This window comes from Tsuneonella sp. HG222, from assembly GCF_053819185.1.
On the sequence record NZ_JBSOQZ010000001.1, the window covers coordinates 1,545,381 to 1,653,059 of the forward strand.

Sequence of the window (107,679 nt, forward strand, 5' to 3'; positions counted from 1 at the left end):
CTCGCCCGACCCATGGGCGGCGCCCGAGATCCGGTTCAACATGTTCTCCGAGCCCGGCGACCTCGACGGCATGGTCCGCGCCCTCGAACTGAGCCGCTCGATCTACGCCCAGAAGCCCCTGCGCGACCTCATCACGCACGAAGTGAAACCGACCGCCGGCACCGCCGACCTGCGCGATTTCATCCGCCGCAATGCCCTCACCCGCTCGCACCCGGTCGGGACATGTCGGATGGGCAATGGCGAGGATGCGGTCGTCGATTCGCAGTTGCGCTTGCGCGGGATCGACGGACTGCGCGTAGCCGATGCCTCGATCATGCCGGCTATCACCAGCGGCAACACCAACCTGCCCTGCATCATGATCGGCGAAAAATGCGCCGACCTGCTGCGGGGGCGGAGCGTGCCGCTCAGCTCTTGCGCAAGGGCCATACGAACTGATTCACCAGCCCTTCGGGCGCTCTGACGCCATCGAGGCCATAAGCCGCCGGCCACCGGTCTTCTGGCATGTAATGGGTTCCAAAGAGGCGGTCGTATAGCGGCAGATGGACCGCAAAGTTCTTGTCGATGGCTGCCTCCTCGCGGGCATGATGCCAGTGATGATAGCGCGGCATCGCCAGCCATCGCTCGATGACCCGGTGACGCGGAGCGAAGTTGGCATGAATGAAAACCGCGTGGACCGAGACGAATCCGAGATAGGCGTAGAGCGCGCGGCTATCGAAGCCGAGGGCGACGAGGGGAAGCAGGACGAGCCCCCGCGTTACGATGACATCGACCAGATGGAGGCGCGATCCCGCGATCCAGTCCATCGTCTCGACCGAGTGATGGACCCGGTGAAACCGCCAGAGCAGCCCGATCCCGTGGAACGCCCGGTGAACCCAATATTGCGACAGGTCAGCGACGAAAATGCAGAGTACGAATTGCAGGGCCAGCGGGATCTTGCGAATTTCCTCTCCGAACTGAATGATGGCGATCGACTCCCCGAGGTTCACGACCGGCAACAGCACAAGGACGGACATCAGTTGAACCGACGCGTGGCTGAAGAAGAAATACTGCACATCGGTAAGCCAACCGCGCCGAAAGGTGCCTTGCGTCCGCCGCTGGGGGAAGGCGCGTTCCAGCGGTACGAAGACGGTCGCCGTCGTTAGGACGCCCAGAATGAACCAGTCGAGTCCGATGTAGAACCGTGCCCCTTCGGTCGGGCCGATCTCCGCCCCACCGCCCCCAAGCGCTAGCGCGACCGCCGCTACCGCGAGACCGGTTGCACCCAGAGCCTTCCGTCGGCGCAGGAGCATGGACAAGGCCGCCAGCAGCATCGCCACCAGGATGGCTGCATCGATCGCCAGCCGCACCGAGGGCATCGGATAGCTCGATCGCAAGTCGGGCACGGTCAGCCAGCCCGGGTGTTGAACGGCGAGTACCGCGCTGACGGCGAGCAACGCCAGCACGATTGCCAGGACACCACTGATCCAGCCGGTGCCGAAATCCCGCCGCCTGCCGTCGCCGAAGAAGTCGTTCAGCCACTCCTCCAGGCGAAAGGTCAGCAAAGACCCGGGCTCCCATTACCTGTAACCTGACGGCCCTCGATCGGATAGAGCGGGTCCGTGTAGCCGGGCGTCGAGGCGTGGCCGGGCGGAACCAGGGCATCGGCGAAGGTCTCGTCGGCGGCATCCAGCGTCACTTCGAGAGCCGACACGTAGGCGTCCCACTGCTCCTCTGTTCGCGGGCCGACGATCGCCGAACTGACAAGCCGGTTGTGCAGAACCCAGGCGATCGCCCAGGCGACGGTCGACACGCCCGCCGCTTGCGCGCGGTCGGCCACCTTGCGCGCAATCTCGAGCGATTCCGGTCGCCACTCGGTCTGCATGATGCGCGGGTCGCCGCGCCCCGCACGCGAATCGGCCGGCGGCTCTGAGCCCGGATCGTATTTCCCCGAAAGGACGCCGCGGGCGAGCGGGCTGTAGGGCACCACCCCGATGCCGTAATGGCCGCAGGCCGGCAGCTGTTCGACCTCGGCCAGGCGGTCGACCATGTTGTAGAGCGGCTGCGCGCAGACGGGCCGATCCATGTCGAGCCTGTCCGCGATGCGGCAGACTTCGGCGATGCGCCAGCCCTTGAAGTTCGACACGCCATAGTAGCGCACCTTGCCTTGCGCCATCAGGTCCTTGATCGCGCGCAACGGCTCTTCCAGCGGCGCCTCGTTGTCCGACTTATGGAAGTAGAGCACGTCGATGAAATCGGTGCCGAGCCGGCGCAGGCTGTCTTCCACGTCCTGGAAGATCCATTTGCGCGACTGGCCACCCTCGTTGGGCTTGGCGCCCATCCGGTGGCCGAACTTCGTCGCGACGACCCAGTGATGCCGGTATTCGCGGATGCACCGCCCGACCACCTCCTCGCACGCGCCGCCGTTGTAGAGGTCGGCGGTGTCGAGGAAGTTGACCCCTTGGTCGCGCGCCTTGTCGATGATGCGGCCGGCCACCGCTTCGTCGGTCGCGCCGCCGAACATCATCGTGCCGAGGCACAGGGGCGACACCCGAAGGGCGCTGCGGCCGAGATAGCGATAGTCCATGGTCTCTCCCGTGTTGCCCCACCCTATAGCTGACCTCGCCGGGGACAAAGCCCGTTTGCGGTGGCGGGGCTGCGCTCTAGTCACTATGTGCGGCGCATGAAGATCGCCATCGCCTCCGATCATGCAGCGCTCGAGCTCAAGGCCGCGCTGGTCGACTGGCTGGGTAGCGAGGGGCACGAAGTCGACGATCTCGGCCCTTACGACGGCGCCAGCGTCGATTACCCGGACTACGGCTTCAAGCTGGCCGAGGCGGTCGCTTCCGGCAAGGCCGAGCGCGGGATCGCGCTGTGCGGTTCGGGCATCGGCATCTCGATCGCGGTCAATCGCAACCCGGCGCTCAGGTGCGCACTCGTTTCGGAACCGCTGTCGGCCAAGCTGTGCCGCCAGCACAACGATGCCAACGCGATCGCCATGGGCGCGCGGCTGATCGGCCTGGACATGGCCAAGGCCTGCGTCACGGCTTTCCTCCAGACCCCGTTCGAAGCCGGTCGCCATTGCGGCCGGGTCGACAAGCTTTCGAAGACCCCGCAGGACGCCTGACATGACTTCCGCAACCGCCCCCGTCCCCGGACAGTCCGAGGCGCTCAACCGTTTCTGGAACGACAGTCTCGAGGATGCCGATCCCGAGGTCTTCGCCGCCGTCCGCAACGAGCTGGGCCGCCAGCGCGACCGGATCGAGCTGATCGCCAGCGAGAACATCGCCAGCCCCGCCGTGCTCGAGGCGACCGGCTCGGTCTTCACCAACAAGTATGCCGAGGGCTATCCCGGGCGCCGCTACTACGGCGGATGCGAATATGCCGACGTGGTCGAGACGCTGGCAATCGAGCGGGCGAAGAAGCTGTTCGGCTGCCAGTTCGCCAACGTCCAGCCCAATAGCGGCAGCCAGATGAACCAGGCCGTGTTCCTCGCGCTGCTGCAGCCGGGCGACACGTTCATGGGCCTCGACCTTGCGAGCGGCGGGCACCTGACCCACGGTTCGCCGGTCAACATGAGCGGCAAGTGGTTCAACGTCGTGCCCTACGGAGTGCGCAAGGACGACGAGCTGCTCGACATGGACGAGATCCGCCGTCTCGCGCACGAGCACAAGCCCAAGCTGATCATCTGCGGCGCGACGGCCTACCCCCGCTTCTGGGACTTCGCCGAGTTCCGCCGGATTGCGGACGAGGTGGGAGCCTATCTTCTGGCCGACATGTCGCATTTCTCGGGGCTCGTCGCGGGCGGGGCGCATCCCTCGCCCATCCCCCATGCCCACGTGGTGACCACCACGACCCACAAGAGCCTGCGCGGCCCGCGGTCCGGCGTCATCCTGTGGAACGACGAGGAACTGACCAAGAAGCTGAACATGGCGGTGTTTCCCGGCCTGCAGGGCGGCCCACTGGTCCACGTCATTGCAGCCAAGGCGGTCGCCTTCGGCGAAGCGCTGCGGCCCGAATTCAAGACCTATGCCGCGTCGATTGCCGAGAATGCCAAGGCGCTCGCCGCCAGCCTGCAGGAAAACGGCATGCGCGTCGTCTCGGGTGGGACGGACAACCACCTCATGCTGGTCGACGTCGGATCGCGTGGTTCGACGGGCAAGGCGGCGGAAACCGCGCTCGACCGAGCCTATCTCACCTGTAACAAGAACGGCATCCCGTTCGACACCAAGTCGCCGTTCGTCACCTCGGGCATCCGCCTCGGCACGCCCGCGGGAACCACACGGGGCTTTGGACCCGCGGAATTTCGCAAGATCGGCGGGCTGATCGCCGAAGTCGTCGAAGCCCTTTCGCGCAATGGCGATGAAGGCGACGGTCAGGTAGAAGAGAGTGTTCGCCGCCGAGTGGGCGAGCTATGCGCCGCGTTTCCAGTCTATCCCGGGAGATAATCGATGAACGAGCCCCAAGAACAACCCCCCCGCAACGACGACCTGGTCGCCGCCGCCAGCGAGGAGATCAAGGGTATGGCCAAGGGAGGCATGCACCACCCTTCGACTAAGCCGGTACTGGTCGGCGCGGCCGCGGGCGCGGTTGCGGGATTCATCCTGCCGGTGATTGGCCCGGTAATCGGCGGTCTCGCCGGCGCAGGCATTATGCTCTACAAGAGATTGCGCCCCTAAGGTTCTGAATGCGCTGCCCTTTCTGCGCCCATGACGACAGCCAGGTAAAGGATTCGCGGCCGACCGAGGACAACACCTCGATCCGGCGGCGGCGGCAGTGCGAGAGCTGCGGCGCCCGCTTCACCACTTTCGAGCGAGTGCAACTGCGCGAGATCGTCGTGGTGAAGTCGGACGGAAAGCGCGAACCCTTCGACCGCGGCAAGATCGAGCAGTCGGTCGCCCTGGCCTGCCGCAAGCGTAGCGTCGAGCAGGAGCGGATCGACCAGCTCGTCTCGGGCATCCAACGCCAGGTCGAGACGATGGGTGACGGTGAAATCCAGTCCGCCCGGATTGGCGAGATGGTGATGGACGGCCTGCGCCAGATCGACAGCGTGGCCTACATCCGCTTCGCCAGTGTCTATCGCGATTTCGGCGAGGCGCGTGACTTCGAGGAATTTGCCAGCAGCGTGCGCGATGCCGGGAAGAGCTGATGCCGGCGCAGGCTAACGCTCCGGTCATCGTCCTCGTCCGACCGCAACTGGGTGAGAACATCGGCAAGGCCGCGCGGGCGATGCTCAATTTCGGGCTCGTCGAGATGCGCCTGGTCGAACCGCGCGACGGATGGCCCAATCCCGCCGCCGGCCCGGCGGCCAGCGGGGCGGATATCGTGCTCGAACGTGCGCAGGTCTTCTCCACGGTAGCCGAGGCGGTCGGCGATTGCAGCCACGTCTACGCCACGACCGTGCGCAAACGCGGCGTGACAAAGCCGGTACTCACCCCGGAGGAAGCGGCCCGTGACATCGCCTCGCACGGTGCGGGTCGCAGCGCCATCCTGTTCGGACCCGAGCGGTCCGGCCTCGAAACCGGGGACGTCGCGCTCGCCCGCGCGATCGTGACCGTACCGATCAATCCGCAGTTCGGCTCGCTGAACCTGGCGCAGGCGGTGATCCTGTGCGCCTACGAGTGGTCGAAGACCCGTGAGCTTGTGCAACCCACGCTCGAGGACACGCTTCCCCCGGCCCCGCAGGAAGAGCTCGAGGGGCTGATCGCGCATTTCGAGACCTTGCTTGAGCCGATTGGATATTTCCGGCCGGCGAGCCGGGCCGCCTCGACCCGCCGCACGCTGCGCAGCCTGCTGACCAAGCCGGCCTGGAATCATCTCGAAGTTCGCACCTTGCGCGGGGTGCTCTCTGCGTTGGGGCGCAAGCCGGACCGGCCCTGATCCGGCCCATTGCCGACCGGGAAGCTGTTACATTCCGCGACTGGACAACCGGGACGGCGACTCTAGAATGCCGCGTCAACTGGGAGATTTGCCATGAAAGCGATCCTGTTGCCCGTCCTTGCACTTGCGCTCGCCCCGCTGGCTGCGGTGTCTGCGCAGACCACCAGCGGTCAGGAAACGTCGAGCTCCGACAAGGCTGCCGCCGCGAGTGAGGAAAAGCTGATCTGCCGCAGCGACAAGATGACCGGATCGCGGCTCAAGGTCCGCAAGGTTTGCATGACGAAAGCCCAGTGGGACGAACTGGCGGTCAACACCCGCAAGGGCTTGAACGATTACAGCCGCGGAACAGCGACCGGTCTGACCGAAAAGTCGCCCTTCGGGTCCTGACCGGGCGCACCCGCCGCCCCCCTTGCATACTTGACATCCGGCGCGCGGGAAGCCAAGGGCGCCGCTCGCGATTGGCTCCGCATCCCGGTGAAGCGGCGGCCGCGCATGGCAGGGACCCGTCCCTTGGTCATGCGGTGCGATACCGGGTTGAAGCGCCACCACTGGGGTGGCGACAGCAAATTGAAGGACACGACATGTCGAAGCGCAAGAGCGCCAAGTACAAACTCGACCGCCGGATGGGCGAGAACATCTGGGGTCGGCCCAATTCGCCGGTGAACCGCCGCTCCTACGGCCCGGGCCAGCATGGCCAGCGCCGCAAGGGCAAGATGAGCGACTTCGGCCTGCAGCTGCGCGCCAAGCAGAAGCTCAAGGGCTATTATGGCGACGTGACCGAGAAGCAGTTCAAGGCGACCTACCAGGAAGCCGCCCGGATGAAGGGCGACACCGGCCAGAACCTGATCGGCCTGCTCGAGCAGCGTCTCGACATGGTCGTCTATCGCGCCAAGTTTGCCCCGACGATCTTCGCTGCGCGCCAGCTCGTTTCGCACGGCCACATCCGTGTCAACGGCGTGAAGTGCAACATCGCGAGCCGCCGGATCAAGGTCGGCGACGTGATCGCGCTGGGCGAAAAGGCCAAGGAAATGGCCCTGGTCGCCGAAGCGCAGACCCTGGCCGAGCGCGACATCCCCGAATATGTCGCTGTCGACGGCAGCGACAAGGTGACCTTCAACCGCGTTCCTTCGCTCGACGAGGTGCCCTACCCCGTCACGATGGAACCGAACCTGGTCGTCGAGTTCTACTCGCGCTGATCCGGTCTCCGATTTGATTACGAAAAGGGCGGTCCATCGGGCCGCCCTTTTTCATTCGAACTACGACCGCCCCCGATGCTGAGAATCCCGGCAGCACACCCCGGTCCCTGCGTCCTTAAGGCATTGCGCCTTCGCTATGACGGACGGGCGGCCCCACGGGCCGCCCGTCTCCTGTTCCGCTAGAGCCCCATGCCCTGCCTGAGCGTCTTTTCAGCCGCGACCAGCATCCGCGCGCGGGCACCCGCATCGTCGAGCTGGTGGGCCAGCCCGTCGAATTCGATGTAATCAACCTGCTTGCCGGCATCCTTCAGGCGATCAGCCATCGTGCGCGACTGTTGAACGGCCACGTTAGTGTCAGTATCGCCATGGACCAGCAAGACCGGCGCCTTGAACTTGGCGGCATGGCGTGCAGGCGAACCCGAGGCGATGTGCGGTCCGTTGCCTATCGCCTGATCCATGATGCGGTAGTTCGAATAGCCCAGCGATTCCGCCCGCAGCGAGTCCAGGTCGGTTACCGGCGCAACGGCGACCACGGCCTTGAACAGGTCGGGTTCGACCACCTGCGACTGCAGCGCCGCGTAGCCACCGTAAGACCATCCGAAGATGCCGAGCTTGCCTGGCGCGGCAATGCCTTCCTTCTGCAGCCAGCGCCCGGCGTCGTTGATGTCGCCGATGGCGATGTTCCATGACTGGAAGCCGTTGCGCTGGAACCACTGGCTGCCGTAGCCGGTCGAACCGCGGAAGTTGGGCTGGAGCACGGCAAAACCGCGATTGGCAAAGTATTGCACCAGCCAGTCGAAACCCCATTCGTCGCGTGCCCAAGGGCCACCGTGCGGCATGACGATTGCCGGGATGTTCTTGCCATCGCTGCCGGGGGGCAACGTGAGATAACCCGGGATCTGCGTCCCGTCGCTCGCCGGAAATGTGATCGGCTTCATCTCCCCCAAGCTCATGCCCGCCAGTTCGGGGCGCGCGGGGAGCAAGGGCGCGAGTTGCCGCGTGCCCTTGTCGTAAACGTAGAACTGTCCCGGCTTCGTGTCGCTACCGGAAAATAGCAGCAGCTTGCTCTCATTGGCGCTGGCATCGACGATGTCGACACTCACCCCTCCACCCAGAGCCTTGGCGATGTCGGTGGACAGCTTTTTCAGGGCTGGGTCGAAATATTCGACATAGCGCTTTTCGGTCGCGTAGCTGGCACCCACAACACGCTGGTCGCGCCCGATGGTCATCAGGCTGTCGACATCCGAATTTGCCCGTCCGAGGACGAGCGACGTCTCGCCCGACCCATCCAGCTTCATCTGATACAGGCCGGTGAAACCGTTGTTCGAATCGAACCCGTAAGCAACGTCCGCATTGCTATCGACTGCGACCGGGACGAAGCCGTAACTAAGCGCGTTTTTCGTTTCGACGCTGCTGAGCGGCTTCCACCCGCCCTTCCCGTCCTTCGCACGGTAAAGGTAATTGGCGACCGATTTCGCGTAGCCATCGTTGTCGGTCGGGCGCAGTTGCACCAGTCGTACGTTGCCATGGCCGTCGCTGATGTATTCAACGGCTGACGAGCGCGGGCTTTCGATCTGACGGCGCGAATTATCGAGCAAATCCACCATCTCGACCGTGAGGCCGTCCGCTCTGCGGCCCGAAATCGTACCGGTGGCCTGTTGGGCCTCGACATCGCGCAGCATCAGGATCGCGTTGGGCCGATCAACCACGTTGAAGTCGATCACGCCGCCGCCGTATCGCGACTCGTACATTCCCGACGCCGAGACCTTTGCCGTCAGCTGGCGCATGTCCGAACCGTCGGGCGCAAGCGACACCATCCGGTTCGCCATCTCGATGTTCCGGCCGCTGCCTGTGCTGAACACGATCTGGCAAACGATGCGTGCGTCGAGGACATAATGACAGTTCGTGATGCGCTCGTTGCCCCCCTGGGCATTCAGGATCGGCTTGGTGCTGCCATCTGCAAAGTTGATGACCAGTGCAGCCTCGCCGCCCTGTCGGGGCGTGACGAGCACGGCGTGATCGCCCGCCGGTGAGATGGAAATGCTGCGCACGAACTCGCGCGCACCGAACTTCGCAGCTGCTTCCTCGCTCGTTTCGGCCGAGGCGACGGCCGGTGCGAGCATGGCGAGAAGCGGCAGCGCCGCGATGGAACGAAATTTCATGGTAGACCCCTTCGATATCCCTGGGGCCAATAAACCTGAAGACGGGTCCGCTTTCAAGCCGGACCGCTAAATCAGCGCGGGCTGGGATAATCTCGCCGAAATGCCGCGGCAAATTCGGCGAACCGCCCTTCCCCAATCGCGCTGCGCATGGCCTGCATCAGGTCCTGGTAGAAGGTCAGGTTGTGCTCGGTCAGCAGCATGGCCCCAAGCATTTCGCCGGCCTTGACCAAGTGATGCAGATAGGCGCGCGAATAGCTGGTGCAGGCCGGGCAGGCGCAGCGCTCGTCGAGCGGCGCCAGATCCTCGGCATGGCGCGCGTTGCGCAGGTTCAGCGGGCCGTTCCAGGTAAATGCCTGCCCGTTGCGGCCCGAGCGGGTCGGCAGGACGCAGTCGAACATGTCGACCCCGCGCTCGACCGCGCCCACCAGGTCGTCGGGCTTGCCAACGCCCATCAGGTAGCGCGGGCGATCCTCCGGCAGCATCGCCGGCGCGAAGTCGAGTGTGGCGAACATCGCTTCCTGCCCTTCGCCCACCGCCAGGCCGCCAATGGCGTAGCCGTCGAATCCGATGTCCCGCAGCTTCTCGGCCGAAACCTGCCGCAAGTCGTAGTCGAGCGCACCCTGCTGGATGCCGAACAGGGCGGCGCCCACGGCGTGCTCGCCGGCTCCGCGCTCGTCGATGGCGTCGAACGCCTCCCTGCTGCGCCTGGCCCAGCGCATGGACATTTCCATGCTCGCGGCGATCTCGTCGCGCGGGCGATCGGCGCGCGGGCATTCGTCGAAGGCCATGACGATGTCGGACCCCAGGAGGCGCTGGATTTCCATCGAGCGTTCGGGCGTCAACATGTGCCGTGTTCCATCGATATGGCTTCGGAACTCGACGCCGTCCTCGGTCAGCTTGCGCAAATCCGACAGGCTCATGACCTGATAGCCGCCGCTGTCGGTCAGGATCGGGCGCGGCCAGTTCATGAAACGATGCAGCCCGCCGAGCCGCGCGACCCGTTCGGCCCCCGGGCGCAGCATCAGGTGATAGGTGTTACCCAGCAGGATGTCGGCCCCGGTGGCGCGGACCGCTTCGGGCTTCATCGCCTTGACCGTCGCCGCCGTGCCGACCGGCATGAAGGCGGGCGTGCGGATGTCCCCGCGGCGCATGGCGATGCGCCCGGTGCGCGCCTTGCCGTCGGTCGCTTCGACGGCGAACTGGAAACGAGGGCTCGGGCTCATCGGGCCGGCCGCTAGCGGTTTAGCTGCGCAGCCGCCAGCCCGTGCGGAAGATATAGGCGATCACCGCCACGCAGGCGACGAGAAACGCAAGGGTGAAGCCCAACGCGATGCCGATCGGCACGTCGGAATGGCCGGTGAACGTCCAGCGCAGTCCATTGACGAGGTAGAAGATCGGGTTGGCCTGCGCCACCGAGCGCCAGGGCTCGGCCAACATCTGCACCGAATAGAACGTCCCACCCAAAAAGGTCAGCGGCATGAGGATGAGCATGGGGACGATCTGCAGCTTCTCGAACCCGTCCGCCCACAGGCCAAGGATGAAGCCGAACAGTGCGAAGGCGGCCGCGACCAGCACGATGTAGCCCACGGCATAGATCGGATGCGCGATCGAATAATCGACGAAGATTCGCGCCGTCACCAGGATGATTGCGGCGATGATCAGCGCCTTGATCGCCGCTGCGCCGACGAAGCCGATGATCGTTTCTGCCACGCCGACCGGCGCGGAAAGCAGTTCGTAAATGCCGCCGGTGAACTTGGGCATGTAGATACCGAAGCTGGCGTTCGAAGTGCTTTCCGAGAGCAGCGTGAGCATGATCAGCCCGGGCACGATGAACGCCCCGTAGCTCGCTCCGCCGAACATCGACGTGTCCATCCGCCCGCCGATCGCCGCCCCGAACACCACGATGTAGAGCGAGGTCGTGAGGACGGGCGAGAGGATCGAGCCGAAGGCCGTGCGGAAGAACCGGTGCAGCTCGTTCTTCAGGATGGCGATGGCGCCGCGCAGGTTCATAGCGCCTTCTCCCGTTCCGCCTGGTGGACCAGGTCGACGAAGATGTCCTCCAGCGTGGATTCACGTGTGTCGATCCCGACGAAGGGGATGTCCTGGCGCGTCATCGTGCGGGCGATCTCGGCAACATCGGACTTGCCCTTCCCGGTCCCGTCGCCGCCGCGATAGACCAGGCGGCGCCCGCCGTCCTCGAGCTGAAGCGGATAGTCGGCGAGCGAGGCGGGAATGCCCGCCAGCGGCGCGTCGAAGGTGAAATGCGCTTCGGTCCGGCCGAGGCGCGCCATGATCGCGCTCTTGTCGTCGGTCAGCAGGATGCGGCCCTTGTCGATCACGCCCACGCGGTCGGCCATTTCCTCGGCCTCCTCGATGTAGTGGGTGGTGAGGATGATCGTCACGCCGCGGGCGCGCAGCTCGTCGATCTGGCGCCACATGTCGCGCCGCAGCTCCACGTCGACGCCGGCGGTAGGCTCGTCGAGGAAGAGCAGGTCGGGGTCGTGCGCCAGCGCCTTGGCGATCATCACCCGGCGCTTCATGCCGCCCGAAAGCTTGCGGATCTGCTCGTCGCGCTTGTCCCAAAGACTGAGCGAGCGGAGCACCTCCTCGATCCGCGCCTCGTCGGGCGCGAGGCCGAACATGCCGCGCGAATAGCGAACCTGGCGGATCACCTTATCGAACATGTCGAACGCAAGTTCCTGGGGAACGAGACCGATACGCCTACGCGCCTCGCGCCAGTGTTCGGAAATGTCCTTGCCGAAGGCGCGGATCGTGCCGCTGGTGGGGTTCACCAGCCCGCAGATCGCGCCGATCAGGGTGGTCTTACCGGCCCCGTTGGGCCCGAGCAGCGCGAAAATCTCGCCTTTGCGGATTTCCAGGTCGACCCCCGCCAGCGCGGTAAGTCCGTTGGGATAGGTCTTGGTCAGTCCCTCGATCTGGAGAATCGGCTCGCTCATGTGGCGCGCAAGATGGCGGTTAAGTTGCGGAATGCAACCTCAGGGAATGAGCAGCGAGCTGTCGCCGTAGCTGTAGAAGCGGTACTCCCCCGAAATCGCGTGATTGTAGACCTGCCGCATCCGTTCGAGCCCCATCAGCGCGCTGACAAGCATGAACAGCGTCGAGCGGGGCAGGTGGAAGTTTGTCATCAAGCCGTCGATCGCGCGGAAGCGGTAACCGGGCGTGATGAAGATCGCGGTATCGCCTTCGAACGGGCGTACGACGCCGTCCTCGCCGGTCGCGCTTTCGAGCAGGCGCAGGCTGGTGGTACCCACCGCGATGATCCGGCCCCCGGCGGCGCGCGCGGCGTTGAGTCGGTCGGCGGTCGCCGCCTCGATCCTGCCCCACTCGCTATGCATCGCGTGGTCGGCGGTATCCTCGGCCTTGACCGGCAGGAAGGTCCCCGCCCCGACATGGAGCGTGAGCGTTTCGCGGCCGATTCCCGCCTTGTCGAGAGCTGCAATCGTTTCCGGCGTGAAGTGCAGCGCCGCGGTCGGCGCCGCAACGGCCCCGTCCCGCTGGGCGAACATCGTCTGATAGTCGCTGCGATCGGCCTCGTCGGTCGCGCGCTTACCAGCGATGTAGGGCGGCAGCGGCATGGTCCCGGCGCGTTCGAGCAGGACCTCGACCGGCTCCTCCCCCGCGAAGGCGAGCACGAAGCTGCCGTCCGGCAGCCGCTCCTCGGCAATGGCGCTCACACCTTGAGGAAACTCGATCACCTCGCCCGGACGCAGCCGCTTGGCGTTGCGCACGAAGGCCTGCCAGCGGCGCAGGTCGATCCGCTTGTGCAGCGTGGCGCCGATCCGGGCGTCCCCCCGGCGCCCTTCAAGTTGGGCGGGAATGACGCGGGTGTCGTTGAACACCAGCACGTCGCCCCGGCGCAGCAGCGTGGGCAGGTCGCGCACATGCCGGTCGGCGAGCGGCGAGTCGCCCTGCGCGACCAGCAGCCTGGCGGCGTCGCGCGGACGCGCCGGGCGCAGGGCTATGCGCTCGGGCGGGAGGTCGAAATCGAAGAGGTCGACTCGCATGCGCGGGCCTTACCCGCCGCGGGTCCTACTGCGAAACAGGTTCGCTGGGTGCAACGGCGGCTACTGCGGGCGTCGCCGGAGCGAACTGCTGTGGCAGGTTGTCGGACGCGATCGAGGCCTGGACGATCCAGGTCGGCTCCGCCGGCGGCTCGCCCTTGGCGATCGTGTCGACGCCCGGCATGTTCGAGATGACCCGGCCGAAGTTGGTGTACTTCTTGTCCAGCGCGAAGCGCGGGTAGAAGACGATGAAGAACTGGCTGTTGGCGCTGTCCTCGCTCTGCGAGCGGGCCATCGAGACCGTGCCGCGCAGGTGGGGCACCGGATTGAACTCCGCCTTCAGGTCGGGCAGCGGCGAACCGCCCGTGCCGGTGCCGGTGGGATCGCCGGTCTGCGCCATGAAGCCTTCGATCACACGGTGGAAGATCACCCCGTTGTAGAATCCCTGCCGGGCCAGCGTCTTGACCCGCTCGACATGCCCGGGCGCCCACTGCGGCATCAGCCGGATGGCGACCCGCTGATTGTTCGACAGATCGAGCAGCAGGATGTTGTCCGGATCGTGCGCCATGTCGAAATCGACCTGAGATGGCACCGGGGCGGCCGGCGCGGCGGCAGTAGCGGCGGCATCCTGCGCCGCGGCCAGGGCGGGCGTCAGGGCGAGCGATACCGCGAGTGCGGCCGAAGCGAAGGCTTTGATCATGACTGGTCCGTATGTTCCGATTTCGCAGCGCCCTATCGGCAAGCCGCTGACGCTGCAATTAACGAATTGGCTCTGCGCGCCTCAGAAATCGCCGCGACGGCCGAGCGTCGCGACCCGCGCTTCCACCTGTTCGCACACGTCGCGGCTCACGAACGGCGCGATGTTACCCCCGAACAGGGCGATTTCCTTGACCAGCTTGCTGGCGATGGGCTGCAGGCTGACGTCGGCCATCAGGAACACCGTTTCCACGCCCTCGTCCAGTTGCTGGTTCATGCCCGCCATCTGGTATTCGTACTCGAAGTCGGCGACCGCGCGGAGGCCCCGGATCAGCACGGTGGCGCCGATCCGCCGCGCATACTTCACCAGCAGCGCGTTGAACCCCTCAACCTCGACATTGTCGATGCCGAGCCGCCCCACCTCGGCCCGGACCATCTCGATCCGTTCCTCCGGGCTGAACATCGGATCCTTCGAGGGATTGGTGGTGACCCCCACGACCAGCGTGTCGACCAGCCTGGCCCCGCGCCGGATGATGTCGGTGTGGCCCAGAGTTATCGGGTCGAACGTGCCGGGATAAAGGCCGATGCGGCTCACCTGTCGCGCTCCACGATGAAGCGGGCGAGCGCGCGCAGCAGGTCGGCTTCCTCGCCATGCTGCGCCAGATGGCCGACGGCCTGCTCGGCCAGCGCGGCGGCCTGGTCGCGTGCCTTCTCCTCGCCCATCAGGCTGAGGAAAGTCGCCTTGCCCGCATCTGCATCCTTGCGCAGCGCCTTTCCGGCCTTCGCCTCGTCGCCGCTGGCGTCAAGCAGGTCGTCGGCGATCTGGAAGGCGAGACCGATGTCGCGGGCATAGGCCCGCAGGTGCGCCCTGCCCTCTTCCGGCACGCGCCCCAGCACGGCGCCCATCTCGACCGCGGCGGCCAGCAGTGCGCCGGTTTTCAGTTGCTGCAGGCGGGTCACGGTATGCAGGTCGAACGTCTGGCTTTCGGCGACGATGTCCATCATCTGTCCGCCCGCCATGCCGCTCGCCCCGCTCGCCCCGGCCAGCGCGCCGACCAGCTCGGCGCGAACGTAGGGATCGCTCGCCGTCTCGGGCATCGCCAGCACCTCGAACGCAAGCGCGTGGAGCGAATCCCCCGCCAGCACCGCGGTCGCCTCGTCGAAGGCCTTGTGCACTGTGGGCTTGCCGTGACGCAGGGCATCGTTGTCCATGCAGGGCAGGTCGTCATGAATCAGCGAGTAGGCGTGGATCGCCTCCACCGCGCAAGCCGCCAGGACCGAGCACTGCCGCGACACGCGGTACATATCGGCCGTGGCGGTGAGCAACAGCGGCCGAACCCGCTTGCCCCCGCCGATCGCGGCATAGCGCATGGCTTCGATCAGGCGGGCTCGGGCATCGGCGGGTACCGGCAGTAGCTGGTCGAACGCCGCGTCGACTTCGCCCTGGATGCGCTTGAAGCCCTGTGTGAGGAGGTCGTCGGCCACGACGAGGCTCATCGTGGTCAACCGGCGTCGAACGGCTCGGTGCCGGCGGCCTTGCCGTCGGGCCCCTGGACGATCTTCTCGATCCGCGCCTGCGCCGAGTCGAGCCGCGCCTGGCAATGTTTGCGCAGCGCTTCACCGCGTTCGTAGAGGTCGATCGACTGCTCCAGCGGCACCTCGCCGCCTTCAAGCTTGCGAACCACGTCTTCGAGGGCGCGCAGCGCGTCCTCGAAGCTCATCTGCGACAGGTCTGCACCCTCTTCCGCCATGCGCGGTGCTTTGGCGGGGATACCCGTTTGGGTCAAGCAGTCACCCGGCCCGCCGCCTAATCCCAGATTGCCTCTGCGAACTGCCCCATGAGCGCGTCCCAGAAAGCCAGGTTGTCGGCAAAAAGCCCGGGGCCCATCCCCTCGCCATCGAGCGTAATGTCCATCTCGAGCCGGGCGACTCCGTCGTCCTTGAGATAGGCGCGGCCGAACCGGTTCGCCGAGTTCCATTTGTTCAGGTCTTCGAGCGTCCCGTGGTCGGGCTTTTGGAATCCCGCATAGAACTGGAGCGTGCGGCAATCGGTGTTGGCCGTGCAGCCGTAGAAGAAGACCTTGAAATCGTAGCCGTTGGCGGCGCTTTCGATCAGGGGATCGCCTGTCTCGTCCTTGGTCAGCTTGGCCCTGTAGCCCGCCTGCAGAAGCGCCTCGCGAACGCTTTCCGGGTTGGTCGGGGTGATGTTGCCCGGCCGGACTTGGGCCAGGGCCGCCTGCCCAGTACCCAGTGCCAACGCAACCGCCAATGCGAACGATAGGATCCTGTTCATGAATCTGCCCCCTTGCCCTACCACCGATCTAACCAATCCGGCATGCAAGGCAACCGGCGCTTTACCGGGGAAGAACGGCCCTGAGCGAACCGGTTGGCGCGCCCCCCTCTAGCGTCTCCGGCCGCGCTTGGTTAAGGGGCCGGGCCATGACCGAGATCACCCCCGAGATCGTTGCCGAGCACGGCCTGTCCCCCGAAGAATATGCGGTGATCGAGGACCGCCTCGGCCGCGCGCCGAATCTGGTCGAGCTGGGCATCTTCTCGGTCATGTGGTCCGAGCATTGCAGCTACAAGTCGAGCCGCCTGCACCTCAAGAAGCTGCCGACCGAGGCGCCCTGGGTGATTTGCGGCCCCGGCGAGAATGCCGGCGTGATCGACATCGGCGACGGGCAGGCGTGCATCTTCAAGATGGAGAGCCACAACCACCCCAGCTACATCGAGCCCTACCAGGGCGCGGCGACCGGCGTGGGCGGCATCCTGCGCGACGTGTTCACCATGGGCGCGCGGCCCGTGGCCAACATGAACGCGCTGCGCTTCGGCCGGCCGGACCACCCCAAGATGAAGCACCTGGTGCGCGGCGTGGTCGAGGGCATCGGCGGCTACGGCAACTGCGTGGGAGTGCCGACGGTGGGCGGCGAGACCAATTTCCACCCGGCCTACGACGGCAACATCCTGGTCAACGCGATGACCGTGGGCGTGGCCGACCAGAACAAGATCTTCTATTCCGCCGCCACCGGCGTGGGCAATCCTATCGTCTACGTCGGATCCAAGACCGGGCGCGACGGAATCCACGGAGCAACGATGGCCAGCGCCGACTTCGGCGAGGATGCAGAGGCCAAGCGCCCGACCGTGCAGGTGGGCGACCCCTTCACCGAAAAGCTGCTGATCGAGGCCTGCCTCGAGCTGATGGCGACCGACGCCATCGTGGCGATTCAGGACATGGGCGCGGCCGGCCTGACGAGTTCGAGCGTGGAAATGGCCAGCAAGGGCGGCGCGGGCATCCGGCTCGACATGGACAAGGTCCCCTGCCGGGAAGACGGCATGACGCCTTACGAGATGATGCTGAGCGAGAGCCAGGAGCGGATGCTAATGGTCCTGCAGCCCGGCAAGGAGCCCATGGCCGAGGCGATCTTCCGCAAGTGGGAGCTGGACTTCGCGGTCATCGGCGAAGTCACCGACACCGGCCACATGGTGCTGGAATGGGGCGGCGAGGTCGTGTGCGACATCCCGCTCGGCCCGCTGGCCGACGATGCGCCGGAATACGATCGGCCCTACCTCTCGCTCGACGAATACAAGGCCTGGGCCGGCATCGCGCCGATGACCGAGCGGCCCGACACGGCCGACGTGGGTGCGGACCTGCTCGCGCTGCTGGCCAGCCCCAACCTCGCCTCGCGCAAGTGGATCTGGGAGCAGTACGACAGCCAGGTCGGTGCCGACACGCTGCAGACCGGCGGCGATGCCGGCGTCGTGCGGGTCCACGGCACGCGCAAGGCGCTGGCCATCAGCACCGACTGCACCCCGCGCTACGTCCATGCCGACCCTTACGAAGGCGGCAAGCAGGCGATCGCCGAGGCCTATCGCAACCTGTGCGCCGTGGGCGCGCGGCCGCTGGCGGTGACCAACTGCCTCAACTTCGCCAATCCCCAGCGGCCCGAGATCATGGCCCAGTTCGTCCACGCGCTCGACGGGATGGGCGCCGCGTGCCGGGTGCTCGACTTCCCCATCGTGAGCGGCAACGTCAGCCTTTATAACGAGAGCAAGGCGACCGGCGGCGGTAGCGCGATCCTGCCCACCCCGGCGATCGGCGGCGTCGGCCTGATCGACGATTACGCGCAGATGATGACCATGCCCTTCAAGGCCGACGGCGAGGCGATCTACCTGATCTGGCCCGAGGCCTGGGCGACCCCGGACCCGGAACGCTCGCACCTTGGCAAGTCGCTCTGGCTGGCCGAAATCCACGGCCGCGACGAAGGCCGCGCCCCGCCGGTCGACCTGACGCTGGAAAAGGCCGCGGGCGGGATCGTACGCGAACTGATCGCCGACGGCCTCGTCAGTGCGGTGCACGACGTGTCGGACGGCGGCCTCGCCGTGGCTCTGGCCGAAATGGCCATGGCGGGCGGCATAGGCGCCGAGGTCGACGGCCATCCCGACTACACCGCCGCGCAGTGGTGGTTCGGCGAGGACCAGGGCCGCTACGTCGTTACCGTACCCGATACCGAGGCGCTCAACCGCGCGCTCGCCAAGGGCACGGAGAACGAGGACACCGCCCGCGTCGGCTTCCGCCGCCTCGGCACGACCGGCGGCGATGCGCTGTTCGGCGTAAAGGTGGCCGACCTCAAGCAAGCGCACCTCAGCTTTTTCCGCGACTGGCTGGAAAGCTAGGCGCGGCACGGTTGTTCGCTGCCTGAAGGCGGCCGAAAGGTCGCCGGACACCAAAATCGTGCGCTTGATCGACACGGATCGTACACCCTAGCGGCCCCTGTCGCCCCTGCACTGCCGCCCGTCGAAAGCTATTCCCGCCGACCGCTGGGATCGCTAAACCGCTCCCCAGGGACGGTGCCGCTTCAAGCGGCTTTCGTGGGGTAACGTACGATGGCAACCACTTCTGCCAACCGCATCCTGACGCTCGACGTCATCCGCGGCATCGCTGTCATGGGCATCTTTTCGGTCAACGTGGTCGGCATGGCCATGCTGCAGAGCGCCTATTTCTACCCGCCCGATTTCGGCTTCGAGCACGGGTACGACAAGGTGATGTGGGCGCTCAACTCGATCTTCGTCGACGGCCGCTTCCGCTCCCTTTTCTCGATCCTCTTCGGCGCATCGACGATCGTCGTGTGCAAACGCGCGGTCGCCGGGGGCACCGCGGCGTGGAAGGTCCACTTCCCGCGCATGATCGTGCTGCTGCTGTTCGGCCTGGCCCACTTCTACCTGCTGTGGTGGGGCGACATCCTGGCGAACTACGCGATGGTCGGCATGGTCGCCTACGTGTTCTGGCGCCTGTCGCCCAAGTGGCTCGTTCTCGCCTCGCTCCTGGCCCTCGGGTATATGTACGGCAGCGAGATCGCCTCCGCCGTGCCGCAGATCGAGATGGTCGAGCGGGTCAAGGGCGGCGGCGGGTCGGCGGAAGAGCAGGCCAAGGTCAACCAGATGCTCTCGCCTGCGCCCGACCTCGCCAAGCGGATTGCCGAGGACAAGGCCACCCACGCCTCGATTCCCGCGCATTTCAAGGCCGCCACCACTCCGCCCGAGGCCTGGCGCCCGTTCAACGGCGTGCTGGGCTATGGGATCGAAACGCTGGGCCTCATGCTGCTGGGCATGGCCGCCTACAAATCCGGCTTCCTGACCGGCGCGTGGAAGCGCTCGAGCTATGTCACGGTGGCCGCTATCTGCCTGGGTAGCGATCTGCTCGTGCACACGATCGGCGCCGTCAAATCGGTCCAGTCGGATTTCGCGCCGCTGGTCTACTTCCCATGGACCCAGCTCTTCGTCAGTCCGCTGCATCCCATCGGTGCGCTTGGCTACGCCGCGCTGTTCATCCTGCTCTTCGGCAAACGCGGAGCGGTCGCAGATCGGTTCGCAGCCGTCGGCCGGACCGCATTCAGCAACTACCTCGGCTCCACGCTGATCGGCACGGCGGTGTTCTTCGGCACTTTCGGCGGGCTCTATGCCGAAGTTTCGCGCGGCCAGGCATGGCTGCTGGTGCCGGTCGTCTGGGCGATCATGCTGCTCTGGTCGCCGTGGTGGCTGGCGCACTATCGCTACGGGCCGTTCGAATGGGCCTGGCGCAGCCTCGCTCGCATGGAATGGCAACCGATGCGGCGCGCCCGACCGGCGCCCGAATTCGGCGCGTCGACGGCCTGATCAGCCCGAGACCCAGTCGCCTTCGGCGATGTCGAGCAGTTTGAGAATGCTGGTCAGGTTACCCCGGTCGATCGCTCCGTTGGCGGCGGCGCGCGCCTTGGGCTTGGCGTGATAGGCGATGCCGTAGGTCGCTGCCTCGATCATCGGAATGTCGTTTGCACCGTCACCGGTCGCCAGCGTGGTCGCGTGCTCGCCGATACGGACCGCTCCCTCGCGCAGGACCCGCTGCTTGACCGAACTGTCGGTTATCCCGCCCACGAGGCCGCCCGTCAGCTTGCCCTCCGACACGGCAAGGCGGTTGGCGACGACCTGGTCGAACCCGAGCATTTCGGCCACCGGATCGGCGAAATGATGGAAGCCCCCGGTCACCAGCACCGTACGGCATCCGAGGTGCTTCAACGTTGCGACCAGGGTGCGCGCACCGTCCATCGGCCGGATACGTTCTGCAAGGCATTGCCCGATGGCGCCGTCGCTGAGCCCGGCAAGCAGGCCGACGCGCTCGCGCAGCGCGCTTTCGAAATCCAGCTGGCCCTGCATCGCGCGTTCGGTGATCGCGGCGATCTGGGGCTTCAGGCCGGCGAAATCGGCCAGTTCGTCGATGCATTCCTGGCCGATCATGGTCGAATCCATGTCGGATACGAACAGGTCGGGCCGGCGGAACGGCTGATCGCTGATGAGGAAGTCGCACGGGGCGAAGTGCGCGTCGATCACCTCGCGCAATACCGCGACGTCATCGCCCGGGAGCGACAATTCGAGCACGTCGCCGCAGAAATCGAGCATCTGGGCCCCGGCGAGCGGCGCGCCTCTTTCGGCAAGCGCGCGGCTCGCGGCGTCGAGGCGCATTTCCAGCCCCGCCGGGTCTGCTATCAGGCGCGCGATGAGCAAGGGGGATACCTCCAGAAAACCGGTCGCGCTCATTGCAGGGCCGACCGCCAGCGGCAAGAGCGATCTCGCCGTCGCGCTGGCCCGCGCGCTCGGGCGGCCGGCGGTGGTGATCAACGCCGACAGCGCGCAAGTCTATCGCGACCTGGAAGTCCTCAGTGCCCGGCCGAGCGAGGCCGAGATGCAGGCGGTGCCGCATCGGTTGTTCGGCGCCTGGGACGGAGCCCAGCCCTGCTCGGCAGCCGATTGGGCCGCCCGCGCCAGGCAGGAGATCGAAGAAGCGCATCGCGCCGGCACGGTGCCGATCCTGGTCGGCGGCACGGGGATGTACATCCGCACGCTGCTCGACGGCATTGCCCCGGTCCCGCCGATCGACCCCGACGTCAGGGAGGCTGTCCGCGGCCTTTCGGTGGCCGAGGCACGCGCCGCTCTGATCGATGAAGACCCCGAACGGGCCGCAATTCTCGCTGCCGGGGATATTACCCGGATCGCCCGCGCGCTTGAAGTAGTGCGCTCGACAGGCCGCCCACTGGCTCATTGGCAACGCGAAACCGCCGGAGGCATCGGCCAGGTGATCGACCTCCACCCCCTCGTACTGCTGCCGCCGCGCGAATGGCTCTACCAGCGATGCGACCTGCGCTTCGAAATGATGATGGATGGCGGCGCGGTCGCCGAGGTGGAAGCGCTGCTGGCGCGCGGGTTTGACCCTGCGGCACCCGTCATGCGTGCGATCGGCGTACCGGAAATTGCGGGCTGGCTGCGCGGAGACTGGTCGCGCGACGAGGCCGTCGAGCGCGGGAAACGGGCGACGCGCAATTACGCCAAGCGCCAATATACTTGGTTCAGGCGGCAGCCACCGCAAGATTGGCCTCGCGACGAGACCGAAAGAGCCAACATCTCCGCCTGTTTTGAAAGATTATTCTCGTAACATGGGTTGACATGACATTTAATGTCGCGTAGCCGACCTGCAAGCACGGGAGCCGCCGCAGGTCTGGCACCGTCACGAGCTGGAGAGGAGCGGCCCGGCGCGAGGCAATCGCGCCGGGTCCGTTTTTTCCGGCAAGGGAAACGCAGCAGATAAGGGGTTTGCAATCGTGTCGGATGAACGCAGCGGTGCTGCGATACTGGTCGAATGCCTGGTCAGGCAGGGCGTGGAGTTCGTCTTTGGATATCCTGGCGGCGCGGTCCTGCCGATCTACGATGAGCTGTTCGGCGATCACCGCATCCGCCACATCCTCGTGCGGCATGAAGCCGGCGCGGCGCACGCGGCCGAAGGCTATGCCCGCAGCACCGGCAAGCCGGGTGTGGTCCTTGTCACCAGCGGCCCCGGCGCGACCAACGCCATCACCGGCATCGCCGACGCCTTCATGGATTCGATCCCGCTTGTCGTGATCACCGGGCAGGTTGCGACCAACCTGATCGGGACCGACGCATTCCAGGAAGCCGACACGATCGGCCTGACGCGCCATTGCACGAAGCATAACTACCTCGTGAAGGATCCCGCGGAACTCGCGGCGACGATCGACGAGGCGTTCGAGATCGCCATGACCGGCCGCCCCGGCCCGGTCGTGGTCGACATCCCCAAGAACGTCCAGGTGGCCACCGCTGCCCTGCACGACGGGCCGGTCCAGCGGCCCAAGCGCTACAACCCCCGCACCGAGGGCAGCAGCGACGAGATCGCTCGGGCCGTAGAGATGCTGGCGCAGGCCCAGGCTCCGGTGTTCTACACCGGCGGGGGTGTTATCAATTCGGGTCCGCGCGCCAGCGTGCTGCTGCGCGAACTCCAACAGCGGACCGGCGCCCCGGTCACCTCGACGCTGATGGGCCTGGGTGCCTTTCCGGCAGATCACCCCGACTGGCTCGGCATGCTGGGAATGCACGGCACGTTTGAGGCCAACATGGCGATGAACCAGGCCGACCTGATCGTTGCCATTGGGGCGCGCTTCGATGACCGCGTGACCGGCCGGCTCGATGCCTTCGCGCCCAATTCGAAGAAGATCCACATCGATATCGACCGCGCCAGCATCAACAAGATCGTGCCGGTCGACCATGGCATCGTCGGCGACTGCGCCACCGTGCTCGAGCAGCTGCTCGCCGCCTGGGGCGACCGGCGGGCGACGGATCTGGGCGAATGGAAGGCGCGGGTCCTCGGCTGGAAGGCGCGCGACAGCCTCGCCTACCCCAGTCGCAAGGATGCGATCATGCCGCAACTCGCGGTCGAACGGCTGTTCGCCCTCACCCGCGACAAGGATCCCATCATCACCACCGAAGTCGGCCAGCACCAGATGTGGGCGGCCCAGTATTTCGGCTTCTTCGGCCCCAACAAGTGGCTCACGAGCGGGGGCCTCGGCACGATGGGCTACGGCCTGCCGGCGGCGATCGGCGCGCAACTAGGCAATCCGGATTCGCTGGTCATCGATATTGCCGGCGAGGCTTCGATCCAGATGAACATCCAGGAGATGGGCACCGCCAGCCAGTTCCGCCTGCCGGTCAAGGTGTTCATCCTCAACAACGAATACATGGGAATGGTCCGCCAGTGGCAGGAACTGACCTACGAAAGTCGCTATTCGAACTCCTATTCCGACAGCCTGCCCGATTTCGTATCGCTGGCCGAAGCCTATGGCTGGAAGGGCATCCGCATCGAGCACGAAGCGGACCTCGACGCCGGCATCCGGGCGATGATGGAGCATGACGGCCCGGTCATGGTCGATTGCCAGGTCTCGAAGGACGCGAACTGCTTCCCGATGATCCCCAGCGGCGCTGCGCATACCGAAATGCTGCTCTACGGCGATCAGGTCGCCGGCACGATGGAAGACGAAGCGAAGGCCCTGGTCTGATGAAAATCCAGCATCGCGACACCGAACGGCACGTGCTGGCCGTGACCGTCGACAACGAGGCGGGCATTCTGGCCAAGATCGCCGGACTGTTCACCGCGCGCGGCTACAACATCGACAGCCTGACCGTGGCCGACATCTCGGAAGATCACCACACGAGCCGGATCACCATCGTGACCAACGGGCCGCCCCCCGTGATCGACCAGATCATCAGCCAGCTCGAACGGCTGATTCCGGTCCACAAGGTCGTCGACCTGACCGAGGCGGGAAGTCACGTGGAACGCGAACTGGCACTGATCAAGGTCAGGGGCCGGGGCGACGACCGGGTCGAGGCGCTGCGCCTGGCCGAGGTGTTCCGCGCCCAGGTGATCGACACGACCACCGAGAGCTTCGTGTTCGAACTGACCGGGGCGAGCGAGAAGATCGACCGCTTCATCGCCCTGATGCGCGAACTCGGCCTTGTCGAGGTCGGCCGCAGCGGCATCGTGGGCATGATGCGCGGAGCCGAGGGGGCCTAGGCCCCGAAATAGAAAATCATCGTCGCTCCCGCTCGTGCAGGGGCTTATCCAGTCACTCGCACCGCGAGAAGTCAAACGGTCCTGCCACGCGCGGGAACCCACGGGGAAAGTATATGAAGGTTTATTACGACGCCGATGCCGACCTGAACCTGGTCACGGGCAAGAAGATCGCCATCCTCGGCTATGGCAGCCAGGGCCATGCCCATGCGCAGAACCTGCGCGACAGCGGCGTAAGCGAAGTCGCTATCGCACTGCGACCCGGATCGGCCAGCGCCAAAAAGGCCGAGGGCGCAGGTTTCAAGGTCATGTCGAACAGCGAGGCGGCCGCCTGGGCCGATGTGCTGATGATCCTTGCCCCCGACGAGCACCAGGCGGCGATCTGGGAGAACGATCTCAAGGGCAACATGAAGCCGGGCGCCGCGCTCGCCTTCGCGCACGGCCTCAACGTCCACTTCGGGCTGATCGAGCCGCCGGCCGATATCGATGTGATCATGATCGCGCCCAAGGGCCCGGGCCACACGGTGCGCAGCGAGTACGTGAAAGGCGGCGGCGTCCCCTGCCTGATCGCAATTCACCAGGATGCCACCGGTAACGCGCACGACGTGGCGCTGGCCTATGCCAGCGGCGTGGGCGGCGGCCGTTCGGGAATCATCGAGACCAACTTCCGCGAGGAATGCGAAACCGATCTGTTCGGCGAGCAGGCCGTCCTCTGCGGCGGCATTACGCACCTGATCCAGGCGGGGTTCGAAACGCTGGTCGAGGCCGGCTACGCGCCCGAGATGGCCTATTTCGAGTGCCTGCACGAGACCAAGCTGATCGTCGACCTGCTCTATGAAGGCGGCATCGCCAACATGCGCTATTCGATCAGCAACACGGCCGAATACGGCGACATCACCACCGGCCCGCGGATCATCACAGCCGAGACCAAGGCCGAGATGAAGCGGGTCCTGGCCGACATCCAGAGCGGCCGGTTCGTGAAGAACTTCGTGCTCGACAACCGCGCGGGCCAGCCCGAACTCAAGGCGAGCCGCAAGGCGGCCGAGGCGCATCCGATCGAGCAGGTCGGCAGCCGCCTGCGGGCGATGATGCCCTGGATCGGCAAGAACAAGCTGGTCGATCAGGCGAAGAACTGACCGGCCGACGGATAAGGAACGCCGCGGGCGCGGTGCGAGTTGCTCCTGCAAAGGAGAGACGCATGCCGCGCCCCGTTCTTCCCATCGCCTTTGTCTCACTTGTCCTCGCCGCCTGCACGGCCGGCGAAACGCCTGCCGACAGCCCCTCCCCTTCCCCTACCGCAACCGAAACGGCCTCTGCGGACGACCCAGCGGTCGTCAGCGAGCAAGCGGTGGGCGAGGCGCAGCAGGCACCTCAGCCCGCCGATGCCGATGCTTCGCAATGCGAAGCCGAAAAGGTGGGCGAATTCGTGAACGCGCAGCCCACCGCGGAGACGAAAGCCGCAATTGCCGATGCCGTGGGAGACCGGCCCATTCGGTACTATACCCAAGGCGATCCAATCACGATGGATTTCAATGTGGCACGGCTCAACGTCGAACTCGGCGCGGATGGGCGGATAAAGCTGTTCCGCTGCGGATGACCGCACGGCGGCCGCGCCACCCCGGCCCTGGCGGGACGCAGGACGGTTCACAGTGGACAAGGTCAAAAAGGCAGGCCACTATCCAGATTGATTTTCTCCGGGAGAGCCCTTCAAATGCGTAAGTTGACTGCCACTGTGCTCGCCGGCGCTGCCGCGCTGGCCGCTTTCACCACCATCCAGGCCCAGAACGGCCCGCCCCAGCTGCCGGGGCAAATGGACGTCGGCCGCGTCGCTGCCGGCATGTACCACTCCGACAAGGGCCACTCGCTGGTCGGCTGGCGCGTCAACCACTTCGGCTTCAACGACTACTTCGGCATCTTCGGCGATGTCGACGGGATGCTGGAAATCGATCCGAAGAACATCAGCGCCGCCAAGGTCGATGTGAACATCCCGATCGCGTCGGTCGTCGTCGCCAGCGCCGGTCTCAAGGATCACCTGACGCGCGCCGGCAAGGAGGGCGGCAAGCCGGACTTCTTCGGCCCCAATCCGACCGCGGCCCGCTTCGTCTCGACCAAGGTCGAATCGACCGGCGGCACCACCGCGAACATCACCGGCAACCTGACGATGAACGGCGTCACCAAGCCGATCACCATCGCCGCCGAATTCACCGGCGCCGGCAACTCGATGATGGGCAACAAGGCGACCATCGGGTTCGAAGGCCGCGCGGTGCTCAAGCGTTCCGACTGGGGCATCGGCTTTGCCGTGCCGATGGTGTCGGACGAAGTCGAACTCGACATCTCGACTGCCTGGGAAAAGCAGTAAGCTCATCATTCGGCGCCCCCGCCCATGCGGCGGGGGCGCAGTTTTTGCTTGCCTAGTCGGGGACAATTGCCCAGTTTCGCCGCCGATGCCTGCCCGCGCACTCCTTTCGCTGCTTCGACTTACGCGCCCTTAGGCGCGATTTTCTGCGTGCGCCCATTGGCGCGGCATACCGCCTAAGGGCTCTTCCCACCCCGAAAGTCGAAATTGCCCGTCAATCCGGGCACGATGCGATAAGGCGCTTGCCAGATGGCGATGCTCAAAGACCCTGCGGCCAAATACCGCCCGTTTCCCCCCGTCCCGCTGCCCGACCGGCAGTGGCCCTCGCGCACGATCACCTCGCCTCCACGCTGGCTTTCGACCGACCTGCGCGACGGCAACCAGGCGATCGTGGACCCGATGGATGCGGTGAAGAAGAATCGCTTCTTCGATCTGCTGGTCGAAGTCGGCCTGAAGGAAATCGAAGTCGGGTTTCCGAGTGCGGGCCAGACCGAGTTCGACTTCATTTCCGGTCTCGTCCGGTCCGGACGGATACCCGACGATGTGACGGTCCAAGTCCTCACGCAAAGCCGCGAAGACCTGATCCGCACGAGTTTTGCCAGCCTCGAAGGCGCCAGCCAGGCCATCGTTCACCTCTACAACGCCGTCAGCCCGGCGTGGCGCGAGATCGTCTTCCGCATGACCCCGGAAGAGGTACGCGAAGTCGCCCGCAAGGGCGCGATGGTCATGCGTGACGAGGCGGCGAAGCGGCCCGGCACCGACTGGCACTTCCAGTACTCGCCCGAGACCTTCTCGACCGCCGAACTCGATTTCTCGATCTCGGTTTGCGAGGCGGTGATGGACGTGCTTCGGCCGACGCCCGAGCGGCCGATCATCCTCAACCTGCCGGCAACGGTCGAGGCGGCCACGCCCAACATCTATGCCGATCAGATCGAATACTTCTGCCGGAACCTGCCCAACCGCGAAAGCGCGGTGATCTCGCTCCATACGCACAACGATCGCGGCACGGGCGTCGCGGCTGCGGAGCTGGGGCTGATGGCTGGCGCCGACCGGGTCGAAGGGTGCCTGTTCGGCAACGGCGAGCGGACCGGCAACTGCTGCCTGGTGACCATCGCGCTCAACATGTACACTCAGGGCATCGATCCCGGTCTCGATTTCTCCGACATCGACCGGGTCATCGAGACGGTCGAATACTGCAACCAGCTGCCCGTGCACGAACGGCATCCCTATGGCGGCGACCTGGTCTTCACCGCCTTTTCCGGCAGCCATCAGGATGCGATCAAGAAGGGCTTCGCCGCGCAGGAACAGCGCAACGACCAGCTCTGGCGTGTCCCGTACCTGCCGATCGATCCGGCCGATCTGGGCCGCAACTACGAAGCGGTAATCCGCGTGAACTCGCAATCGGGCAAGGGCGGATTCGCCTGGGTGCTCGAACAGGATCAGGGCCTCAAGTTGCCCAAGAAGCTGCAGATCGACTTCGCGCGACAGGTCCAGCGCATGGCCGACGAACTCGGCCGCGAGCTGAACGCCGCGGATATCTGGCAGAGCTTCCGCGAGGCCTATTTCGTCAAGGTCGACAAGCGCCGGTTCCGGCTCGTCGATTTCGAGGAGACCCGAGCGAGCGATGGAACGCGGCTGTTTGCCGGAACGATCGAAGTCGACGGCGTGCCGCAATCGGTCTCGGGCCGGGGCAAGGGCCTGATCTCGTCGGTTCTCACCACCCTGCGTCAGACCTTCGGCCTCGACCTCGACGTGGTCGATTACGTCGAACACGCGCTGGGGACAGGCACCGATGCGCGCGCCGCGACCTATCTCGAGTGCGTGACACCGACCGGCGAGATCGTCTGGGGCGTGGGTATCGACGAGGACGTCGCCGCGGCCAGCGTCCGGGCCATCATCAGCGCGGCCAACGGCTGGGCGGCACGGCAGCTAGGGTAACTCCCGCCGCAGTTGCTTCGCCGCAGCGAAGCGCGTCAAACCGGTTGGAGAGGCACCGCCACCGTGGGAAGCCGCGCGATCTCCACCGGGTCGCCCTGGTGCACTTCGCCGCCCCGGACGACCACGGCCATGACCCCTGCCCGGCGGATCAGCGATCCATCGCCTGCCGTGGCGAGCGTTGCTGCCATCGCCCCGCGGCCGATGTTTGCATCGATCTGGCGGCACGGATTGCGTAGCCCGGTCACCTCGACGATTGCCGAAGCGCCCAGGCGAAGCTGCGTGCCGCGCGGCAACGAAAGCAGATCGATACCCTGCGTCGTGATATTCTCTCCCAGCGCGCCCGGGCTCACTGCGAAGCCGAGCCCGGCCAGTTCGTCGAGCAATTCCTTCTGCAGCAGGTGGACCTGGCGCAGGTTGAGCGCGTCCGGCGTGCGCGCGAGCCGGGAAAGATGCTGGACCGTGGTTCCCGCATGGGCATCGCCTTCGACGCCGAGACCTTCCAGCAGGGTGATCGTGGCCTGCGGTTGCTTGCCGAAACGGTGCTCTCCGTCACGCGCCACGGAAACGATCGAGCCTGGTGCCTCGCTCATAGCAAAGTCTCGCCTTCGGTTGCCGACCATAATTGATCGACCAGCGCGTCGAGATGGGAAAAGTCGCGGCCCTTGCCCAGCGGATCATGGCGATTGAGGACCACGCGGCGCACGTCCGACAGCAGGCGACGCCGCAATGCGCGTTGCAGCAGGGCGAGGCGCATGTGCGCTATTTCAAGCGCTTCCTCGGATGTCTTGAGACGTGCTCTCGACCAATCGCTTTCGATCTGGCCGACCCGTTCGGCGACGAGCTGATTGTACATTCCGTGCGGGCCGCGATGCAGGGGCAAGGCCAGTTTAACCGCGGCCTGCTCCGCCGCGGGAAGCAGCAGTCCGTTCAGACGAAAATCGTCGAAATCGATCCGTTCGCGCCCGACAGCGTCGAGCAGGCGGGTAAAGCAGCGCCTCGAAAGCAGTTGCAACGGCAGGATATGATGCCGTTGCATGTCCTTCTGATAATCGCCTGCTCCCCTGCGATTTGCAGAGCGAAACGGCAGCCGCCTCCGGTTTACCTTGGGAAAGGTCCGCATGGCCGGGTCTACCGCTGCAATCAGCCGTGCCAGATGCGCACGAAAAGCCCGTTCGCAGACGGTTCGAGGCGAAGCGGCTTGCTGTCCGGCCCAAGAATTCGGTCCGCCTTCGTGATCCGGCCCTGGATGACCAGGTAGTCGATCAGTCGAACCGCCAGTTTGGCGGCCTGCGTCCTGTCGGCGGCCACGTCGGGTTCGATCCGCAGTTCCTGCCCGGTGAAGGTCGACATACCCACCGTTTGCAAGCCGCCATCGGGCGAGCCCACGAGCGATGTCAGGATCAATCCGGGGAACACCCCCCCGGCGACCCAATCCGCGACACCCCCGCAATAGATCTTGGGCGCGCTCCAGCTCGATGCGGGATGCCAACAGACGCCCACGGCGCCGTCCAGTTCGGACAGCGCTGCGCCGAGCCTCGCCAACGCCTGCAGGACCGGAAGCATCTCCTTACCCCCGGACAAGTGGGGGCCGAGCCGAAGAGTGATGACCTCGAGCGGAGTGTCTGCCCTGCCCTCGATCCCCAGCGACTGCAGCCGCGGCGGCACGGGGCATGAACTTGCCGGCTGAAGCCCCGCCAGGTCGAAGGTCAGCCCACTGGCGAGAAGTTCGATCCAGCCCTGCCCCGCGCCGGGCGCGTCGGCGTCACCATCGGGTTCGAAACTGACGGAAAATTCGCGCCCGGCGTCCGCCAGGCTGCGAACTGCGGCGACATTCGGGCGCGTCCCCTCGCGGAAGAGAAGCGATACAGCGGAAGAAATTTCCCCAACTTGATCCGCCGTGGACGAAATCGTCAAAACCCTTGTTCCCCGAGATGCAATCTCTGACGCGAATATTTCGTAACGTCGAGTCTCGCGAAGCTTCATTTGCTCCGTTCTGGATGTACTTTTTCAACCAGTGGCAATCGACAGGCGTGGATACGGCCCTTTCGCGCGGCGGGCGCGTGCGATACTCGCGTGCGATGATTACTCGCCCGGCAGTCCTCGGCGTCGAACGCTCCCTCTCGGGCAAGGCTTGGCGTTGGCGCGGCGGGCACGGTGCTGTCGAAGCGCTCGACGTCGACCGGCTGGACGGTCTGGTCGACCAGCTTCTGCTGTCACGCGGAGTGGCGCGTGAGGATCTCGGGCTTCATCGGTCCCCGAGCCTGCGCGGTTTCCTTCCCGATCCCTCGATCTTCCGCGACATGGACCTGGCGGCGGACCGGGTGGCCCAGGCCATCCTGGCGGGAGAGCGGACCACCGTCTTCGGCGACTACGACGTCGATGGCGCGACCAGCTCGGCCCTGCTCATCCGCCTTTTCCGCGCGCTGGGGCATGATGCGGACTACTACATTCCCGATCGGCTGCTCGAGGGATACGGCCCGAGCGGCGAGGCGCTGGTGCGCCTTGGCGTGCAGGGCTCGAGCCTGATCGTCACCGTCGATTGCGGCGCGATGGCGTTCGAAGCGCTGGCAGCGGCTCGCGAGGCCGGCGTGGACGTGATCGTGGTCGACCACCACAAGTGTGCCGCCGAGCTTCCCGTGGCTGCCGCACTGGTCAATCCCAACCGGCTGGACGAAAGCGACGAGGCCGCCGCGCACGGCCATCTCGCCGCCGTGGGCGTGGCCTTTCTGCTCGCTGTCGCGGTGGTGAGGACACTGCGCGAACGCGGTTTTTTCGCCGATCGGGACGAACCCGACCTCTTCGCCCTGCTCGATCTGGTCGCACTCGGAACGGTGGCCGACGTAGCGGCGATTCGCGGGTTGAACCGTGCCTTCGTCGCGCAGGGCCTGAAGGTGATGGCGCACCGCCGGAACGTGGGCATGTCCGCCCTGATCGACGCAAGCCGACTGACCCGCCCGCCCAGCTGCAGCGACTGCGGCTTCGCCCTGGGGCCGCGTATCAATGCCGGCGGCCGGGTGGGCGAATCGACCCTCGGCGTTCGCCTGCTGACCACCGAAGATCCGGACGAGGCGCGCGAGATCGCGCAGCAGTTGTCTGCCCTGAACGAGGACCGCAGAACTATTGAGGCGATCGTTCAGGCGGAGGCCGAGGAGCAGCTGGCGCGGCAGCACAACCGCTCGGTCGTCACCGTGCATGGCAAGGGCTGGCACCCCGGGGTGATCGGAATCGTCGCCGGGCGGATCAAGGAGAAGACCGGCCGTCCCGTTCTGGTCATCGCGGTCGACCCCGAAACCGGACAGGGCAAGGGATCGGGCAGATCCATTTCCGGGGTCGATCTGGGATCGGCGATCATAACCGCGAAGGACAGGGGCCTGCTCGTGGCCGGAGGCGGCCATGCCATGGCGGCCGGCCTGACCGTGGACGAAAATCGGCTGGCGGAACTGGCCGACTGGCTGGACACGCAGCTCGCGCCGGCCGTCGCCCGCGCCTCCGGCGACCAGGCGATGACGCTCGACTTGTCGATCGCACCCGGTGGCCTGGTGCCCGATCTGGTCGAGGCGCTGGACGCTGCGGGCCCCTTCGGTGTGGGATGGCCAGCCCCGCGGATCGCCGTGGGCCCGGTCCGCCTGGTGCGGGCGGAAATCGTCGGCAGCGACCATGTCCGGCTTATAGCATCGGGGCTCGACGGGCGGTCGTTCAAGGCCATAGCCTTCCGCGCCGCGGAAAGCGCCATGGGCCAGTCCCTGCTTCACGGATCGACCGGGCGGCGCCTGTGGCTGGCCGGGCGGGCGAAGATCGACGACTGGGGATCGCACCCTCAAGCCGAACTGTTGCTGGAAGATGCCGCCTGGGCCGATTGAGGCCGAGGCTCGCGCCGGGCTTGACCGCCTGCGCCCACACCCCTAAGTGCGCCGCCACGCAATCGATGCGGCCCCATCGTCTAGCGGTTAGGACGCGGCCCTTTCACGGCTGAAACACGGGTTCGATTCCCGTTGGGGTCACCATCGATTGCGTGCGATGCTCAGGCATGGCCCCTTCGTCTAGCGGTTAGGACGCGGCCCTCTCACGGCTGAAACACGGGTTCGATTCCCGTAGGGGTCACCATCGCGGGTGCGCATTGCCCGCTGTTCCATGACAATCGCATGACAAGCGGGCTGGCGTGAGGCCCCGCACCCCCCTAACGCTGCCGCGCGATGACCGAAGGCCGCACGATTCCCTGGCCCGCGATAGGGCTGGCCCTCGCGGCCGGCGCGTTCATGCTTTTTGCCCGCGTCGATCCGTGGATCGCACTGGCCGTGACCGCGATCTGGGTCGGATCCAGCTTCCTGTTCATGCAGCCCCCACCCGCTCCCGTGGTCCAGACCGAAGGTATGCGCGTGACGCAGGACGGGATGCACGAACTGATCGAGCATTCGGGCATGCCGCTTCTCCTGCTCGACGACGAGCGGATCGTTCTGGCGAACAGCGCGGCCCGCGAAGCGCTCGGGCGCCATATCGTCGGTCAGGATGCGCGCGTGGCGTTTCGCCATCCCGCCGCGGTCGACCTTCTCGGCCGCCGGCAGGGGGGCAATGTGACGATCCAGGGCCTAACCGGGCCGCGAAGTTCGTGGCAGATGGGCCGGCAGCCCATCGATGGCCGCTACTGGCTCGTCGAACTGATCAACCGTACGGCGGAGGCCGACATCAGCCGCGCGCACACGGATTTCGTCGCCAACGCGAGCCACGAACTGCGCACGCCGCTGTCTTCCATCATCGGCTATGTCGAGACGCTCGTTGAGGAAGGCGACAAGGCCGACAAGGAGACCACGGCGCGGTTCCTCGGCACTGTACTGCGCGAAGCGAAGCGGCTGCAAAACCTCGTCAGCGACCTGATGTCGCTTTCGCGCGTCGAGGCGGAAAAGCACGACCAGCCTCGCGAGAAGGTCGACCTCGCCGCTCTGGTCGAGCGAGCAGCGCGTGACGGCGCCGGCCCGGAGCGAATCGGGCAGCTGCGCATCACCCGGCCCGAAAGCGCGGTCGTCGTCCGCGGCGACCCGGAGCAGATTGAACAGGTCGTCCGAAACCTGGTGGACAATGCCCTGAAGTACGGCGAGCCGGGCGGAGAGGTCGAGGTCACGCTCGAGAAGGATGAGCGCCATATGGCCATCGTCCAGGTGCGGGACCGGGGCGAAGGGATCGATCCCGAGCATCTCCCTCATTTGACCAGGCGCTTCTACCGCACGGATCCCGGGCGGAGCCGGGCCGCTGGTGGCACGGGGCTGGGCCTCGCAATCGTGAAGCATATCGTGGAACGCCACCGCGGCCGCCTCGACATTGCGAGCCGGAAGGGCGAAGGCACGACTGTGACGCTGCGAATTCCGATGGTAGGGGCAAGCGATGACGAGCCGTCATGAAACTGTAACAATCGCCACATACCGGCTCTCCTCAATGGTCACCCGCGACCTCCAGAAAGTCGATTGAGTGACGAGCGGTACGCTGCTTCTACTTGCTGTCGGACTTGCGCTTGCCGGCTGGCTGATGGCGCGCGCTCGCGCGTGGACCTTCCGCAAGGCCTCCCCCGGCACGCGGCTTGCCGCCCTGCCCACCTATCACGCCTGGTATGTCGCGCTGTGGATCGGCATTCCGGTCGTCCTGTTCGCCATCGTCTGGGGTGTTGCCGCCCCCGCGCTCGTGCTCCAGACCGTCCTGGCCGACCCCGCTGCCAATGCCTTGCCGCCGTTCGGCATGGTGCGCGAGACGATGCTGGCGGAAGCCCGCGCCGTCGCAACGGGCGCCGCTCCCGCAGTTTTCAACCAGGCCGCCGCGCCTCTGGTCGAGCCTTTTCGCAGCGCGATCGGCACCTATCGGCTGATCGGCATAGCAAGCACGCTGGCGCTGGGTTTGCTCGCAGGCGGCCTCGCATTCCTTCGCGTGAAGCCCGATTTCGCGGCTCGCACCAAGGTGGAACGGATCGTCATGGCGGGCCTGTTGCTTGCCTCGCTGGTAGCGATCCTCACCACCCTCGGCATCTTCGGCAGCCTGGTGTTCGAGACGTTTCGCTTTTTCGGGATGATCTCGCCGATCGATTTCCTTTTCGGGACCCACTGGGGTCCGGACCCGATGAGCACGTCCGCCGACGGCAGCCGGTACGGCGCCCTGCCGCTCTTCTGGGGGACGATCTACATCGGTGCGATCATCGCCATGATCGTCGCCATCCCGCTGGGCCTCATGAGCGCGATCTACCTGACGCAATACGCCGATCCGGCGTGGCGCAAGTGGCTCAAGCCCGCGCTGGAGATTCTCGCCGGCGTTCCGACCGTGGTCTACGGCTATTTCGCCGCGCTGACCGTCGCGCCGTTCATCAGGGACATCGCGCAGGGGCTCGGCATTGCGAATGCGTCCAGCGAAAGCGCCCTTGCCGCGGGCCTGGTCATGGGCGTGATGATCATTCCCTTCGTCTCGTCGATGGCAGACGATTCCATTGCCGCCGTTCCCCAGGCGATGCGCGACGGCAGCCTGGCGATGGGGGCGACGACCAACGAGACGATCCGCCGCGTGCTGGTGCCTGCCGCGCTCCCCGGCATCGTGGCAGGCGTAATGCTCGCCATCAGCCGCGCGATCGGCGAAACGATGATCGTCGTCATGGCCGCCGGCGCCTCTGCCAACTTGACCGCCAATCCGCTCGAAGCGATGACGACGGTAACATTCCAGATCGTCGCCATGCTCACCGGTGAGGGCAGTTTCGATCACCCGGCAACGCTCAGCGCCTTTGCCCTGGGTTTCGTCCTGTTCCTGATCACGCTCGGCCTGAACGTTTTCGCGCTGCGCGTGGTGAAGAGGTTCCGCGAAGCCTATGAGTAAGGTCGTCAACCCCACCCGCTCGGCGGGATTCCAGGCGCGCCTGAAAAAGCGCTACGCCGCCGAACGCCGTTTCAAGGCTATCGGTCTGGGCGCGATCGCATTCTCGATCGCCGTTCTGGCCTTCCTGCTGATCTCGATGACGATCAACGGAATCGGCGGGTTCCAGCGCGCCGAACTGCAGGTGCCGATCGATTTTCGCGAAGCTGCGCTGACCGTGGACTCCTCCATCGAGGACGAGAACGAGATCGTCCGGGCTTTGCAATCGCAGGGGCTGCCCGCGGTCATCGAATTCTATGGCGAGAAGGCGCTCGGCCCCGAAGGCGCGGCCGAGATCGGGCCCGACGCGTGGCGGGATGCGGCCTCCAAGATCATTGCCGATCCCAGTCTGGTGAGACAGGAAGTGACGCTGTGGCTCCCCGCCAGCGACAACCTGGCATCGGCTCTGCGGGGCGACGGGCAGAGCGAGCTGCAACCCCTCGCCCGGCGGCTCGAAGCCGAAGGCAAGCTGGACAGTCATTTCGATCCGGGCTTCCTCGGCCGCTCCGACGCGACGGATCCTCAGCAGGTCGGCATCTGGGGTGCTCTCAAGGGTTCCGCGCTCACCATGATCGTGACGCTGCTGCTCGCCTTTCCAATCGGTGTTCTGTCGGCGCTCTATCTCGAGGAATACGCCCCCAAGAACCGGTGGACCGACCTGATCGAAGTATCGATCAATAACCTTGCCGCGGTGCCTTCGATCATTTTCGGATTGCTGGGTCTTGCTGTGTTCCTGACGATCTTCCCCAACATGCGCTCGGCGCCGCTCATCGGCGGCCTTACGCTGGCGCTGATGACGATGCCGGTCATCGTCATCGCCGGACGGAACGCGATCAAGGCTGTGCCGCCGAGCATTCGCGACGGGGCGCTCGCGATCGGGGCAAGCCCGGTGCAGGTCGTGTTCCATCACGTCCTCCCCCTCGCCCTGCCCGGCATCCTGACCGGCACGATCATCGGCATGGCCCGGGCGCTGGGCGAGACCGCGCCGCTTCTGATGATCGGCATGCGGGCCTTCGTGGCGACGCCGCCTGGTGGCTTCACCGATCCGGCCACCGTGCTGCCGGTGCAGATTTTTCTCTGGTCGGACGAGATCGACCGCGGCTTCGTGGAGCGCACCAGTGCCGCGATCATCGTCCTGCTGTTGTTCCTCCTCGTGATGAACGGCCTTGCCATTTACCTGCGCAACCGCTTCGAGAAGAAATGGTGACGGAAGAACTCAACACTGACACTCCGCGCATTCGCGCCCGCGACGTCGACGTCTTTTACGGCGACAAGCAGGCGATCGATTCCGTGTCGATCGACATTCCCGCCGAATACGTGACCGCGTTCATCGGCCCGAGCGGATGCGGGAAGTCGACGTTCCTGCGCACGCTCAACCGGATGAACGACACCATCCCGTCGGCCCGCGTAAACGGCACGATCGAGCTCGACGGAGAGGACATATACAGCTCCGGGATGGACGTGGTGCAGCTGCGCGCCCGCGTGGGAATGGTCTTTCAGAAGCCCAATCCCTTTCCGAAGACAATCTACGAGAACATTGCCTACGGTCCCCGCATCCACGGTCTGGCCGAAGGGAAGCCGGAAATGGACGCCATCGTGGAGCGCTCGCTGCGCCGCGCCGGCCTGTGGGACGAGGTCAAGGATCGCCTTGCCGATTCGGGCACCGCACTTTCTGGCGGCCAGCAGCAGCGACTGTGCATCGCGCGCGCCATCGCGGTCGATCCCGAAGTCATCTTGATGGACGAGCCATGTTCGGCGCTCGACCCCATTGCCACCGCGCGGATCGAGGAACTGATCGACGAATTGCGCGGTGGTTACGCGATCGTCATCGTCACGCACTCGATGCAGCAGGCGGCGCGCGTGTCGCAGCGCACTGCCTTCTTCCACCTGGGCAAGATGGTCGAGTACGGCGAAACGTCGCAAATCTTTACCAATCCGAGGGAAACCCGCACCAAGGATTACATCACGGGCAGGTACGGCTGATGGTCATGGAACACACAGTCAAGGCATTCGACGAGGACATAACCCGGCTGCGCGGCCTGATCGCAGAAATGGGAGGTCTCGCCGAATTGGCGATCCAGGAAGCGATGAAGGCCCTGACTACGGGCGACGAGCAGTTGGCGGCACAGGTCGTGGCTGACGACGCCAAGCTCGACCGTCTCGAGAGCCAGGTCGACGAGCTCGCCGTCCGGGTCATTGCCCTGCGCGCTCCCATGGCCGACGACCTGCGGGAGATCATCGCAGCACTGAAGATCGCCGGTGTTGTCGAACGGATCGGCGACTACGCGAAGAACATCGCGAAGCGGGTGAAGAAGATCGAGGGCCGCAGCAGGTTCGAGCCCCTCACCCTCATTCCTGCCATGGGCGACCTGGCCGCGGAGATGGTCCACGACGTGCTCACCGCATTCGCGGCGCGCGACCCGATCATGGCCCGCGAGGTCATCGCGCGCGACGACAAGGTCGACGCTTTTTACGATAGCATCTTCCGCAATCTCGTGAGCTACATGGTCGAAAATCCCGCGACGATCAGCAGCGCGGCGCAGCTCCTGTTCGTCGCCCGCAACATCGAGCGGATCGGCGATCATGCGACCAACGTGGCCGAAATGGTCCATTATGCCGCGACTGGCCAGTACCCGCCCGACGAGCGTGAGGACGATACCTGATGCGCCGGCGCGGTCATCGTCACGCGCCTGTCACAATCCTGCTGTCTTAGGCGTCCATGTCCCGCGCGAAACTCCTTCTGGTCGAGGATGACAGCTCGCTTGCCGAGCTGCTGGAATATCGCTTCGAGAAGGAAGGTTTCGCGGTCCGCACGACGCCCGATGGCGACGAAGCCCTGGTCATGGCCGAGGAAGACGCGCCCGATCTCGTCGTGCTGGACTGGATGATCGAAGGCACCAGCGGGATCGAGGTCTGCCGCCGTCTACGCCGAAACAAGCCCACCGCCTCCGTGCCGATCATCATGCTGACCGCCCGGGAAGCCGAGGACGACCGCATCCGGGGCCTCGAAACCGGGGCCGACGATTACATGACCAAGCCGTTCTCGCCGCGCGAACTGATCGCGCGCGTCAACGCCGTGCTGCGCCGCGTCCGCCCGGCTTTGGCCGGCGAGGAGATCGAAGCGGGCGATCTGCGCCTGGACCCTGTGGCCCACCGGGTCACGCGCTCGGGCGATCCGCTCAAGTTGGGGCCCACCGAATATCGGCTACTGGCCCACTTCATGCAGCATCCGCGCCGAGTGTTCTCCCGCGCGCAACTGCTCGACGCGGTGTGGGGCACCGGCAGCGAGATCGAGGAGCGCACGGTGGACGTCCACATCCGCCGACTGCGCAAGGCCATCGAAATCCAGGGCAGCCAGGACCCGATCAGGACCGTCCGTTCGGCCGGATACGCGTTCGAGCCGGTCTAGTTCTCGGCCGGCCCGGCCCCCACTCCGTGATGGGTGGCAGCCGCAACGTCCGGGCGGACCTCGCCGCGCTTTAGCAGGAACGTGCTGAGTGCCGCGGCGACCATGATGCCTCCGATCGTGTAGAACATCAGTTGCGGATCGACCGTGTTGGTCGCCGCCACAATGGCCGCGCCGATGGGTCGCCCGAAGTTGCCCAGCGCCATGTAGATCGTGAACTGCGTGGCAGCGACCGCGGGCGAACACACCTGCATGGCCAGCGGGATCATCGCGATGGCGATGAAGATCCCGAACATGTCGATGCCCCATACGAGGGCATAGAGCATCGCCGGGTCGGACCAGAACTGCGGCAGGGCCCCTGCCCCCAGCAGTAGTATGGCCATCAGCGAAAACATGATGCCCAGCACCTGTCTCTTGCCCAGCTTGGCCGTCAGCCACCCGCCGAAGACCAGCCCCACGATCCCCGATACGAGCGCGCTAAGCGACGAGATGTTGGTGTACTGGCTCGTCGTGAAGCCCACGTACTTCGTGGCTAGCACCGGATTGAACACGTCATAGATCGCCGCCGGTACGCTGCGCATGAGCAGAAAGGGGATGATGATCAGGCTCGCGGGCGCGATCATCGCCGCGAAGCTCGTCTTGAGCAGCGGCCACCACGCGTCGATCCTGATGTCGAGGTTGCGTGGATGCGCCTGGCCTGCGGTCCATGGCAACCGACGCTCTCCCGGCCGCTCGCGCAGCAGCAAAGCGAACAGGACACCGATCAGCAGGAAAATCGCGGCTGCAAAAAACGTCGCCTGCGAGCCGTAATGCTGGAACAGGTAGCCACCCGCCGCTGTTGCGCCCGCGATGCCCAGCGTCTGCGCGCCGAACATGATACCGCCCGCCTTGGCCTGCTCCTCCTCGTTCATGAAATCGACCACCAGGCTGTCGATGGAGACATCCTGGAAAGTGGTCGCCGCGCTGACCACGAAGGCGATGGCCGACAGGATCGCAGTCTCCGTCGGCAGCGGGTTGATCACCGCCGCGGCTAGCAGCGCTAGCGCCATGATCGACTGGGCGCCGATGATCCAGATCCTGCGCCTGCCCATCGGCAGATAGGTGTAGCGGTCCATGAAGAAGCCGTTGACCAGCTTGAGCGACCACGGAAGCCCGAAGGCGGCGACCACGGCGGCAATCTCCGTCGTGCCAGCGCCGCTGCTGGCCATGAAGGCCGGCAAGGCGACGTAGAAGATGCCCATGGGCACCCCTTCGAAGATGTAAAAGATGAAGACGGTGGCAAGGCGCAGGAAAGGGTTTTCCGTCAGGGGGCGGAACAGGCCGGTCTGCGTGGCCGGAAGCGGTGTCGCCATGATCGTGAACCTCCTGAGGGAAGACTAGTCTTGTATCGGCGCGATGCCGGAACCCTGCGGAAGCTTCTCGGCCACCTGCCTGGTCCCTTGCGGAAAGCGATTGATAAGCATCAGGACCAACCCTGAACCGAGAATGGCCGCGAGAATCCAGAACCATAGGACCGCGTTCCCATTCCCCGCCGTCGCGGCGACCAGGGCTGCGCCAAGCGGCGCTCCGAAATTGCCGATCGCCATGTAGAGCGTGAATTGCGTGGCCGCCACTTCCGGGCGGCACAAGCTCATGGCCAAAGGTATCATCGAGATCGCGAACAGGATCGAGCAGACGTTGAAATACCAGATCATGAGCAGCAGCTGCCAATCCGCCCCCCAGTAGGGGCGCAGAACCGTCATCCCGACGCATCCTGCCGCGTAGAGCACGAGGATGCCGATCAGCGCCCTGCGCGGACCGATCCGGTCCACAGCCCAGCCCCCGATCAGCAGCCCGAACACAGCGATCGCCAGCTCCATCGTGGCGATCGTGTTGGTATAATCCGTCGTCGTCCATTCGCCCAGATCGGTCGCCATTATCGGCCAGTAAGCTTCGAAACCGCCGGTCGGGATGGACCGCATCAGCAGGATGGGCATGAACAGCAGGCTCGAAAGAACGAACAGCGCCCTGAAGCTGGACTTCAGCAGCGGCCACCAGGCGACGACCTGAATGCCGAGATTGCGGGGGTGCGCCTCACCCTTGGTCCAAGGCAAGGCGCGTTCGCCGTCACGTTCGCGAATGCAGAGACCATAGACAAAAGCGATCACCAGCACCGCGGCCATGCCGAAATAGGCGGCCGAGATGCCGCTCCAAGCGATCAGCCACCCGCTCATCGCGATCCCCGCGGCGCGCCCCAGCCCCTGGGCTCCGAACATGATGCCGCCCGCGCGGGCGCGCTCGTCGTCGCTCAGGATGTCGACGACGATGCCATCGATGGCCACATCCTGGAACGTCACGGCCGCATTGATCGTGAAGCCCAGCGCGGAAATGAGGAACACGTCGCGGGCGCCAGGAGAGAACATGGCCCCGGCCACGAGCGCCAGCACGAGCGCTCCCTGCGCGCCGAGCAGCCAGACCCGCCGTCGGCCCATCGGCAGGTAGGTGTAGCGGTCCATCAGGAAGCCGTTGATCAGCTTCAGCGTCCACGGAAGATTGCTCAGCCCCACGACCAACGCGACTTCGGCGGTGGACGCGCCGTTCGACGCCATCCAGGCGGGGATGGCATAGAAGAACAGCCCGAGCGGGAAGCCCTGGGTGATGTAGAACAGGAAGACGGTAAAGAAGCGAAGCGGCTTGCTACGCTCGAGCGAGGGCAGAAACGTGGCCGAAACGGTCATTGCGTGCCCCCACATCGGTCTGCCCTGCTCGGCAGGCCGGTTTCAGGAGCAACTGACCCTATCGTGCGCCGCAACGCAACGGGAACTTGCGGCCATTCCGCCCTGCATCAACGGCAAAATGAACCGAAGCCCCGGGCTGCCTGGTCGAAATGCAGGTGGTCGCGGTGTGCGGCGTTGTAGTCGGGCGACAGAACGGTGCCGAATACCGCACAGGCCCCATCGCGCACGCGGCGCAGGAAGCGGGCCTCTTCGTCTTCACCGTTCCAGTTCGACAGGACCGAAATCCGCCGCCCGTCCGCCAGCACGAAGCCGGAGATGTCGATGGCGTTTCCGGTTGCGTGCTCGCTCCAACGCCCGTCGTCGCGATTGCTGATCCGGCGGCAGGAATAGGTGCCGAAGTGCTCCAGCCTCGCGACGGGAGAACCGAGCAGATCCCCGGCCGCGGGCTGGACATCGCGTGCCATCCACAGGCTGGTTGCCGCGGCGACCGCGCATGTGGCGGCGGGCTTTTGCGGGGAAAGAGCCAGGTCCTCCAGCACCGTCCTGTCGTCCTGCCGGCAGGATCCCTCGCCGCGCGCGTCCAGGCGTTCGAAGGCAATCTCGCTTCGCTCCAGCACCGCGAGGCAGGCGGCCGGGTCGCTCCGCAGTGCGGAAATCTTGCGCTGGGTTGCCCATCCCGGCGGATCGCGCAGATCGAGCGGCGCCCAGGGATCGTGTTGCGGATGGTCATGCAACCAGGCCCGCCCAGCCAGGACGAGCGACGCGACGATCAGCAACCAGAAGGCGGGGCCGTCGATGCGCGGGACTTGCATGCCCACGGTATCGTTCAGAGCAGCAGAAGTTCCGCCAGGATACCAAGCGCGATGAGGATGAAGGCCGTCCCGACCCCGCGATCGATCCATACCCGGGTGGCCGGGCGATCCATTGCCCGCGCGAGCCTGTTGCCGGCATAGATGTAGGCAGCCCCCACCAGCAGATCCAGCACGGTGCCGATCGCGATCAACGCGCCGAATTGCGATGCGACGGGCAGGTCGGGGTGGACGAACGGCGGCAGCAGCGCGACGACGTATATCAGCGCCTTGGGATTCCCCACGGCGACCAGTATGCCGTCGCGAAACGCGCTGGTCGAAGGCGGCGGCGCAGCGGTCTGGCCTTGTGCGGCCAGGTCACCGGCGCGGCGCAGGGCCTTGGCGCCGAGCCACGCGATGTACAGGGCCCCGCCGATGGCAAGCAGGTCGAACGCCGTGGGAAAGGCCTTGGCCAGCGAGCCGAGCCCGATCGCCGCCAGTGCCCACCAGAAGAGGTAGCCGATCTGCATGCCGATCAGCGCTGCCCAGCCCGCCCGCGCACCGCGCCAGACCGATTCGGTCATGACGAACAGCATCGAAGGGCCGGGCACGATGCTGGTCAGCCCTGTCATCACGGCAAAGGCGAGGAGGCGTTCCGGATCCATCGGCGCGCCTCATGGCGCGGGTGCGCACAGGGTCAATGGAAATCGCGCGACGGGGGGAGCGGGAGCAGCTTGGGCACGATCCGCGCGTCTCGCGGATGCCCCTGATGAAACCCGCATTCGCGATTGCCGGGGCCCGGCGGCTCCCACGGCTCGACGGGCACGAAGGGGTCGTCGGGGCCTTCGCGAAGGTTGTCCTTCGGGCCGAACTTGGCCGGCAAGGGGTTGTTGCAGTGGTCGGCGCGGGCGATCGGCGTCTTGATCAGGTCGTCCGACAGCCTGTGCAGATCGTGCGTGGCATCGGTCATGTGCTGGGCGATCACGTGGATCACCTCGTCGTCGTATTCCACCCGCCCGCGCACCTCCATCAGGCGGCTGCCCATCACGACGCGCCGCTGCTTCTCCTTGAGGTCGGGCCAGACGACGAGGTTGATCACCCCGGTCTCGTCCTCCAGCGTGATGAAGCAGACGCCCTTGGCGCTGCCGGGCCGCTGGCGGATCAACACCACGCCGGCCACATGGACGAGACTGCGGAACTTGCGCTCGCGCAGATCGCAGGCGCGGACGAAGCCACGCTCGGCCAGCGATGCGCGCAGGAAGGCCATGGGGTGCGCCTTGAGGCTGAGCCGCGTGGTCTGGTAATCGGCCACGACCTCTTCGCTCAGCGGCATGCGCGGCAAGGCGGTGCGCCGGCCTTCGGCCCCTTCGTCGCGCTCGTCCGCCGCGCGGAACAGCGGCAGGTCCTCCCCGCCGATCAGGCTGCGTGCGTCCCACAGTGCCTGCCGCCGGGGAAGGCCAAGCGACCTGAAGCAATCCGCGCTGGCGAGGCGCTCGACGTGAGCGGGCGAGAGCCTCGCGCGGTCGCGCAGTTCCGCCACATCGCGGTAGGGACCGTGTTCCTCGCGTTCCGCCACAAGGCGCGCGGCCACATGCTCGGGCAGGCCGTCGATCTGGCGCAGGCCCAGGCGCAGCGCGACATGGCGGTCGAACCGCCCCTGCGCGTCGGGAGCTCCGGCCTGGGCGGGACGCAAGGCTTCCAGTGAGCAGTCCCACTCGCTGTGATTGACGTCCACGGGCAGCACTTCGACCCCGTGCTCATGCGCATCGCGCACAATCTGCGCGGGAGCGTAGAAACCCATGGGCTGGGAGTTGAGCAACGCGCAGCCGAACGCCGCGGGGAAATGGCACTTCAGCCAGCTCGAAACGTAGACGAGATGCGCGAAGCTGGCGGCATGGCTTTCGGGGAAGCCGTATTCGCCGAAACCGCGGATCTGGTTGAAGCAGCGCTGGGCGAATTCGCGGTCATACCCGCGCTCGACCATCCGCTCGACCATCATGTCCTGAAGCTCGTCGACCATGCCGCGGCTGCGGAAGGTCGCCATGGCCTTGCGCAGCCGGTTGGCTTCCTTCGAAGAGAACTGGGCCGCATCCAGCGCGATCTTCATCGCCTGCTCCTGGAAGATCGGCACGCCCAGGGTGCGCTCTAGGATGCTGGACAACTCGTCGGGCGGACCGTGCTCTGGTCCTGGAGCTGGGATTTCGACCCGCTCCTCGCCCCGGCGGCGCTTGAGGTAGGGATGCACCATGTCGCCCTGGATCGGCCCCGGCCGCACGATGGCCACCTGGATGACGAGATCGTAGAACTCGCGCGGGCGCAGGCGGGGCAGCATGTTCATCTGCGCCCGGCTCTCCACCTGAAACACGCCGAGGGAATCGCCCTTGCGGAGCATGGCGTAGACCTCCGGATCCTCGCGCGGGACGGTGGCGAGGGTCAGGCAGCGCTCGTGGTGCTCTTCCAGCAGGTTCAGGCATTTCCTGATGCAGGTCAGCATCCCCAGGGCGAGCACGTCGACCTTGAGGATGCCGAGTGCCTCGATATCGTCCTTGTCCCATTCGATGAAGCTACGTTCGGGCATGGCGCCGTTGCCGATCGGGACGGTTTCGGTCAGCGGTCCGTCGGTCAGGATGAAACCGCCGACGTGCTGGCTCAGATGGCGCGGCATGCCGATCATCTGCTCGGTCAGCTTGAGCACGCGGACAAGGTGAGGATCGGCAGCATCCAAGCCGGTTTCGGCCACATGCTTTTCGCCGATCTCCTTGCCCCACCCGCCCCAGACCGTCCTCGCCAGCGCGCTGGTGACGTCCTCCGACAGGCCCATCGCCTTGCCGACCTCGCGGATCGCCATGCGGGGGCGATAGTGGATCACCGTGGCGCACAGCCCCGCGCGCTGGCGGCCGTACTTGCGATAGATGTACTGGATCACCTCTTCGCGCCGCTCGTGCTCGAAATCGACGTCGATGTCGGGCGGCTCCTTGCGTTCTTCGGAGATGAAGCGGTCGAACAGCAAGACGTGCTTTGCCGGATCGACGCTGGTGATACCCAGGCAATAGCACACCGCCGAGTTGGCGGCCGAGCCGCGCCCCTGGCACAGGATCGGCGGATCGACACCGGTGCGCGCGAAATCAACGATGTCCTTGATGGTCAGGAAATAGCGCGCAAGCTCGAGCTTGCCGATCAGCGCCAGCTCACGCTCGATCGTGCTGCGGACAGTATCCGGCAATCCTGACGGATAGCGCCAATCGGCACCCTTCCACGTTTCGCTTTCGAGGAACTCCTGCGGCGTCTGGCCTTCGGGGTAGATCTCTTCCGGATATTCGTAGCGCAGTTCGTCCAGCGTGAACCTGCAGGCATCGGCCACCTTGCGCGTCTCGGCGATGGCCTGGGGCCAACGCTGGAACAGTCGGATCATCTCCGCGGGGCTCTTGAGGTGCCGCTCGGCATTGGCATGCAGCAGGTGGCCTGCACCGGCGACGGTCGTCTTGTGCCGGATCGCCGTCATGACATCCTGCAGCGGCCGCCGCTCCGGCGCATGGTAATGGACGTCGTTCGTCGCCAGAAGCGCAAGGCCGTTGGCCCGCGCCAGTGCCTCGATCCGGTCGATCCGGGCGATATCGTCCCCGCTGTGGAGATAGCTCGCGGCCAGGTGGCGCAACCCCGGCAACCCGGCGCGCAGATGCACCAAAGCCTGACTGAACGGCGCCAAAGCCGGTGTGTGGATCGGCTCGCCGTCAAGCCCCACGACATTGCCGGCCCAACCCGGCACGCAGAACTGCGCATCGAGATCGGCCGGGGGCAGCAGGATCAGCTGCAAACCCTCGCAATGGCCCGCCAGCATGGGCAATGAGATGTCGCAAACGCCCTTGTCCTGCCACTCGCCGTCCAGTTTCGCCATCCGGCCGGCGGATATCAGGCGGCACAGATTGCCGTAGGCGGCCCGGTCCGTGGGATAGGCCAGGAAGGCGAGCCCTTCCACCGTCTCTATCCTGCAGCCGATCACCGGCGTCATGCGCAAGGTCTTGGCTTCGGTATGTATCCGCACCACGCCGGCCATCGAATTGGCATCGGCAATGCCGATCGCATCGTAGCCAAGGGCATGCGCGGTCAGGACCAGGTCCACCGCGTCCGATGCCCCGCGCAGGAAGCTGAAGTTGCTGACCAGCCCCAGCTCGACGAACGGTGCGCGCGGCGGCGGGGTCAGGACCTCGTCGTCTAGCTCGATCCTGCGGCGGGGAACGAGAAGGTCGTTCTCGGGCACATCAGCCTGCCATTTCCGCCAACCGCTCCTTCACCGCGGCAAGGTCGGCGGCAAACAGGCGCTCCTGTTCGTCGCGCGCCGGGCCGTCGAGCCGCAGGAGATAGCTGGGGTGTGCGGTAACCCACAGTTCGCTGCCATCCTCGAGCGGAATGGGCGCACCGCGGGCTTTCGAGATGCTGACCGTCTTGCCGAGCATCCCGCGGGCCGCGCTGGCACCCAGCGCCAGGATCAGCTTGGGCTGCACGATCTCGCGCTCGCTCTCGACCCACCAGCGGCAGATATCGATTTCCTTGGCGGTCGGCGACTGGTGCAGCCTGCGCTTGCCTCGCGGCACGAACTTGAAATGCTTGACCGCGTTGGTGACGTAGGCCGCGCGGCGGTCGATCCCGGCGGCTTCGAGATGAGTGTCGAGCACCTGTCCGGCAGGTCCGACGAAGGGCCGCCCGGCAAGATCTTCCTGGTCGCCGGGCTGCTCGCCGACGATCATCAGGGCGGCGTCCTGCGGCCCTTCCCCCATGACGGCATGATTGTCCAATAGGCCGATCGGGCAGCGGCGGCAGGCATGGATTGCCTTGTCGATTGCAGTCAACGAGCCGGGCCGTTCGCCCATGTCCAGTTCGCCCGCTTCCACCATTGCCGCCTCGCGCCCCTGTGCCCCTGCGATAAGCTCGGGAATGAGCGCCGCTTCGGGCATATTCTTCCAGTACTTGCGGGGCATTTCCTTGAGCATGGCCCCGATCTTCAAACGCGCGGGATTGAAGATCGATGCATAGTACTTGCGCCAGAGGTCCTCCATCGGATCGCCCGCGGGGGCATCCCCGCGCTGCGCCGGAGGACCTTCCTCCAGCGTCTTGCCGTCCCAGTGAAGCGAACCCTGCGGCGTCAGGATCGACCAGCTCATGTTGGAAAAGCGGCGCACGAAGAACCCCGCATTGGCGCGCAGGATGTGATGTTCGGGCTCGAACCAGGCGGCGAAATGCTCGGGAGCGTCTGCATCCCCCGTCTCGACCAGCCTGAACCGGGTGAAGGCCCGCATCTTGTGGATGTCGCGGCGCACCGTGCGGGCCAGTTCGTCGAGCCGCCGGACGTCGGGATCGGCCCGATCTTCCAGCGCCCTGGGATTGGCCTGCAGCCGCCAGAGCAGACGGTAGAGCAATGCGAACCGCTCAGGGTCCGAATGGCAAATGGCCATCTTGGCCAACTGCACGAACTGCTTGCTCGCGCGCACTACCACGGCATCGCTTCCGGGCACGGGCAGGCGGCGGTCGCCATGCGAGAACAAGCTGCCCGATCCGCCCGGCGCGACCCAGGCAACGCGGTCGGGCGGCACTTCGCATTGCACCAGCCCGCGGGCCCTTTCGCGCCAGAAGTCGAAATCGTCGGGTTCGGCCAGGTTGACCACGTAATACGTGCCCAGCTTGACGTGCTGCAGCGCGGTCATGCGGCGAACAGCTCCAATTGCTCCTGCTTGGGCGCGAGCAGCGCCCGCAAATCGGCGCGATCGGTCAGCGTGATCGGCCGCCAGTCACAGGTCACCAGGAAGGGGCGCACCTTGGCGATCGAGACAGTGAGCTTTCCTACGTCGTCCAGCCTCAGCGTGCGATGCCGCCGGCTGGCGATGATCTGATTGACCGCCCGCACCCCCAGCCCCGGAACGCGCAAAAGCGCCTCGCGGGGCGCGCGATTGACGTCGACCGGGAAGCGCTCGCGGAACTTGAGCGCCCAGGCCAGCTTGGGATCGATATCCAGCGGCAGGTTACCGTCGGCTTCCGTCGCCTGCATGACCTCGCCCGGCAGATAGCCGTAGAAGCGCATCAGCCAGTCGGACTGGTAAAGCCTGTGCTCGCGGATCAGCGGCGGGCGCTTGAGCGGCAGTACGGCGCTGGCGTCCGGAATGGGCGAAAACGCGCTGTAGTAGACCCGCCGCAGCCGGAACCGGTCGTAGAGCCGACTTGCTTTGCCCACAATATCCGCATCGGTCGCCGCATCTGCCCCCACGATCATCTGAGTGGATTGGCCGGCAGGCGCGAAGCGCGGGGCGTGCTTGAACCGCTTGCGCGCATCCTTGGCCTCGACAATCGCCATTTTGACGCCGCCCATCGCGCCTTCGATCTGCCGAGCATCCTTGTCCGGCGCGAGACGGGTCAGCCCCGCGTCGGTCGGCAATTCGACGTTGATCGACACCCGGTCCGCATAAAGCCCGGCCTGGTGCACCAGCCCGGGATCGGCTTCGGGGATCGACTTGAGGTGGATGTAGCCCCGGAAGTCGTGATCCTCGCGCAGGATGCGCGCGGTCTCCACCAGTTGCTCCATCGTATGGTTCGAGCTTTTGACGATGCCCGAGGAGAGAAACAGCCCCTCGATGTAGTTGCGGCGATAGAAGCTGAGAGTGAGGTCGGCCACTTCCTGCGGCGTGAAACGCGCGCGCCGAACGTTCGAGCTCTTGCGATTGACGCAGTAGTGGCAGTCGAACACGCAATGATTGGTCAGGAGAATCTTGAGCAGCGAGATGCACCGCCCGTCGGGCGCATAGGCGTGGCAGATGCCCATTCCCTCGGTCGAGCCGATGCCCTTACCGCCCTTCGAATTGCGTTTGCTCGTCCCCGAGGATGCGCAGGACGCGTCGTATTTTGCCGCGTCGGCAAGGATTTCGAGCTTTTCGATGATGCTGAGCTGACCCATCCGTTCCTTATATGTTCTTATCGGGGATTTGCCAGTCCTTTCCAACGCCGTGCGGGGCGCTTCGTCGCACAAACGGAACAGGATCGCCTCTCGGAGCTTCCGTCAGCACCTACAACGAAGGCGGACCCGATGACTTCGATAAATACCCTCTCCACGCGCGACGGCACTCAGCTTTTCTACAAGGAGCTCGGCGATGGCCCGCCGGTCATCCTCATCCACGGCTGGCCCTTGTCGGCCGATAGCTGGGATCCGGTCATGATGGCACTCGCGGAATCCGGATACCGCGCGATCGCCTACGACCGCCGCGGTTTCGGGAGGTCGGACCAGCCCAAGACCGGATACGATTACGACACGTTCGCCGACGATCTGGCCGACGTCATGAAGGCAACAGGCGCAAGCCAGGACGTGGCCCTCGTCGGCTTCTCGATGGGTGGCGGCGAAATCGCACGGTACATGAGCCGTCACGGCGGAGCGGGCGTATCGAAGGCGGTGCTCGTCAGTTCGGTCGTTCCGTACATGCTCCAGACCGACGACAACCCCAATGGCGTGCCGCAGGAAACCTTCGACGAGATGACCGCCGGAATGAAGGAGGATTTCCGCGCCTTCTTCACCGATTTCTTCGAGGATTTCTATGGCGACGACGTGAGCGACGAGGAACTCGACTGGGCCTGGATGACCACGATGAAGGCGGGCCAGTACGCTACGCTCAAGGCAGCCGAAGCGTTCGCGACGACCGACTTCCGCCCCGATTTGCCGAGCCTGACCGTGCCGACGCTGGTCATCCATGGCACCAAGGACGTGACCGTTCCGATCGATGCCACCGGGCGCGTGGTTGCCGCCCAGGTCCCCACCGCGGAGATCATCGAATACGACGGCGAACCCCACGGCGTGTTCGCCACGCAGACGCAGCGCCTGATCGACGACATCACCGCGTTCCTCGACCGCGGAGGCGCCTCGCAAAGCTACGAGCAGCGCATCATCGAACCGGCCTGAACCAGGCAATCCGTTGAATTGGAAGGCGCGCCCGTGTGGCGCGCCTTTCTTTTTGCCGATGGACGCGGCCCCTCCTGCCTGACATCATCCCCAAAAGGCTGGGGAGAGGCCGATGACGCAAAAGACTTTCAGCGAAGCGATCGCCGACGCGCCCTTGCGCCCTTACCAGATGCTGGTGATGGGGCTGGGGCTAGCACTCCTGGTCATCGACGGCATCGATCTCCAGTCGCTATCGCTGGTCACGCCGGTCATCCTCGACGAGTGGCAGATCGACCGCGCGGTCTTCGGTCCTGCCCTGGCCGCCTCGCTGTTCGGTATGGGCTTCGGCTCGATCTTCGGCGGCATGCTGGGCGACAAGATCGGCCGGCTGCGCACACTGTTCATCGCCTGCCTCATCTTCGGCGGGTCGACCATTGCAGCAGCGTGGACGAACACCGTGTGGGAGATGGCGGCCGTCCGCACGATCGGCGGCCTGGGCTTCGGTGCCGCCTATCCCAACGCCCTTGCCCTCGTCAGCGATTGGGTGAGCGAGAAATGGCGGCCCCACGCCGTTTCGTTTCTCTCGGTCGGCATCCCGGTGGGTATTTCGGTGAGCGCGGCGCTGATGCCGGTGCTGCTGCCGGAATACGGCTGGCGCGGCGCGTTCCAGATTTTCGGCGTCGCCTCGCTCGTCCTGGGTGCGATCCTGATCCTCTTCCTGCGCGAGCCGCCGGCCTATCTGCTCGGCAAGGGTCGCAAGGAGGAAGCGCAGAAGAGCGCCGCGCGCGTGATCGATCCGTCGATCGAACTTCTGCCGGAGTCCGTGGTGCGCGACAATGCTGGTGCAGGAGAGCAGATCGGCATTTTCCATCGCAGCAACCGCATGCTCAACATCGGCATGGTGATCAGCTTTTCCGCCACGACCACGCTGGTCTACGGCCTGCTGAACTGGACGCCCGAATTGCTGACGACGGCGGGCTTCACCTTGGAGCAGGCTCTGCGGGCCAGTTTCTGGCAGGGCATCCTGTCGATCGTCGGCGGGTTGTCCGCCGGGCTGACCACGCGGGCGTTCGGGTCGAAGGCGGTCATCATTGCGGGCGCTGCGGCGATCCTGGCGACGATCGTTGTCCTTGGCGTGATGCTCGAGAACCTCGACGGGGCGCCGACGCCGTCGCAGATCGACGTCATCGTGTTTCTCGAAGGTCTCGCCGTTGGTCTGGTCAGCATGATGATCACCGTATTCTACGTGGTCATGGCGTCGGGCTATCCCCACTCGTGCCGCGCCGGCGGGATCGGCATGGTGATCACTTCCGGCCGCGTGATGTCGATCACGATGGTGCTGGGAGGGGGCTGGCTGATCGGTCTTGGCGGCGAAGGCAGCTTCGTGTGGTATTTCGCCGTGCTGACGGTCATTTCGCTGATGGTCTTTGCCGCGGCCTTCATCATCGATCGGCAAGTCGAGCCCAAGCGCAAGGCGGCGCTCGCCTAGGCACACAAGCCCTGCAGGAACCAGTCGGGCAATCCGCCCCGCCCGTCACCGATGAGGCCGTGGCGGTAGATCCAGTAGCGGCGGCCTTCGCCATCCTCGATGCGATAGTAATCCCGCAGGCGCGCGGTGCCCTTCTCGCGCCACCATTCGGGGGCGATGCGTTCGGGCCCCTCGACACGGGCCACCTCGTGAACCCGGCCGCGCCAGCGGAACTTCTGCGGGAAGCCGTCGGGCGTGGCGTAAAGCACGGCGATCGCCTCAGGCCGGTCGAGCATCTTCAGGGGGCGCGCGTGAAACGCCAGCTCGCCCTGGCTGGCGGGTTGGGGGGCGAGCGGCGCTTGCCATTTCTGGGCGCGTTCGGGGATGTGGCTGGCGTGCGGCACCGGCCGGCGGACGGCGTTCTCGCCTAACCGCACGGTCAGCCGGTCCACGCAGGCGGCAAGGCTTGTGCCGTGCTCCTCGGCCGCGGCCTCAAAGTCGGCCTGGGCGAGTGCCAGCGGTTCGGCCCAGCTTGCCCGCAACCGGACCATCTCGATCCCGAAACCGGCCTCCACGTCGTCGAGGCGACTGGCGAAAAGGCGCACGATGTGCCCCGCTTCCCGCGTGGCGGCGGCGAATTCGAGCGTGCGGAGCACGACCTCTCCGTCGACCCTCCACATGCCCAGTTCGAGCCGGCGCGCACCCTGCCCCATCCCTTCGAGCTGGCGCGCCATATCCCCTGCAAGATCTTCGACCACCTGGTCGAGCAGCGGGCGATGGCGGATCGGCTCCATCAGCCGCCGCTGGACCAGCGGAAATTGCGGCGGGACGACCGGCAACAAGGGTTCGGGTACCCGGCCCACGATCTGATCCATCCGCACCAGCGGATTGGCCGCAGGCGAACGGCGATTGCGGAAGCGCCGCTGGATCGCGTCCCGCCCGATAGTCGCCAGTTGCCCCAACCGCTTGAGCCCGAGACGGCGGAGCACCAGCACGACATCGTCGTCGAGCCGCAGCGCACCGACCGGCAGGTCGGCAAGGGCTGCGGGCACATCCTCCCCGGCACAGGATGACAGGATCGCACGCTCGGGTCCGAAGTGGGCCAGGGCCCACGCAGCGCCGGCGGTGGGCGCAATGGCCAGTCTGGCCGTCAGCCCGCGGTGCGCGAACACGTCCTGCGCATCGGCCAGCAACCGCTCCTCGCCCCCGAAGATGTGCGCCACGGCGGTGACGTCCACCAGTACCCCGTCCGGTGGATCGAGCGCGCTCCACGGGCCCCAGCGGCGCGACCAGACGGCCAGCCTTTCGAGGAAGTCGAGATCGCCCGCCGGATCGCTGGGGACGACCTTGAGCGCGGGGCAGAGCGTGCGCGCATCGGCCAGCATCATGCCGGCGCGCGCGCCAGCGGCGAAGCCCGCCCGATTGGCCGCGTCGATCCGCGGACCGTGCGCGGTCTCGGTGATCAGCGCCAGGGGGTCGGCATCCGCCCCCTGCCCTTCCTGGCAGCCTTCAGCCTGCCGCCAGCGATCGACCGCCAGCCTCGCCAGCCAGATCGACAGGATCCTGCGCGGCGGGGGTGAAGCGGTCGGCGGCGAGGTGGTCTTCCTCATCGCGCAATATCCATTCTCCGGGACGGTGGCTGCGGGCGCGGAACAACTCGGCACGCCAGCTCGGGCGGCCGGGCGCGGCGGGGTTCCAGCGCGGTGAAGGCGAAACGGCTGCCGCAACGTCCCACCGCAGGCGCGCCGAACTGAGGTCGCGCGCCGCATCGAGCCTGACCAGCCAGAGCGACACCGCGTGCCGCTCGGCTGCGAGCGTCAGGCGGCGCGAAGCGGTGAAATCGAGTGCGCGGGGGTTTCCGGCGATCTCCCCAACCACGAAGGCAAGGTCGCGGCAGCGCACCCCTTCCTCCAGTGCGAAGAGTGCATCCTCCGGCGTCTTGGCCGACACGTGGATCAGGCGGCGGCGCAGGGCATCGGGCAGGCCCGGACGATAGGGACGGCCGCCGAGCCGGATCGCCGCGGCATCCTGCACCCACAGCACATCGCGCTGCCCGACATGTTCCGAGCTGGCGGTGCGCAGCTGGTCGAAGGCAAGCGCCAAGGCAGTCGAAACGCCGCTGGCATCGCAGCCCGGAGCGAATACCTCGTTATGGCGCGCGCCGGGCAATCCCGGCCGCCAATGCGCAGCGCGCTCGCCGAGCGAAGCCAGCTCGCCGGCCGTGGGCAAGGTGGAAAGGTCCATGTCGAATCGACTCCTGTGTTCTCTTTATGTTCCCTCCTGTTCCGCTTGGCAATCGACCGGCCGCCGTTTTCCCCGCTCCAGCCCGGCGGAACCTGCCAAAGGCATTTCCGTTGATCGGCCAAAGGAGAAAACCATGAGCGACGCTCAAGACCTCAAAGACAAATTCTGGAAAGCCCTCAACGCCAGTCCCTTCGTATTTCTGCAGCTCGATAACGACGCGACCACCGCCGTCCCGATGACCGCGCAGCTCGACAAGGATGCCAACAGCGCCATCTGGTTCTTCACCACGCGCGATCACCCGCTGGCCAAGATGGGCCCGGCCACCGCCACGTTCTCCGGCAAGGACAATCAGATCTTCTGCCGCTTTTCGGGCGTACTGAGCGAGGAAACCAACATCGCGCGTCTCGACAAGCAGTGGAGCCCGGCGGTCGAATCCTGGTTTGACGGGAAGGACGATCCGAACCTGCTGATGCTGCGGATGGATCTTGGCCAGGCGGAAATCTGGAACGCCGACATGGGCCTGATCGACACCGCGCGAATGCTGCTCGGCTTCAGCGTCGAAGAAGAAGCGCGCAAGGAACACACCGAAACCACACTTTAACGGAACGCGTCCGTCACGCGCGTAGGGGGCCGCCTTTTTCGGAAGGCGGCCCCCTTTTGTATTGCGGTCAGTTCTTCGGCGGATCGACCGGGATCATCGTGTGCTCGCCCTCGATATCGTCGACCACTTCGACGATCCCGCGCCCAAGATGGCTGCGGCTGCGGCTGTATCCAAAATAGATCAGCAGGCCGAGGAGGCCCCAACCCGGCAGGAACAGCATCGCCGTGAACGGCAGGTTGACGAACAGGAACACGCATCCGACGATCGTGAAGGGTACAATGATCCACACGGCCGGCACGCGGAAGTGGCGCTTGCGCGTAGGATCCTTGCGCCGCAGGACCAGCAGGGCGATCCCGACCATCATGAAGGCATAGAGCGTGCCCGCGTTCGAGATGTCAGCCAGCTGGCCAACCGGGAAGAACGCCGCGCCCACCGCCACGATGCCGCCGGTGACCATCGTCACGATGTGCGGGGTGCGGAACCTGGGGTGCACCGTGCTGAGCTTCTCCGGCAGCAAGCCGTCGCGGCTCATCACGAAGAAGATGCGGGTCTGACCGTAGATCAGCACCAGGATGACCGACGGCAGCGCAAGGAACGCCGCCACCCCGAGCATGTTGCCGACGCTGGAGAAGCCGATGGTCCGCAGCACGTGAGCAAGCGCCTCGTTGGAGCAAACCAGTGCTTCCGCGTGCTCGGGCAGAGCGCACTGCCGCGCCAGTTCTTCCGAACCGGCCGGGAAGGGAATGCCGTCCGGCCCCATGATCGGCTGCCCGCCAAGCGTGCCAATCGCACCGGCGGCCACGAGGATGTAGAACACCGTGCAGAACAGCAGGGAGGCGATCAGGCCGATCGGCACGTTGCGCTGGGGGTTGATCGTTTCTTCGGCGGCGGTGGAGACGGAATCGAACCCGACGTAGGCGAAGAAGATCGTCGCCGCCGCGCCCACCGCGCCGACGCCGAGGCCCCACTGGCCGAACACCCCGGCCGGAAGGAACGGGTTGAACTTGCCGGTATCGAATTCCGGGCTGCTGAAGGTCAGCGCGATGAACACCGTCAGGGCAACGACCTTGATCAGCACCAGCACGGCATTGAACTTGGCGCTTTCGCTCGTGCCGATAACCAGCAAGCCCGTGACCAGCAAGGCGATGCACAGCGCCGGCAGGTTGATGAAACCGCCCGGCGCTCCGCCAAAGGCGAGCGGACCTGCCGCCAGCCAGGCTGGCAACTGCACGCCCATGAACTCGGTTAGAATCGTGCCGGAGAAATAACCCGACCAGCCGACGGACACTGCCGCGGCGGCGATGGCATACTCCATGATCAGCGCCCAGCCGACCGTCCAGGCGAGAATTTCGCCCATGCTGGCATAGCTGTAGGTATAGGCGCTCCCCGCGACCGGGATCATCGAGGAGATTTCCGCGTAGCACAGCGCCGCTGCAATGCAGATCAGGCCGGCGATCGCGAACGCGAGCATGAGACCCGGTCCCGCCTTCTGCGCGCCGGCGGCGGTGAGTACGAAGATGCCGGTTCCGATCACCGATCCGATGCCCAGCAACGTAAGCTGGAACCACCCGAGCGACCGGTGAAGCGACTTCTTTTGCGCGGTCGCAAGAATGGCGTCCAGCGGCTTGACCCGTTCGAACAACATAGAAATTTCCCTCATTCGGCGGCCTGATTAGGCTCCGCCCCTTGAATGCTCGAGAGGCTAGCGCCTGAGGGCGGCAATACAAGGCGCAATCTGCGGGGTTTCCCCGGCCTTCCGGGGCGCTTACAACGCCGGCATGTCCACCACCTTCCAGCTCGACACGTCCACGAGCCGCGCCAATCCCACGCCCCAGCCGATGAAGCGCCTGACCGTGCCGGCGCTGCGCAACCGCAAGGTGGACGGCAACACCACCGAACCGCTGGTGATGCTGACCGCCTATACCGCCCGCCAGGCGCAACTCCTCGATGCGCATTGCGATCTCCTGTTGGTCGGCGATTCACTCGGTCAGGTAATTTACGGCCTGCCGTCCACGGTGCCGGTAACGCTCGAGATGATGGTGAACCATGCCGCGGCCGTGGTGCGGGGCAGCTATCACGCGGTGGTCGCGGTCGACATGCCGTTCGGCAGCTATGAAGCTTCACCGGCGCAGGCGTTCGAAAGCGCTGCCCACCTGCTGAAGGCGAGCGGTGCAGCCGCGGTCAAGCTCGAAGGAGGTGCCGCAATGGCGCCCACGGTCGAATTTCTCGTCCAGCGCGGAATTCCCGTGATGGGCCACGTCGGGCTGACGCCGCAGGCGGTCAACGTCCTGGGGGGATACGGCGCCCGCGGACGCAGCGAGGGCGAAGCTGAAAAGATCGTCGGTGACGCGGTAGCGCTCGACCAGGCGGGCGCCTTTGCCATCGTGATAGAGGGGGTCGTCGAACCGATCGCCATCGCCGCAACCGAGGCGGTCGCCTGCCCCACGATCGGGATCGGCGCGTCGGCGCGGTGCGACGGGCAGGTGCTGGTGACCGAGGATATGCTCGGGATGTTCGAACGGGTCCCCCGCTTCGTCAAACGCTACGAGGATATCGCCGCGACGATCTCGGCGGCGGCCCAGCGCTACGCCGGCGAGGTCCGCGACCGCTCCTTTCCCGGCGAGGACCAGCTTTACCAGGCAAAGTGAAACTCGCCTCGCTTGCGAGCGGGCCGCAACTGGCCTAGCGCGCAGCACGATTTACAGCAGCAAGGTCCGCGCATGGCCACCATTCGGCAGTTCTACGGGTTCTCCTTAATCTTTACCCTGATCTGCCTCGGGCTCGGGGGGTGGTACGGATGGTCTTCGACCGGTTCTGCCAGCGCGACCGCGCAGATGCTGTGGATCATCTTCGTCCTGTCGATTCTCGAGATTTCGCTCAGCTTCGATAACGCGGTGGTCAACGCCTCGGTGCTCAAGGACATGGACGAGGTCTGGCAGCGGCGGTTCCTCACCTGGGGCATCGCCTTCGCGGTCTTCGGAATGCGAGTGGTTTTCCCCCTCGCCATCGTGGCCATTGCCGCCGGCCTGGGGCCGCTCGAGACCATCGACCTGTCGCTGAACGATCCCCGGCGCTACGAGGAGATCGTCAATTCGGCGCACGTCGGCATCGCCGGGTTCGGCGGCGCTTTTCTGGCCATGGTTGGCCTCAAGTTCTTTTTCGATGGCGAGAAGGACGTTCACTGGATCCGTTTCATCGAGGAACGGCTCGCCCGGTTCGCCGCTCTCCCCGCGGCCGAAATTGCGATCCTGCTGCTGGCCCTGTGGGGCATTTCGGCCATGCTCGACCCGGCAGAAGCGCTCACCTTCCTCGTTGCCGGCATTCTTGGTCTGGTGACCTTCATCGCGGTCGAAGGGGTCAATACCATCCTCGAACTGCGCGAGGAGAAGCTGCGCATGGCCGGCGCCGTGGTGCGCAGCGGCCTTGGCGGGTTCCTCTATCTGAACATCCTCGACGCCAGCTTCAGCTTCGACGGGGTGATCGGCGCCTTTGCCCTGTCGAACAACATGATCGTCATCGCCCTGGGCCTGTCGATCGGCGCGATGTTCGTGCGTTCGATGACCATCCACCTGGTCAAGAAGGGCACTCTGGCAGAGTACCTCTATCTGGAACACGGTGCCTTCTGGGCTATCATCGCGCTGGGCGCGATCATGCTGCTGTCGGCCAAGTGGCACATCCCCGAAACGATCACCGGCCTGATCGGCGCGGTGCTTATCGGTCTGTCGCTGTGGTGGTCGATCCGCCATAAGCGGAAGCATCAGGTAGATCCGACTGACGCCGTGCGAGGCGACTAGCCAAAGGCGCGCTGATCACCAGCTGCAGCAGGTGATAGACCAGCACCGGCAATAGCACGAGGCCGGCGGTCCCCGCGGGGAACAGCACGCTGGCCAACGGCGCACCCATGGCGATCGATTTCTGGCCGCCCGAGAACAGGAAGGCTGCGCGATCGCGTAACGAGAGGCGCGACGCGCCCGAGACCAGCCACGCGCCGCCGAAGGCCACGCAGAGGAAGAGCACGATGGCGGTGGTCAGGACGATCCAGTCCTGCGGGCCGACACGGCTCCAGAGCCCCTCCTCGACCGCTCCGGAAAAGGCGACGTAGACCGCAATGGCAATCGCCGTCCGGTCCATCCACGTCGCGACCTGGCGGTGGTCCCTGACAAGATGGCCGAGTTTGCCCTGCGCCACCTGTCCGATCACGAATGGTAGCAGCAGGATCAGTGCAATCTTCTCGAGCGCGGCGAGATCGAAGGGCGCCGCCGCGCCGCCGGCCAGGGCGGCGAACAACGGGGCGGTGATGAACACGCCGAGAATGTTAAGCAAGGCCGCGGCCACGACCGAATTCGCCACATTGCCCCCCGCCAGGGAGCAGTAGGCGGTCGCGGACTGGACCGTCGACGGCAGTGTGCCCAGATAGCAGAACCCCAGCGCGACCAATGGCGGCAACCACCCCGCCAGGGCATGCGACAAGCCCCATCCGATCAGAGCCATCGCGCCAAAGCACCACAGGACGAGCGGCAGCAGGAAGCGTACGTGGCCGATGCCGCGCAACACCTCCGCACGCGGCAGACGCAACCCGTTCAGCAGGAAAAGCAGGAAGACCGCCCCGTTCGAAACGCCTTGCGCGACCGGTCGCAGGGACGCGCTGACCGGCAGGACCGAGGCAAGCACGATCGCAGCCAGCAGCAGCCGCACCAGCGGGTCGGTGCGCGCGATCAGCTCACGAACCATGTTGGCCCCGTGTGCTGCCCGCAGTCTTCGGTCCTGCAAGGTTCGGCCCGTGTCTTGCTCGATTCGTCCATCGCAGCCTGCGTAGGATGGCCAGCCCTTCGCAGGACAGCGGAAAGTGCCCTTAGTTCATTGCCAGTGCCGTGGGCGGCGAGCTTTGCCGTGCCTTGGCCAGCAGCATGTCCGCACCTTTCGCGCCCGATGCTTCGAGCGCATCGGCCAGTGCCCCGGCGATCTGCGGATTCCAGCGCTGCAGCGCATAGGCGCGCCGTGCAGATGCGAGCGCCCCTTTGGTGTCGCCGGCGCGGAGTTTCAGCCTGGCCAGTTCGCCGAACAGCCGGGCATCGCGCTCCCGCCCGAGCGCAACGGTCTGCTCGAGCAGCGAAATGGCTTGTGGCCAGTTGCCGTCTTCCGCGACCTGCCTGCCGGCCAGCGCGGCGAGCGTGGAGTTCTGAGGGCTTTGCCGGTGCGCCCGGATGAGCAGGTCGCGCGCCGCATCGGATCGCTGCGCGGCCTTCATCGTCCAGATGATCCGCTCGACCAGTTCGGAATTCATTCGCACCCGCGCCGCCGACTGATAAGCCGCCATTGCCGGCCCCGGTTGTCCTGCCAGCAAGGCGGAGTCGCCGATCAGCGTTTCGATGTCGACCGACCCCTTGTAGCGTTCGTTGACTTGGGCGGCGAAGGCGCTGGCCTCGGTAAACTGCCTTCCGGCTACGAGGTAGCGCAACCGCGCCACGACCACGCCGGGCTGGTCGGGGTCGTTGGCCCAGCGATACATCTCCAGCTCGTCGTGCTGGTCGAGCGGCATGGCCTCCACGCCTTCTTCGGACGGGCGCCCCGCCCGGTCCAGCCAGTGCGCAGCTTCGGCGCGCATCCCGCGCTGTTCGTACGCGCGACCCAGCAAGGTCAGCACATAGGGGGACGCGGTCGCCCGGTCGGCCAGCGGGAGCAGGTAATCGATGGCCTCGCCGGCGCTGTCGGAAGCCATCAGCGCGCGCGCCAGAAGGATCGTGGCCCGTTCGTTGTCGGGTTGCCGCCGGACGACCTCGTCGAACTTCTCGACCGCCAGGGCTGCGCGCCCGGACCGGAAGTCGAGAATGCCCTCCAGGACAAGCCCGGCAGGCGTGTCGCCCACCTCGTCCGAGGCGCGCCACAGCAGGCGGCGGGCAAGATCGTTCTGGCCCGCGCGCGCGGCAAGCACCGCCTGGAGGTAATAGCTGCGCGAATAGCCCGGTTCGAGCTTGGTCATCGTGCGGACCACCGCCAGCATGGCGGAATAGCGCCCCGCCTCGCCCAGGGTCGCCGCGTAGTCGCCCAGCAGGTCGACGTCCTTGGGGGCGACCTCGATCGCCCGTTCGAACCACGGCAGCGCGGCAAGCAAACCCTCGGAATCGCGCACCAGTTGCGCCTGCATTGCCAAAGCCGCGGGATCCTTGGGATCGATCTGCAGCGCGCGCGCCACCGCATTGCGTACGACGTGCTGCTCGCCCGCACGATAGCGCAGCCGCGCTATGTCGACCCAAACACCCGCGCTGCGCGGGTTGGCCGCCAGCGCCCTTTCATAGGCGTCGAAGGCGGCGCCAAAGCGATCGCGCGCCGCGTTGAGGCGGCCCAGCGCGCGGAAGCCGCGCTCGGCGCTGGCCCTGTCGAATTCGCCCGGCTCGAGCCAGTACAGCGCGTCGCCTTCCTTGCCCTGCAGGGCGAAGGCCTCGCCCATGTAGGCTGCCACCGCGGCGCGCGCGGCGCCTGCGTCCATCGCGCGGCGGGCGGCGACTTCGGCCGCGATGCCGTCCCCCGCCTCGATGGCCTTGCGCGCATCGGCCAGCGGATCCTCCGCCGGCGCGGCGATTGCCGGCAGCGCGAAGGCCAGCAGGATCGCGGCAAGCAGGCGCCTGTCAGGTCTGCAGGTCATATTGCTTGAGCAGGTCGTAGAGCGTCGGGCGGCTGATACCGAGCAGCCGGGCGGTGTTCGATATGTTGCCTTCGCTGCGGGCGAGCGCGTGGCGGATCATCCGCCGGTCCGACTGCTCGCGCGCCGACTTGAGGTTCAGCATCTCGGCCTCGGCTCCCTCGGCACCGTCGAGATCGAGATCCTCGGCGGTGACCAGCCTGCCGTCGGCCATGATGACCGCGCGCTTCACGCGGTTTTCCAGTTCGCGCACGTTGCCGGGCCAGGGCCACCCGTCGATCGCCGCCAGCGCGTCGGCCGAAAAGCCGGTGACCTGCGGGTTCATCTCGGCCGAGAAGCGATTGAGGAAGGCCTTGGCGAGCAACGTGGCATCCCCCGGCCGCTCGGCCAGGCTGGGGATTTTTACGACGATCTCCGCCAGGCGATAGAACAGGTCCTCGCGGAAGCGGCCTTGCGCGATCATCGCCTCGAGATCCTGGTGCGTGGCGCACACGATCCGGGTGTCGACCGCGATCGCGCTGCGGCCGCCGATCCGCTCGATCGTCCGCTCCTGCAGAAAGCGCAGCAGCTTGACCTGCAAGGGCAGCGGAATGTCGCCCACCTCGTCGAGGAAGAGCGTGCCGCCGCTGGCCAGCTCGATCTTGCCCTCGGTGGTCTTGATCGCTCCGGTGAAGGCGCCCTTCTCGTGCCCGAACAATTCGCTCTCGAGCAGGTTTTCCGGGATCGCCGCGCAGTTGATCGCCACGAAGTTGCCGTCGCGCCGATCGCTCGACTGGTGCAGGCCTCGGGCGAGCAGTTCCTTGCCGGTCCCGCTGGCGCCGAGCAGCATGACCGAGACGTTGGTGTTCGCCACGCGCTCGATCGTTCGCGCGACGCGGGTCATTTCGGGAGCCGCTGTGATCAGCCCGCCGAGCACGCGGTTGCCCTCGCCCGACTTCTCGGCCAGCGCGCGGTTCTCCTGCTCGATCCGGTGCAGGTTGAGCGCACGGCGCACGATCAGGCCGAGCTGCTCGATATCGACCGGCTTCTGGTAGAAATCGTAAGCGCCGCGTTCGATTGCGGTCAGCGCGCTCGAACGGGCACCGTGGCCGCTGGCGACGACGACCTTCGTATCGGGCTTAAGCGCCATGATCTCATCGAGCACGGCAAAGCCTTCGGTCGTGCCGTCAGGATCGGGCGGCAGCCCTAGGTCCAGCGTGACCACCGCCGGCTCCTCGGCCCGCAACGCGGCGATGGCGCTGGCACGATCGCCGGCGATGATCACCTCGAAATCGTCATACGCCCACTTGAGCTGCGCCTGCAGGCCCGGATCGTCCTCGACCACGAGCAGCTTGGGGAGCTTGGAACATGGGTCGGCCATCATGCCACCTTTGCTTCAGGAAATTCGCTTGGCCGCGCGTCCGATCGGGCGGCGGGAAGATGCACGACGAACCGGGTGCCCAGGCCTTCGCGGCTCTCGACATCCAGCTTCCCGCCCATCGCGCGGATCATCTCGCGCGCCTCGAAGGCGCCGATACCGAAACCGCCGGGCTTCGACGATTGAAACGGCTTGAACAGGCGGGTGCGGACGAACTCGGGGCTCATGCCCTGCCCCGAATCGATCACCTCGATGCGAACCTGCTCCCCCTCGGCGCGGGCATCGAGCAGGACCGCGGCATTGGCCGGGCTGGCCTCGACCGCATTCTGCACCAGGTGGATCAGCGCCTGCTCGAGCGCCTCCGGCTGCGCTATCACCGCCAGGTCCTCGCCATCGAGCGCGACGATCTTGTGCTGGGCCGCATAGCGCCCGGCAAGCTCACGCAGAAGCGACTGCACCGGCACCAGGCCCGCTGCCTCGCCCCCTTGCGATCCGTATCGGCCGAGGCGCGCGAGCAGTCCGTTCAACTTGTCGGTGCTGTTCTTGAGGGTCACCAGCATGTCGGCCCGGAATTCCGGCTTCTCGGCATGCCGTTCGGCGTTGCGGGCGAGCAGCGAGAGCTGGCTGGCGAGGTTCTTGATGTCGTGCATCACGAAGGCGATGCGGCGATTGAATTCCTCGAACCGTTGGGCGTCGCCCAGCGCGTCCTGACTCGCTTCCTCGGCAAGATAGCTGGCAAGCTGCCGGCCGATGACCCGCAGGAGATCGAAATCCTCCCAGTCGAGCGTGCGGGCATAGGCTGGCCGGGCCAGCACCACCGCGCCGACGAGCCGCTCGTAATGGATCAGCGGAACGACAGCCCAGGCCTGGCCGTGGTCCTCGATCCACTGCGGCACGAACCGCGCGGGCAGGCCGTCGCGCTGGCCGGCCCGCCAGTGGTCGATGGCGAGGATGTACTGCGTTTCGGCCAGGAACGCGGCGCCGTCCTCGCTCAGCGCCTCGGCAGGCACCATCGCGTCGGGCCACTGCCAACTTGCCGCTAGCGACAGCGCGCCGTCCTCGCCGGCTTGCAGGAGAAGCCCGGCCGGGCTGTCGGTCACGTCCGCCACCGCCTGGATCACGCGCTCGCGCAAGGGCGGCGCTCCCGCGCCGGCGCGGCCCATCGTGCGGGTGAAGCGCAGCCATTCCTCGCGGTAGTCGTAGCGGTGCTTGAACAGGTGCTTGGCGGCCATGACCTTGAGCCAACCACGCACGCGCTTGGAAGGCAGCAGCACCAGCGCCAGCGCGCTCGCGGCGACGAGGAACGCCATCTGCACCAGACCGAGCGAGTCGCCGCCGGCGGCCGCGATACCCTGGAACGCAGCCACAAGCAGCGCGAAATAGCCGAGGATGACGAGCAGCGAGAAACTCTGGAATGCGACCGAGCGCGAGGGGCTGAAAGCCATCGGCCGCTCGCGGCTCATCGCGCCCAGCGCGAAAAGCGCGGCCATGACCAGCGGCGCCAGCGCCCGCAGGTTCGCCATCAGCGGCGGTGTGCCACCGGCGAGATAGGTCACCGCAAAGAGGTTGAGGTCGTAGAACCACATCGCCGCCATGGCCGCGGCGGGCCAGCGCAAGGCTTCGCGGGCCGAGGGGCTGGCGCTGGCGTAGAGGTTGTGGACCAGGACCAGCGCGCCGATGCAGAACATCACGCGGAAGGCGACGCCAAGGCGGACGATCTCCTGCGCCAGTTCGACCGACCTTTCGCCCGGAGCGGCGAGCGCGAGGGCAACCTGCATCATGCCCACGAAGCCCAGCGCCATCACCACCGGGCGGATCGGCCCCAGGCGTTCGTGCCGCCCGTCGATGGCGAACATCCGGTACAGCGCCCAGAGCCACGCGAGATAGGCGAGCGAGAATGTTGCCCTGCCCCACGCGGCTTCGGGCCCGAAGAGGGGTCGCGCGAGGGCCCAGCACGCCATCACGACGAAAGCGAACGCGCTCGCCTGCCAGCCACGCGCCGTCTGCTCGCGCCGGCTCGCCAGCCACACCGCCATGACCAGCGCGGCAATGGCAGACAGGAGGTAGGCGGCCAGCGTCAGGTTGGCGGCCAGGCTCATCGCGCCCCCTCGGGCCAGATGACCACGCGCAGGGTCTGCAGCAGGATGAGCAGATCCAGGAAGGGCGTGTAGTTCTTGGCGTAATACAGGTCGTATTCGAGCTTGGCCCGGGCATCCTCGACCGACGCGCCATAAGGGTAATTGATCTGCGCCCACCCGGTGATGCCCGGCTTGACCATGTGCCGCTCGGCATAGAACGGCAGCTTTTCTTCCAGGTCGTCGACGAAAGTGGGGACTTCAGGGCGCGGGCCGACGAAACTCATCTGCCCCCGCAGGACGCTCCACGTCTGCGGCAGTTCGTCGATCCGCACCTTGCGGATGAAGCGGCCCAGGCGGGTCACGCGTGGATCGTCCTTCTGCGCCCACTTCGCGCCGTCCTTCTCTGCATCGGTGCGCATCGAACGCAGCTTGATGACGTCGAACGGCTCGCCATAGAGGCCCACGCGCTTCTGGCGGAAGAACGCCGGCCCCCGGCTGTCGAGCCGGACCAGGAGGGCGAAGAGCGCGATCACCGGGAATGTCAGCAACAGCAGCAACCCGCTGGCGACGACATCGAACACCCGCTTGAGGAAGCTCGAGATCATCCGCCCGGACGAAAAGCCGTCGGAGAAGATGAGCCAGCTCGGATTGAGCGTGTCGAGGTCGACCCGGCCGGTCTCCCGCTCCATGAAGCTGGAGAAGTCGTTGACGTGGACCCCCGCCGTCTTGACCCTCAGGAGGTCCTTCAGCGGCAGCGCGTTGCGCCGTTCCTCGAGCGCGAGAACGACTTCGGTCACCCCGAGATCCGCCACGTATCGCGACAGATCGTCGATGGCGGACCGTGGAACGGCTTCCGGCAATGCCCCCTGCCCGCCGATCATGTCGACGAAGCCGAGGACCACGAAACCGCTCTCGGGCCGCGCCGCAAGCTGCTTGAGACGCCCGGCGCGCGAACCGGCGCCCAGCACCAGGATGCGGCGGCGGAAGGCCGCGTCACCCAGCAAGCGCCCGACGACCAGGCGGTTCGCCATCAGCATGGCGATGGCCAGGCCCATCGCGTAGAACAGCGTCGAGCGCCAGTACGTCTCGCCCGGAAGGACGAACTCGACAAACGCCAACCCGATCACCGCCAGGCTGACGCCGACCAGGAGACGCGCACAGGCAAAGCGCATCGAGCGCAGCGCCTCGCTGCCGTAGGTGCCGACCGCGATCAGCGCCGTCTCGGTCACGACGGCGAAGACGAGCAGCGCGGGCAGGCGGGATACGAACGCGCCGGCATCCGTCCCGATCTGCTCGGCACGCCAGGTCCACCCGAGCTCGTTCGCCAGCAACAGCAGCGCGAAGTCGATCAGGCCCAGCAGCAGAACGGCATGCGGGATGTAATGCTTGAATAGGCGGATCATCGCTCCCACCGGCGGCGCCCGCCAACTGTAGCGAGCCCCGCCGCATTACCGGCGAGAGGTGAAATGTCGGTAAACTTTACAACGGGCGCCTAAACCCGGGAAACGCCGTGACTTTCGGGCCCCGGGATTGGCTTGCAACCTCAGTTGGCGACGTTGTCGGCCACGTCTTGAGCGGCATCGCCGACTTGCTGCGCGGCATCGCCCACGTTGTTCGCCGCTTCGGCCACGGCATTGTCCTTGTTGGCTTCGGCCCCGCCCATCGAACTGAAGATGTAGAGACCGGCGATGACGGCCACGAGCAACACGATCGCGATCAGCCAGCCCCCGCCGCCCCCGCGACGTTCGCCGTCGGTAATGACGGTATGGGTCGTATGGGTATCGCCGGCGGGCGTATGCACTTCGGTGATGCGTTCTTCGGTCATCGCGGACAACTCCTCATGTTTTGCGTCACAACGGTTGTTTTCCGCGGCGAGTTCCCCGGTTGATGGTAAAGCGGATTTAACCACGTCTCCTTCCCGGCCCGTAACCGGGGGGAGGCTAAGGCGGCTGGGCGATGAGCCACCGCTTCAAGAAAAAGACCCCCACGACGGTCATGTACCGCCACTTCGCGGCGATCACGCTTGCGATCACCGTGCTGCTGGCGATCTTCGCCGACGGGGAGAAAGCCGGGGCCGTGGCTGGGGGACGCGAGGCAAAGCCGCTCGAATACCAGGCCGCGAAGGCAAAAGCCCCGAAGCCGGTCGCTCCGCCGCAGGAAACGGGCGGCGTGTGGGGCGTGGACGTCGGCATTTCGGGCCTGCAAGCGCCGCAGACCACGGGGACCGTCGCCGCCTACATGCCAGCCGAGGTACGCGGGCTTGCGGGCCGCTACTCGCCCGAATTCCTCGCCAGGCTCAGCCCGGAAGAGCGCGAAGGGTTGCTGCAGGCGATGGCAGAGAACGGCGCCGACGACCCGGCAGCGGGTGAAGCACGGACCGATGCGGTGTTGCGCGATTCCCTGCGGCGCAGCGGATCGGCCGGCCGCGAATAGCTCGCGCCTTCGGCAAGTCCGCGCTAGGCCGGGACGTCCGAGGGAGTGGAGCATGAATCAGGAAGATAGGATCGCGCAGCTCGAGGCACGCCTCGAAGCGGTGGAGCGCATGGCGCAGGGGGCACAGGACCAGCTGGACGTCGCCAATCTGCAGCGCATCTATGGCTATTACGTCGACAAGAGCCAGTGGGAGCAGGTCGCAGACTTGTTCGCGCGCGATGCCGTGCTGGAGATCAACGGCCGCGGACGTTTCGTCGGACACGAGCGGATCCGCGAATACATGCGCCATTTCGGCCCGCCCAAGGACGGGCTGCTGATGAACCACATGCAGTTGCAGCCGGTCATCCACGTCGCCGACGACGGACAAAGCGCCAATGGCCGCATCCGCGCGCTGATGATGGTCGGCCAACTGGGCGATCATGCCATGTGGGGCGAGGCGATCTACGAGAACGAATACCTCAAGGAAGACGGCGCCTGGAAGATCGCGCGGCTCAAGGCATGGCAGGTGTTCTACACGCCCTACGAAAAGGGCTGGGGCGTCGAAGTCAGCCCGCTGCTCAGCGAATTCGGCGACTTCCCGCCCGACGAGCCGATCGAGCCTTATCCCGTCTATCCGGAATACTTCTGCCCGCCCTATCACTACCGCAATCCGGTGAGCGGGAGGGACTGACTACAGGTCGTAGGTCCAGACCAGCAGCGTCGACAGGGTCACGACCATCAGCAGCACCAGCGGCACGCCCGTGCGGATATAGTCGCCGAACTTGTAGTCGCCTTCGGCCATGATGAGCATGTTCGTCTGGTAGGCGACCGGTGTGGCGTAGCACAGGTTGCACCCGAACAGCACGGCCAGGACCAGCGGCTCGGGCGTCATGCCGAGCTGATGGGCAATGGCAAAGGCGATCGGGGTGCCGACCGTTGCCGCGGTAGCGTTCGATGCGAAGTTGGTCAGCAGCGTCACGAACAGCATGATGGCCGCCAGGACCCCGGCCGGCGGCAAGTATTGCAGCCCCATCGACAGCGCCTGACCCATCCACGCCGCCGCACCGGTTTCCAGCACCAGGCGCCCGATCGCTATGCTCGCCGCCACCAGCACGATGACCTTGGCCGAAAGGGCACGCCCCACCCGGTCGAACTTCACGCATCCGGTCACGAACATCAGGATCGCCCCGCCCAGGGCGGCGATGGCGATCGGCAGGAAGCCTACCGATGCCGTGCCGACCGAACCGAGCATGATTGCCGCCGCCAGCAGGGCCTTCGACCGGCGCGGCACTTCCCGCACGCCTTCGAGCCTGAGCAGGCTGTCGGACGTGGCAAAGTTCTGCAGCGGGGCGCCCAGCCCGGTGACCAGGAGGACGTCGCCTTCCGCCATGCGGACTTCGCCCTCGGGATCTTCGTTCGGCCGCGACAGCAGGCTCTTGGGCTTGTGGATGCCGAGGACGGCCACGCCGTAACGGTCGGCCACACCCGAAGTGGCGAGGGTCCGGCCGACGAGGCGCGAATCCGCGGTGACGACCATCTCGACCACCTGCACGTCTTCCCTGGTCTCGCTGGAGTCGCGGCGAATGCGGTCGAGCACCCAACCCGGGGCGACCTGGCCGCGCAGGATGCGCAGCGCATCCTCCAGCGCGTCGTGCGTTCCCGAGACCAGCAGCCGCTGCCCTTCCTCGAAGGTGCCGGGCGGCCGCTCCTCGAACTTGAAATGATCGGGCAGCCTGCCCGCCACCTCGTCAAAATGCTTGCCGACGAGTTCGCTTCCTTCCGTCACCCGCAACTGGGTCACGAACCGGCGGTGGAGTTGCATCTGCTCGGGCGTGTTGTCGCGCAGCAGGCGCGGCATCACCAGCCAAAGGTACGGCAGGGCGACGAGCGCGGCGATCGCGACGATCGGGGTGTAGTGAAACACCCCGATCTCCCGCATGCCCAGATCGCGCGCGATCGAGACGACGAGGATATTGGTCGAGGTGCCGATCGTCGTGGCCATGCCGCCGATCAGGACCGCGGCGTTGAGCGGGATCAGCGTCTTGGATGCCGGAAGACCGCCACGGGCGGCCAGCCCCACGAAGATCGGCAGCAGGAGCACGAGCACCGGGGTGTCGTTCACACCCATCGACAGGGCCATGGCGATCACCAGCGACACCAGCAGGCCGATCTGCTGGTTGAAGCGGAACACCCGCTCGAGCACCCGCGCCGCCGGTTCGAGCGCGCCGGTCACGACCAGGCCGCGCCCCATCACCATCAGCGCGCAGATCGTTATCAGCGCGTAGTGGCCGAAGCCGGAGAAGGCGAGTGCGAGGCCGTCGGTCGGATTGGAGTGCGGCAGGGGGAAGAAATACATCCCCACCGCGATCACGGCGATCGTGAGCAGCGAGACGATTTCTGCCGACATCCGCCCGCGCGCGAAGCCCACGAACATCGCCAGGGTCACGAGCATCGCGGCCAGCGCGTGCGGTGAGGGAAAGGGGATCATGTCCGCAGGGTCACAGACCCGGGCCACGAACACAAGCGATCTGCCAAAACGGATGGTACCCCTGGCCGGACTCGAACCGGCACTTCAAAGAAACTCGATTTTGAGTCGAGCGCGTCTACCAATTCCGCCACAGGGGCCCCGGAAGGTCCCGCGGCGTTAGCCGAGGGATCGGGGTGAAACAACCTAAGCTTTGAGCGCCGTGACCACCGCCTTGTGCAGGCGCGAATGGAGCGGATCGTTGCCCGCCAGGACCTGGTCGGTGCAGATTTCCAGCGAGCGCCCGCGGTAGTCGGTGACGAAGCCCCCCGCCTCGCGCACCAGCAGGCAGCCGGCAGCGGTGTCCCACGCGCTCAGCCCGCTTTCCCAGAACCCGTCGAACCGCCCCGCGGCGACCCACGCGAGGTCGAGCGCGGCCGAGCCGAAGCGGCGGATGCCGGCGACCTGCGGCCCCACTGCGGAATAGATTTTGGCCCATTCGCCGAAATCGCCATGCCCGCCATAGGGAATGCCCGTGGCGATCAGTGCATCGGACATGGCCCGGCGCGAGGATACGCGCAGCCGCCCGTCGTGCAGCCAGGCGCCGCGGGTCTTCTCGGCCCAATAAGTCTCGTCGGTGACCGGCTGGTAGACGACCCCCGCCGTCACCTCGCCCCAGCCCGACCCGTCGAGCTTGGGCTCCTGGCAGGCGATCGAGATCGAGAAATGCGGAATCCCGTGGAGGAAGTTGCTGGTCCCGTCGAGCGGATCGACGATCCAGCGCGGCTTGGTCGGATCGCCTTCGATCGTCCCGGCCTCTTCCATCACGAAGCCCCAGTCGGGCCGTGCATGGAGCAGTTCGTCGTAGATCGTCCGCTCGGAGCGCATGTCGGCCTTGGAGACGAAATCGGCCGGGCCCTTGCGGCTCACCTGCAGGTGCTCGACCTCGGCGAAGTCGCGCCGCAGCTTGCCGCCCGCCTTGCGCGCGGCTTTCTCCATCACACGGATCAGGCCTGAAACGGCTGCCATCGTCTAACCCTCAGCCCGCCTTGCCGACGTAAGCCTGTTCGTAGACGTCGACCACAATCCGCGTGCCGCTCTCGATGTGCGGCGGGACCATGATGCGCACGCCGTTATCGAGGATCGCCGGCTTGTAGCTGGACGAGGCGGTCTGCCCCTTCACCACCGCGTCGGCCTCGACGATCGTCGCCTCGACCTGCGAGGGGAGCTCGACCGAGATCGGCTTTTCCTCCCACAGCTCCAGGCTAACCTGCATGCCGTCGGTCAGGAAGGCGCGGGCATCGCCCAGCAGGTCGGCCGGCAGCGTGATCTGTTCGTAGGTGTCGCCGTCCATGAAGACGAGCTGGTCGCCGTCCTCGTAGAGGAACTGGTAGTCCTTGGTGTCGAGCCGCACCTTCTCGATCGTGTCGGCGCTGCGGAAGCGCACGTTGGTCTTGCGGCCGTCCTGCAGGTTCTTCATCTCGACCTGCATGTACGCGCCGCCCTTGCCGGGCTGCGTGTGCTGGATCTTGGCCACCTTCCAGATGCCGCCTTCGTATTCGAGAATGTTGCCGGGACGGATGTCCACGCCGGAAATCTTCATGGCCGATGCCTTCAAGAAATGGGGGGTCAAAGAGCTTGTGGGATTGGCGCGGCCCCTAGCCGACAGTTCATGCAAGCGCAACGCACCCGTGCTATGGGCGCGGTCATGCGCGCTGTCCTGATCCTCGTCGCCGCCCTTGCGGCCACCCCGCTTCTCGCCAAGGGCGAAGTCGATACCGCCAACCGCGGTGCCTACACTTGCGAGATGCCGGGCGATGCCGCGGGGCTGGCGGGCAATCCCCAGCCGGACAAGGATTTCCGCATCCGCAGCGCCAGCCGCTACAAGTCCGAACAGGGCGACGGCGTTTACCTGCGGCAGGGCGACACGATCCGCTTCACCAGCGGGCCCCGCGCCGGGGAAGCCTACAAGATCGTCAGTTCGAACATGGTCCGGCGCCTCCAGCCAGACGGGACGCCCGGCCGCCTGCGCTGCATCAGGACCGGGCGCTAGCCGCTGCTGCCGATGAGCAGCGGATAGGGATTGATCGCGGTCGCAGGATCGTACCACGCGGCATCGGGCGCGATGCGCATGATCGCGAAATGCAGGTGCGGACCATCGGGGCTGGCATTGCCGGTCGACCCCACGGTGCCGACGGGATCGCCCCGCGCCAGCTTCTGCCCTTCCTTCAGACCCGGCGCGTAACCGTCTAGATGGGCGTAATAGTAGATCGTTTGCCGATCGGGCGAGCGGACATAGACCGTCTGCCCGCCGGCCTCCGACAGGAAGAGCTTCTCCACCGTCCCTTCGGCCGCCGCGACGACCGGCGTGCCGCGTGCCGCCATGATGTCGATCGCATCGTGCAGCCGCGCCCCGTCGGCGCGGCTGTCGGTGAATGTATCGGTCAGCTGGTCCGCGGCCACGCCCGCGACCGGTATCACATAGCTGCCCGCCGCTTGCGCGGCGGTCGAACCCGCGAGCGCGGGATTGTCAGGCCGCGCCGCCCCCGGGCTACCGGCTTGGGGAGGTGACGCGGTGTCGACCGTGTTCGAGCGGACGAAGCCGCTGCCAAAGACGATCCACGCCGCGGATGTCAGCGTGGCCGTAACCGCGATCGTCAGAAGCCGGTCGAGAAATCGCATAGGCGTCAGGCCTGGAAGACGACTTTGGTTTTGGTGTCGACCATCTCGGCCAGGCGCGCGGCATCCCAGTTGGTCAGGCGCACGCAGCCGTGGCTTTGCGTTCGCCCGATCGTTTCAGGATTGGGCGTGCCGTGGATGCCGTAATGCTCCTTGGTCAGATCGATCCAGACGACGCCGACCGGCCCGTTAGGTCCCGGCGGAAGCTGCTGCTTGTCCTCGGTGTCGGGCACGTCCCAGAACAGTTCCGGATCATAGGCGAACGGCGGATTGTGCGCCACGCCGGTGATCCCCCAGTTACCCAGCGGCAACGGATCGTTGCTCGATCCCGTGGTGACGGTGAACATGGCGACGAGCTTGCCGCCCGCGTCGTAGCCCTTGAGCCAGCCTTCGGACTTGTCGACCACGACACGGGTCACGTCGGGCTGCACCGTGCCTACGCCGAGCGAGGCGAGCGTCTGCTGCCAGGTCTTGTCCTGCACGCTGTCGCCCTCGATCGTATCGGCGCCCACGTTGGGAACGCGGATTTGCTGGCCTGCCCGGAAAAGCGACTGCGGTGCCGCCCCTTGCGTGCCGCTCGCCGTGGGGGACGGCGTGGGCGTCGCTGCGGGCGTTGCCGTGCTTGCCGCACCCGCCGGCGTTGCCATGCCCGCCGGGCGGCCACCGGGATTGAGCATCCGCAAGACCTCGACCGTTGTGTGGAAGCGTTCCGCCAGTCGCTCGTCGAGCGATTCGTAGCCGAGCCGCTGCATCTTGGCCTGGTCGGCCGGGCTATCGGGGACCGCCTGATAGGTGGAGCTACCCCAATCCTGGGGAATCGTCACGACGCGGGTCGCCGGGATGTTGCTCCAGCGATCGACGATGGCCTTCGTTTTCTCGTCCAGCTTGCCGGTAACCTCGAGCGAGTTGGCTTCCTGCAGGCCCTTGAGGGCGTTCTGCGTGCTCATGCCCATCTTGCCGTCGATCACGCCCGGGCCGAAGCCCTGGCGATCAAGCACGACTTGGAGCTGCATGTCCGGCCGCTCCTGCGAATCGGGAATGTCGATGCTGGCCCGCTCTCCCATCGCCGGATCGTTCGAGCGCATGGCATCGGCGCCGTTGGCATCGACCGACGCCTGATCGGCGGCGGCGGATTCTTCTTCCGCCTCGCGGTCGGTGCCGTTGAGGCCGCAGGCGGCCAGGGCCAAAAGCGAGGCGGCGGCGATAAGGTTCTTCATGTGGACTCCCGGTGTATCGGGGCGACCCGCCCCATGTCTCCGGGCATGAACGGCCGAGTCGGCAATTCTTTCCGCGTCAGGCGGCGGCGCCTGCGATCGCCGCATGAAACGCGCGCACGGCAGCAGCCTCGTCACCGCCCCAGACGGAATGGCTCACGGCGAGGAAATCGGCCCCGGCAGCAACCAGCGGACCGCAATTGGCCGGCGTGATGCCGCCGATCGCCACGCAGGGGATCTCGAACAGCGACTGCCACCAGCCGAGGATCTCCGGTTCCGGCCGATGCTCGCTGGCTTTCGTTTCGCTGGGGTAGAACGCGCCGAACGCGACGTAGTCCGCGCCGGCATCGCCTGCCTCCATCGCCAGGTGGCGGCTGGCATGGCACGTCACCCCGATCTGCGCCTCACGCCCCAGTGCGGCGCGCGCTTCGGCAACCGTGCCGTCCTGCTGGCCGAGATGGACCCCGTCGGCGCCCAGTCGCTTGGCCAGTGAAATGCTGTCGTTTACGATGAAAGCGACGTCGTTATCGGCGCAGATTTTCATCAGTGGCTCTGCCAGACGCGCCGCTTCGTGCTGGTCCACGTCCTTCACACGCAGCTGGAACGCCGCCACCCCGCCCGCGCCAATCGCGCGCTCGAGCCGTTGGGGAAACGCCGCGGACACGTCGGGCGGCGAGATCAGGTAAAGCTGGGTTGCAGGCACGGCCGCCTCCTATCGCCGTGCGCGGCCCACGCCAAGCGTTACGGCGCTTCGGCATTCAGGAAACCGACAGCGGCGGAGGCGTTTGCAGGGGCATGACCAGACACATTGCCCTTGCCGCCCTCGCCCTGTCCGCGCTCTCGCTCGGCGGCTGCGTCATGGTGCCGAACGCTCCCCTTGTGGAGGGAACGCCCGTGGCGGAAGGGACCGCCGTGCCCCTTGGCCAGCCCGTGCGTGCCGGCGATCTGGTGGTCACGCCGATGAAAGTGGTGGAAGACAGCCGCTGTCCGGAAAATGCCCGCTGCGTCTGGGCCGGGCGGCTGATCGTGAGCACGCGCATCGACGGCGCCGGCTGGCGCGACACTGCCAACGTCACGTTGGGCGAGACATATGGCACGCATGGCCGGGTGATAGCGCTGGTTTCCGGACTGCCGGAGAAGAGCGCCGAGCGCGAAACCGCGCCCGGCGAATATCGCTTCGTCTACGAGACCCGCTAACCCTTCCCCCGGTCCGACCGGCGGACGCGGGGGAAAAATCGTGTTTCAGGCGACGCTGGCGGCGTGGATCTGGTCGATCGCGGCACCGAGCGTGCTGTCGAACTCCTCGTCGCTCTGCTGGGCGCGCAGGTCCTGCAGCAGGCCGCGGCTGAAGCTCGCGATCATGCCCTGGTTCTTGGCCAACTCGGCGCAGGCCTTTTCGGTCGAGTAACCGCCCGACAGGGCCACGACCGACAGCACCTTCGGGTGGTCGATCAGGTCCTTGTAGAGGTTCGGTTCAACCGGGATCGAGAGCTTCAGCATAACCTGCTGTCCCTCTTCCAGCGCGCCGAGCTGCTTGAGGATTTCGTCGCGCAGGATCGGCTCGCCCTCGGCGCGGTCCTCCGCCGTGATCGCATATTCGGGCTCGAGGATGGGCATCATGCCGTGGCTCAGCACCTGCTTGCCGACCTCGAACTGCTGGGCCACGATTGCGCCGATCCCGGTCGGGCTGGCCTTGTTGATGACCGAACGTTCCTTGGTGCCGAACACGCCCAGGGCCTTGGCCCGGTCGAGCAGGTCGCTCAGGCCCGGCATCGGCTTCATCATCTGGACGCCGTCTTCCTCGTCCTCCAGCCCCTTGTCGATTTTGATGAAGGGCACGACGCCGCGCTCGATCAGGGCCTGCGGCACCGGAGTGCCGTCGACGTCGCCGTCCATTGTCTTTTCGAACAGGATCGCGCCGATCACCTTGCCGCTGGCGAAGCTGGGCGCCTTGATGATCCGCGTGCGCATCTCGTGGATCTTGCCGTACATTTCCTCGTCGCCCGACCACTCGGAATCCTCGACGCCGTAACCGCGCAGCGCCTTGGGGGTCGAGCCGCCGGACTGGTCGAGCGCGGCAATGAAGCCCTCGCCCTTGGCCATCTGGGCGGTCATCTGTTCGGTATTCATCGGGTCAGTCCTTTTTGTGGAGAGCGGCGACGCCGGGCAGTTCCTTGCCTTCCATCCATTCCAGGAAGGCGCCGCCTGCGGTCGAAATGTAGGTGAAATCGTGAGCCACGCCGGCATGGTTGAGCGCCGCGACGGTGTCGCCGCCGCCCGCAACCGAAACCAGCGAGCCCTCTTGCGTCAGCGCCGCGGCGGTCCGTGCCAGGGCGACGGTGCCGGTATCGAACGGTGCTGTCTCGAAAGCCCCCATCGGACCGTTCCAGACGAGTGTGCGGCAGGTCTTCAGCACGTCGTTAAGGGCTTCAGTCGCGGCTAGCCCGACATCGAGGATCATCTCATCGGCCGCTACTTCATGGACGTTGCAGGTCCGCACGCTCGGCGGATTGGCGGCAAATTCCTTCGCCACCACGACGTCGTAGGGCAGGTGAACCGTGCATCCCGCAGCATCTGCAGCATCCATGATGGCTTCGGCTTGCCCCGCAAGGTCATGCTCGCACAGGCTTTTTCCGACATCGACCCCGCGCGCGGCCAGGAACGTGTTGGCCATGCCCCCGCCGATGATGAGGTGCTGCACCTTGCCCACAAGATGTTCCAGCACCGCCAGCTTGGTCGACACCTTGGCCCCGCCAACGACCGCCGCGACAGGCTTGACCGGATTGCCAAGAGCGGCCTCCAAGGCCTTGAGTTCCTTCTCCATTGCCCGCCCGGCATAAGCCGGCAACAGGTGCGCCAGCCCTTCCGTGCTGGCATGCGCCCGATGCGCCGCCGAAAAGGCATCGTTGACGTAGAAGTTCGCCAGCTCCGCAATCCCGCGAGCAAACTCCGGGTCGTTCTTTTCTTCGCCCGGCCAAAAGCGGGTGTTCTCGAGAATTCCGATATCTCCAGGGCGCAGTATGCCGATCGCCTGCTCAGTCACCGGGCCGGACACTTCGGGGATGAACATGATCTCGCGCCCCAGAACGCGCTCTAGATCGCCCTGCACCATGCTCAGCGACATGGTCGAATGGCGCTCGCCCTTGGGCCGCCCGAAGTGAGCCAGCAGCAGCACCTTCGCGCCCGCGTCGGCCAGTTCGAGGATGGTCGGCGCCACGGCCCGCACGCGGGTCAGGTCGGTAGCGCGCCCTTCCTTCATCGGCAGGTTGAGATCGACCCGCACGAGCCCGACCTTTCCGTGGACATCGCCCAGATCGTCGAGGGTGCTGAAGGTCATTCGATAATCCTTATTTCGTCGCCCACGGCAATGTCGCCGTCGCTGACTACCCGGGCCAGAAACCCGCAACGCCAATCGGGTTCGAGCGCTGCGCGCAGGCCTTCGTGCAGGGCATCCATCCTCTCGCAAGGGTCGCACCGGTCTGTCACCTCGAGAACGAGAGAGGCGCCGATTGCCAGCTTCGTGCCGGCTTCGCGCGGGATGCGCAGACCGGAAATTAGCAAGTTGCGGCGGCAATCCGACCAGACCAGGTTGGCATGACAGGCGGCAAACGCATCGCTCACCCCGTCGGCCTCGATCAGCGAAACCTGACGCCGCCGCCCCCGCTTGGTGCTGGCGAAGGCGCTGCGGAAATCGCCGTGCACGCCCTCGGCGACGGAAGCGGCGACATGGTCGATCGTTTCCATCGGCCCCTTGGGGGCGGCGTGCCTGGCAATTCCTGCGAGCCTTCCGGCCATGACTTACCTCAGAGGAACGAGGCCATCTTCCCGGCGGTATCGATCATCCGGTTGGAGAAGCCCCATTCGTTATCGTACCACGAAACGACGCGCGCCAGCTTGCCTTCGAGCACGGCGGTTTCGAGGCTGTCGACCGTCGAACTGGCGGGCTGATGGTTGAAATCGCTGCTCACGAGCGGCTGGTCGGTGAAGGCGAGGACGCCCTTCATCGGGCCGTCCGCCGCTGCCTTGAGCGCGGCGTTGATTTCTTCCTTGGTGGTCTCGCGGCCCGGGGTGAACACCAGGTCGATAAGCGAGACGTTGGGTGTCGGCACGCGGACCGACGATCCGTCCAGCTTGCCCTTGAGCTCAGGCAGCACCAGCCCGACCGCGCGCGCGGCTCCGGTGGTGGTCGGGATCATGTTCTGCGCCCCGCCGCGCGCCCGGCGCAGGTCCGAGTGGATCTGGTCGAGCATGCGCTGGTCGTTGGTGTAGCTGTGGATCGTGGTCATGAACCCGCGTTCGATGCCCATCGTATCGTTGAGCACCTTGGCGACCGGCGCGAGGCAGTTGGTCGTGCAGCTGGCGTTCGAAACGATCACGTCGTCCGCCGTGAGGGTATCCTGGTTTACGCCATAGACGATCGTCGCGGACACGCCGGTCGCAGGGGCGGAGATCAGCACGCGCTTGGCACCGGCGGACAGGTGCGGACGGCTCGCCTCGTCGGACTGGAAGAAACCCGTGCACTCGAGCACCAGATCGACCCCGTTGGCCTTGTGCGGAAGATTGCCGGGATCGCGCTCCGACGTCACCTTGATGTGCCGGCCGTTGACGACCAGGTCGTTGCCGTCGGTCTCGACGGTGCCCGGGAAGCGGCCGTGGGTGCTGTCGAAGCCGAACAGCAGAGCGTTTGAACGGGTGTCCGACAGGTCATTGATCGAAACGAGTTCGAGATCGTGGTCGCTGCGCTCGAGGATTGCCCGGGCAACGAGCCGCCCGATGCGCCCGAACCCGTTGATCGCTACCTTCGTCGACATATGAAAACTCCGTCCTAACCTTTGATTTTCTCAAGAATCCTGGGCACGATCGCGTCTGCGGTCAGGCCGAACTTCTCGTACAGCTGTTCCGCCGGTGCCGATGCCCCGAAGCGGTCGATGCCGATATTGAGCCCGCGCGCCATCGTGTAGCGCTCCCACCCATGGGTCACGCCCGCCTCGATTGAAACGCGAAGCACATCATCGGGGTCGGCGAACGGCAGGAGCTCGTCCTTGTATGCCTGGTCCTGCTGTTCGAAAAGGTCCATGCAAGGAACCGAAATCACGTCGGCCCCCACGCCCTGCCCCTCGAGCCGCTCGGCTACTTCGCAGGCTATCTCGACCTCGGATCCGCTGGCCATCAGGATGACCTTGCGAGCCGCCTGTGCTGCACGCAGGCGATAGGCGCCGCGCGCGCTCTTCATCCCGCCGTCGGTCCGCAGTTGCGGCAGGTTCTGCCGGGTCAGCGCGAGGACCGAGGGCGTAGACTTGGCTTCGAGCGCAAGCTGCCAGCATTCGGCCGTCTCGATCGTATCGCACGGGCGGAAGACGTTGAGGTTCGGGATCAGTCGCAGGCTCATGACCTGCTCGATCGGCTGGTGCGTCGGCCCGTCCTCGCCCAGGCCGATCGAATCATGCGTCAGCACGAAGATCGAGCGGATTTCCTGCAGGGCCGCCATGCGGATCGCGTTGCGGCAATAGTCGCTGAAGATCAAAAACGTGCCGCCATACGGGATCACGCCGCCATGCAGCGCCATCCCGTTCATCGCCGCCGCCATGCCGAATTCGCGGATGCCGTAATAGACGTAGCGCCCGGAGTAATCGCCGGCGGTCATGCCGTGGGTCTGGCTCGTCTTCGTGTTGTTCGAGCCGGTCAGATCGGCCGAGCCGCCGACGGTCTCGGGCACAATTCCGTTGATGGCTTCGAGCGCCATCTCGCTCGCCTTGCGAGTCGCGACGGTCTTCGGCCCGGCCAGCAACCCGGCGATGTAGCCGTCGAGGGAGAATCCCTCAGGCAGTTCGCCTTTCATGCGGCGGGCCAATTCCTCGCCATTCGAGTCCTTTGCGGCTCGGTCCTGCCACTCGGAGCGAAGCGTGGCGCCGCGCTCGCCGGTCTTGCGCCAGTCGGCCAGAATATCGTCCGGCACTTCGAACGGCGGCGAACTCCAGCCCAGCAATTCGCGCGCCGCGGTGATCTCGTCAGCCCCCAGCGGGCTGCCGTGCGTCTTGTGCGTGCCCTGCAGATTTGGCGCGCCTTTGCCGATCACCGTCTTGCAGGCAACCAGCGAAGGCCGCGGATCGGCCAGCGCCTCGTCAATGGCGCGTTCGATATCGGCCGGGTTGTGACCGTCGCAGCGAACAGTGTGCCATCCGGCAGCCGTGTAGCGGGCAGCGATGTCTTCGCTGGTCGAAAGCTCGGTCGACCCGTCGATGGTGATGCGGTTGTCGTCCCACAGCACGATCATCCGGCCGAGGCCGAGGTGCCCGGCGAGACCGATTGCTTCGTGGTTGACGCCTTCCATCAGGCACCCGTCGCCAGCGATCACCCAGGTGTGGTGATCGACGAGGTCGTCGCCGAACTGGGCATTCAGGTGCCGCTCCGCCATCGCCATACCGACCGCCATCGCAAGGCCCTGCCCCAACGGACCGGTCGTCGCTTCGACGCCGTCGAGGAGGAAATTCTCCGGGTGGCCGGCGCAAGGGCTGCCGAGCTGACGGAAGTTGGCAATCTCCGCCATCGTCGGGTGTGCGTAGCCCGACAGGTGCAGCAGCGCATAGATCAGCATCGAGCCGTGACCGGCGCTGAGCACGAACCGGTCGCGGTCGGCCCAGTCGGGATTGGCGGGATCGAACTTGAGGTACTTGGACCACAGCACCGTCGCCACGTCGGCCATGCCCATCGGCATGCCGGGGTGGCCGGAATTGGCCGCCTGCACCGCGTCCATCGCCAGCGCGCGGATGGCGTTGGCCATGGGCGCAAGGCGTTGCGGGTCGAGGCTCATGAGCTGCTCCTGCAAGGCGCCGGAGAATGCGGAAACGCGGGGTCTGATTCGGCGCGCCGCCTCTGTTGCGGACGCCCCGCCCCCCGTCAAGCACGGCTCCCGGCGGCTAAGCGCCTGTCTGCCATACGGGATGCAGAAATGTTCACAGCTTTTCTCGCCAAGGCTTTGCACGCGCTGGCGCTTCCGCGTTAGCATTTGCCCATGGACGCCGACCGCATCGCGCATGCCCTTGCCCGAATCGATGCCGCCGCGCGCCGGATCGAGGCGGCCGCTTCCCGGCCGGCCGTTTTGGCCGGCGATCCGGCCCTCGAGCAGCGCCATGCAAGACTCGTGAACGAAGCAGGGGCGGCGCTGGCGGACCTCGATCGCCTGATTGGCAGTCTCGAACCTTGAGCAACGTCACTCTCGATATCGCCGGGCGCAAGTTCACGGTGGCCTGCGGACCCGGCGAAGAGGCGCACATCGAGGAGCTTGGCCGCATCATCGACGCCAAGATCGCCGAGATGCCCGGGCTTGCCAGCCAATCCGAAGCGCGCTGCCTGTTGTATGCCGCCTTGCTGCTGGCCGACGAGAACCACGAGCTTGCCCGCAACAAGGCGCCGCAGCCTTCGCTCGGAGCGCCGCTCGAACGCCTAGCCGATCGGATGGAGCATATCGCCGAGCAACTCGAAAGCGGCGCCGCCTGACCATGTGCCAGGCTCGGTCCTAGTTCGCCGACCCGAACCCATTGCCCCCCGCCCCGGCCGCCCCTATCTAGAGATCGGCGGGACTGCCCGGCACGAGCCGCAATAAAATCCCCGGGGCTATAAGCAATCCTAGGGGGCTGTCCCTGCCCTGAGGCCCGGGTTCGTCCCGGAAATCGGGGTACATGGTCCCCACCTGACGTTGAGGCGTCGGAGGATTTACGGGGCAAACGACCCATGGTGGTTCCGCCACTCGCTATTTCTCGCTAGCGACCTCCACATGTCCGACCCCAGCACCGAGAAAGCAGCCCTTCGCAGCCGCCTGCGCAAGGCGCGGCGCACATTCGCCGACGAGCTTCCCGAAGCCATGCGTGCACTCGTCTTCAATCGGCCACCCGCCGCCATCGCCGACCTGGTACCTGAAGGTTCGATCGTCGGCCTCTATCGGGCAGATCCCGGTGAAGCGCCGGCGAGCGGTTACGCCAGGTTCTTCCACGAGCGCGGACACACGGTCGCCCTGCCCTGGCTGGTCGATCTGCAGACGCCGATGGTCTTTCGCGCCCACACCGACCCCTACGCCGAGAGCGACCTGGCCAAAGGCTATTTCGGGTTGATGCAGGGAAGCGAGGATGCCCCCGTCGTCGAACCGGACGTGTTGTTCATGCCCCTCGTCGCCTTCACCGCCCGGGGCGATCGACTGGGCCAGGGGGGCGGCTTCTACGACAAGTGGCTGGGTGCCCATCCTGGAGTGACACGCATCGGCCTTGCCTGGGACATGCAGGAGGTGCCCGAGCTTCCACTCGAACCACACGACATGGGCCTGACCGCTGTGGTGACACCGACGCGCATCCTCGGACCGTTCGCGTGAGGAAAGACCCCACGATCCGCATCCCGCTCGGCATCCTCGCCCTGCTGCTGTTTCTGGTGGCCTATGCGCTGGGTATCGCGTGGCTCTCGCACTGGATCGGCCTCTTGCCGGTATGGGCGCAGGCCATCGTCTATCTGGTGCTGGGAGTTGCCTGGCTGCTGCCGCTCAGGCGTTTCCTGATCTGGATGGAAACCGGCCGGTTCGGCTGAGAAAAGTCCCAAGTGGCGCGAGTGACGGGGCTCGAACCCGCGACCTTCGGCGTGACAGGCCGACACTCTAACCAACTGAGCTACACCCGCGCAGCCACTTGGGAGCAGCGCCCCTAGGGCAGCATTCCGGGGGTGTCAACAGCGCTACGAGACCCTCCTGCGCCAATCCGCTGCCCTGCGCTCCGGGACCCCGGCGTTAACCATATCTTGGCGACTGCGGATGCAGAAATTCCCCATCGCGCTTCGGCGCTTCGACGGGGGAATTCATGCGAATCGTACTGGCGCTTGCGATGGCGCTCTGCGCCGCTCCGCTCGGTGCCCAGGAGGGCACAAGGCCGATCAGGAGCGCCGTTTTCGTCGAGCGCAGCGACGGCCCGACCCTCGTCGTCGAGCCCGCCGCGCGGTTCCGCAAAGGGGACCGCGTGGTCACCGTCATGCATTGGGAAGCCGCGGCGGAGCCGTTCACTGTGACCAACCCCGTTCCGGTCGGCCTGCAGTTCGAGCGTGCGAGCGCGGACTTTCTGCTCGTGTCGATCGACGGGGGGCGGACCTGGAGCGCGCCGGCATCGGCGCGGCCCGAACAGGTCACCCATCTTCGCTGGCAGGCGGGCAAGCGCGGCGGAAAGCTGAGCTACAGCGCCATCGTGCGCTGAGTCAGCACCGCCCTGCTCCTGCCACAACCAGGTTCAGTCCGCTAACAGCAGGACCGGCGTCTCGATCATTTTCCGGACCGCCTGAACGAAAGCAGCCGCATCGTAGCCGTCGACCACGCGATGGTCCGCGCTGATCGAGATGTTCATCAGCTTGCGCTTCTCGATCCGCTCGCCGCCCATGCCGTCGGGCACGAACATCGGCCGTTCGACGATCCGGTTGGGACCGATGATCGCCACCTCGGGACGGTTGATGACCGGCGTCGTCGCGACACCGCCAAGCGGGCCGAGCGAGGTGATGGTCAAGGTCGAGCCGCTCAGCTCTTCCGACTTGGCCGTGCCGCTGCGCGCAGCCTCCGCCAGGCGACCGATCTCGCCGGCGAGCTGCCACAGGTTTTTGCCCTGCGCGTCGCGTATCACGGGGACCATCAGGCCCGCGTCGGTCATGGTCGCCATGCCCAGGTGCACCGCGCCGTAACGCTGGACGACGTTCGCCTCGTCATCGTAGCGCGCGTTGAGCATCGGAAATTCGGGCAGCGCGCGACAGATCGCGGTGATCAGGAGGGGCAGGAGCGTCAACTTCGGCTTGCCGCCCCGGTTGGCATTGAGATCGCCGCGCAGCTTCTCGAGCTCGGTAACGTCGCACTCCTCGACGTAGGAGAAGTGCGGGATGTTGCGCTTGCTGGCCGCCATGTTCTCGGCGATCCGGCGACGCAGGCCGATGACCTTGATGGACTCGTCGCGCATCGGCCGACCTGCCGGCGCGAAGCCCTTGCTGCCGCCATAGGACAAGAACGCGTCGAGATCGGCGTGGCGCACGCGGCCATCCTCGGCGGGGCGAACCTCGCCCAGGTCAATGCCGAGATCCGCCGCACGCTGACGCACGGCCGGACTGGCCATGACCTTGGCGTCTGATCGAGCCACGGGCGGCGGTGGAGGCGCCGGGGCGGGGGCCGGTTTCGGTGCGGGTGTCGGCGCGGGAGCAGGCTCCTCCTCGGCGGGAGGCGGTGGCGGACTGGCGGGCGCAGCCGCGATGACCGGGGCGACGTCCTCTGGTTCGGGCGTTTCCACCTCGATCCGCTCCTCAACCGCTTCGGCCGTGGGCGCAGGTGCGTCCGCGACTTCCACGCCGCCATCCGTCTCGATGACGACCAGCGGGCTGCCGATGGCGATCACATCGCCTTCCTCACCCGCAACTTCGACGATGCGGCCGGCGACCGGGCTTTCCATCTCGACCGTGGCCTTGTCGGTCATCATGTCGGCCAGGCGACCGTCTTCCTCGACCATGTCGCCGACTTTCACGTGCCAGGCGACGATCTCGGCTTCGGCGATGCCTTCGCCGATATCGGGAAGTTTGAAGGTGAAGCGCGCCATGCTCAGGCCCCCAGGAGTTTGTCGATCGCCTCGCCGATGCGGATCGGTCCGGGGAAATAAGCCCATTCGAGGCTGTGCGGATAGGGCGTGTCGAAGCCGGTAACCCGTTCGACCGGCGCTTCGAGGTGAAAGAAGCAACGCTCGGTCACCAGCGCGGACAGTTCCGCGCCGAAGCCCGACGTGCGGGTCGCCTCGTGCACCACCAGGCAGCGACCGGTCTTTGCCACCGACTTCTCGATTGCTTCGATATCCAGCGGAACGAGAGTTCGCAGGTCGAGGATTTCGGCGTCGACGCCCTTCTCGCGGCACACCGCCTCGGCGACGTGCACCATCGTGCCATAGGCCAGAACGGTCATCGCCTGGCCTTCGCGGACGGTGCGCGCCTTGCCCAGGGGGATCGCGTAATAACCCTCGGGCACCTTCGCGTCGGGGTGGTTCTTCCACGGCTGCGTTGGCTTGTCGTAATAACCGTCGAACGGCCCGTTATAGATGCGCTTCGGTTCGAAGAAGATGACGGGGTCGTTGTCCTCGATCGCCGCGATCAGCAGCCCCTTGGCATCGTGCGGCGTCGCCGGAATCACGGTTTTCAGTCCGGCAACGTGTGTGAACAGCGCCTCGGGGCTCTGGCTGTGGGTCTGGCCTCCGAAGATGCCGCCGCCGAACGGGCTGCGCACGGTCATCGGGGCGATGAACTCTCCTGCCGAGCGATAGCGCAGCCGCGCCGCTTCGCTGATCAACTGGTCGAGGCCGGGGTAGATGTAATCGGCGAACTGGATTTCCGGCACCGGGCGCAGGCCATAGGCGCCCATACCCACGGCCGCGCCGATGATGCCGCACTCGCTGATCGGAGTATCGAACACACGGTTCTTGCCGTGCTTTTCCTGCAGCCCGGCGGTGGCGCGAAACACCCCGCCGAAATAGCCGACATCTTCGCCCATGATGACGACCGAGGGGTCGCGCTCGAGCATGATGTCGAGTGCGTCGTTGATCGCCTCGATCATGTTCATCGGACGGGTGGGCGCGTCGTGCAGGCTGACGACGTCGTCGCCGCTTACTGCTGTGGCCATTTGATCTGCCTTTCGCGGATTGCCTGGGCGGCCTGTTCTTCGAGATGCCACGGCAATTCCTCGAACACGTCTTCGAACATGGTGTGGAACGGGTGATGCAGCCCATGGCCGAGGATACCGTTCTTCTCGGCCTCCTTGGTCGCGCCCTTCACCTGTTCAGCCAGTTCCTGGTCCATCTCGACCTGCCGGTCCTCGCTCCATTCGCCGATCGCGACGAGATGTTTCTTCAGGCGGTTGATCGGATCGCCCAGCGGCCATTCCTCGCGCTCCTGGGCGGAGCGATACTGGCTCGGGTCGTCGGAGGTCGAATGCCCCTCGGCCCGGTAGCTGAAGTGTTCGATCAGGGTCGGGCCCTTGTTCATGCGCGCCCGATCGGCCGCCCAGCGTTCGGCTGCGTAGACCGCCAGGGGGTCGTTACCGTCGACCCTCAGGCCGGCGATGCCATAGCCGATCGCCCGGGCGGCGAAGGTGGTCCGCTCGGCCCCCGCGAAGCCCGAGAAACTCGAAATGGCCCACTGGTTGTTCACCACGTTGAACACGACCGGCGCATTGTAGACTGCCGCGAACATCAGTGCGGCGTGGAAGTCACCCTCGGCCGTGCTGCCCTCGCCCACCCACGCTGCGGCGATGCGGCTGTCGCCCTTGATCGCGCTCGCCATCGCGAACCCGGTTGCCTGCGGAAGCTGGGTGGCGAGATTGCCGCTGATCGTGAAGAAACTGTAGTCCCGGCTGGAGTACATGATCGGGAGCTGGCGCCCCTTCAGCTTGTCGCCCCGGTTCGAGTAGATTTGGTTGATCATCTCGATCAGGGGATAGCCGCGAGCGATAAGGATGCCCTGCTGGCGGTAGCTGGGGAACACCATGTCGTCGGATGCCAGGGCATGGGCGGCGGCGACCGAGGTCGCCTCCTCGCCCGTGCATTTCATATAGAAGCTCGTCTTGCCCTGGCGCTGGCCGCGATACATCCGTTCGTCGAAGGCGCGAACCAGCGCCATGTGACGCAGGATCTCGCGCAGCTTGTCGGGCGAGAGCCGCGGGTCCCAAGGGCCGTGCGCCAGATGGTCGTCGCCAAGGACGCGCACGAGATCGGTGCAAAGCGGATTAGTCTCGGCGGGCTCGCACGCCTCGTCGGGTCGCGGCTGAGCGCCGGCTTGCGGCACTTCTATATGCGAAAAGTCTACCTTGTCCCCCGGGCGGAACCTCGGCTCCGGAACGTGAAGCGCCAACCGCGGACGGTTGTACCCTCCGCCTTCGCCCTGCTTCGCCATGCCTCTCTCCACCTCGGTAACGAAATTCTACGAATGCGACATATTATTAGTTTCATCCGAAATCGTCAACTTCGCTTGAGACCTCGGGGAACTAGACGGCAACCGGCGCCCGCAAGGTGCCTTGAGGAATATAATTGGTGACCTCGAAATCCTCGAACCGGTAGTCGAATATCGACGGCGGATGCCTTGCGATGGCAAGCCGCGGATCGCCCGACGGTTCCCGAGCCAGCTGCTGTTCGACCAGATCGGCGTGGTTCAGGTAAAGGTGTGTGTCGCCGCCCATCCAGACGAGCTCACCCGCCTCGTAACCCGCCTGCTGCGCAATCATGCGGGTGAGCAGCGCGGCGCCGAAAAGGTTGAACGGCAGCCCAAGCGCAACGTCGCAACTGCGCTGGTAAAGGGCGCAGGAAAGTCGATCACCTGCCACGTGGAATTGGTAGGTCTTGTGACAAGGCGGTAGCGCCATCTCTGCGAGCTGCGCGACGTTCCAGCCTTCGATGATGTGACGGCGGCCGCCGGGATCGGCGCGCAAACCTTCGACGACCTGCGCGACCTGATTGATGCCGGGGCCCGCGCGAAAGAGGCCGTCGCCCGCCGGCTCGAACGTCGGCCAATCGACCCACTGGCGGCCGTAGACCGGCCCCAGGTTACCCCAGCGTTCGGCAAACGCCGTATCCGCGACGACCCGCGCTTCGAATTCTTCCTGGGCGATATCATCCCCGGTAGCTTCGATATATTTCCTAAGGGGCCAGTCGCTCCAGATCGTCACACCTTGTTGCAGCAGAGGGCGAATTTTGGTCTCGCCGGTCAGGAACCACAACATCTCCCTCGCTGCCGCTTTCCAGAATACGCGCTTGGTGGTCAGCAGAGGCATTCGGCCCTCGGACAGGTCGCAGCGCAGCACGGTGCCGAACAGCGAGCGCGTGCCCACGCCGGTACGGTCGATCCTCTGGTCGCCGTCCGTCCAGATGCGGCGCATCAGGTCGAGGTAAGACCACTCCCAGTGTTCGTCTGCTCGATGGGCGAAGTCGAATGCGGAGTCGGCGCTCATAGGATCGGATTAGCTCACGCAGCGCGCATCTAACAGAGGCTGAAACCGGACGATGGATGCCCTGTCGATAAACCGGCGCGATCGCGGCAATTGTCCGCTTGCCACCCTGCCCCCTCCCCCCTATAGGGCCGCCTCTGCCTCGCCCCGGACCTGTCCGAGGCGCCGGTCGGGGAGTAGCTCAGCCTGGTAGAGCACTGTCTTCGGGAGGCAGGGGCCGGAGGTTCGAATCCTCTCTCCCCGACCACATTTTTAGCGAAATATCGGGTAGATAGAGCGGCGGGCTTCGGCCTTGCCGCCGTCGCTGTTTCCGCTTCCGTTGCCGCTACGTCCAGATGTTCCGCCAATGTTCGCGGGACGTTCCGGCAGTGCGCCCACCCCCAGGGAGATTGAGATGGACCGAGGGCGAAAACACTCTTGGCAGATGCAGATAGTCTGGGGAGAGACCATCCCACGATGCACTCGGTGCGGACTATTGGGCGCACGCGAAACCTACATCAAGGGAAGCTCGATTGGTTGGCGAGGTAAGCCGACCTACGGATGCAAGGAACCCCAGCAATGAACGATGAACAGCTAGTCGACCGTATCGAGAGGGACGCCAAGTCTTTGGCGCGGAGAGCGCTCGTTGATTACGACAATATGCAGCACGGAGCGAAAACGCGGGACGAACTGATGGCCCGCTCAGCGACCTACTTTCAGATCGCCACCGCTCTGCGCAGTATGAAGGAGCCGAGTGATGGATGAACAGGTATCCGCCATGCTCCTGCTGGTGGGCTTGGCTATCTTGGGATATGTGGAGACGAGATGATGGAGCGGAGCTGTGGCTGAGCGTTTGATACGCACCTATCGGTTTCGACTTAAGCCTACTCGCGCTCAGCACGCCGGATTGCGCGCGGCCTTAGAGCACTCGCGCCAGCTTTATAATGCGGCCTTAGAAGAGCGCATCGACTGTTACCGCAAGACGGGGAAAGGCCGAACCTTTTTCGATCAATGCCGCGGATTGACCGAACTGCGAAAGACAGATTCCTTCTATTCCGTCAGCATGGAGAGGGCGCCTCTTCAAGCACTAGACCAAGCGTATCGCGCGTTCTACGCGCGGGGTGGCTTCCCTCGCTTCAAGGGCCAAGATTGGTTTAAGTCAATCGCGTGGGTCGACCGATGTGGTTGGAAATTTGACGGGCGGTTCTGGGCCAAGGGCCTTGGCACGATCCGCGTGCACCAACATCGAGCAATCCCGTCTCCTGCCATGATCGCTCGCGTCAAAAGAGAAGGGCGCCATTGGTTCCTCTTCCTCGTCTGCGAGATAGACGCGCCTCCAGCTAACGACAATGGTGAAGCGGTCGGTTTGGACCTTGGGCTTTCCTGCTTTGCCGCGATGTCAGATGGCACCCTGATCCCGAACGGCAGATGGGCGCGAAAGGCCCATAGTGACCTAAGGCGCAGGCAACGAGCCCTTGCCCGGTGCAAGCGCAGATCCATGAGGCGGAAAAAGGCGCGGGAACAGGTCGCGAAAGCTCATGCGCGTGCGAAAAGAGCGCGGCGAACCCATCAATTCCAAATTGCTGCCAGCCTCGTTCGCAAGTTCGGGTTGATCGCGGTGGAGCATCTCAACGTCAAAGGCCTTGCCCGTTCAAGGTTGGCGCGTGATGTAAATGACGCTGCCTGGGGAAGCTTTCTCGGAATCCTGAGTGACAAGGCTGCAAGTGCCGGTTGTCGGGTGGTGAAGGTTGACCCTCGCGGAACAAGCCAGACTTGCCCAAGCTGCGGCACTGTGAAATCGAAGGACCTTTCTGAGCGCGTGCACTCGTGCCCATGCGGTCTTTCGATTGATCGTGACGTGGCGGCGGCGCAAGTCATCTTACACAGGGCCGTTCATGGTCCTGCGGAGGGTAACGTGGGCGGTTGCGCCGTGCGTTCTCCGAGAAAGGCGGCATGAACATGTCGCGATTGAACCTCACTTCCTTCCCTACTCTGATAGGGCCTGAGGTGCATACCTGGTCATTGGATCCGTGGGTGTGGTGCGATCCGCCGTCAGGGTTCGATGTGGTGGCTTATGAGGGAGAGGATTGATGGGCTGGCAACACGTTGCAGCCTTCATCATAGGGCTGGCGATAGGCAGGCTGATCACAATCTGTGTGAGAAAGTATTTCGCCGAGTAATTCTATGAAGGTCGCGCCGCCATCCTCTCGCCCGAAATGATTTTCCTACAGGCTCACGACTGTGCAGTCAGGTGGGCATGGCGATTCGAGACATAGCGGTAAACCGCAGAGAGCAGATGGTGGCGCGGGCGTTCAGGCTTAGGCTGCCAAAGGCAATCCAGTTGGGGCAGATCGACCACTACAGGTCTATCCGCGATACGTCGGATTGGCGGCCGTCTGAGCCCTGAAAAGCCAAGGCCCGGCACATCCGAAGATCGCCGGGCCTCCGCAAGCTGAGCAACGGTGCGTTGCGAGCCTGCCTTGCACTCGCGGCAGTAGCAGTTTCAGTCCCCGCAATCAACCCCTAATTTACCGCTGATTGAGCCCCAGCGCCCACTCATGGGCCTGCTGCAAACGAATGGTGTTTTCGTTGAGGATGTCGAAGTCCTCGCGGCTCACCGCAACCAGCTCGGCATCTTCACTTCGTCCGTCAGCACCTTCGGGGGCGTCACTTCCGCCGGGGGCAGCGGGTCCGCCGGGTGAACCACCATTGGCTTGTCGGCGCACGCGGTTAGCATCAGCATAGCGAGCGGCACGGCTGCGCGCATCAGCCAGTTCGGCCTTGTATTTTGCATCGGTGATCTCCGCTTTCTTGCGATACTCTGCCTCGGCTTCGGCCTTGGCTTGCTTGGCTTTGAGTGCGGCGGTTTCCTGTGCCCGCTTGATGGAATCGAGGTCCAGGCGGATCGTGCGGATTTCCTCTTTGAAGCCGACGATCTTGAACGGCCACACGCTCAACCCCTCGATCCTAATGGTCTGCGTGGCGAACCCTACGAACAGCAGGGCGGCAAGGATGGACGCGGCAATGAAGCCGATGCGCCATGTGAGACGGTCTAGCATGTCAAAATTCCACGTTGCAGTTGGGGCACGAGTGGCCGGTGTCACCGCCCCAGATCTTGTGCGCGACTAGCGGAAAGACCTCGCCCGTCGCGTCATAGCAGGGGCCGCAGTGGGGCCTCAGCATGGCGTCCCGGCGCTGCTTGAACGCAGCGAAGCTTACAACCCGCGCAGACATATCGCCCGCTCCTTCTGGCGGCGCTTCACAAGGCCCGCCACGGTGCGCCCTCCCGCTTTCGTCCAGAGCATGAAGGCATCGCACGCCTCGCGCCAGCGCCCCTGGGAGAAGCGCTTGGCAACAGTCGATCGATTGTAGGCAGCGGGGCCGATGTTATAGGCGAGGCTCGTCGCGGCGATCAGTTGCGCATCGTGGCCCCGAAGCTCGGGATTGCGTTTGAGCACAGGCCCGGCGAAGTCGACCAGCCCTCGCGCCAGCATATCCTCGCACTCTGCATCGCTATAGCGGCGCATCGGGACGCGGGTTTCCCCATAGCAGACCGTGGCGACATTCACGATGTCGAGATAGGGATCGTTCGACTTGCCTTCGAACTGCGCGACAACGGCAATCATGCCTGCGGCTGCGGTTCCGACCAGCGCTACCAGCGCGGCCTTGCCGGACGGCGGCGGGTTACTTGCCATCGGGCTTGCCCCCGAGCTTGGGCTGGGGCCTCAGCCTGGCGTAGAAGTAGCTGCCGAACGTAACCGCGCTGACCACCACCGCGAACGGAATGCGCCACAGCGGATCGTCGGGCAGTACTTCGTCCAGCGCCCAATGCGCCACGGGCCACATCGCCACGATGATGCCGCCCAGCACGGACCACACGGCCATCACTTGGACGGAATTGCACTTAAGCCAGTCTTTCATCGGTCCCCCTAAAGTTCGTGATTGGCCGTCCACCCGGCGACATGGGCCAGCTCGTGGGCCATGATGCGGGCGTAGAAGTCGTTTTCGCCGTAGAGCGCCGGGTGCGGCATGAAGATGATCTTGCGGTCACTCACCTCGCGCACACAGGCGATCAGCGTGAGGCCCTCAGGCGCTGTGCCGCAGAACTTGCCCACGTCCTTGACGAACAGGACGACAGCCACGTCCTCGCGCATGAACCGCTCCGGCGGCATCCCTGCAAAGTGCGGCGTGCCAGGTCCGGTCTCGACGGGTGCCGATGGCGCGCAACAAAGCAGCGCGGCAAGCGCGTAACCGGCCTTCATGGGCTTGACCCTCCGTGGTGAAATGTGCTAGTGCCGTTCGTGCTGCGGCGGTGTGGATGGACACACGTAGACGCCCGTAAAAAGTGCCAGAGGGTGCGCCTGCCCTTTGGTTGGGCTTTGACAGGCGCAGCCGGTGTCGAACCCGGCCCGCAGCTATTTCCTCTGCCTTTCCTCGCGCACCAGCGCCTTGGCGAGAAGTAGGAGGAAGGCGAGGGCCTCCCCCTTGTCCCCGTCGCGTTCGATCATGTCCGCCAGCTTGCGCAGCGATGCGGCATGGCGGGCAACGTCAGTCATGGAGCGCCTGCTTGACGATGCTCTCCATGTGGAGCGTGCTGAGGTAGAGCCGGGCAATGGTTTGCCGGGCCTCGCGCAGCGTCACCCGCTCGCCCCCGCCTGCCCGCTGCTCCATCTCGATCAGAGCTTTCTGGATCTGGATCGGGTCACTCACGGAACGACACCACGAACACGTTGGTCATGTCGATGGCCGGCACTTCCTCGCGCGGCCAGGGTCCGGGTCCGCTGCCCTGCAACCGCATCGACCACAGGCAGAACGTGATGCCGATCCAGTGCGTCAGGGCGCAGAGGCGGGCGCGCACTATTCGTCAGCCTGCGGGTCGCTCAGGTCGAAGCCCAGCGGCATCAAGGATTCGTGCAAATCCGCGAGGTTTTCGAGGTAGCCCGGCGGGGCGCCATACGGCGGATCGACCGCGTAAGGGCCAAGCAGGAAAAAGTGTGGTTCGGTCATGCTGCCTCCAACATTTCCATTCCGCAGCGAATGCGGTTCACCTCGCCAAACTGGCGGTGATAGACGATTGCCTTCATGTCCCGCCCGGCGCGGTATCCCTGATACCTGTGCCACGCATCGCCAGCGGCGAGCGTCCGGTGGGTCTCGACCGTGCAGCCGACCAAATCCTTGACCTGATCGTGGTGGAAGTGCCCGCAATGCCAGACGCGGTGTTCGGCCGCCGCCCAGTCTGCCGGCGCGTCGGTCGCCATGATTAGCGGGAGGTCCGTCAGCTTCGCCCCGTCCCCGTGGGTCGAGCCGATCAGCACCTTGCCGAAGCGGAAGAAGTAGAACCCGCTAGGCGTAGCCTCGATCTGCACCCGGTCGTTGCCGTGGTAGTAGGCTTCCAGCGCGATTGTCAGCATGGCCGCCTGGTGCGGATCGTGGTTGCCCCGGTTGTTGCGGACGATGACCTTGCCGTGCTTTTCCAGCAGGCGGTCCACGCAGCGGATCATGGCCCGAAAGCCCACCGATGCGATCTTGGCAAAGCGCCCGTCCACGTCCAACTCATTGCCCCCGCGCGGCGTCCGGTTGCTGCCGTTGTCGGCGTGGAAGTAATCGCCAAGGTTCAGGACCAGCGCCGTCTCGGTTGCCGGGGTCAGCGAGGCAAGCCGGTCGACTGCGCCGAACGTCAGCCGCTCGGCAATGTCGAGGTCGAAGTCCTCCCCGGTCTCGCGCGCCCAGCTCAACAGGCCGAAGTGCGGGTCGCCCATGGGAACCACAGTCAATAGATCGGCGTTACAATGACTTGGAGGTGGCGAAATTGGCGACAGCCCCCGTGCCTGTTCCGCAAGGTCAGAGATCGCTTGGCGCGCTGCCTCCAGGATTTGCTCGCGCGCGACATCCGTTTTTACCCACTGCGCCCGCACCTGGCCGTCAGCGTCGTAAAGCGTGGAAACACCCTTTAGGCGCTGGCCGTCCGGCACGCGGTCCACCATGTCCCCAAATCGCTTCTTGGCGGTTGCATAGCGGTGTTGCAGCGTCGGGCGTGGAATGCCCTTTTGCCTCGCCGCCTCGCTTACGCTGCCAAATTCCTCAACCCACGCGATAACCTCGCGCAGATCCTCGTCCGTGTATCCAGGGTTTGGAATAGCCCCTCTCCCGTGACGCCCTTTCGGGCAGGGTCAGTCTTTCGGCTTGAACCAGCGCGCCTCGCACCATCCAAAGATTTGCAACGCCAGCCAGATGATCGACAGTCCAGCGGCGATGGGCGGCAGGATTTGGGCAAAGGCCCCCACTACAGTCAGGGCGGCCAATGCGTCCAAGGCGTGCTTGCCTCCGTCTGGGATGTGATTGAGTGGCGTCATAGTATTTGCAGGCCTTCCAATTCTTGGCGTCCCTTTCGGACGACGAGGCAGAGCAGGCCGACAAGGCCAAGGATGACAGTCAGCGCGCCCGCACAGAACGCCAGGATCAAAGCGGCCATGTGTGGTCCCCGTTAACTACTGTTGGCAGGAATTTGACGATCTAAGCCATTGAAAACCGGAGAGAGTGCAAACCGTGTTTACAGGTTGTTGACCGACTCGGGTGTTCTGTTGATGCTTTTTGGCGTCAGGGGGGTTTCCCTGCACGACATCAAAGGGAGTTCAACATGACCAATTTTCTTCGTTCGTTCGTCCGTGACGAGTCCGGTGCGGCTGCTGCCGAATACGCTCTGATCCTCGCCATCGTCGGCGCCGGCATTGCTGGCGGCGCGCTGTTCCTGGGTGAGAAGATCGATGCCTCGCTCCGTGCGACCGCTGGCGAGATCGAGACCTGCTCGGCAGCCACGACTTCGACCGCTGCAGCTAACTGCTAACTTTTGACCTTGGAGACCTCGCCATGCCTAGCGCGTGGCGGGGTTTTCTATTATAGCCGCCCGATGAACGCGACCATCAGGAAGATCGGCTCCTTCTACGCCAAAGCCGCAAAGACTGGCCTAATCTTCGCATTCGGATTCTTCGCTGGCATTTTGTTTACCGGCTTCCTGCTAGGCATGTATGGCTACAACCTCGACACAAAGGCCATGCCATCGACGTTAACAGTGCTCACCCCATCCTAAACATCGCGGCGGGCCGTTCCCGAGCGCCATTCATTTGGCCGGTCAATCGTGATGGCGGGCGGCTTGTCATGGTATTTCCCTCGGCCGCCCGCACCTCTCTACGCCGCGACCAGCCAATACTTGTGAAGCTCGATGTCAGCGTTGGTGGCGACCGCACCGTTATTCGTCCAGACGAGGTGCCCCAGAACCTGCGAGGTTGATGGCAGATTGGTGCTGGCGCTGTCGCTATCCGACCCCGCCGCGTCGAGGCGCTGGAGAGTATAGGACACACTGCCCCCGCCAGCGGCTACCGTGATCGTCCCCTCCAGAAAGATGCCCGCCACGTTCTTCGCGATGCCGGTGTCGATCTTCGTGGCGGTCCCCGAGCCATCGTTGTGCATGAATTGCCAATTGGTATCGGCAGCGTCCGCACCGAATCCGAGAATGTTGGTCAGGCTCGATGGATTCACATTGCCGGGGCTGGTGGTAGACGCAAGGCCCGCGAAGTAGCGAAAGCCCGCGTTGGCAGTTTCAAGCGACCACCGGAAGTAACAGGTGAACCCGTCGACCGTCCAAGTCGAAGGGTTCCCATTTTCAGACTCGCCCGCCTGATTACCGGCTGCGGTCGCGGTTTGAAACTTGAGCCTGTTGGAGCGAGTGCGTAGATTCGTCGATGCGAAGCCGGGATAGGACGGTCCCGAAATAGCGGCTCGCGTCATCCCGATAAGAGACGGCGTGGTATTGCCGGCGCAGCCCCAGAACTTCTGCACCTTGGTCAGAGTGGCATCTACAGCGTCCGCGTCCGTGTAGCCGCCGCCACCGCCCGGTGCAGCAGGAACCCACTCGCCGCTGTCGTAGGTCAGAACATCGCCGTCAGAAGCGCCGGTGGCGTCAACATCCGTCAGGCCGTTCAGCGTCGTCGGGAGGCTCGCGAAATATGCCGCAGTTGGTGTTAGCGCGACATATTTCGTGCCCACACCGAAGTCCACCGCCGCATCCCCGTTGGTGGACTGGTGAACGGTCGTGCGGGTCAGAGTGTTTGCGCTTGAGTAGGTTCCTAAGCCCGTCTCCCAGTCGCCCGACGGGTTGCCGTTACTATCCACCGCTTGGATGAAATAATAACAGGTGTCGTTGGTCGAGCAGGCGGCCGAAAAGCGCTGGTATCCTGTGATCGCCGCAGCCAGGGCAAAAGGGCCTGTCCCGGTCGTAGTGGAGGTTTCCAAGACCCTGTCGTTGAAAACGAGCGCCATCAGCCCCTCCTGAACCTGCGGATATAAACATGGCCTTGGCGCGTCGTCGGGCCTTCATCCTCGCCCGGAACGAGCAGGAGATACATGACCGTCTTGGACACGCTGACAGACCCCTCGGGAGCCGCCAGCAGTGCGTTGGCAACCGTCTTGCTGACTTCGACCTGGCTCATGCGATTGCCTTCACGCCGAATTGCAGGCCCGTCAGGTCAGCCGTCGCCCAATCGCCAGTTGAGTCCGGGTTCTGCTCCCACACAGAGCAATGCGCCCCGTAACCAAGCGAAAGGGCGATGTCGGATCCGTTGTCGAAGTTGCTTCCGTTGATGCGTAGAACGTGGCGCATATTCTGCGGGCCGGTGGAGCCCCGCTTAGCGCGCGAGGCGATGCTGACGGCGCGGATCGTGTAACCCGTCAGGTCCGTCCCGGTCTGCGTGAACAGTTCGATCTGCCCGGCGGTGTCGCTGCTGACGGTATCCCCATCCTCATAGGCGATCTCGTCGATTGCAGTGTAACCGCCAGTCCAGTCCGATGTGGCGCCCGCGCCATTGGCGTATCGGGTGGCAACCCGCATTCCGATGGTGGATTCGTCAGCGACAACGAACTGGCCCCATTCGCGGTGAAGGCCGCTGGAATAAAACCGAACGCCATCCAAGGAGTCGATGTGGCCGAGGCTGAGGCCAGTTGCCGAAACGCGCTCGGTCCCGGATGCAAAGAGCGAAATCGCCCCCGTGGTGACATTGGCGTAAATGTCGAAATCGCCGTTCGTGTTTTCCTGCTGGCTGATCGTGGAGCCGATATTCGTCCAGACAGCGGAGGAGTTTAGGTATTGAAGCTGCCAAGTGAATGTCGTGCTGGCGCCGACGCAGAAGATGCGGATGACGGCCGTGCCTGTATCGTCCAGCACCTCAACCGCTATGTCATCGCCGTCGCTTATTCCTGGAGACGTGTGGGAGCTGTCAAAGTGGATAAAGCAATCGCCAGACTGCGAAGCGAAGTCCGCCTGCACGTAGTAGAGGAGGCTTGACCCACGGATCGCACAGCGCGCGAAAGCTGACCTATATCGTGTCGTGAGAAGATCGCTCTCGGCAATACCGGACCCCGAGGGATAGACGACGCCCATCTCCCCGCCGAATAGAAGAATGGTCATGCCACAGACCCCGCTAGGAGAAGGGTGAAATCGCTGCCGCCAGGAATGCTGTCGGGCGCAATGAATGTCAGCTTGTCGCCGGTCGTCACTGAAACGGTCGAGCCGCCCGTGGTCGCGAAGGTGTAAGCCCCGCCGGTATTGATGGTGGCCGTCCCGATCTCCGTCCCGTTCTTGCGGATCGAGATTTCAAAGTCAGAGGCGGGCGAGACCTCGATGGAGCCAATTGACCCCTCGAAATCAATCGGGAACATCGCGTCGTCATCAAAAAGCGCGCCGCCCATGAATTGCTGGGCTGCGGGTTGCCCCACGAACGTAACCGGGACAAGTATCGCCTGCCCCGCCGCAGAGTTAGCCGAGCCGACCGTGATGTTGTCGCGGCTCCACAGCTCGTTGTCGTCGGCGTCGGTGACAACCCACTTGTAGGCCACGCCATCGGTCTGCCGGATCACCGCCATGCCCGCGCTGTCGAGGACAACGGGGTTGGTGTTGGCGACACTGCCCGCAAGGTTCTGATAGGTAGCGAGCGGGGTGGTCGTCCCGGCCTCGTAAGTGTGGATCTTGCCGCCTGCCAGTGCATCCGCGCCAAGCTCGTCGCGCACTTGCAGCAGAACGTCGACAAATGTGGTTGCCATTGCGTGCCCCCATAAAAAAGGCCCGCGCGCTGGCGGGCCGTTCAAACCAGTTGATCTTCTTTAAGCTGATAAGGCCCGCTCGACGGTCCATCCTCGGTGCAATCTCGAATGGACCATTTTAGGATGCAGCCCCGACTCTCGAATGGCATCCGCAAGACAAAGGCGCCGCCCTTGGAAGGTAACGAAGCGATTTGAGCGGCGGTTGCGGCTTTGCTGCGTAGTGGTTGCCCACCGACAATTGCCTGGACTGTAATCGCCGCTCGGGTCGGCTCTGTCCAAGGTCAAATTTTCTTCGTAACCAGTTTCGGCGGCCCAAGCCGCGAACCTTTCAAACTCCAGCCACTCCTGACAAACCGCGATTCCGCGCCCGCCGTAGTACTGATAATTGGATGCCGACGGCGTGTGGCAGCGAGCCTTCATTCCGCACCAGAGCCGATAAAGGCGGCTTCCCCACTGACCATGCTTGCCCATCTTTAGAACATAGCCGGAACAGTCGATGAAGGCAACTTGCCATGCGCCTTTCGTTGGGGTAAACTCATCTGGTGGAAGACTGGATGAAACTGGCGCTTATCGGTCTGCTGACCGGCGCCATTCGCGAGGGCTACACCCTCATCACTGGCCGGGAGATGTTCCCTGCAAAGCCAGTGCCCCGGTGGCTCCGGCGGACAGGCGCTCTATTTTCTTCAGCTTGGCAGCGATTGCCTTTCGCTTCCCGGCGCTAGGGGCAAAGGCTCCCTTCGTGACCTTGCGCACGCCGGGGGCGTAAGCCGCGCCAATGGACGCCAGAACGCCCAGCGTCGTGGGTTCGACGTAGGCAACGCCGCCCGCAACAGTCGTCGCAGCCAGTGACCGGTCGAAAGTGCCGCTGTTTGCCATGCGGTCGCCAAGCTGACGGCCCTGCGTGGCATAGTCCTGCATGTTGGCTTCGCCGCGCAGATAGGCCTTGGAGCGAACACCGCCTGACGTGTTCTGCACCGCCGCGTCGAGGTTGGCAGGGGTAAAGGTGCCCGCATCCCCGCCCCGGCGTCGAGCCGCATCCTCGATGCGGACCAGCTTGGCATATCCGGCATCGGCCCGGTCGAGCAAAGCCACCGCTTCGGGATCGCTGTGGCGACGGGCCGCGCCGTCCAGGCTGTCCCGCACGCCTTCCAGCACGTCGGCAAGCGCCTGGTCTTCGCCAGTCAGCCCCTTACGGCTGCGGGCAATGTGCTTGCCGAGGTCCGACATGGCGCGCTTATAGATATCGCCGGACAGGTCGTCCTTGATCGTGTTCGCCATGATCGAGCGGAGCTTGTTCTGAGCCGCCGGGCCGAGAGTCTGAATGTCCGGCGCAAGGGCCTGTAAGTCGTTCGTCAGTTCCTCGTCGACCAGCACCTTCATGCCCGACCGCGCTTCGTCATAGACGCGAGCAAAAGCCTGCTGGGCATACTTGTTGGGATCGGTGCCGGGCTTCATGCCCTTGGGCAGTTCTTCGCCAATTTCGCGCAACGCCTGGTTGAACGCGCCGATCTGGAATTGATCGCGAGCCTCCTGCCGCGCGCCAGTGATGGCCGCGCCGACAATAGGGACCGATTGCAGGGCTTCCTCGGTCGCGTTGACCGCGCGCCCGATGACGCCGCTGTCTGCGAAGCGCTGCCCCGGTGTGGGACGGACACCCTCGGCGTAAAGGCTCGCCAGATTGCCGCCAGACGGGCTCAATGCGCGCCCGACGCCCTTCATGGCAGTTCCGCCCGCCAAGCTGCCCAAACCCGCCGAAACGGCCCCCTGACCAGCCCCGGCGAAGCGATTGCCGCCGTCCGCCATGCCTGCGCCATTTGCAGCCCCGGCGATTGCGTCACCGGCCGCGCCGCGAATGAGGCCACTGCCCATGCCGAGGCGGGCAAGCCCTGCCTCGCCGGACAGGCCCGCCATGATGCCGCCGGACAGTTCCCCAAGCCCGTAGGCGTTCGGACTGCCCTGCTGCGCCTGTGCCAGCGCAAGACGCGCCTGCTCGGGGTTGCCAGCAAGGTTGTCGAGCGTGTTGCCGGAGAGGAACTGCCCCGCGCCCAGCGCATAGGCCCCGGCAGCGCCAGAGCCGATGTCGGTGATGGTCTGCTCAAAGGATGACAGCGGTTCGTTGCGGATGGCCTCGGCGCTGGTGCCCTCATAGCCGGGGTTCTCGGCAAGGAACGAGCGCCACTGGTCGTAAGCTTCGGGCGGGATCGGATCGAAGCCGCGCGAACTGAGCATGGAGTTGATGGCCGAGAGCGGGGCGCCTGCCTTGATGAGCTTGTCGAGCCGTGCAGACATCTCCGGGTCCATCGTGGATCGGACGCCCTGCGCGGCTTCGTATTGCTGGGGAGCCGACGAAAGCACCTTGGGGGCGTAGTCGTCTTCTTCTGAGGGCAACCATTCAGCCGGAGGAAGGCCAAACACTTCACGGTTGGCGTCCACGCGCCCCTTGAGGTTGCGCAGCTTCTGCTCGATGGCCTTATCCCAATCGCTCGCATTCGGCGTGTTGGCGGCAGCAAACTGCATCGCGTCCCTGTCCGATTGCGACCCCATGCCCGGAACCTTGAACGCGGCGAGGCCTTGGTCGGCCATGCCCTCGCCCGCCGAATTGAACTCGCCAGCGCTAGGGCCGAAGCCATCCAGCGCCCCGAATGCATTCCAGAGGGATTCGTCACGGATCCCCGCGCGGTAAAGCTCTTCGACGCGGTTGATTTGCCCCACAATGCTTTCGAGTGTGGCAAGCTTTGCGCGATCAGCGATTTTGGTGGGGGCCTTGGTCTTGTCGGCGGGGCCGCCGGGGATCGCCTCAAGCGTGCCGTTCGCACCCCAGCGATAGCCGGACGGAGCATCCTGGCCTCCAGCGGGCTCCGACAGGTCGCGCTCAGCCTTGGCAATGCTCAACTCGCGCTGGCGCTGCACCAGCGGGTCGACGGGAGCGGGCGCCTTGGGCGGCGGACCATAGACCGGCCCCTGCGAGGGCTCGGAGTCGAGAACAAAGCCGGGGGGAAGTCCAGACATCAACGCGGCTCCATGTGTATGTGATCGCCCTCGTTGATGACATCGAGGTGCGGATTGGCCGCTTTCAGGCGGCGATAGTATTCGGCCATGCTCATGCCGGGCGGGGGAACGCTGTCACGCGCCCGTCCGGTCAGGTGGTAGCTGTTCGAGACGCCGCCCACCGCCTTGTTGCGTGCCGGGCTGCGGAAGGTGCTTGTGACCCGTTCACCGGGAAGGCCCCTAGGGTTGAAAGCCGCCGGTGACATTGCTGCCACCGCCTCCCATCGGAACCCACCGCCCGTTGCGGAACTGAATTTTCTGCCCGGTCTGCGGGTTGGTCGCGGTCGCGCCTTCCCGTGCGCCGCCGCTAACAGGCGAAAGTGGTTCAGCGCTGCCAGGATTGGCCCGCACCAGCTCGTTGATGTTCCGGCCGTCCGGCGAGATGCTGTAGAGGCTCCCGCCCGGCTCGATGCTCTGAATCTTGGGCGCAGTGCTCTTGAGATAGTCGCTCATCTTGCCGAGGCGGATTAGCGACTGCTCGCGCTGCTCGAACGGCACTTGGGCAAGCTGCGGATCGTATTGCCCGTAATGCTGCTGCACGGTCGCCCACTTTTCGGGGCTGTCGGCCCACTGGACTGCGGCGGCCATGTCTTCGAGGCCGGCTTTCACCGCCTCGGCCTTGCGCTCGTCGAGCTTGACCTCCTCAAGCTGGCGGCGCCAATCCATTTCTTCGCGCTGCATGTCCATCTGCTGACGTTGCATTTGCATTTGCTGTTCCCTCGCCTTGCGAGCGTCGGACTGCGCGTAAATGTCCGCCAGATTCAGCTGTGCGCCCTGTGCCGCCAGCACGGGAATGCGGGGATCAAGAGCCATTAGAGATACCTCTCGCTCAGCGTGGCGAGATTATTCAAGGCGCCGCCCCACGCTTGCGACTGCCCCGCATACCCAGAGGCTCGTGCATTGCCCTGCTGCGTCAACAAGTCGGCAATCGAATTGGCGCTCTGCTGCCCGAAGTTACCCGTCTGTGCAGCCGCGTTCTGACCCATGCCGGCAACACCCGCGAGCTTGTTGTATGCACTGTCCTTGGCGGCCAGCTCGCGGCCATACCAGTTGCCGTATGTCTGATCGGCCAAGCCGGTTCCGAAGCGGGCGAGGTCTTTCAGCGTCCCCCCGCTCATCAGCGTGCCACGCGCCGCGCCGCCGCTCTCGATGGCCCGCTGACCCTCGTTGAACGCGAACTGATAGCCGGGGTCGGTGCGGAACTTGCTGGGGTCCGGCGCAGATGCAAGGTCGCTCAGGCGGGCGGTCAGCGTGCCGAAAGCCGCCGCGCCCCCCGTGCGCCACGGGGCGAGGTCGCCGCGCGTGGTGTCATACTGGCGGCTGATCTCGGCAATGCCTGCCTGGCTCGATGCTACCTGAGCGTTTGCTGCCTTGTCGGCCCCGCTTGAGCCAATCAGGGCACTGCCCAAGGTAGCAACACCGCCGATAATTGCGCCTATGGGCATATCAGAACCTCATCTCGAATAGTTCGCCCACGCCCTCGGGAGCCTGCATCAGCCCGAGCGACGTGAAGCCAAGTTTGCGGTTGAACCAGCGGACGTGTCGCAATTCCAAGGGGGTCAGCCCCCATATCAGGCTTGCCTGCGTCGCCATCTGCGCCAGCATTGCCTTGCCGAGCGTGATGGCTTCCGTCCCGCGCGCCCGGAAAAAGCTGTGCCCTTCGTAAACCCCCGGCCCACGCCATGCGAATATGGCCCCGCCCCCCTCACTGATGAGGCAAACATTGCGTCGGTCATCGAGCAGGGCATCGGAATTAAGCCGCCCCGCCCCGCCAATCGTCGGACGAATGGCCGGGTCGTTCAGTAACTCGTCAATTCTGTCGGCGTCGAAACACCGCTTGATCATGTCAGCAGGTTCACCGTGTCGAGCCGGGTCAGCAGCGTGGCAATCGTGGTCGACTGGCTGACCAGCCCATCGCTGATCGCCTGCACTTCGCCCTGCGTCGGCGGGTTGCTGGCCGTCACGCCCGCGAACGGGGTGTGGCTAGGCCTTGCTGCCTGGTCCTGCTCGACAAAATCGAGCGCGTCGTAGGCATCGAGCCGGGCGTCCAGCGCGTTGATGGCAGCATTTGCCGCCGCAATGTCCGTGTTGGCTGCGTCGATCGCATCGCCCTGGTCGGCAATGTCGCCCTGCGCTGCCTCAAGTTCAGCCTGTGCCGCCGCAAGCTCGTTTTGCGTGTTGATGAACGCCGTAAGGGCGCGCAGCGTGCGCATGTTGGCCTCGCCCACGCCCACTTGCCGCAACTCGCGTTCGTCCAGGAAAAGCTTTGTGGCCATCAGCGACCACCCACCGACACCCGTGCCACCGCGCCCGAAAGCGCCGTGAACACAGGATCCGAAACGGCCACCTCGAACACCCACTTCCTGCCGGTGCCGAAGTCGTAGAACCTGACCTGCGTGTCGTATTCACCGATGCCGCCAAGGCTCTCGGTGCGCTCGATGCCGAACGCCACGCCTTCCGGCGCTGCACGCAGCATGACCTCGGGGCTAGTGCCCTGCCCGCTGCCGTCCAACCCTACGCCGCCCGCAAAGTCCAGCCACAGCTCGCCAATCTCGATCCAGCGGCCGGCGGCTGCGTAGATCGCGCTGGTGCGAACCCGGCGTATCTCCTGTCCGGCGTCCGAAAACAGGTCGAGGCCCATTCGGTAGACCTTGCCCGTCTCGTAATCGCCCACGACGTGCGAGCCGTAGACGAAGGCGTGAAACTCCTGCCGCTGGCGCTCCTGTGCGCCCGTCTCGCGGTTCAGCCAGGCGCGTTCATGCCATTCCTGCGTTTTGAGGTCGTAGGCCCACGTCCCCGCCTCGCTGTTCAGGACGTAGAAGGTGTGCCCTTCCTCCTGATAGGTGTAGGCGGTAATTTCCGTGCTGCCCGCCACGAACCGTTCAACGGCGCTGGTGGATACCCGCATCGGCGTGAAGCCGTTGGAGCGGCGGACGATGCCCTGCCCCTCCTTGTCCTGCTCGACCCACCAAACCGAGTTGTCGAGCCGAAGCGCCGTGTAAGGATGCGCGCAGCCTGAATACACCACGCCGCCGCCGATGCGCTGGAACGGGTTGTCCACGTCCCCGCTGTCATACCAGGCCTCGGTCGATTCATCGCCGTGCAGCCAGATTTGGTCCTCGGTCGTGGTGATCGCCACGATTTCGTCCGGCAGGCTCTCGGCGGTGAAGAAATTGGCGCCCGGAATGTCCGTGGCGTCGTTCAACTCGCTGTAGAAGACCTGCCCGTTCTCGCCCTGGTAGAGAATGCGCTGGTTGAAGAACACGCAGAAGCGCCCGCGCGGCGCATCGGTGATGGCGGTGAGCGTCGAGGCGTCGAGGTCGAGGGCATAAAACCCCGCCCCGTCCCCGATGACAATGACGTTGAGCAGGCTCGCCATGACGACGCGCCCGCGAACCGAGCTGATTGCGCCCCACTCCCGGTAGGAGCCGTTCGCATAGACTTCGTAGACCCGCGCACCGGCCACAGCGAACAGGCGCCCGTTGTGGACGTGGTAGCCACGGATCGGCGTGCGGGGCAGCGTGCCCAGCAGTTCAAGCCCCGGCGTGCCCCTGAGCGTCCACGGGTCGCCTTCGCGCTCCGGCTTGACGAGATACCAGTTGATGCTGCGCTGCGTAGCAACCTGCGGCTTGGGGCCAGTCTGGGTCGGGCCGATCAGCGGGATGGGAACGTCGCGCCAGTCCTTGCGGGGCTTGACCGACGCATAGCGGGCCAGCATCAGAAATACTCAGCCTTGCCCACCCCGTGCCGCTTGTCGGCAGTCAGGTAGCGCAGTTCCGCCAGTGCGGCGGCCTTGAGCGCCGGGTTGCGGTCACGCCCGAAGCGCGACACGCTGGCAGCGCAGTAATCGACGAAGCTCTCCACCGCGTAAGCGGGAATGTCGCTCGACGGCCACAGGGCCACCTCAAGCTGCTCAAGCTCGCCCTGGCAGTTGCCGATCAGCGTTTCGAGATAGTTGGCCCGGTCAGCCGAAAGGGCGTTGCCGTCGCCTTTGATGCCAAGGTTTTCCGCAAGGTGATTGCGGAACTGTTCAAGGTTCATGCGTCACCCCACGAAAAGTAGGGGCGGACCCGAAAGCCCGCCCCCGTGTGTTAGCTGGCAGCGATGCCAGTCGTGTTGCCCGCGCCGGTCGTGGCGGCAAAGCCAGTCACAACGCCGTGGTCCTTGAGGTCATCCGTGTCGCCCGAGCCCGAGCCGAAGATGATCTTGCGGACACCGTAGATGCCCTCGACCGCAACGCCGTGCTTGTCGCCGTAGTCGAACACTTCGGTGACGGTCTTCCAGCGCTTCGCGTAAGCAACCGCCAGAGCCTGCGCACCGCACAGGTAGATCGGGGTCACTTCGGTCGTCGCGGAGGCGCCAAGGTTGGTGTAGATCGGGATGTTGTCGATCTCCTTGACGATCACGCCGTTCCACATGATGTCGCCGCCCTCGAACAGCTTCGAGGCCTGCTGCTCCACGACGGTCGAAGCGAGAACTTCGGTGTCGAGGCTGTCACGCAGGTTCTTGAAGGCGTGCGGGTTGGCGAACGCGACGTAGTAACGGCGACCGTTGCCGGGATCGCGCATCGGGCGGATCTTCGGCGCGCAGGTCTTGGCCTTCAACACCATCGCATCGAGCATGGTGGCATTGAACAGGTCCGACGTGGTGTCGAGCAGAGCGAAGTCCGCCGACGCATCGGTCAGGCCGGCCGCAGCCGCACCGAACACGACGCGATCCGCGTTGTCCACCAGCCACGCATCACGCTGCGCTTCGGTCGAGGACGAGAACGCCACGCCGTTGATCGAGCCGAGCGCCGTGATGATGAGATCGCGGGTGTCTTCGGCCGACCAGTCCAGCAGGGTCGGCTTCGCGGCGTTGCGCAGCGAGATGGCCGACTTCTGCTCTTCCATCTCCGCGACACGGACCGCGTTGCGGCGCTTGTCGACGTAGATGCGCATGGAGCGCGAGGTCATGGCGTGCTCGTTGCCTTCCAGCGTCGAGGAGCCCGTGACGGCGGTGTCGTTGATGCGGTTGACGAGGGCGATGGTGATCGAATCACCGGCCTTCTTGGTCAGGTCTTCCTTGACCTGGATGACGGAGCCTTCGTCGGTGCCCATGAGGGGCTTGAAGGCCTGGAGGGTCTGGAGGTATTCGCGGAAGTACGAATCCTCCCACTGCTGGACGACAAGTCCAGTTGCAGAGGTGGTATCGGTCATTGGTAAAAAGTCCCCGAAGGGATCGCCGACGCTTCACAGCGTGGGATCGGTTGGTTGGTTAGCCGAGCAGCTCGTTGATGGGCTTGGGACCGGACCACGCGGGACCGGACCTGACACCGACCGAGCCGTCGGTTGCTGCTGTCGAGGGGAAGGTCTGCGCAGGCGCCGGGATGGCCGCCCTTGCTTCCGCTTCCCACTTGGCGCGTTCGGCAGCGATCAGCGCATCCAGCGAACCGACCTGCTCAAGCTCCATCGCCCGCTTGCCCGTTTTGTAGGCAAACTCGGCAGGGTCGCCTGCGCTCGTCATCTGCTGGATCAGCGCCGGGTTGGCAGAGGCCGCCTGCTGGAACGCGCCGAACGCATCCCCGTAGTCGGCATACTTCGCCTTGGCCGCAGTCTCCGAAGCGTTGATCCGCTCCATCACCTGCTGCTGCTGGAACTCCTGGATCGCCAGTTGCGCGGCGCGCTTGGCTTCCGCCGAGATTACCCCGGTCGGATTGTCCCAGAAGTCCACCGGAGGTTCCGGCTCCGAACGTTGCTGGCTGGCTTGGGAAAACTGCGCCTTGAGGGCGGCAATTTCCTGCTCCAATTCCTGCCGTTTGCGTTTCTCTGTGAGGTAGCCCTTGAACTGGTCATCGGGGATCGGATTGGCCGGCGTCACCTCTGCTGCCTCAGCCGTCTCCGGCTGCTGTTCGCCCGTCTGCTTGGGTGCAAAGCGCCCGTGTTCGTCGCGCGGCCTTTCGGCAGCTTCGCCCGTGAGCTCCGCTTCCGTTACCGGCGCTTCCTCGGTCACAACCTCCTGCGGCTCGGTCACTTCGGCCTCAGGCTCGCCACTCAGCAGTTCGTCAATACTCCGTTCCATGTTCAGTCCTCAACGCCCGATTAACGGCGGCTTCCCGTTTACGCCCGTAAGCCCGGCTTCGGCTTTCCACGTCGTCACGACGTTGAAACTTCAAACTAAATCCCCTGCACGGCAGGTCGGTGGCGGTGCCCATGAGAAAGGCGCGGTAGCCCTTCATCAGTCCGCCAACTGCTCGACGCCGATGCGAACGGCGCTGATTGTCCCATCGAACTCACGCACCAGCAGGCCCACGGCCTTGCCGTCCTCGATCACGTCAGCATCCTCGATGCGCGGCCACTCAAGCTGCCTCACGGGGCGCCTCGGGCTGCATCGCCTGGATGCGGTCGGTCACTGCGGCAAAGCGGTCCGTCTCGATCTCGGCAGCGCGGAACTGCGCTTCCATCGGGTCGGCCTGCGTCGGTTGCCGCTGGGCGTCCGACAGCTTCTTGACCGTATCGGCCTGCGTGTTCTCGACCTGTGCCTGCGCCCCGGCAAGCTGGAGGTCGGCCATCTGCTCGCCACGCGGATCGGGCGGAGGTGCGGCCTGCATCTCCTCGATCATCTGGATCAGCTTGTCCTTGTTGCGGAGCTGGCTGGCCTCGATAACCGTGGCGATCATCTGCGGGCTTTGCGCCATCGGGCCAAGCGCCGGCAGCATCTTCACGATGGCATCGAACTGCTCGGCCTGCACGGTCGGCGTGTCCATGCCCTCGTCGATCACGATGTCCACATCCAGTTCGTTGACCGCGTTGCGGACCTCGACAACCTGGTCCCCGTTCTGCTGGACGAAAAGCCCAAGCGCCATCTGCGCCTGCGGGTCGCCCTGCATGTAGGCCTGCAACACGTTCGGTCCGACAAGCTTCGCGGCCTTCTGCATGGCCTGCGGGTCGCCCTGCCCCACTTCCTCGGCCAGCATCCGCACGGTGATCTTCTGATTGAGGCCCACGAAGCGCATGTTGCGCTCGTCGTCGGTCACGCGGATCCAGCGCTCCTCAGGCCATACCTGGCGAATACGGTTCCAGACGCCCCGGTAAACGTCGATGCTCAGCGAGCGCAGGCGGTCGAACATTCGGGCCA

The 107,679-nt window shown here is 65.4% G+C and carries 115 protein-coding genes, 5 tRNA genes and 1 other RNA gene (2 of these 121 running past the window's edge); 46 read left to right on the forward strand and 75 right to left on the reverse strand.

The window, feature by feature from the left end:
• Window positions 1-460: the end of a GMC family oxidoreductase gene (locus tag ACWPMZ_RS07735; RefSeq protein WP_455703428.1), read on the forward strand. It extends 1,184 nt beyond the left edge of the window; the window shows 460 of its 1,644 coding nt (coding positions 1,185-1,644); the start codon falls outside the window, past its left edge; it ends in the stop codon at window positions 458-460.
• Here ACWPMZ_RS07735 and ACWPMZ_RS07740 read toward each other — a convergent pair.
• Window positions 405-1,541: a sterol desaturase family protein gene (locus ACWPMZ_RS07740; RefSeq protein WP_455703429.1), complete on the reverse strand. Its 1,137-nt coding sequence runs from the start codon at window positions 1,539-1,541 to the stop codon at window positions 405-407. The two genes, ACWPMZ_RS07735 and ACWPMZ_RS07740, sit on opposite strands and share 56 nt — an antisense overlap.
• Window positions 1,535-2,563: an aldo/keto reductase gene (locus tag ACWPMZ_RS07745; protein ID WP_455703430.1), complete on the reverse strand. Its 1,029-nt coding sequence runs from the start codon at window positions 2,561-2,563 to the stop codon at window positions 1,535-1,537. Before ACWPMZ_RS07745 ends, ACWPMZ_RS07740 begins: the two co-directional genes overlap by 7 nt.
• A gap of 96 nt (window positions 2,564-2,659) precedes the next feature.
• Here ACWPMZ_RS07745 and rpiB point away from each other — a divergent pair, with 96 nt between their 5' ends.
• The 7 genes from rpiB to rpsD all read left to right on the forward strand — a co-directional run bounded on the left by rpiB (window position 2,660) and on the right by rpsD (window position 7,052).
• The gene (rpiB, locus tag ACWPMZ_RS07750) at window positions 2,660-3,103 is read left to right on the forward strand and encodes a ribose 5-phosphate isomerase B (RefSeq protein WP_455703431.1); all 444 of its coding nucleotides are present in this window, start codon (window positions 2,660-2,662) and stop codon (window positions 3,101-3,103) included.
• A gap of 1 nt (window position 3,104) precedes the next feature.
• Window positions 3,105-4,424 carry a serine hydroxymethyltransferase gene (glyA, locus tag ACWPMZ_RS07755; protein WP_455703432.1) on the forward strand — a complete coding sequence of 440 codons (1,320 nt, stop codon included), beginning with the start codon at window positions 3,105-3,107 and terminating at the stop codon, window positions 4,422-4,424.
• Window positions 4,425-4,427: 3 nt separating this feature from the next.
• A complete protein-coding gene (locus ACWPMZ_RS07760) occupies window positions 4,428-4,655 on the forward strand; it encodes a hypothetical protein (protein WP_455703433.1) in 228 nt (75 codons plus the stop codon).
• A gap of 8 nt (window positions 4,656-4,663) precedes the next feature.
• Window positions 4,664-5,125, forward strand: coding sequence for a transcriptional regulator NrdR (gene nrdR / locus ACWPMZ_RS07765; protein ID WP_455703434.1), 462 nt, complete (start codon window positions 4,664-4,666; stop codon window positions 5,123-5,125).
• Complete coding sequence (locus ACWPMZ_RS07770; RefSeq protein ID WP_455703435.1) at window positions 5,125-5,856, forward strand: RNA methyltransferase; 732 nt, start codon at window positions 5,125-5,127, stop codon at window positions 5,854-5,856. The genes nrdR and ACWPMZ_RS07770 overlap by 1 nt, the downstream gene beginning before the upstream one ends.
• A 93-nt stretch (window positions 5,857-5,949) precedes the next feature.
• Window positions 5,950-6,243, forward strand: a complete 294-nt coding sequence (locus ACWPMZ_RS07775; protein ID WP_455703436.1) for a hypothetical protein — start codon at window positions 5,950-5,952, stop codon at window positions 6,241-6,243.
• A 194-nt stretch (window positions 6,244-6,437) separates the two neighbouring features.
• On the forward strand, window positions 6,438-7,052 hold the full coding sequence (gene rpsD, locus ACWPMZ_RS07780) for a 30S ribosomal protein S4 (RefSeq protein WP_455703437.1): 615 nt from the start codon (window positions 6,438-6,440) through the stop codon (window positions 7,050-7,052).
• Between the two features lie 179 nt (window positions 7,053-7,231).
• On the opposite strand, the gene ACWPMZ_RS07785 is transcribed toward rpsD, so the two are convergent.
• From ACWPMZ_RS07785 to ACWPMZ_RS07830, 10 genes are all read right to left on the reverse strand, one after another.
• The gene (locus ACWPMZ_RS07785; protein ID WP_455703438.1) at window positions 7,232-9,271 is read right to left on the reverse strand and encodes an alpha/beta hydrolase family protein; all 2,040 of its coding nucleotides are present in this window, start codon (window positions 9,269-9,271) and stop codon (window positions 7,232-7,234) included.
• Window positions 9,272-9,285: 14 nt separating this feature from the next.
• Window positions 9,286-10,437, reverse strand: a complete 1,152-nt coding sequence (tgt, locus tag ACWPMZ_RS07790) for a tRNA guanosine(34) transglycosylase Tgt (RefSeq protein ID WP_455703439.1) — start codon at window positions 10,435-10,437, stop codon at window positions 9,286-9,288.
• A 19-nt stretch (window positions 10,438-10,456) separates the two neighbouring features.
• Complete coding sequence (locus ACWPMZ_RS07795) at window positions 10,457-11,224, reverse strand: ABC transporter permease (protein ID WP_455703440.1); 768 nt, start codon at window positions 11,222-11,224, stop codon at window positions 10,457-10,459.
• Complete coding sequence (locus ACWPMZ_RS07800; RefSeq protein WP_455703441.1) at window positions 11,221-12,171, reverse strand: ABC transporter ATP-binding protein; 951 nt, start codon at window positions 12,169-12,171, stop codon at window positions 11,221-11,223. Before ACWPMZ_RS07800 ends, ACWPMZ_RS07795 begins: the two co-directional genes overlap by 4 nt.
• 39 nt (window positions 12,172-12,210) lie before the next feature.
• Window positions 12,211-13,239: a tRNA preQ1(34) S-adenosylmethionine ribosyltransferase-isomerase QueA gene (gene queA, locus ACWPMZ_RS07805; protein ID WP_455703442.1), complete on the reverse strand. Its 1,029-nt coding sequence runs from the start codon at window positions 13,237-13,239 to the stop codon at window positions 12,211-12,213.
• Window positions 13,240-13,264: 25 nt separating this feature from the next.
• Complete coding sequence (locus ACWPMZ_RS07810) at window positions 13,265-13,936, reverse strand: peptidylprolyl isomerase (protein WP_455703443.1); 672 nt, start codon at window positions 13,934-13,936, stop codon at window positions 13,265-13,267.
• A gap of 81 nt (window positions 13,937-14,017) precedes the next feature.
• A complete protein-coding gene (gene coaD / locus ACWPMZ_RS07815; RefSeq protein ID WP_455703444.1) occupies window positions 14,018-14,527 on the reverse strand; it encodes a pantetheine-phosphate adenylyltransferase in 510 nt (169 codons plus the stop codon).
• On the reverse strand, window positions 14,524-15,429 hold the full coding sequence (locus ACWPMZ_RS07820; protein WP_455703445.1) for a polyprenyl synthetase family protein: 906 nt from the start codon (window positions 15,427-15,429) through the stop codon (window positions 14,524-14,526). The genes coaD and ACWPMZ_RS07820 overlap by 4 nt, the downstream gene beginning before the upstream one ends.
• Window positions 15,430-15,434: 5 nt before the next feature.
• Window positions 15,435-15,683, reverse strand: coding sequence for an exodeoxyribonuclease VII small subunit (locus tag ACWPMZ_RS07825; protein ID WP_455703446.1), 249 nt, complete (start codon window positions 15,681-15,683; stop codon window positions 15,435-15,437).
• Between the two features lie 56 nt (window positions 15,684-15,739).
• Window positions 15,740-16,225 (reverse strand): YbjN domain-containing protein, encoded by a 486-nt coding sequence (locus ACWPMZ_RS07830; RefSeq protein WP_455703447.1) that lies wholly within the window; start codon window positions 16,223-16,225, stop codon window positions 15,740-15,742.
• Between the two features lie 146 nt (window positions 16,226-16,371).
• On the opposite strand from ACWPMZ_RS07830, the gene purL reads away from it, so the two are divergent.
• Window positions 16,372-18,606 (forward strand): phosphoribosylformylglycinamidine synthase subunit PurL, encoded by a 2,235-nt coding sequence (gene purL, locus ACWPMZ_RS07835; RefSeq protein ID WP_455703448.1) that lies wholly within the window; start codon window positions 16,372-16,374, stop codon window positions 18,604-18,606.
• Between the two features lie 210 nt (window positions 18,607-18,816).
• Window positions 18,817-20,085 (forward strand): DUF418 domain-containing protein, encoded by a 1,269-nt coding sequence (locus tag ACWPMZ_RS07840; protein WP_455703449.1) that lies wholly within the window; start codon window positions 18,817-18,819, stop codon window positions 20,083-20,085.
• On the opposite strand, the gene serB is transcribed toward ACWPMZ_RS07840, so the two are convergent.
• Window positions 20,086-21,003 carry a phosphoserine phosphatase SerB gene (gene serB, locus ACWPMZ_RS07845; RefSeq protein WP_455703450.1) on the reverse strand — a complete coding sequence of 306 codons (918 nt, stop codon included), beginning with the start codon at window positions 21,001-21,003 and terminating at the stop codon, window positions 20,086-20,088.
• Between serB and miaA the strand changes: the two genes are divergently transcribed.
• The 7 genes from miaA (at window position 20,963) to leuA (ending at window position 28,610) form a co-directional block, all read left to right on the forward strand.
• Entirely contained in the window at window positions 20,963-21,895 is a 933-nt protein-coding gene (gene miaA, locus ACWPMZ_RS07850; RefSeq protein WP_455703451.1) for a tRNA (adenosine(37)-N6)-dimethylallyltransferase MiaA, read from the forward strand. The two genes, serB and miaA, sit on opposite strands and share 41 nt — an antisense overlap.
• 166 nt (window positions 21,896-22,061) lie before the next feature.
• Window positions 22,062-23,804, forward strand: coding sequence for a biosynthetic-type acetolactate synthase large subunit (gene ilvB, locus ACWPMZ_RS07855; protein WP_455703452.1), 1,743 nt, complete (start codon window positions 22,062-22,064; stop codon window positions 23,802-23,804).
• Window positions 23,804-24,319, forward strand: a complete 516-nt coding sequence (ilvN, locus tag ACWPMZ_RS07860) for an acetolactate synthase small subunit (RefSeq protein WP_455703453.1) — start codon at window positions 23,804-23,806, stop codon at window positions 24,317-24,319. Before ilvB ends, ilvN begins: the two co-directional genes overlap by 1 nt.
• 113 nt (window positions 24,320-24,432) lie before the next feature.
• Entirely contained in the window at window positions 24,433-25,452 is a 1,020-nt protein-coding gene (gene ilvC / locus ACWPMZ_RS07865) for a ketol-acid reductoisomerase (RefSeq protein ID WP_455703454.1), read from the forward strand.
• Between the two features lie 62 nt (window positions 25,453-25,514).
• Window positions 25,515-25,913 (forward strand): I78 family peptidase inhibitor, encoded by a 399-nt coding sequence (locus ACWPMZ_RS07870; RefSeq protein WP_455703455.1) that lies wholly within the window; start codon window positions 25,515-25,517, stop codon window positions 25,911-25,913.
• A gap of 114 nt (window positions 25,914-26,027) precedes the next feature.
• Complete coding sequence (locus ACWPMZ_RS07875; protein ID WP_455703456.1) at window positions 26,028-26,675, forward strand: YceI family protein; 648 nt, start codon at window positions 26,028-26,030, stop codon at window positions 26,673-26,675.
• 246 nt (window positions 26,676-26,921) lie between these two features.
• Entirely contained in the window at window positions 26,922-28,610 is a 1,689-nt protein-coding gene (gene leuA, locus ACWPMZ_RS07880) for a 2-isopropylmalate synthase (RefSeq protein WP_455703457.1), read from the forward strand.
• A gap of 35 nt (window positions 28,611-28,645) precedes the next feature.
• On the opposite strand, the gene ACWPMZ_RS07885 is transcribed toward leuA, so the two are convergent.
• From ACWPMZ_RS07885 to ACWPMZ_RS07895, 3 genes are read right to left on the reverse strand one after another with little or no spacing between them, the layout of a single operon-like run.
• Entirely contained in the window at window positions 28,646-29,200 is a 555-nt protein-coding gene (locus tag ACWPMZ_RS07885; protein ID WP_455703458.1) for an MOSC domain-containing protein, read from the reverse strand.
• The gene (locus ACWPMZ_RS07890; RefSeq protein ID WP_455703459.1) at window positions 29,197-29,730 is read right to left on the reverse strand and encodes an AHH domain-containing protein; all 534 of its coding nucleotides are present in this window, start codon (window positions 29,728-29,730) and stop codon (window positions 29,197-29,199) included. Before ACWPMZ_RS07890 ends, ACWPMZ_RS07885 begins: the two co-directional genes overlap by 4 nt.
• A gap of 20 nt (window positions 29,731-29,750) precedes the next feature.
• On the reverse strand, window positions 29,751-30,524 hold the full coding sequence (locus ACWPMZ_RS07895) for a hypothetical protein (RefSeq protein ID WP_455703460.1): 774 nt from the start codon (window positions 30,522-30,524) through the stop codon (window positions 29,751-29,753).
• 164 nt (window positions 30,525-30,688) lie between these two features.
• On the opposite strand from ACWPMZ_RS07895, the gene recJ reads away from it, so the two are divergent.
• From recJ to phoB, 9 genes are all read left to right on the forward strand, one after another.
• Window positions 30,689-32,470 (forward strand): single-stranded-DNA-specific exonuclease RecJ, encoded by a 1,782-nt coding sequence (gene recJ, locus ACWPMZ_RS07900; RefSeq protein ID WP_455704182.1) that lies wholly within the window; start codon window positions 30,689-30,691, stop codon window positions 32,468-32,470.
• Window positions 32,471-32,539: 69 nt separating this feature from the next.
• A tRNA-Glu gene (locus ACWPMZ_RS07905) sits at window positions 32,540-32,614 on the forward strand.
• Between the two features lie 25 nt (window positions 32,615-32,639).
• A tRNA-Glu gene (locus ACWPMZ_RS07910) sits at window positions 32,640-32,714 on the forward strand.
• Between the two features lie 89 nt (window positions 32,715-32,803).
• Window positions 32,804-34,003, forward strand: a complete 1,200-nt coding sequence (locus ACWPMZ_RS07915; RefSeq protein ID WP_455703461.1) for a sensor histidine kinase — start codon at window positions 32,804-32,806, stop codon at window positions 34,001-34,003.
• 67 nt (window positions 34,004-34,070) lie between these two features.
• Window positions 34,071-35,450 (forward strand): phosphate ABC transporter permease subunit PstC, encoded by a 1,380-nt coding sequence (gene pstC / locus ACWPMZ_RS07920; protein ID WP_455703462.1) that lies wholly within the window; start codon window positions 34,071-34,073, stop codon window positions 35,448-35,450.
• Entirely contained in the window at window positions 35,443-36,693 is a 1,251-nt protein-coding gene (gene pstA / locus ACWPMZ_RS07925) for a phosphate ABC transporter permease PstA (protein ID WP_455703463.1), read from the forward strand. The genes pstC and pstA overlap by 8 nt, the downstream gene beginning before the upstream one ends.
• Window positions 36,690-37,469, forward strand: a complete 780-nt coding sequence (pstB, locus tag ACWPMZ_RS07930; protein WP_455703464.1) for a phosphate ABC transporter ATP-binding protein PstB — start codon at window positions 36,690-36,692, stop codon at window positions 37,467-37,469. The genes pstA and pstB overlap by 4 nt, the downstream gene beginning before the upstream one ends.
• A complete protein-coding gene (gene phoU / locus ACWPMZ_RS07935; protein ID WP_455703465.1) occupies window positions 37,469-38,149 on the forward strand; it encodes a phosphate signaling complex protein PhoU in 681 nt (226 codons plus the stop codon). The genes pstB and phoU overlap by 1 nt, the downstream gene beginning before the upstream one ends.
• A 56-nt stretch (window positions 38,150-38,205) precedes the next feature.
• Window positions 38,206-38,895, forward strand: a complete 690-nt coding sequence (gene phoB, locus ACWPMZ_RS07940) for a phosphate regulon transcriptional regulator PhoB (RefSeq protein ID WP_455703466.1) — start codon at window positions 38,206-38,208, stop codon at window positions 38,893-38,895.
• Here the strand turns inward: phoB and ACWPMZ_RS07945 are convergent.
• From ACWPMZ_RS07945 to ACWPMZ_RS07975, 7 genes are all read right to left on the reverse strand, one after another.
• Window positions 38,892-40,244 (reverse strand): MFS transporter, encoded by a 1,353-nt coding sequence (locus tag ACWPMZ_RS07945; protein WP_455703467.1) that lies wholly within the window; start codon window positions 40,242-40,244, stop codon window positions 38,892-38,894. The genes phoB and ACWPMZ_RS07945 overlap by 4 nt on opposite strands.
• A 24-nt stretch (window positions 40,245-40,268) precedes the next feature.
• Complete coding sequence (locus ACWPMZ_RS07950; RefSeq protein WP_455703468.1) at window positions 40,269-41,609, reverse strand: MFS transporter; 1,341 nt, start codon at window positions 41,607-41,609, stop codon at window positions 40,269-40,271.
• Window positions 41,610-41,716: 107 nt separating this feature from the next.
• Window positions 41,717-42,421: an extensin-like domain-containing protein gene (locus tag ACWPMZ_RS07955; protein WP_455703469.1), complete on the reverse strand. Its 705-nt coding sequence runs from the start codon at window positions 42,419-42,421 to the stop codon at window positions 41,717-41,719.
• Window positions 42,422-42,435: 14 nt separating this feature from the next.
• A complete protein-coding gene (locus ACWPMZ_RS07960) occupies window positions 42,436-43,062 on the reverse strand; it encodes a LysE family translocator (protein WP_455703470.1) in 627 nt (208 codons plus the stop codon).
• Between the two features lie 32 nt (window positions 43,063-43,094).
• Window positions 43,095-46,655, reverse strand: coding sequence for an error-prone DNA polymerase (locus tag ACWPMZ_RS07965; RefSeq protein ID WP_455703471.1), 3,561 nt, complete (start codon window positions 46,653-46,655; stop codon window positions 43,095-43,097).
• A 1-nt stretch (window position 46,656) separates the two neighbouring features.
• On the reverse strand, window positions 46,657-48,096 hold the full coding sequence (locus ACWPMZ_RS07970; protein ID WP_455703472.1) for a UdgX family uracil-DNA binding protein: 1,440 nt from the start codon (window positions 48,094-48,096) through the stop codon (window positions 46,657-46,659).
• Window positions 48,093-49,337, reverse strand: coding sequence for a putative DNA modification/repair radical SAM protein (locus ACWPMZ_RS07975; RefSeq protein ID WP_455703473.1), 1,245 nt, complete (start codon window positions 49,335-49,337; stop codon window positions 48,093-48,095). Before ACWPMZ_RS07975 ends, ACWPMZ_RS07970 begins: the two co-directional genes overlap by 4 nt.
• A 129-nt stretch (window positions 49,338-49,466) precedes the next feature.
• On the opposite strand from ACWPMZ_RS07975, the gene ACWPMZ_RS07980 reads away from it, so the two are divergent.
• Both ACWPMZ_RS07980 and ACWPMZ_RS07985 read left to right on the forward strand, forming a co-directional pair.
• A complete protein-coding gene (locus ACWPMZ_RS07980) occupies window positions 49,467-50,330 on the forward strand; it encodes an alpha/beta fold hydrolase (protein WP_455703474.1) in 864 nt (287 codons plus the stop codon).
• A 112-nt stretch (window positions 50,331-50,442) separates the two neighbouring features.
• Window positions 50,443-51,798, forward strand: a complete 1,356-nt coding sequence (locus ACWPMZ_RS07985) for an MFS transporter (protein WP_455703475.1) — start codon at window positions 50,443-50,445, stop codon at window positions 51,796-51,798.
• On the opposite strand, the gene ACWPMZ_RS07990 is transcribed toward ACWPMZ_RS07985, so the two are convergent.
• Both ACWPMZ_RS07990 and ACWPMZ_RS07995 read right to left on the reverse strand, forming a co-directional pair.
• Window positions 51,795-53,387: a DUF6504 family protein gene (locus tag ACWPMZ_RS07990; protein WP_455703476.1), complete on the reverse strand. Its 1,593-nt coding sequence runs from the start codon at window positions 53,385-53,387 to the stop codon at window positions 51,795-51,797. The two genes, ACWPMZ_RS07985 and ACWPMZ_RS07990, sit on opposite strands and share 4 nt — an antisense overlap.
• Window positions 53,287-54,021, reverse strand: a complete 735-nt coding sequence (locus ACWPMZ_RS07995; RefSeq protein WP_455703477.1) for a hypothetical protein — start codon at window positions 54,019-54,021, stop codon at window positions 53,287-53,289. The genes ACWPMZ_RS07990 and ACWPMZ_RS07995 overlap by 101 nt, the downstream gene beginning before the upstream one ends.
• Before the next feature lie 133 nt (window positions 54,022-54,154).
• Here ACWPMZ_RS07995 and ACWPMZ_RS08000 point away from each other — a divergent pair, with 133 nt between their 5' ends.
• Entirely contained in the window at window positions 54,155-54,622 is a 468-nt protein-coding gene (locus ACWPMZ_RS08000) for a pyridoxamine 5'-phosphate oxidase family protein (RefSeq protein ID WP_455703478.1), read from the forward strand.
• Between the two features lie 67 nt (window positions 54,623-54,689).
• Here ACWPMZ_RS08000 and ACWPMZ_RS08005 read toward each other — a convergent pair whose 3' ends face one another.
• Window positions 54,690-56,267: an amino acid permease gene (locus ACWPMZ_RS08005; RefSeq protein WP_455703479.1), complete on the reverse strand. Its 1,578-nt coding sequence runs from the start codon at window positions 56,265-56,267 to the stop codon at window positions 54,690-54,692.
• A gap of 133 nt (window positions 56,268-56,400) precedes the next feature.
• Between ACWPMZ_RS08005 and panB the strand changes: the two genes are divergently transcribed.
• On the forward strand, window positions 56,401-57,270 hold the full coding sequence (gene panB / locus ACWPMZ_RS08010) for a 3-methyl-2-oxobutanoate hydroxymethyltransferase (RefSeq protein WP_455703480.1): 870 nt from the start codon (window positions 56,401-56,403) through the stop codon (window positions 57,268-57,270).
• A 72-nt stretch (window positions 57,271-57,342) separates the two neighbouring features.
• Window positions 57,343-58,416 (forward strand): DUF475 domain-containing protein, encoded by a 1,074-nt coding sequence (locus ACWPMZ_RS08015; RefSeq protein WP_455703481.1) that lies wholly within the window; start codon window positions 57,343-57,345, stop codon window positions 58,414-58,416.
• On the opposite strand, the gene ACWPMZ_RS08020 is transcribed toward ACWPMZ_RS08015, so the two are convergent.
• From ACWPMZ_RS08020 to ACWPMZ_RS08045, 6 genes are all read right to left on the reverse strand, one after another.
• Window positions 58,334-59,353: a bile acid:sodium symporter family protein gene (locus ACWPMZ_RS08020; protein WP_455703482.1), complete on the reverse strand. Its 1,020-nt coding sequence runs from the start codon at window positions 59,351-59,353 to the stop codon at window positions 58,334-58,336. The two genes, ACWPMZ_RS08015 and ACWPMZ_RS08020, sit on opposite strands and share 83 nt — an antisense overlap.
• Before the next feature lie 121 nt (window positions 59,354-59,474).
• Window positions 59,475-61,265 carry a tetratricopeptide repeat protein gene (locus ACWPMZ_RS08025; protein WP_455703483.1) on the reverse strand — a complete coding sequence of 597 codons (1,791 nt, stop codon included), beginning with the start codon at window positions 61,263-61,265 and terminating at the stop codon, window positions 59,475-59,477.
• Window positions 61,249-62,625 carry a PEP-CTERM-box response regulator transcription factor gene (prsR, locus tag ACWPMZ_RS08030; protein ID WP_455703484.1) on the reverse strand — a complete coding sequence of 459 codons (1,377 nt, stop codon included), beginning with the start codon at window positions 62,623-62,625 and terminating at the stop codon, window positions 61,249-61,251. Before prsR ends, ACWPMZ_RS08025 begins: the two co-directional genes overlap by 17 nt.
• Window positions 62,622-64,718 carry an XrtA/PEP-CTERM system histidine kinase PrsK gene (gene prsK, locus ACWPMZ_RS08035; protein ID WP_455703485.1) on the reverse strand — a complete coding sequence of 699 codons (2,097 nt, stop codon included), beginning with the start codon at window positions 64,716-64,718 and terminating at the stop codon, window positions 62,622-62,624. The genes prsR and prsK overlap by 4 nt, the downstream gene beginning before the upstream one ends.
• The gene (locus tag ACWPMZ_RS08040; protein ID WP_455703486.1) at window positions 64,715-66,100 is read right to left on the reverse strand and encodes a TIGR03013 family XrtA/PEP-CTERM system glycosyltransferase; all 1,386 of its coding nucleotides are present in this window, start codon (window positions 66,098-66,100) and stop codon (window positions 64,715-64,717) included. The genes prsK and ACWPMZ_RS08040 overlap by 4 nt, the downstream gene beginning before the upstream one ends.
• A gap of 140 nt (window positions 66,101-66,240) precedes the next feature.
• Window positions 66,241-66,522, reverse strand: coding sequence for a hypothetical protein (locus ACWPMZ_RS08045; protein ID WP_455703487.1), 282 nt, complete (start codon window positions 66,520-66,522; stop codon window positions 66,241-66,243).
• A gap of 131 nt (window positions 66,523-66,653) precedes the next feature.
• Here ACWPMZ_RS08045 and ACWPMZ_RS08050 point away from each other — a divergent pair, with 131 nt between their 5' ends.
• Window positions 66,654-67,130 (forward strand): hypothetical protein, encoded by a 477-nt coding sequence (locus ACWPMZ_RS08050; protein ID WP_455703488.1) that lies wholly within the window; start codon window positions 66,654-66,656, stop codon window positions 67,128-67,130.
• A gap of 52 nt (window positions 67,131-67,182) precedes the next feature.
• A complete protein-coding gene (locus tag ACWPMZ_RS08055; protein WP_455703489.1) occupies window positions 67,183-67,800 on the forward strand; it encodes a nuclear transport factor 2 family protein in 618 nt (205 codons plus the stop codon).
• On the opposite strand, the gene ACWPMZ_RS08060 is transcribed toward ACWPMZ_RS08055, so the two are convergent.
• The 4 genes from ACWPMZ_RS08060 to efp form a co-directional block, all read right to left on the reverse strand.
• Window positions 67,801-69,624, reverse strand: coding sequence for an SLC13 family permease (locus tag ACWPMZ_RS08060; protein WP_455703490.1), 1,824 nt, complete (start codon window positions 69,622-69,624; stop codon window positions 67,801-67,803).
• A gap of 26 nt (window positions 69,625-69,650) precedes the next feature.
• Window positions 69,651-69,734, reverse strand: a tRNA-Leu gene (locus ACWPMZ_RS08065).
• A 46-nt stretch (window positions 69,735-69,780) separates the two neighbouring features.
• Window positions 69,781-70,602 carry an inositol monophosphatase family protein gene (locus ACWPMZ_RS08070; protein WP_455703491.1) on the reverse strand — a complete coding sequence of 274 codons (822 nt, stop codon included), beginning with the start codon at window positions 70,600-70,602 and terminating at the stop codon, window positions 69,781-69,783.
• 10 nt (window positions 70,603-70,612) lie between these two features.
• Window positions 70,613-71,176 carry an elongation factor P gene (efp, locus tag ACWPMZ_RS08075; protein ID WP_455703492.1) on the reverse strand — a complete coding sequence of 188 codons (564 nt, stop codon included), beginning with the start codon at window positions 71,174-71,176 and terminating at the stop codon, window positions 70,613-70,615.
• 105 nt (window positions 71,177-71,281) lie between these two features.
• Here efp and ACWPMZ_RS08080 point away from each other — a divergent pair, with 105 nt between their 5' ends.
• Window positions 71,282-71,626 (forward strand): elongation factor P, encoded by a 345-nt coding sequence (locus tag ACWPMZ_RS08080; RefSeq protein ID WP_455703493.1) that lies wholly within the window; start codon window positions 71,282-71,284, stop codon window positions 71,624-71,626.
• Here the strand turns inward: ACWPMZ_RS08080 and ACWPMZ_RS08085 are convergent.
• The 3 genes from ACWPMZ_RS08085 to thiE all read right to left on the reverse strand — a co-directional run bounded on the left by ACWPMZ_RS08085 (window position 71,623) and on the right by thiE (window position 74,169).
• Complete coding sequence (locus tag ACWPMZ_RS08085) at window positions 71,623-72,255, reverse strand: M23 family metallopeptidase (protein ID WP_455703494.1); 633 nt, start codon at window positions 72,253-72,255, stop codon at window positions 71,623-71,625. The two genes, ACWPMZ_RS08080 and ACWPMZ_RS08085, sit on opposite strands and share 4 nt — an antisense overlap.
• Before the next feature lie 5 nt (window positions 72,256-72,260).
• Window positions 72,261-73,469 carry a L,D-transpeptidase family protein gene (locus tag ACWPMZ_RS08090; protein ID WP_455703495.1) on the reverse strand — a complete coding sequence of 403 codons (1,209 nt, stop codon included), beginning with the start codon at window positions 73,467-73,469 and terminating at the stop codon, window positions 72,261-72,263.
• 76 nt (window positions 73,470-73,545) lie between these two features.
• Window positions 73,546-74,169, reverse strand: a complete 624-nt coding sequence (gene thiE, locus ACWPMZ_RS08095; protein ID WP_455703496.1) for a thiamine phosphate synthase — start codon at window positions 74,167-74,169, stop codon at window positions 73,546-73,548.
• Between the two features lie 92 nt (window positions 74,170-74,261).
• Here thiE and ACWPMZ_RS08100 point away from each other — a divergent pair, with 92 nt between their 5' ends.
• Window positions 74,262-74,663, forward strand: coding sequence for a hypothetical protein (locus ACWPMZ_RS08100; protein WP_455703497.1), 402 nt, complete (start codon window positions 74,262-74,264; stop codon window positions 74,661-74,663).
• Between the two features lie 45 nt (window positions 74,664-74,708).
• Here the strand turns inward: ACWPMZ_RS08100 and ACWPMZ_RS08105 are convergent, their stop codons facing one another.
• From ACWPMZ_RS08105 to tkt, 5 genes are read right to left on the reverse strand one after another with little or no spacing between them, the layout of a single operon-like run.
• A complete protein-coding gene (locus ACWPMZ_RS08105) occupies window positions 74,709-75,596 on the reverse strand; it encodes a fructose bisphosphate aldolase (protein ID WP_455703498.1) in 888 nt (295 codons plus the stop codon).
• A gap of 4 nt (window positions 75,597-75,600) precedes the next feature.
• Window positions 75,601-76,803, reverse strand: coding sequence for a phosphoglycerate kinase (locus tag ACWPMZ_RS08110; protein WP_455703499.1), 1,203 nt, complete (start codon window positions 76,801-76,803; stop codon window positions 75,601-75,603).
• Entirely contained in the window at window positions 76,800-77,261 is a 462-nt protein-coding gene (locus ACWPMZ_RS08115; protein WP_455703500.1) for an MOSC domain-containing protein, read from the reverse strand. The genes ACWPMZ_RS08110 and ACWPMZ_RS08115 overlap by 4 nt, the downstream gene beginning before the upstream one ends.
• A gap of 8 nt (window positions 77,262-77,269) precedes the next feature.
• Window positions 77,270-78,277: a type I glyceraldehyde-3-phosphate dehydrogenase gene (gene gap / locus ACWPMZ_RS08120; protein WP_455703501.1), complete on the reverse strand. Its 1,008-nt coding sequence runs from the start codon at window positions 78,275-78,277 to the stop codon at window positions 77,270-77,272.
• A gap of 14 nt (window positions 78,278-78,291) precedes the next feature.
• The gene (gene tkt / locus ACWPMZ_RS08125; RefSeq protein ID WP_455703502.1) at window positions 78,292-80,277 is read right to left on the reverse strand and encodes a transketolase; all 1,986 of its coding nucleotides are present in this window, start codon (window positions 80,275-80,277) and stop codon (window positions 78,292-78,294) included.
• A gap of 201 nt (window positions 80,278-80,478) precedes the next feature.
• On the opposite strand from tkt, the gene ACWPMZ_RS08130 reads away from it, so the two are divergent.
• The 5 genes from ACWPMZ_RS08130 (at window position 80,479) to ACWPMZ_RS08150 (ending at window position 82,037) form a co-directional block, all read left to right on the forward strand.
• Window positions 80,479-80,670 (forward strand): hypothetical protein, encoded by a 192-nt coding sequence (locus tag ACWPMZ_RS08130; RefSeq protein ID WP_455703503.1) that lies wholly within the window; start codon window positions 80,479-80,481, stop codon window positions 80,668-80,670.
• Window positions 80,667-80,963, forward strand: coding sequence for a cell division protein ZapA (locus tag ACWPMZ_RS08135; RefSeq protein ID WP_455703504.1), 297 nt, complete (start codon window positions 80,667-80,669; stop codon window positions 80,961-80,963). Before ACWPMZ_RS08130 ends, ACWPMZ_RS08135 begins: the two co-directional genes overlap by 4 nt.
• A 77-nt stretch (window positions 80,964-81,040) precedes the next feature.
• Window positions 81,041-81,211: non-coding RNA, 6S RNA (gene ssrS, locus ACWPMZ_RS08140), on the forward strand.
• Between the two features lie 29 nt (window positions 81,212-81,240).
• Window positions 81,241-81,828: a 5-formyltetrahydrofolate cyclo-ligase gene (locus ACWPMZ_RS08145; RefSeq protein ID WP_455703505.1), complete on the forward strand. Its 588-nt coding sequence runs from the start codon at window positions 81,241-81,243 to the stop codon at window positions 81,826-81,828.
• Window positions 81,825-82,037, forward strand: coding sequence for a DUF2842 domain-containing protein (locus tag ACWPMZ_RS08150; RefSeq protein ID WP_455703506.1), 213 nt, complete (start codon window positions 81,825-81,827; stop codon window positions 82,035-82,037). The genes ACWPMZ_RS08145 and ACWPMZ_RS08150 overlap by 4 nt, the downstream gene beginning before the upstream one ends.
• Window positions 82,038-82,050: 13 nt before the next feature.
• On the opposite strand, the gene ACWPMZ_RS08155 is transcribed toward ACWPMZ_RS08150, so the two are convergent.
• Window positions 82,051-82,127, reverse strand: a tRNA-Asp gene (locus ACWPMZ_RS08155).
• Window positions 82,128-82,303: 176 nt separating this feature from the next.
• On the opposite strand from ACWPMZ_RS08155, the gene ACWPMZ_RS08160 reads away from it, so the two are divergent.
• A complete protein-coding gene (locus ACWPMZ_RS08160; protein ID WP_455703507.1) occupies window positions 82,304-82,690 on the forward strand; it encodes a hypothetical protein in 387 nt (128 codons plus the stop codon).
• Window positions 82,691-82,723: 33 nt separating this feature from the next.
• Here the strand turns inward: ACWPMZ_RS08160 and ACWPMZ_RS08165 are convergent, their stop codons facing one another.
• From ACWPMZ_RS08165 to thyA, 4 genes are all read right to left on the reverse strand, one after another.
• Window positions 82,724-84,061 carry a dihydrolipoamide acetyltransferase family protein gene (locus ACWPMZ_RS08165; protein ID WP_455703508.1) on the reverse strand — a complete coding sequence of 446 codons (1,338 nt, stop codon included), beginning with the start codon at window positions 84,059-84,061 and terminating at the stop codon, window positions 82,724-82,726.
• Window positions 84,062-84,063: 2 nt separating this feature from the next.
• Window positions 84,064-85,128 carry an alpha-ketoacid dehydrogenase subunit beta gene (locus tag ACWPMZ_RS08170; RefSeq protein WP_455703509.1) on the reverse strand — a complete coding sequence of 355 codons (1,065 nt, stop codon included), beginning with the start codon at window positions 85,126-85,128 and terminating at the stop codon, window positions 84,064-84,066.
• Window positions 85,113-86,396, reverse strand: coding sequence for a thiamine pyrophosphate-dependent enzyme (locus ACWPMZ_RS08175; protein ID WP_455703510.1), 1,284 nt, complete (start codon window positions 86,394-86,396; stop codon window positions 85,113-85,115). The genes ACWPMZ_RS08170 and ACWPMZ_RS08175 overlap by 16 nt, the downstream gene beginning before the upstream one ends.
• 91 nt (window positions 86,397-86,487) lie before the next feature.
• The gene (gene thyA / locus ACWPMZ_RS08180) at window positions 86,488-87,447 is read right to left on the reverse strand and encodes a thymidylate synthase (protein ID WP_455703511.1); all 960 of its coding nucleotides are present in this window, start codon (window positions 87,445-87,447) and stop codon (window positions 86,488-86,490) included.
• 167 nt (window positions 87,448-87,614) lie between these two features.
• On the opposite strand from thyA, the gene ACWPMZ_RS08185 reads away from it, so the two are divergent.
• The 3 genes from ACWPMZ_RS08185 to ACWPMZ_RS08195 all read left to right on the forward strand — a co-directional run bounded on the left by ACWPMZ_RS08185 (window position 87,615) and on the right by ACWPMZ_RS08195 (window position 89,380).
• Window positions 87,615-87,691: transfer RNA gene (locus ACWPMZ_RS08185), tRNA-Pro, on the forward strand.
• Window positions 87,692-88,002: 311 nt separating this feature from the next.
• Window positions 88,003-88,188 carry a hypothetical protein gene (locus ACWPMZ_RS08190; protein WP_455703512.1) on the forward strand — a complete coding sequence of 62 codons (186 nt, stop codon included), beginning with the start codon at window positions 88,003-88,005 and terminating at the stop codon, window positions 88,186-88,188.
• Between the two features lie 76 nt (window positions 88,189-88,264).
• Complete coding sequence (locus ACWPMZ_RS08195; protein WP_455703513.1) at window positions 88,265-89,380, forward strand: RNA-guided endonuclease InsQ/TnpB family protein; 1,116 nt, start codon at window positions 88,265-88,267, stop codon at window positions 89,378-89,380.
• 571 nt (window positions 89,381-89,951) lie between these two features.
• Here ACWPMZ_RS08195 and ACWPMZ_RS08200 read toward each other — a convergent pair.
• The 10 genes from ACWPMZ_RS08200 to ACWPMZ_RS08245 form a co-directional block, all read right to left on the reverse strand.
• On the reverse strand, window positions 89,952-90,482 hold the full coding sequence (locus tag ACWPMZ_RS08200) for a hypothetical protein (RefSeq protein ID WP_455703514.1): 531 nt from the start codon (window positions 90,480-90,482) through the stop codon (window positions 89,952-89,954).
• Between the two features lie 156 nt (window positions 90,483-90,638).
• Window positions 90,639-91,118 carry a lysozyme gene (locus tag ACWPMZ_RS08205; protein WP_455703515.1) on the reverse strand — a complete coding sequence of 160 codons (480 nt, stop codon included), beginning with the start codon at window positions 91,116-91,118 and terminating at the stop codon, window positions 90,639-90,641.
• Entirely contained in the window at window positions 91,108-91,344 is a 237-nt protein-coding gene (locus tag ACWPMZ_RS08210) for a hypothetical protein (RefSeq protein ID WP_455703516.1), read from the reverse strand. Before ACWPMZ_RS08210 ends, ACWPMZ_RS08205 begins: the two co-directional genes overlap by 11 nt.
• Before the next feature lie 8 nt (window positions 91,345-91,352).
• Window positions 91,353-91,685, reverse strand: coding sequence for a hypothetical protein (locus ACWPMZ_RS08215; RefSeq protein ID WP_455703517.1), 333 nt, complete (start codon window positions 91,683-91,685; stop codon window positions 91,353-91,355).
• Window positions 91,686-91,838: 153 nt separating this feature from the next.
• Window positions 91,839-91,979, reverse strand: a complete 141-nt coding sequence (locus ACWPMZ_RS08220) for a hypothetical protein (protein WP_455703518.1) — start codon at window positions 91,977-91,979, stop codon at window positions 91,839-91,841.
• Window positions 91,972-92,133 carry a hypothetical protein gene (locus ACWPMZ_RS08225; protein WP_455703519.1) on the reverse strand — a complete coding sequence of 54 codons (162 nt, stop codon included), beginning with the start codon at window positions 92,131-92,133 and terminating at the stop codon, window positions 91,972-91,974. The genes ACWPMZ_RS08220 and ACWPMZ_RS08225 overlap by 8 nt, the downstream gene beginning before the upstream one ends.
• Window positions 92,126-92,281: a hypothetical protein gene (locus ACWPMZ_RS08230; protein ID WP_455703520.1), complete on the reverse strand. Its 156-nt coding sequence runs from the start codon at window positions 92,279-92,281 to the stop codon at window positions 92,126-92,128. Before ACWPMZ_RS08230 ends, ACWPMZ_RS08225 begins: the two co-directional genes overlap by 8 nt.
• Window positions 92,281-92,430 carry a hypothetical protein gene (locus ACWPMZ_RS08235; RefSeq protein ID WP_455703521.1) on the reverse strand — a complete coding sequence of 50 codons (150 nt, stop codon included), beginning with the start codon at window positions 92,428-92,430 and terminating at the stop codon, window positions 92,281-92,283. Before ACWPMZ_RS08235 ends, ACWPMZ_RS08230 begins: the two co-directional genes overlap by 1 nt.
• Window positions 92,427-93,197, reverse strand: coding sequence for a hypothetical protein (locus ACWPMZ_RS08240; protein ID WP_455703522.1), 771 nt, complete (start codon window positions 93,195-93,197; stop codon window positions 92,427-92,429). The genes ACWPMZ_RS08235 and ACWPMZ_RS08240 overlap by 4 nt, the downstream gene beginning before the upstream one ends.
• Window positions 93,198-93,593: 396 nt before the next feature.
• Entirely contained in the window at window positions 93,594-93,776 is a 183-nt protein-coding gene (locus tag ACWPMZ_RS08245) for a hypothetical protein (protein ID WP_455703523.1), read from the reverse strand.
• 284 nt (window positions 93,777-94,060) lie between these two features.
• On the opposite strand from ACWPMZ_RS08245, the gene ACWPMZ_RS08250 reads away from it, so the two are divergent.
• A complete protein-coding gene (locus ACWPMZ_RS08250) occupies window positions 94,061-94,267 on the forward strand; it encodes a Flp family type IVb pilin (RefSeq protein WP_455703524.1) in 207 nt (68 codons plus the stop codon).
• Window positions 94,268-94,330: 63 nt separating this feature from the next.
• Entirely contained in the window at window positions 94,331-94,510 is a 180-nt protein-coding gene (locus tag ACWPMZ_RS08255) for a hypothetical protein (RefSeq protein WP_455703525.1), read from the forward strand.
• A gap of 98 nt (window positions 94,511-94,608) precedes the next feature.
• Here the strand turns inward: ACWPMZ_RS08255 and ACWPMZ_RS08260 are convergent, their stop codons facing one another.
• The 16 genes from ACWPMZ_RS08260 to ACWPMZ_RS08335 all read right to left on the reverse strand — a co-directional run.
• Window positions 94,609-95,739 (reverse strand): hypothetical protein, encoded by a 1,131-nt coding sequence (locus ACWPMZ_RS08260; protein WP_455703526.1) that lies wholly within the window; start codon window positions 95,737-95,739, stop codon window positions 94,609-94,611.
• A complete protein-coding gene (locus ACWPMZ_RS08265) occupies window positions 95,739-95,909 on the reverse strand; it encodes a hypothetical protein (protein WP_455703527.1) in 171 nt (56 codons plus the stop codon). The genes ACWPMZ_RS08260 and ACWPMZ_RS08265 overlap by 1 nt, the downstream gene beginning before the upstream one ends.
• Window positions 95,906-96,883 carry a hypothetical protein gene (locus ACWPMZ_RS08270; protein ID WP_455703528.1) on the reverse strand — a complete coding sequence of 326 codons (978 nt, stop codon included), beginning with the start codon at window positions 96,881-96,883 and terminating at the stop codon, window positions 95,906-95,908. Before ACWPMZ_RS08270 ends, ACWPMZ_RS08265 begins: the two co-directional genes overlap by 4 nt.
• Window positions 96,880-97,515: a hypothetical protein gene (locus ACWPMZ_RS08275; protein ID WP_455703529.1), complete on the reverse strand. Its 636-nt coding sequence runs from the start codon at window positions 97,513-97,515 to the stop codon at window positions 96,880-96,882. The genes ACWPMZ_RS08270 and ACWPMZ_RS08275 overlap by 4 nt, the downstream gene beginning before the upstream one ends.
• A 612-nt stretch (window positions 97,516-98,127) precedes the next feature.
• Entirely contained in the window at window positions 98,128-100,524 is a 2,397-nt protein-coding gene (locus ACWPMZ_RS08280; protein WP_455703530.1) for a hypothetical protein, read from the reverse strand.
• Window positions 100,524-100,769, reverse strand: a complete 246-nt coding sequence (locus ACWPMZ_RS08285) for a D-Ala-D-Ala carboxypeptidase family metallohydrolase (RefSeq protein WP_455703531.1) — start codon at window positions 100,767-100,769, stop codon at window positions 100,524-100,526. Before ACWPMZ_RS08285 ends, ACWPMZ_RS08280 begins: the two co-directional genes overlap by 1 nt.
• Window positions 100,744-101,376 carry a hypothetical protein gene (locus tag ACWPMZ_RS08290; RefSeq protein ID WP_455703532.1) on the reverse strand — a complete coding sequence of 211 codons (633 nt, stop codon included), beginning with the start codon at window positions 101,374-101,376 and terminating at the stop codon, window positions 100,744-100,746. Before ACWPMZ_RS08290 ends, ACWPMZ_RS08285 begins: the two co-directional genes overlap by 26 nt.
• Window positions 101,376-102,008, reverse strand: coding sequence for a hypothetical protein (locus ACWPMZ_RS08295; RefSeq protein ID WP_455703533.1), 633 nt, complete (start codon window positions 102,006-102,008; stop codon window positions 101,376-101,378). The genes ACWPMZ_RS08290 and ACWPMZ_RS08295 overlap by 1 nt, the downstream gene beginning before the upstream one ends.
• Before the next feature lies 1 nt (window position 102,009).
• Entirely contained in the window at window positions 102,010-102,408 is a 399-nt protein-coding gene (locus ACWPMZ_RS08300) for a hypothetical protein (protein ID WP_455703534.1), read from the reverse strand.
• Window positions 102,405-102,839 carry a hypothetical protein gene (locus ACWPMZ_RS08305; protein ID WP_455703535.1) on the reverse strand — a complete coding sequence of 145 codons (435 nt, stop codon included), beginning with the start codon at window positions 102,837-102,839 and terminating at the stop codon, window positions 102,405-102,407. Before ACWPMZ_RS08305 ends, ACWPMZ_RS08300 begins: the two co-directional genes overlap by 4 nt.
• Window positions 102,839-104,281, reverse strand: coding sequence for a hypothetical protein (locus ACWPMZ_RS08310; RefSeq protein WP_455703536.1), 1,443 nt, complete (start codon window positions 104,279-104,281; stop codon window positions 102,839-102,841). Before ACWPMZ_RS08310 ends, ACWPMZ_RS08305 begins: the two co-directional genes overlap by 1 nt.
• Window positions 104,281-104,604, reverse strand: coding sequence for a hypothetical protein (locus tag ACWPMZ_RS08315; protein WP_455703537.1), 324 nt, complete (start codon window positions 104,602-104,604; stop codon window positions 104,281-104,283). Before ACWPMZ_RS08315 ends, ACWPMZ_RS08310 begins: the two co-directional genes overlap by 1 nt.
• A gap of 50 nt (window positions 104,605-104,654) precedes the next feature.
• Window positions 104,655-105,761, reverse strand: coding sequence for a phage capsid family protein (locus ACWPMZ_RS08320; protein WP_455703538.1), 1,107 nt, complete (start codon window positions 105,759-105,761; stop codon window positions 104,655-104,657).
• 58 nt (window positions 105,762-105,819) lie between these two features.
• The gene (locus ACWPMZ_RS08325) at window positions 105,820-106,623 is read right to left on the reverse strand and encodes a hypothetical protein (protein ID WP_455703539.1); all 804 of its coding nucleotides are present in this window, start codon (window positions 106,621-106,623) and stop codon (window positions 105,820-105,822) included.
• A gap of 156 nt (window positions 106,624-106,779) precedes the next feature.
• Window positions 106,780-106,914: a hypothetical protein gene (locus ACWPMZ_RS08330; protein ID WP_455703540.1), complete on the reverse strand. Its 135-nt coding sequence runs from the start codon at window positions 106,912-106,914 to the stop codon at window positions 106,780-106,782.
• A protein-coding gene (locus tag ACWPMZ_RS08335) for a portal protein (protein ID WP_455703541.1) crosses the window boundary here: on the reverse strand, window positions 106,901-107,679 show its final stretch. 1,177 nt of this gene lie beyond the right edge of the window; only the last 779 of its 1,956 coding nucleotides appear in the window; the start codon falls outside the window, past its right edge; it ends in the stop codon at window positions 106,901-106,903. Before ACWPMZ_RS08335 ends, ACWPMZ_RS08330 begins: the two co-directional genes overlap by 14 nt.

Bases quoted from the DNA above. Each gene is read 5' to 3' on its own strand.
- ACWPMZ_RS07745 (WP_455703430.1), bottom strand. From the start codon at position 2,563: ATGGACTATCGCTATCTCGGCCGCAGCGCCCTTCGGGTGTCGCCCCTG.
- rpiB (WP_455703431.1), top strand. From the start codon at position 2,660: ATGAAGATCGCCATCGCCTCCGATCATGCAGCGCTCGAGCTCAAGGCC.
- glyA (WP_455703432.1), top strand. From the start codon at position 3,105: ATGACTTCCGCAACCGCCCCCGTCCCCGGACAGTCCGAGGCGCTCAAC.
- ACWPMZ_RS07760 (WP_455703433.1), top strand. From the start codon at position 4,428: ATGAACGAGCCCCAAGAACAACCCCCCCGCAACGACGACCTGGTCGCC.
- nrdR (WP_455703434.1), top strand. From the start codon at position 4,664: ATGCGCTGCCCTTTCTGCGCCCATGACGACAGCCAGGTAAAGGATTCG.
- ACWPMZ_RS07770 (WP_455703435.1), top strand. From the start codon at position 5,125: ATGCCGGCGCAGGCTAACGCTCCGGTCATCGTCCTCGTCCGACCGCAA.
- ACWPMZ_RS07775 (WP_455703436.1), top strand. From the start codon at position 5,950: ATGAAAGCGATCCTGTTGCCCGTCCTTGCACTTGCGCTCGCCCCGCTG.
- rpsD (WP_455703437.1), top strand. From the start codon at position 6,438: ATGTCGAAGCGCAAGAGCGCCAAGTACAAACTCGACCGCCGGATGGGC.
- tgt (WP_455703439.1), bottom strand. From the start codon at position 10,437: ATGAGCCCGAGCCCTCGTTTCCAGTTCGCCGTCGAAGCGACCGACGGC.
- ACWPMZ_RS07795 (WP_455703440.1), bottom strand. From the start codon at position 11,224: ATGAACCTGCGCGGCGCCATCGCCATCCTGAAGAACGAGCTGCACCGG.
- ACWPMZ_RS07800 (WP_455703441.1), bottom strand. From the start codon at position 12,171: ATGAGCGAGCCGATTCTCCAGATCGAGGGACTGACCAAGACCTATCCC.
- queA (WP_455703442.1), bottom strand. From the start codon at position 13,239: ATGCGAGTCGACCTCTTCGATTTCGACCTCCCGCCCGAGCGCATAGCC.
- ACWPMZ_RS07810 (WP_455703443.1), bottom strand. From the start codon at position 13,936: ATGATCAAAGCCTTCGCTTCGGCCGCACTCGCGGTATCGCTCGCCCTG.
- ACWPMZ_RS07820 (WP_455703445.1), bottom strand. From the start codon at position 15,429: ATGAGCCTCGTCGTGGCCGACGACCTCCTCACACAGGGCTTCAAGCGC.
- ACWPMZ_RS07825 (WP_455703446.1), bottom strand. From the start codon at position 15,683: ATGGCGGAAGAGGGTGCAGACCTGTCGCAGATGAGCTTCGAGGACGCG.
- ACWPMZ_RS07830 (WP_455703447.1), bottom strand. From the start codon at position 16,225: ATGAACAGGATCCTATCGTTCGCATTGGCGGTTGCGTTGGCACTGGGT.
- purL (WP_455703448.1), top strand. From the start codon at position 16,372: ATGACCGAGATCACCCCCGAGATCGTTGCCGAGCACGGCCTGTCCCCC.
- ACWPMZ_RS07840 (WP_455703449.1), top strand. From the start codon at position 18,817: ATGGCAACCACTTCTGCCAACCGCATCCTGACGCTCGACGTCATCCGC.
- miaA (WP_455703451.1), top strand. From the start codon at position 20,963: ATGAGCAAGGGGGATACCTCCAGAAAACCGGTCGCGCTCATTGCAGGG.
- serB (WP_455703450.1), bottom strand. From the start codon at position 21,003: ATGAGCGCGACCGGTTTTCTGGAGGTATCCCCCTTGCTCATCGCGCGC.
- ilvN (WP_455703453.1), top strand. From the start codon at position 23,804: ATGAAAATCCAGCATCGCGACACCGAACGGCACGTGCTGGCCGTGACC.
- ilvC (WP_455703454.1), top strand. From the start codon at position 24,433: ATGAAGGTTTATTACGACGCCGATGCCGACCTGAACCTGGTCACGGGC.
- ACWPMZ_RS07870 (WP_455703455.1), top strand. From the start codon at position 25,515: ATGCCGCGCCCCGTTCTTCCCATCGCCTTTGTCTCACTTGTCCTCGCC.
- ACWPMZ_RS07875 (WP_455703456.1), top strand. From the start codon at position 26,028: ATGCGTAAGTTGACTGCCACTGTGCTCGCCGGCGCTGCCGCGCTGGCC.
- leuA (WP_455703457.1), top strand. From the start codon at position 26,922: ATGGCGATGCTCAAAGACCCTGCGGCCAAATACCGCCCGTTTCCCCCC.
- ACWPMZ_RS07885 (WP_455703458.1), bottom strand. From the start codon at position 29,200: ATGAGCGAGGCACCAGGCTCGATCGTTTCCGTGGCGCGTGACGGAGAG.
- ACWPMZ_RS07890 (WP_455703459.1), bottom strand. From the start codon at position 29,730: ATGCGGACCTTTCCCAAGGTAAACCGGAGGCGGCTGCCGTTTCGCTCT.
- recJ (WP_455704182.1), top strand. From the start codon at position 30,689: ATGATTACTCGCCCGGCAGTCCTCGGCGTCGAACGCTCCCTCTCGGGC.
- ACWPMZ_RS07915 (WP_455703461.1), top strand. From the start codon at position 32,804: ATGACCGAAGGCCGCACGATTCCCTGGCCCGCGATAGGGCTGGCCCTC.
- pstA (WP_455703463.1), top strand. From the start codon at position 35,443: ATGAGTAAGGTCGTCAACCCCACCCGCTCGGCGGGATTCCAGGCGCGC.
- phoU (WP_455703465.1), top strand. From the start codon at position 37,469: ATGGTCATGGAACACACAGTCAAGGCATTCGACGAGGACATAACCCGG.
- phoB (WP_455703466.1), top strand. From the start codon at position 38,206: ATGTCCCGCGCGAAACTCCTTCTGGTCGAGGATGACAGCTCGCTTGCC.
- ACWPMZ_RS07945 (WP_455703467.1), bottom strand. From the start codon at position 40,244: ATGGCGACACCGCTTCCGGCCACGCAGACCGGCCTGTTCCGCCCCCTG.
- ACWPMZ_RS07950 (WP_455703468.1), bottom strand. From the start codon at position 41,609: ATGACCGTTTCGGCCACGTTTCTGCCCTCGCTCGAGCGTAGCAAGCCG.
- ACWPMZ_RS07955 (WP_455703469.1), bottom strand. From the start codon at position 42,421: ATGCAAGTCCCGCGCATCGACGGCCCCGCCTTCTGGTTGCTGATCGTC.
- ACWPMZ_RS07960 (WP_455703470.1), bottom strand. From the start codon at position 43,062: ATGGATCCGGAACGCCTCCTCGCCTTTGCCGTGATGACAGGGCTGACC.
- ACWPMZ_RS07970 (WP_455703472.1), bottom strand. From the start codon at position 48,096: ATGACCGCGCTGCAGCACGTCAAGCTGGGCACGTATTACGTGGTCAAC.
- ACWPMZ_RS07975 (WP_455703473.1), bottom strand. From the start codon at position 49,337: ATGGGTCAGCTCAGCATCATCGAAAAGCTCGAAATCCTTGCCGACGCG.
- ACWPMZ_RS07980 (WP_455703474.1), top strand. From the start codon at position 49,467: ATGACTTCGATAAATACCCTCTCCACGCGCGACGGCACTCAGCTTTTC.
- ACWPMZ_RS07985 (WP_455703475.1), top strand. From the start codon at position 50,443: ATGACGCAAAAGACTTTCAGCGAAGCGATCGCCGACGCGCCCTTGCGC.
- ACWPMZ_RS07990 (WP_455703476.1), bottom strand. From the start codon at position 53,387: ATGAGGAAGACCACCTCGCCGCCGACCGCTTCACCCCCGCCGCGCAGG.
- ACWPMZ_RS07995 (WP_455703477.1), bottom strand. From the start codon at position 54,021: ATGGACCTTTCCACCTTGCCCACGGCCGGCGAGCTGGCTTCGCTCGGC.
- ACWPMZ_RS08000 (WP_455703478.1), top strand. From the start codon at position 54,155: ATGAGCGACGCTCAAGACCTCAAAGACAAATTCTGGAAAGCCCTCAAC.
- ACWPMZ_RS08005 (WP_455703479.1), bottom strand. From the start codon at position 56,267: ATGTTGTTCGAACGGGTCAAGCCGCTGGACGCCATTCTTGCGACCGCG.
- panB (WP_455703480.1), top strand. From the start codon at position 56,401: ATGTCCACCACCTTCCAGCTCGACACGTCCACGAGCCGCGCCAATCCC.
- ACWPMZ_RS08015 (WP_455703481.1), top strand. From the start codon at position 57,343: ATGGCCACCATTCGGCAGTTCTACGGGTTCTCCTTAATCTTTACCCTG.
- ACWPMZ_RS08020 (WP_455703482.1), bottom strand. From the start codon at position 59,353: ATGGTTCGTGAGCTGATCGCGCGCACCGACCCGCTGGTGCGGCTGCTG.
- ACWPMZ_RS08025 (WP_455703483.1), bottom strand. From the start codon at position 61,265: ATGACCTGCAGACCTGACAGGCGCCTGCTTGCCGCGATCCTGCTGGCC.
- prsR (WP_455703484.1), bottom strand. From the start codon at position 62,625: ATGATGGCCGACCCATGTTCCAAGCTCCCCAAGCTGCTCGTGGTCGAG.
- prsK (WP_455703485.1), bottom strand. From the start codon at position 64,718: ATGAGCCTGGCCGCCAACCTGACGCTGGCCGCCTACCTCCTGTCTGCC.
- ACWPMZ_RS08040 (WP_455703486.1), bottom strand. From the start codon at position 66,100: ATGATCCGCCTATTCAAGCATTACATCCCGCATGCCGTTCTGCTGCTG.
- ACWPMZ_RS08045 (WP_455703487.1), bottom strand. From the start codon at position 66,522: ATGACCGAAGAACGCATCACCGAAGTGCATACGCCCGCCGGCGATACC.
- ACWPMZ_RS08050 (WP_455703488.1), top strand. From the start codon at position 66,654: ATGAGCCACCGCTTCAAGAAAAAGACCCCCACGACGGTCATGTACCGC.
- ACWPMZ_RS08055 (WP_455703489.1), top strand. From the start codon at position 67,183: ATGAATCAGGAAGATAGGATCGCGCAGCTCGAGGCACGCCTCGAAGCG.
- ACWPMZ_RS08070 (WP_455703491.1), bottom strand. From the start codon at position 70,602: ATGGCAGCCGTTTCAGGCCTGATCCGTGTGATGGAGAAAGCCGCGCGC.
- efp (WP_455703492.1), bottom strand. From the start codon at position 71,176: ATGAAGATTTCCGGCGTGGACATCCGTCCCGGCAACATTCTCGAATAC.
- ACWPMZ_RS08080 (WP_455703493.1), top strand. From the start codon at position 71,282: ATGCGCGCTGTCCTGATCCTCGTCGCCGCCCTTGCGGCCACCCCGCTT.
- ACWPMZ_RS08085 (WP_455703494.1), bottom strand. From the start codon at position 72,255: ATGCGATTTCTCGACCGGCTTCTGACGATCGCGGTTACGGCCACGCTG.
- ACWPMZ_RS08090 (WP_455703495.1), bottom strand. From the start codon at position 73,469: ATGAAGAACCTTATCGCCGCCGCCTCGCTTTTGGCCCTGGCCGCCTGC.
- ACWPMZ_RS08100 (WP_455703497.1), top strand. From the start codon at position 74,262: ATGACCAGACACATTGCCCTTGCCGCCCTCGCCCTGTCCGCGCTCTCG.
- ACWPMZ_RS08105 (WP_455703498.1), bottom strand. From the start codon at position 75,596: ATGAATACCGAACAGATGACCGCCCAGATGGCCAAGGGCGAGGGCTTC.
- ACWPMZ_RS08110 (WP_455703499.1), bottom strand. From the start codon at position 76,803: ATGACCTTCAGCACCCTCGACGATCTGGGCGATGTCCACGGAAAGGTC.
- ACWPMZ_RS08115 (WP_455703500.1), bottom strand. From the start codon at position 77,261: ATGGCCGGAAGGCTCGCAGGAATTGCCAGGCACGCCGCCCCCAAGGGG.
- gap (WP_455703501.1), bottom strand. From the start codon at position 78,277: ATGTCGACGAAGGTAGCGATCAACGGGTTCGGGCGCATCGGGCGGCTC.
- tkt (WP_455703502.1), bottom strand. From the start codon at position 80,277: ATGAGCCTCGACCCGCAACGCCTTGCGCCCATGGCCAACGCCATCCGC.
- ACWPMZ_RS08130 (WP_455703503.1), top strand. From the start codon at position 80,479: ATGGACGCCGACCGCATCGCGCATGCCCTTGCCCGAATCGATGCCGCC.
- ACWPMZ_RS08145 (WP_455703505.1), top strand. From the start codon at position 81,241: ATGTCCGACCCCAGCACCGAGAAAGCAGCCCTTCGCAGCCGCCTGCGC.
- ACWPMZ_RS08160 (WP_455703507.1), top strand. From the start codon at position 82,304: ATGCGAATCGTACTGGCGCTTGCGATGGCGCTCTGCGCCGCTCCGCTC.
- ACWPMZ_RS08165 (WP_455703508.1), bottom strand. From the start codon at position 84,061: ATGGCGCGCTTCACCTTCAAACTTCCCGATATCGGCGAAGGCATCGCC.
- ACWPMZ_RS08170 (WP_455703509.1), bottom strand. From the start codon at position 85,128: ATGGCCACAGCAGTAAGCGGCGACGACGTCGTCAGCCTGCACGACGCG.
- ACWPMZ_RS08175 (WP_455703510.1), bottom strand. From the start codon at position 86,396: ATGGCGAAGCAGGGCGAAGGCGGAGGGTACAACCGTCCGCGGTTGGCG.
- thyA (WP_455703511.1), bottom strand. From the start codon at position 87,447: ATGAGCGCCGACTCCGCATTCGACTTCGCCCATCGAGCAGACGAACAC.
- ACWPMZ_RS08190 (WP_455703512.1), top strand. From the start codon at position 88,003: ATGAACGATGAACAGCTAGTCGACCGTATCGAGAGGGACGCCAAGTCT.
- ACWPMZ_RS08200 (WP_455703514.1), bottom strand. From the start codon at position 90,482: ATGCTAGACCGTCTCACATGGCGCATCGGCTTCATTGCCGCGTCCATC.
- ACWPMZ_RS08205 (WP_455703515.1), bottom strand. From the start codon at position 91,118: ATGGCAAGTAACCCGCCGCCGTCCGGCAAGGCCGCGCTGGTAGCGCTG.
- ACWPMZ_RS08210 (WP_455703516.1), bottom strand. From the start codon at position 91,344: ATGAAAGACTGGCTTAAGTGCAATTCCGTCCAAGTGATGGCCGTGTGG.
- ACWPMZ_RS08215 (WP_455703517.1), bottom strand. From the start codon at position 91,685: ATGAAGGCCGGTTACGCGCTTGCCGCGCTGCTTTGTTGCGCGCCATCG.
- ACWPMZ_RS08220 (WP_455703518.1), bottom strand. From the start codon at position 91,979: ATGACTGACGTTGCCCGCCATGCCGCATCGCTGCGCAAGCTGGCGGAC.
- ACWPMZ_RS08235 (WP_455703521.1), bottom strand. From the start codon at position 92,430: ATGACCGAACCACACTTTTTCCTGCTTGGCCCTTACGCGGTCGATCCG.
- ACWPMZ_RS08245 (WP_455703523.1), bottom strand. From the start codon at position 93,776: ATGACGCCACTCAATCACATCCCAGACGGAGGCAAGCACGCCTTGGAC.
- ACWPMZ_RS08250 (WP_455703524.1), top strand. From the start codon at position 94,061: ATGACCAATTTTCTTCGTTCGTTCGTCCGTGACGAGTCCGGTGCGGCT.
- ACWPMZ_RS08255 (WP_455703525.1), top strand. From the start codon at position 94,331: ATGAACGCGACCATCAGGAAGATCGGCTCCTTCTACGCCAAAGCCGCA.
- ACWPMZ_RS08260 (WP_455703526.1), bottom strand. From the start codon at position 95,739: ATGGCGCTCGTTTTCAACGACAGGGTCTTGGAAACCTCCACTACGACC.
- ACWPMZ_RS08265 (WP_455703527.1), bottom strand. From the start codon at position 95,909: ATGAGCCAGGTCGAAGTCAGCAAGACGGTTGCCAACGCACTGCTGGCG.
- ACWPMZ_RS08270 (WP_455703528.1), bottom strand. From the start codon at position 96,883: ATGACCATTCTTCTATTCGGCGGGGAGATGGGCGTCGTCTATCCCTCG.
- ACWPMZ_RS08275 (WP_455703529.1), bottom strand. From the start codon at position 97,515: ATGGCAACCACATTTGTCGACGTTCTGCTGCAAGTGCGCGACGAGCTT.
- ACWPMZ_RS08280 (WP_455703530.1), bottom strand. From the start codon at position 100,524: ATGTCTGGACTTCCCCCCGGCTTTGTTCTCGACTCCGAGCCCTCGCAG.
- ACWPMZ_RS08285 (WP_455703531.1), bottom strand. From the start codon at position 100,769: ATGTCACCGGCGGCTTTCAACCCTAGGGGCCTTCCCGGTGAACGGGTC.
- ACWPMZ_RS08290 (WP_455703532.1), bottom strand. From the start codon at position 101,376: ATGGCTCTTGATCCCCGCATTCCCGTGCTGGCGGCACAGGGCGCACAG.
- ACWPMZ_RS08295 (WP_455703533.1), bottom strand. From the start codon at position 102,008: ATGCCCATAGGCGCAATTATCGGCGGTGTTGCTACCTTGGGCAGTGCC.
- ACWPMZ_RS08300 (WP_455703534.1), bottom strand. From the start codon at position 102,408: ATGATCAAGCGGTGTTTCGACGCCGACAGAATTGACGAGTTACTGAAC.
- ACWPMZ_RS08305 (WP_455703535.1), bottom strand. From the start codon at position 102,839: ATGGCCACAAAGCTTTTCCTGGACGAACGCGAGTTGCGGCAAGTGGGC.
- ACWPMZ_RS08310 (WP_455703536.1), bottom strand. From the start codon at position 104,281: ATGCTGGCCCGCTATGCGTCGGTCAAGCCCCGCAAGGACTGGCGCGAC.
- ACWPMZ_RS08315 (WP_455703537.1), bottom strand. From the start codon at position 104,604: ATGAACCTTGAACAGTTCCGCAATCACCTTGCGGAAAACCTTGGCATC.
- ACWPMZ_RS08320 (WP_455703538.1), bottom strand. From the start codon at position 105,761: ATGACCGATACCACCTCTGCAACTGGACTTGTCGTCCAGCAGTGGGAG.
- ACWPMZ_RS08325 (WP_455703539.1), bottom strand. From the start codon at position 106,623: ATGGAACGGAGTATTGACGAACTGCTGAGTGGCGAGCCTGAGGCCGAA.